Here is a 115343-nt window from a genome sequence, read left to right as displayed (position 1 = left end):
CACATTGAACAGCAGCTTGGCATGCCGCCACTTGAGGGAGTTGTTGGGACGGACAATGAACACCTCGCCCCGTGACTCGGGCATTTCATAATGCATCACCATACCGAACCTCCTCCGCGGACCACCCTCCGCGGTGGGCAATTCCGACTCCGTGCCGGCCCCGCTCGTGGCCGGTCAACCCGGGTCGGTTCGCTTCAGATTGGTCACCAGGTAGATAACACCCAGGGCCAGGGCCAGGGAAAACCACATCAGCGCATAACCCCGGTGACGTTGCGGATTGAGCCAGGTGGCCTGCCGCTGCTGCCTGTAGTGCTCGATGATCCGCGCATCCTGCAACAGGACCAGTGGCTGCAGATCCACTGCCAGCACCTGGCGCAGCCAGGCAAGGTCGAGATAGGGCAGCTCCAGCAGCGGTGCGTCGGCTCGATAGCGCAACTCCCCCAGCCGCATCCCGGGACGCGGCGCGGCCACCAGCATGCCCCGCAGTTCCTGATCGCGCGGGCGTAAAGCCGGGTCGCCGAGCAGCGGCTTGCCCTCGGCGTTCGCGGGGACCCAGCCCCGGTTGACCAGCAGGTGCCTGTCGGAGCCCGCCAGCTGGAACAGCGCGAACCGGTGAAATCCCAGCCGCCCCCCAAGGAGTTGATTGTTGAGCAGGATAACGGGGGTATCCCTGAACTGGCCGGTAACCGCTCCCAGGCGATTGATGAGCCGTGGATCGGTAAAATCGGTGGCGTTCAGCTGCAGTACCGGCTGGGCGCTGTTCTGCTCGAAGTGCGCTATCAACCGTGCCTTCGCATCCGCGCGCTGCAGTTGCCAAACACCCAGGGAGGTCAGCAGCGAAACCAGCACCAGGCTCAGCAGCGTCATCCATCGGGTCGGCCGGAAACGGTAACCTCCTGGCGCTATCGGCAGACCACGGATCGACCGCGGCGCGACGCTACGGCGCTGGGAATGGGGCTGGGGATGGGCCGGGCTCATAACCAGTAGACGAAGGTAAACAGGAGCAGCCAGACCACGTCGACAAAGTGCCAGTACCAGGCGCTGGCTTCAAAGGCGAAATGGCCGAGCGGGGTGAAATGGCCGGCGAGACTGCGCCCCAGAACGACCATCAGCATGATCGCCCCCACCGTTACGTGCAGACCATGGAACCCGGTCAGCATGATGAAGGTGGTACCGTAGATGCCGGAACCGATACTCAGATTGAGTTCGGTGAAGGCGTGCCGGTATTCGTAGGCCTGTAGCGCGAGAAACAGCAGCCCCAGCGAAACGGTCAGGATCAGCCCGACGATCAGCTGGCGACGCCGCTCCGCCTTGAGCGCCCAATGGGCCCAGGTCACCGTGGCCGCGCTGGAGAGCAGGATCAGGGTATTCAGCGCGGGAATCCCGGCGGCCTCCATGGGCGCCTTGGCCACACTGAACTGACTGGCGTCGGGCAGTTGCAGCAGCGGCCAGGCGGCGATGAAATCGGGCCAGAGAAACAGATGGGTACTGGCCTCGCCACCCTCGCCGCCCAGCCAGGGGACGGAGAGCACCCGGGCGTAAAAAAGCGCGGCAAAAAATGCCCCGAAGAACATCACCTCGGAGAAGATAAACCAGCACATGCCCCAGCGGTAGGAGCGTCCCACCTGCTGGTTATAGCTGCCGGACTGGCTTTCACGGATCACCGTTCCGAACCAGCCGACCAGCATCAGCACCATGATCAATCCGCCAAATATCATCAAGGTACTGCCGATGTTCGCACCGGTGAGCAGGCGGGCAAAGCCTACGAACAGCGCGCACAGCCCGATGGAGCCGAGGATCGGCCAATAGCTGTTGTGCGGCAAGTAATATCTCTCGGTTGCTGAAGACATGTCCAAGTGCTCCGTTGTGGCTTGGAAAATCCGCGCCCGCCTCACGAGCCGGGAGCGGCCTCCCGGTTCAAGCTGTTGAACAGGGTATAGGCGATGCTGATGGTGCCCACCTCGGGGGGCAACGCCCTGTCCACCATAAATCGCACCGGCATCATTCGCTGCTCTGCGGGAGCAAAACGCTGTTGCCGGAAACAGAAACACTCCAGCTTGCTGACGTAACCGGCGGCGGTTCCCGGCGCGATACTGGAGACCGCCCGCACCGTCATCGCCTGATCCGTGGGGTTTCGCGCCTGATAGCTCACCGTGTAGAGCCTGCCCGGTTGCACCCGCAACCTGGATTGGCTCGGACGGAACTCCCAGCCCCCGGCCAGGTTGCTGCCGGAGAGAAACTCCACCGTCACCCAGCGGCTACCGTCGACCGTCGTCGGATCCATCGCCGTGATCTGCTTGACGCCCTTGCCGTTGAGGCCGGTGATATCACAAAACACCTCATACAACGGCACCAGGGCAAAGCCGAAACCGAACATGGCCAGGGTGATACCGGCCAGCTTCAATGCCAGTGTCCGATTGCTCTGCTGTCGGGCCGATTGCTTCACGGGTCACAGATGAGTCAGGATAATGGCACCGAAAAATGTCAGTGCGGCCAGGAACAGAAGCAACGCCAACAGCATATTATTGCGCCGGCGGCTGTACTGATGAGCGTTGGTTCGCGGCTGCACGGCTCAGGTCCCCTCATGCTGCAACTCGCCCTCCGCCAGCTTCGGCGGCTCCTGGAAGGTGTGATAGGGTGCCGGCGAGGGCACGCTCCACTCCAGTCCGATCGCACCGTCCCAGACCCGGGCCGGGGCTTTGCTGCCGGAACGTATGGTCTGGAAAACGATATAGACAAAGATCAGCTGAGTGAGTCCAAAGCCGATACCACCGATGGACGAGACCTGGTTCCAGTCGGTGAACTGGATGGCGTAATCCGGCACCCGTCGTGGCATCCCGGCCAGGCCGAGAAAATGTTGCGGGAAATAGAGCAGATTGGAGAACACGATGGAGCACCAGAAATGGATTTTACCCAGGCGCTCGTTGTACATATTCCCGGTCCATTTCGGCAACCAGTAATAGACCGCGCCGAAGATCCCGAACACCGAACCGGTGACCAGCACATAGTGGAAATGGGCGACCACGAAATAGGTGTCCTGGTATTGGAAATCGGCGGGCGTGATGGCCAGCATCAACCCGGAGAATCCGCCGATGGTAAACAGCACGACAAAGGAGATCGCCCACAGCATCGGCGTCTCGAAGGTCATGGAGCCGCGCCACATGGTGGAGACCCAGTTGAAGATCTTCACCCCGGTGGGCACCGCGATCAGCATGGTGCTGTACATGAAGAACAGCTCGGCGGCCAGCGGCATGCCCACGGTGAACATGTGATGGGCCCAGACGATGAAGGAGAGAAAGGCGATGGAGGCGGTGGCATAGACCATCGAGGCGTAGCCGAACAGGGGCTTGCGCGCGAAGGTGGGGATGATGGTCGAGACCACGCCAAAGGCGGGGAGGATCATGATGTAGACCTCGGGATGGCCGAAGAACCAGAAGATGTGCTGGAACATCACCGGGTCCCCGCCGCCGGCGGCATTGAAGAAACTGCTGCCAAAAAAGCGGTCGGTGAGCAACATGGTAACCACCCCGGCCAGTACCGGCATGGCGGCGATGAGCAGAAAGGCGGTCACCAGCCAGGTCCAGACAAACAGCGGCATCTTCATCAGGTTCATGTCCGGGGTTCGCATATTCAGGATGGTGACGATGATATTGATCGCCCCCATCAGCGACGACAGGCCCATGAGATGAATCGAGAAGATCAGGTAGGGGAAGGCGTCGCCGGTCATCAACACCAGCGGCGGGTACATGGTCCAGCCCCCGGCGGGGGCACCGCCGGGCATGAACAGGGTACTCAACAGCATGCTGAAGGCGAATGGCAGAATCCAGAAGCTCCAGTTATTCATGCGCGGGAAGGCCATGTCGGGCGCGCCGATCATCAGCGGGATCTGCCAGTTGGCCAGGCCGACAAAGGCCGGCATCACCGCACCGAAGATCATCACCAGCGCATGCATGGTGGTCATCTGATTAAAAAACAGGGGATCGGTAAACTGCAGCCCCGGCTGAAACAGCTCGGTGCGGATCACCATCGACATGCTGCCACCGATAAAGAACATCAGCAGCGCAAACAGCAGGTAGAGCGTGCCGATATCCTTGTGGTTGGTGGTCACCACCCAGCGCCAGAGACCGGGCGGTTTTTCATCTGCATGTGCGTGTACCGATTCGGTCATGGGATTCTCCTCAGCGCGCTGACTTTATCTGGGCCGGCTGCACCATGTCTCCGCTATCGTTGCCGAAGGCATTGCGCTCATAGCTGATCACCGCGGCGATATCCAGGTCGGACAGCTGGTCGGCAAACGCCTGCATCGCCGTACCCTGTTTTCCCTTCATCACGATCTCGATATGCGCATCCACCGGGCCGGTCGCTACCGGACTGCCCTTGAGCGCCGGGAAGACATTGGGGATGCCGACGCCCCCCGGCTGATGGCAGGCGGCGCAGATCTTGTTGTAGACATCCTCGCCCCGCTCGACCAGTTGCTCCAGGCCCCACTCCTGCTCCGCCAGGGCCTGTTCACTGCGTTGCGCCACTTTCCGGCTTTCGACCCACTGCCGGTACTCCTCCTCGGTCTTGGCCTCCACCACGATCGGCATAAAGCCGTGATCCCGACCGCACAGCTCGGCACACTGGCCGCGGTAGGTGCCGGGCTCTTCTATCCAGGTCCAGGACTCGTTGATGAAACCGGGAATGGCGTCGCGCTTCCAACCCAGATCGGGCACCCACCAGGCGTGGATGACATCATTGGACCCGAGCAGAAAACGTATCTTTTTTCGGATCGGCAATACCAGCGGCTCATCCACTTCGAGCAGATAGTTTTCACCCTTGGGAGAACGGTTCTTGATCTGGTCACTCGGGGTCGCCAGCAGGCTGAAAAAACTGACCTCATCATCCAGGTAGCGATAGTGCCACTTCCACTGGTAGCCGGTGACCTGAATGGTCAGATCGGGATCGCTGGTATCCTCCATGGCAATCAGGGTCCGGGTCGCCGGGATCGCCATCGCCACCAGGATCAGGCTGGGCACCAGGGTCCAGATCACCTCGACCAGGGTGCTCTCGTGAAATTTTGCCGCCACCGCGCCTTTCGAACGACGATGCCGGACAATGCTGTAAAACATCGCACCGAAAACCAGCGCGCCAATGGCCACACAGATCCACAGGATAATCATGTGCAGGTCATAGATCTCCCGACTGATCGGGGTCACGCCTTGACGCATGTTGAGGGCGAAATCAGCCTGGGCCGGAGATGCCGCCAGCCCAGGCAGCACCATGAAAAGACCGGTAATTTTTCCTTTTATCCAGTTCAATGCAGCCTCCAACTCCAGCGATTGCGACTAGCAGCGATGGCTTTTTTTTGGCCTGAACTTCACATGGTCAAATACTTGGGTGCGGTGGCCAAATCTGGCTACAGCTTTAGATGCTTACTCTGAAAGTAGCGAATGGGTGTCAGATGAGTAACAGGCGAGCCGGTGAACAACAGGGCGGTTGCCATGCACCTGATGCTACGATCAAGACAGCACCCTAAGCATAGTTGATGGATGGAGTTATTCAAACGTTGGAACCGATCTTATTCCTTTACTATCTGCCGGTGTTTTATAAGGTTTCTTGATTACCATCCAGATTCGGCCATGATCGAAATGGCACTTACTTAAGGCGAATTGCAGGATTTTCGTCATTCCGGCGCAGGCCGGAATCCAGGAATACCGCACTATTAAGCAGTCTGGATTCCGGCCTGCGCCGGAATGACGGTGGCTCTTGGCTTAAGTAGGTGCCATTCGGCCATGATCGGGCATTGTTCATGAAGCGACGTATGCACGCAAACAGGCTTCCGGCCTCCTGCATGTAGTGTGCAAAGTTATTGCGAAGTTACCATTATTTGCCTTCATTGCGTTCAACCACCGCCATGCTCTCCCCGCCCCCTTTACCGGTCCACTGGTTGATCAGGTCGATCGGCAGCGGAAACACGATGGTGTGGGTATTCTGGCCGGTGATCTCGGTCAGGGTCTGCATATAGCGCAACTGCAGCGCCTGCGGCTGTTTGGCCAGTATCTGGGCCGCCTGAAGCAGCTTTTCCGACGCTTCCAACTCACCCATGGCGTGGATTACCTTGGCGCGTCTGGAACGCTCCGCCTCCGCCTGCTTGGCGATGGCGCGGATCATGCTTTCATCCAGATCGACATGCTTGATCTCCACATTGGCGACCTTGATACCCCAGGCGTCGGTCTGTTTGTCCAGGATCTGCTGGATATCGATATTGAGTTTGTCACGCGCAGAGAGCATGTCGTCAAGCTCATGCTGGCCCAGGACCGAACGCAGGGTGGTCTGGGAGAGCTGGCTGGTCGCCTCAAGATAGTTCTCGACATGGATGATCGCCCGTTCCGGGTCCACCACCCGGAAATAGATCACGGCGTTGACCTTGACCGAGACGTTATCCAGCGAGATCACATCCTGGGTCGGCACATCCATGACCAGCGTCCGCAGATCGACCCGGACCATCTGCTGGATCACCGGCACGACGATGATCAGACCCGGCCCCTTGACCCGATAGAAGCGCCCGAGCATGAAGATGACACCCCGCTCATACTCGCGCAGGACGCGGAACATCATGATCAACATCATGACGATGATGACCAGTAAGGTTAAGACAAAGTAGTATCCGCCCGCCATCTCACTCCTCCAGCTTGTCGACCACAAGGGTTAGTCCATCGATAGCCTTGACCCGGACCCGGTCGCCGGGGGCCAGCGGTTCACTACAGCGCACCGACCAGAGCTCCCCCTCGTAACGGGCCAGGGCCAGATCGGCATTGACTTGTTCGATGGTCACACACTGATCGATCGCCAGGTCCGCACCGTAGACCCGGGGGCGTCGATGGGAACGCATCGCCATGCCCAGCACCATGAACAGCATCGCACCGGTCATCAGCGCCAGTGCCACGATCACCGGCATGGCCACCTGGTAGGCGGGGATGTCGGTATCCATCAACATAATCGAGCCGATAACGAAGGCGATCAGCCCGCCGATGCCGAACACGCCGAAACTCGGCATCATCACCTCGGCGGCGATCAGCCCCACGCCGAGCAGCATCAGGGCGAGACCGGCATAGCTGACCGGCAGTATCTGAAAGGCGTAGAGTGCCACCAGCAGGCAGGTTGCGCCGAGGATGCCGGGCAGGCCGAAGCCGGGGTTGGAGAACTCGAAGATCAACCCGTACAGGCCCAGCAACATCAACACATAGGCGACATTGGGATTGGTGATCACGGCGAGGAACTCACTCCGCCAGTCCGGGTCGTGGACCACTCGTGGGGCGGTGGCGAGATCGAGCGTAACCTCCCGCTCGCCGATCTTCACGCGCTTGCCCTGCAGCGCCTTCAACAGCGTCTCGGTATCGGCCGCCACCAGGTCGATCACCCCCATCTCCAGGGCGCGGGCGGCGCTCAGGCTCGCCCCCTGGCGCACCGCCTTTTCGGCCCAGTCGGCATTGCGCCCGCGCAGCTCGGCAAGGCTGCGGATGTAGGCCACGGCATCGTTGGTCACCTTGCGCTCCATCGCGCTCTTCGGCAGTAGGGAGTCCGCAGCGTCGTCGTCCTTGCTATCGGCATCACCTTGCGGAGTCGCATCACCCGGTGCGGCCTGATCTTTCGAGGCCCCATCGGCGGATGGGGTCTGCTCCTTCGACGACGGCTCCTTCGGGGACGGACGCTCCCGCTCCGGTGACGGACTCATCGGTGTACCGATCGAGACCGGGGTCGCCGCGCCGAGATTGGTGGCCGGCGCCATCGCCGCGATATGGCAGCTGTAGAGCAGAAAGGTCCCGGCACTGGCGGCCCGCGCGCCCCCGGGCGCCACATGACAGATTACCGGAATCGCGGAGGCCAGCACCCCCGCGATCATATCGCGCATGGAGCTGTCCAGCCCGCCGGGGGTGTCGATGCGCACCAGCACGGCCGCCGCCTCCGCTTCCGCCGCCCGCTCGAGCCCACGCACCAGATAGTCGGCCGTAGAGGGCCCGACCACGCCATCGAGTTTCAGCATCCATAGCGCCCCGGGCGGTGGCGTCGCCGGCTCCACCGCCGCTACCGGCGTCGTCAGCACCGCCAACAGAAACCACATCAGCAGCCCGAGTCTGGTATCCAGTCCGTTCATACCTGCCTCACCTTCTACCGAGTTAAGTATAGAAGGCCCAGCCCGAATATTGCGTCTGGACGTCATCCGCTAGCGGATAAGGGGGGTCTGTTCCCGGCGGCGGATCACACCGGGGCGGGGAGAGGATACTGTCTATAAGGACCCGCGCAAGAATAAGTTCCTGTATTCGGTCGCCCCTGGACCCCGCTGGCGGCGTTACGCTTTTTGGCAAGGGAGCGGCCATTGCCTGCAAAGCGTGCCTTGCCAGCGTGGCCCAGGAACGCCCTCGGTACTACGGAATTATTCTTGCGCGGGTCCTAAGGAGTGATCAATCCGCGGCCGGCCTGTCGGTTCACGCAGGCCTGCCGAGCAGGCTGCTAGTCCGGGCTGTGGCTGCCGGCCACATGACATTGATTGCGGCCCGCGCTTTTGGCGGCATAAAGGGCGTGGTCCGCGCGGGCCAGCAGCTCACGCGGCTCCTCCTTGTAACGGTACGTCGTGATGCCAATACTGACCGTTACCTGGAGCGGTACTTTCCGAAACAGGAGCACCGACTGTTCAACCAGTACTCTTAAACGCTCAGCGATCTCCTGTGCCTGCGTCAGATTGGTATTGGGCAGGAGTATGACAAACTCCTCGCCCCCATAACGGGCGATGACATCAAACTCCCGAAGGCCGTCGAAAAGCACCTTGGCGGTGTTGATCAGCAACTGATCACCGGCGACATGACCATATTGATCATTCACCTGCTTGAAGTGATCGAGATCGAGGATCAGCAGGCTCATGGCGATTTTCTCTCGATTGGTCCTGCCCAGTTCCCGATGTGCCAAGCGGAAAAACTGCCGGCGATTGTAGATCCCGGTGAGTGGATCGTGGGTTGCCAGCTCCCGCAGCATCTGCTCCTGCTGCTGACGGCGACCGATATCCATGCGGATGATCCAGCCACTGATCACGACCATCAGCAGAAAGGTCGCGGTCAGGGGCAAGGCGATCCGGTGGGAGGTGTTCCTTGCCGGAGAGCGTTCATCCCAGGCCAGGGTGAGCCGGGATTTCGCCTCCAGGTCCTGGATGGTATGGGACAGGGCCGGGTCGATGGCGGCCCCGCCGGCAAAACGCAGATTGGGGATTTTATAAAGCTCACCGATGGTCGCAATATATTCGGGACTGATGCTCCTGGCGATCAACAGGTAGGCGCCGTCCGCCGCCGGGCTGCGCTCAAACTCGGGAGTGAAGGTATCCACCGCCAGCAGCATCAATTGCCCGTCGATGTCTATAAAGGCATTTTGGGGATCGGGCCGGCTGGTGTCCGCGCGGATAACGGGGACCAGTTTATCGAGCCCGGCCCGCCTGAGACCGGCCAGTACCCCGGTGGCCTGCTTTCCGTCACGAAAGGCGATGGCTTCGCTATTGTCGCCGCGCACGGCAATGGACAGGGCGATCAAGAGATTGTCAGCCATGTAGGTGCCGATATTTTCATCGGCCCACTGTGGATCGGGCTGCTGAATCAGGTTTTTATGGGCGACATCCCAATAGGCGTATTCAGTGAGCAGATCGCCCAGCCGTCGCGACTCGATATCCAGGGCCACCTCGACCCGGCTTTTCATCTCGGCCCGGGCCTGGTTATCGATGCTTTCGGTGGCGAAGCGGAAGATGAGGTAATAGCCGCCGAAACTGATGCAGAGTACCACCAGCAGGAGGATAAAAATGCGCCGCCCTGAATCACTCTCCTGATAGCGAGCGGGAAAATCGTTGGGGCTGTTTTCTGATCTGTTCACAAGCCGTTATCGAATCGCACTCGACTGTTTGTCAACCAAGACCCGTTTATGACGGGAAGTTAATGACAAGGGTCTCAATAATGGTAAGACCACTTTCTATCCGATATCCTCTTTGCGTAGCCTAGTTAAACATACATTCAGACCAACTGTACCGTTTTTATTTACTTATTCCTTTATTTCCTCAACCGAGGAGTTGCGGCCAGGATGCTACCCCGATTCATGCCACAGCGTCGCGACAAGGGCGGATAACCCCCTGCCAGGTGAGAATCCCCACGGAGTGTGAGTGACGCCGTTTCAGGCACGTTGCAAACCAGTCCCCTGCCAGCGCCAAGCGCAACCACCTATCATAAATGTAATCTCCAGGTCAGCGTCCTGTTGGGATCACCCCCCTAAGATGGCGTCACGGTTTCCCGAAGTACCGAGTAAATTCACTAATCAAACCGTTATAGGAGATTCATTATGTCTATCAAAAAATCCGTCATTGCCCTGACCCTCAGCGCATTCATCGTCCCTGCCGCCTTTGCCGACAACGGCTGGAGCTGGGTCGATGACCAGATCGGCTGGACGCCCCATGCCACGCCCAGCAGCAAAAGCCGCGCCGAGGTGAATCAGGAACTGGAGGAGTTTCGCAATAATCCGGTGGATTCCGCTGGCTGGAGCTACGCCGGGAATGAGCTCGGGTATGTGCCGCCCCAGCACAGCTACGGATTTGAAAAAGGCAAGGTCGTGCACACCGATGAATTTGATCACGGTACACCCCACCCGGTTACGGCCATGACCGATGAAGAGCGCCTCCAGTATGAGGCGTTGTACACCAATGGTTGATTTGTATTGATACGCACCGTGCGCTTTCCCGGCGTTGCGGCTGGGAAAGCGCAACCAGTGAGGATTCCCGACAGTTGCCGTGTAAACCACGGCAACTGTCATTTGGGGCGTTGAATGTTAGAAGTTATAGATCAACCGCGTCCTGAGATCCGTGGCATCATTGGCACTGTTTTCATAGTCCAGTATGGAAAAATCCACGGAGGCGACCAGGTTTTCAAACTGACCGCCAAACTTGTACTGAAAATTGAGCGTCCATTCATCAAGATCCGCGCCAGCCGCGGGATTGTCGAAAGCGGTATAGAGCAACCTGCCGGATACACCGGCATTTTTGTAGGCAATCCCGAGCTGATAGGCATCCGTGCCTGCCTCAAAGGCGCCGACACCCGCTGTCTTAGTGGTGGCGGTGTACTGATAATAGGCCCCCTGCCCCAGACCACGGAAAACCCTGGCATCACCGGCATCGCCACCGGCGGTCGTATACCCGGCGAATAGATCGACACCCGCCAGCGCCGGCAGGCGTACACCGGCCTTCAGGCCGACCAGGTCATTGTTGTCCAGGGCCGCATCATCCCAGTCGGTATGGTAGTACTGCGCGGCCACATACGGTCTGTAGGCGGCGTCAAAGCTGTACTTCGCGTCTGCATAAATCCCCCGTACCTCATCGACAACATCGGCGTACTGCGCCTGAAGATCCAGTCCCCCAAGGGATGAATTTTTCACTGACAGGATCCACATGCCGTCATCCCCGACATCATAAAAGTCACCGGGTCTTCCCGTGCCGTTGGTCTCGAACCGCACAAACGCGTTATCGCCATAGAATGACTTGTCGGTACGGGTCTGGTACTTCGACACCCAACCGGCCGTCACTTCGGTATCAGGGATATCGCTGTTTTTCAGGGAATACATTTCAAACGATTCCTTGATCAGCCTCGATCCGGAATTGGCCACCAGCGGCGAAGCGAAGTGCTGCCGGCCACCCTTGAACCGGGTGTTGTTGAGATCATACTGCAGGTACGCCTCCGAGAGGACAGCGCCTTCCGCGTCTAAGCTGCCGGCGGTTTTCCCATCGAGATCATCCTTGCTGCCGACAAACGACGCCTGGAACTCTCCCCCCAGCCGCAGGCCGTTGAAGGTACCGGTTGAGTATGAAAGATAACCACCGTTGACCCAGATACGGCTGTCGTTTTTACCCGCGCCGTCAAAATCCTGGGCAAAGTAGTATGACTTCAGGGCACCCTTCACATCACCTTTCGCGAACCAATCTTTCAGTGTGGTCACATCGCCATCGGCCATGGCCGTTGACGAAAATCCCGCCAGGCCGGTCACTACCGCCAGCCCAATCACGCTTAATCGCTTTTCCATCGTTTTATCCTTTCGTGTTTATCATGTTTGTTTAGTATTTTTCGACCCGATTCGGACAGGTCAATCCCCATCACGCGCCATTACTTTTTCATCGTCTCCTCCTCGCCCAGTTCGCGGCTTTTCCACAGGTAATAAACTGTCGGCAGCACCACTAGCGTCAGCACTAGGGCGCTGGCCATACCGCCGACCATGGGGGCGGCGATACGGCTCATCACTTCCGACCCGGTACCGCTGCCATACATGATCGGCAGCAGGCCACCGATAATGGCGGCGGCGGTCATCATGACCGGGCGTACGCGCAACACCGCGCCATGCAGTACCGCGTGCCGCAGGGTCTCCTGTCTGGGATGCACGCCCTGCTTCTCGCATTTGGCCTGCATCTGCAGGTACGCCTGATTGAGATAAACCAGCATGATCACGCCGATTTCCACCGCCACGCCGGCCAGCGCAATGAAACCGACACCCACCGCGACGGAGAAGTTGTAACCCAGCAGATACATCAGCCAGACCGAGCCCACCATGGCCAGGGGCAGGGTGCTGAGGATGATGACCACCTCGGTAAAGCGACGGAAGTTCATGTACAGCAACACCACGATAATCATCAGGGTCATCGGCACCACATAGGTCAGCTTCTCCTTGGCGCGCAGCATGTATTCATACTGCCCGGACCAGACCACGGAATAGCCGGCGGGCAACTTGAGCTGGTCGTCCACCACCGCCATGGCCTTTTGTACGTAGCTGCCCACGTCCACCCCCTCGATATCGACGAAGGTCCAGCCGTTGAGACGCGCGTTTTCGCTCTTGATAGCCGGCGGGCCGTCCTCCACGTAGACACGGGCCACATCGGCGAGCGCGATGCGCTGGCCGGCCGGCGTAACGATGGGCAACAGAGCGAGTTGCTCGGGCGAATCACGATAGTCCTGCGGATAGCGCAGGTTGATCGGGTAGCGTTCCAACCCTTCGATGGTCTGGCTGACATTCATGCCGCCAATGGCCGTGGAGACAATCTGTTGCACATCGGCGATATTGAGGCCGTAGCGCGCCGCCCTGGCGCGCTCGATATCCACCTTGATATAGCGGCCACCGGCGACCCGCTCGGAATAGACCGAGGCCGTGCCCGGGACATCCTTGAGGATCCGTTCCAATTGCTGGCCGATCTGCTGGATCTGGGCAAGATCCTCTCCCGCAACCTTGATCCCCACGGGCGTCTTGATGCCGGTGGCCAACATATCGATGCGGGTCTTGATAGGCATTACCCAGGCGTTGGTCAGTCCCGGCAGTTTGACCAGCGCATCCAGCTCCTTTTTCAATTTCTCCGTTGTCATGCCCGCACGCCACTGCTCTCTGGGCTTGAGCTGGATAAAGGTCTCGACCATGGTCAGGGGCGCGGGGTCGGTAGCGGTTTCCGCCCGGCCGATCTTGCCAAACACGGTTTCCACTTCCGGCACCGTGGCGATCAGCTTATCGGTCTGCTGCAGCAGTTCACGCGCCTTGCCGATGGACAGTCCCGGATAGGTGGTGGGCATGTACATCAGGTCACCCTCGTCCAGCGGCGGGATGAACTCGCTGCCGATTTTGTTCACCGGCCAGAAGCCGATAAGCGTAACCAGCAACGTCAGGACGAGTGTTGTCTTCGGAAAACGCAAAACCGTTTTGAGCACCGGCATATAGCCGCCGATCAAAATCCGATTGATTGGATTTTTATGTTCGGGAAGCACCTTGCCGCGAATAAACAATCCCATCAGCACCGGCACCAGGGTTACCGACAGCGCCGCACTGGCGGCCATGGCGTAGGTCTTGGTGAAGGCGAGCGGGGAGAACATGCGCCCCTCCTGCGCCTCCAGGGTAAACACCGGCACGAAGCTGACGGTGATGATCAGCAGGCTAAAAAACAGCGCCGGCCCCACTTCGGCCGCCGATTCGGCCACCAGCCGCCAGCGGTTCTCCCTGGTCAGCGGTGTGCGCTCCATATGCTTGTGCATGTTCTCGATCATCACGATGGCGCCGTCGATCATGGCGCCGATGGCAATCGCGATGCCCCCCAACGACATGATATTGGCATTGAGTCCCTGCCAGTGCATGATGATGAAGGCGGTGAGTATCCCCACCGGAAGGCTGATGATGGCGACTAGCGACGAGCGCACATGGAACAGGAACACCATGCACACCAGGGCGACGACGATGAACTCCTCCAGCAGCTTGTGCCAGAGGTTTTCCACCGCGCGCTCGATCAGGCCGGAGCGGTCGTACACCGTGACAATCTCGACGCCATCCGGCAGCCCCGCCTTGAGTTTTTCCAGTTTGGCCTTGACCCCGTCGATGGTCTTCTGGGCGTTTTCGCCAAAGCGCATGACCACGATGCCACCGACGGTTTCACCCTCGCCGTTAAGCTCGGCGATGCCCCGGCGCATCTGCGGTCCCAGTTCGATATCGGCGACCTCCTTGAGCAATAGCGGCGTGCCGTTGGCATCCAGCCCGAGCGGAATATTGCCCAGGTCTTCGATATTCTGGATATAGCCGGTGGCCCGCACCATGTACTCGGCCTCCGCCATCTCCACGACCGAGGCACCCACCTCCTGATTGCCGCGCTGGATCGCCGTCTGGATGTGGGACAGCGGCATGCCGAAGGCACGCAGCTTTTCCGGGTTCACCATCACCTGATACTGCTTGATCATGCCGCCGAGCGCGGCCACTTCGGAGACACCGGGCACGGTTTGCAGTTCGTATTTCAGAAACCAGTCCTGCAGACTACGCAGTTGACTGAGGTCGTGCTCGCCGGTTTTGTCTGCCAGGGCATAGAGGTAGACCCAGCCGACGCCCGTTGCATCGGGCCCCAGCTGCGGCCGCGCACTGGGCGGCAGCGTCGGTGCCACCTGTGACAGGTATTCCAACACCCGCGAACGGGCCCAGTAGGCGTCCGTCTTGTCATCGAAAATCACGTAGACATAGGAGTCGCCGAAGAACGAGTAGCCGCGCACCGTCGTCGCGCCCGGCACCGACAGCATGGCGGTGGTGAGGGGATAGGTGACCTGATCTTCCACCACCTGGGGTGCCTGGCCCGGGTAGCTGGTCTTGATGATCACCTGCACATCGGACAGATCCGGCAGGGCATCCACCGGCGTGTTCTTCAACGAGTAGAGGCCCACCCCAACCAGAATCAGGGTCGCCAGCAGCACAAAGAAACGGTTGCTGACGGACCAGCGAATGAGGGCTTCAATCATTTCACTGCCCCTTCTTTTCGCTGGTCATCATGTTCATGCCCTGATGCTGGGTATGATCCATCTCTTGCATACTTTCAGCATTCATTCCCTGATGCTGGCTGTGATCCATCTCCGGCATGCTTTCAGCACTCATTCCCTGATGCTGGCCGTGATCCATCTCCGGCATGCTGTCAGCACTCATGCCCTGATGCTGGCCTTGATCCATTGCCTGCATCGCCTCGGGTACATCCTCCGCCGCGGATGCCATCCGCTTGAAATCCGAACTCTTGCTGGATTCGGAATCGAGCAGGAACTGCGCCGAGGTAACAATCTGTTCGCCCTCTTCAAGCCCGGAGAGGATTTCCACCTGGCGGTCACTGATACGGCCAACCGTCACCTGGATGGACTTGTACTTGCCCTCACCCAGCGCCATGACCACGCGTGACTGGCCGCCGGTGCGGATCAATGCCTCTCGCGGAACAAACAGCGTCTCCTGGAGTTGACGTGGACTGATCACCAGTTGGGCAAACATGCCCGGCTTGAGTACGCCGTCGGCATTGTCGAATTGGGTGCGGATTCGGGCGGTGCGCGTTTTGCTGTTGAGGCTCGGGTAGACGTAATCGATGCTACCGCTCCAATCCCGGCCCGGAAGATAATCCAGGCGCATGCGCACCTCATCGCCCGCGGCGATCAGCGCCGCCTGGCGTTCGAACACTTCGCCAACCACCCAGATGTTCTCCGGCACGCCGATACTCATCATCCGCATGCCCGGCTTGACAAACATGCCTTCCCGCACGTCGAGATTGTCCAGTACGCCGGATTGTGGCGCATAAAAAGTGATGGTCTGGCGCACCTTTCGGCTCTTCTTCAACTCCGCGATCACCGAACGGGGTAACTGCAAGGCCGCGAGCCGATCCTGTGCGGCCCTGACAAGCCGTGGATTGTCCCGCTTGAGCGCCAGTACCAGCTCCTCCTGGGCATTGACCAGCGTGGGCGAATAGATGGCGTAGAGTGGCGCACCCTTGGCGACCGGGTTCCCCTCGGCCTTCACATACAGCCGCTCGATCCAACCTTCCACCCGGGGATGAATATGCACCAGTTCATCCTCGTCGTATTGCACATAGCCGACGGTCTGAATTTCCGTTTCGATAGCACCTCGTTCGACGCGAGTGGTACGTACCCCCAGGTTGTTGATGACATCCGACGAAATGCGCACCGTACCCGGAGTGTCGCCAGCGGTGGCCTCTTCATACACCGGGATCAGGTCCATGCCCATGGGTGACTTGCCCGGTTTGTCACGTTTGTAATTCGGGTCCATCGGCGCGACCCAGTAGAGCGGCTGGCGATCACCGCTTTCGGTCTGGGCCGCCACGTTCAACCCGTCGCCAGCCGTCCATACCCCGGCGGCACCCGCCAACACACCGATGGTGACCAACCCTAATTTTTTCATCATGCTCTTCATGTTCAATTCCTAAGCCACTTGCTTTGTAGTGAGGCGGTCAATTATGCATTTCAGGTTCAAGCGCCCTCTTTCAACCGTTCGCCGTGGGCACCTGGGCAAGCAGGTACCTGATCTGCGCGATGGTTTTCTGCCGATCCACTGCGATGGCGAGGGCGTCGATTTTGGTGTTGAGCTCGGCGATGCGTGAGCGCACGGCTTCCGCGAAGTCGCCGTCGTCGTTGTTGTAGGCGCCAAGGGCGGCCTCGGCCTGTTCACTCATCTGCGGTAGCAGTTGCCGCTGGTAAAGCGTTTGCCGCTGGTCCAGGCGTCTGAGTTGCACTCGTGCCGTTTCCAGTTTCGCCATCAATTGCCGGACCAGGAGTAATTTGTCGGTTTTAACGGCCTCGGCACGGGCCACGGCGGCGCTGACGTCCCTGTCCTGCCGGTTGGAAGTGAACAACGGCAAATCAAAACTTACGCCGACGGAAAACAGATTGGCGCGCTCTCGCCCCATGGGGTCCTCGGCGCGATAACCGTATTGCGCGCTGACGCCCCATTCCGGCTGGTACTTCTGCCGGGCCAGTTCAACCCCTGTTGCCATGGAATCTATCCGGCGGTCCTCGGCCTGCACCGCCGGATGCAGGCGCAACCATTCATACCAGTCTTGCCTGGAGAGCGGCTGGGAGAGTGGCCGGTTATCCATCAACAGTGCCGGCGCGGGCAGCTCCAGCATGGGCAAAGGACCGGCAGGTGTACTGTCCGCCAGCTCGCCAACCCATTCGGACAATTGTTGCTGCGCCGATTCCTTCTGCTGGTTCAGTGCGGCGAGGCGATCATCCAGGCGCGTCAACTCCAGTTGCGCGCGGATCACATCCTGCTGGCGAGCCCGTCCGAGGGCCGTGGCATAACTCGCCTCGGCAGCATCCACCAGTTGTTCGAACAGGGCGCGATCGCCTTCAATCAGGCGAATGCTCTCCCCGGCCTTGAACGCCTCCAGCCACAGCTGGCTCACAGTGGCGGCCACATTAGCCTCGCGATCCAATCGCAGTAACGGCTGCTGCAAACTGGATTGCTGCTTCTGTCGCCGCGCGAGCGCCCGACTGTCACCGCGTGGAAACATCTGGGTGACACCTACTGTAAGCTGCGTCATCGCCTCCTGGCCTAAATCGAATCCGTCGGTGGGCAGGTTGGCCGCCATCACGCTGACCCTGGGATCAGGCAGCGTGGCGGCGGCAACGGCCTCGTCCGCCAGCGCCGTCTCCTGATAACGGCTGCCCATGATCCAGGGGTCGGTGGTGACAGCTATCCGGATCGCCTTGTCAAGCGTCAGCCCGGCCGTCTCGGCATTGATCGCCATCCATGGCATGGTGGCACCAAGCACGATGATCAACGCATGCGTAAGCACTCGCATTGTTGTAACTCCTGGAATTGTTGCCGGGCGGTTTCCACCCGGGCAGGGATTTCCAACCACTGTTTTTGTTCAGCGACAACATATGGCCGAATACCTTTGTGTTTCCCACAGGGCCGGGGCGCATGCGTTGGCCCCGTCCCATGGAATCAGTTAACCGTGACCTTACCCGCCATGCCGGATTCCCGATGGCCCGGTTGCAGGCAGGCGAAATCAACCGTGCCGGATTGAGTGAATTGCCACACCAGGTCTCCACTCTGTCCGGAGCTCAGGCTGATCACATTCGATTCGATATGCGACATGTCCGGCATCTGGCGCATCATGGAGGCGTGCACGTCGAATTCATCCTGGGTTCCGATCACCATCTCGTGCAGGATCTTGCCCTGGTTCTTGAGGAAGAAACGAACGGTCTCCCCCTTGCTGACGCGAATATTGCTCGGCGAGAAACGCATGCTGTCGCCCATGGTGACTTCGATGGTGCGACTTGCCTTGGTGGAATCCCCCGGCTTCCCCGCAACCATGGCGTGCTTGTCCTTTAACATCCTTGTCATGTCATGGGCCGTGTCATGGCCTTGCGGCATCTGATGGTCGTCCATACCATGACTGCCGGCGTTGCCACCCGCCGCCAATGCAAGGGCAGGCATCGCAGCCAGAACCAGAATTGAAATTCTCTTTCTCATAAACCACCTTTTAATCGGGTTAAAATATTGCTGGGCATCCATTGAAAACACCGAATCATCCGATGTCGGCAATGCCATTCTGCTTGCCTCAAACCAACAGAAAACTGGCGGGAGGATTACATTTCTGTAATCTTTGCGATCCGCTACCGGAAGTGGCGTAATATGCACCGGCAGTCGCGGCATCCTGGTGGAGAGAGCTTATGAAAATCCTGGTAATGGAAGATGAACCGAAGACAGGCACATACCTTAAAAAGGGTTTGGCCGAGGCCGGCTTTATGGTCGATCTGACGGACAATGGCCTGGATGGCCTTCATCTCGCGCTAACCGAGAGCTATGACCTGGCGATACTCGATGTCATGGTGCCGGACATGGACGGCTGGCAGGTATTGCATGGGATACGGCGCGCCGGCAAGGAGATACCGGTACTCTTCCTAACCGCCCGGGATCAGGTTGAAGACCGGGTCAAGGGGCTGGAACTGGGCGCGGATGATTACCTGGTGAAACCGTTTGCCTTTACGGAGTTGCTGGCGCGCGTGCGAACGCTGTTACGTCGCGGCGCGAAAACGAAGGAATCCACGTCGTTGAAGATAGCCGATCTTGTGCTGGACCTCCTGCGGCGCCGGGTGGTCCGTGCGGGGAGACGCATCGACCTGACCGCCAAGGAGTTCGCCTTGCTGGAGTTATTGCTCCGCCGCCAGGGAGAGGTGCTGCCCCGTTCACTAATCGCCTCCCAGGTCTGGGACATGAACTTTGACAGCGACACCAATGTTATCGAAGTGGCCATCAAGCGCCTGCGCATGAAGATTGACGAGGATTTCGAACCCAAGTTGATCCACACGGTGCGAGGCATGGGCTATGTTCTGGAGGTTACGGATTGAGCCTGTTACATAGTCGATCGCTAACGCTTCGCCTGACCTTATGGTTTGCATTGTTGTCGGCGCTCGCGCTGTCGCTGCTGGGGTGGTACGTCATGCACTCGCAGGAACACCATTTCGAAGAGCAGGACCGTGTGATGCTGAGCGGTAAAATGAAACAGGTCAGGCACATCCTCGAAAAGGCGCTTACAACTCCTGATGGTGAAACCTTTACGAGTCGGCTGGATGATGCGTTGATTGGGTATAACAATCTGGTCATTGCCGTTATCGGGCACGACTGGCGGTGGGTACGCGCCCAGGCCGGACTCGAGCCGCCACCAAAATTACTAGAGCATTTCACTGCGAATGATTCGGGATATCTGGGCAAATGGACCGCCGATAATGGACTCGTATGGCGCGGCATATCAGAAACCAGCGTCTCCAATAGTGATACCGGCTCCCCCTATACCGTAGTGATTGCCACCGAGATATCCGATCACGAACATTTCATGCGCTCTTTTCGCAAGAGCCTCTGGGTGTTCATCGCGCTGACCAGCATCGCCACGGGCCTGCTTGGCTGGCTTGTCGTCTGCTGGGGACTGATGCCGCTGCAGTCGATCAAGCGCAAGGCCGAGGACATTACCGCGAACCGGCTGCACACGCGCCTGCCCGCGGAGACAATGCCCCTGGAACTGGCCGACCTGACCAGCACCCTGAATGAAATGCTCTCCCGGCTGGAGGAGTCGTTTCAGAGGCTGTCGGATTTTTCGTCCGACCTCGCCCATGAACTGAGAACACCGGTGAGCAATCTGCTGACCCAAACCCAGGTCACCCTGTCGAAAACCAGAACCGTCGACGACTACCGGAACATACTGGCCTCCAACGAGGAGGAGTTTGAGCGCCTGTCCCGGATGATCAGCGACATGTTGTTTCTCGCCAAGGCGGATAACCAGCAGCTCATCCCGAAACGGGAACAACTCGAACTGGCTGATGAGGTGGCAGAGCTACTGGAGTTCTATGACGCACTGGCGGAGGAGAAGGAGATCCAACTCTCGGCCGAGGGGGATGGGGCCATCCTCGGCGATCGTCTCATGTTGCGTCGGGCCATCAGCAATCTGCTGTCCAACGCGCTTTGCTATACACCGGCAGGTGAGTCCGTAACCGTCAGAATCGGCAAGCAGGAAGATGGCTCGGTCCAGCTGACCGTGGAAAACACCGGCCCCTGTATCCCGGCCAAGCATCTGCCCCGACTCTTCAATCGCTTCTATCGGGCCGACAGCGCGCACCACCGGAACACCGAGGGTTCGGGACTGGGCCTGGCGATCACCTGCTCCATATTGAGCGCCCACGGCGGGGATGTCACCGTGAGTTCGGCCGATGGCATCACGCGCTTTACCCTGCTGCTGCCGTCAGGCGTTGATTCACCGAGTCCTCACCCGAAGCCCTGAACTCATGGGCAAATTCACCACGCATAACCGCTCGAACGGTTGATTCTCCGTGACGAGAATTATTCCGTACAAACATGGGTAGCCTTCGGCCGACGCCAGAAACGATAGACCAGGAGGGTATGGATCAGCAGGCCGGCCGCCGACAGGTAGCCGATCATGCCGTCGTAACTGCCCACCATGAAGCTGAAGGCACTGTCAGGATTGAGGTCGCTGAACTTGCGCGCAATCTTGATGACAAAAACGAACCCCGCATGCAGGCCGATGCAGTAGGCGATGTTGCCGGTGCGCTCGCGCACCACCGCGAAGAAGACCCCGAGGCCGAACAGGGCGACGAATGAGTCGAATATCCGCCATTCGGCAAACTGGGAGAAGGCGCCGGAGAGTATCAGCAGGCCGCTGTACCAGGCCTGCGCCTCGGCGCCGGCAAGCGGCGGCGGGTCGATGAAGTGCAGACCGGCATAGAACAGGCTGGAGAGCAGCATCGTCACCACGAAACCGTGATCACGGCGGATGGCCCCGAACAGCCCGCCGCGGAAAAAGGTCTCTTCGATAAAACCGATCAGCAGACCGCCGATCAGGGCCACCAGGGTGGTTTTCAACAACAGCGGCAGCCACGCTTCGGCGGGGAAATCGATGCTGCGTACGCCGAACAGGAGCAGACCGGCGCTCAGCAGCAGCAGGATCGACAGGCCACTGAGCCAGCCCCACAGCAGGTCGCGGAGAAACGCCGGCCTGGCGAGTCCGTAGCCCAGCCCGCGCCGGTTGTCGATGGCGAAGTGGCGGAGAATCAGGATAAATCCCGGAATCGCGATCAGCTTGGCCACGGTATTGATCAGTTTATGCGGCCCCTTGCTCATGCTCTCCTGCAACAGGCCGTAGAGGGGATGGTTGAGCAGGGCGCTGAGCAGCAGCGACACCAGCATGAGCAGGATAAAGTAGGCAAAGGCGCGCATCTATTACAGAAGCTCCGGTGCGATTCGGTGGCTGGTTGGAGACGGGTCAGCCGCGTATTCTACCGGAAACCGGCTCGTGACGACATGCTGAAACAGGCGTCGCCCGGGACGGCGTCATCTAGCGCTGGGCGGGATGAGGATCTGCCTAGCTCGCCTTTGCGCAACGCTTAGCAACATCGGACACGGTCGAGTATATCTCCGTATGCCGACGAATGATTTTTTCTCGATCGGCCTTGTCCGCTGCCGCCGTCTCCGCCTGGGCAGCCTTTACGAGCGTCTGGTAGTTCTCGCCGCTCAGGACATCCTTCGCTTGATCCGCCCAGCAATCACAGTAGCTGTTACCGTACTCACGCTTGAGCCAGCCGATGCCCTGGCTCGTTTCGCAAGAGGCCATTAGGACAGCACGGCTGTCAATCGGATCGCCGCCCCCGCAGGCCGCCAAACCAGTCAATACCACGAGAGCGAAGCAATTGCGAAAACTGCCCATGTTAATGGTTTTCATAACTTATCTCCTTTGGCAACCACTCACGGGGCGATAGGCCGACAAGGCAGGCCAATCACGTACAGACCGGGTGAGTAGGTACCTCATTTGTTGATGATTACCCGAGCTCGATATTGGCTTGCTGCTATTTTGCCAATACCATGTTTGGTGCATTGGCCGCGCCGAAAATTGCCTTTTCGCGCATCCACGCCACTATTCCACAGGGAATGGTGGCTATTGCCAGACCTATCAAGATTGCGAATAGAAGAGCCAACAAGTACTTCCCTCCTGTGTGATTTTTATCTACAGCATAGATGCCAAACAATATGCCAAGAACGAAGTACGCGACCTTGGGATAGACCAGCTTTTTCAACTTGCCGTATGTATAGAACTGGTTTGTTGTTTGATTGTGGACTTGAAACCAAAGATCTTTTCCCAAACGCCACAGTGTCACCTTATGACCCTCACGACATGGCACTACCAAGTCGACAAGTTCAAGCGCGTGCTCAGTTCCATCATCCTCCTTCAGGAAGATAGTCTGATAGCGGATAGTTTCGGATTTTATCTCTCCCTGGACTGGCGCAACGGTGCCATAGGTGGAATTTGTTCCGCCACCATAAATCTTGCCACTCACCTCCGTTTCGCTGCGCGTATTCTCACTCTGGACAGTTCCGGAAAGCCTGTACACCGCAAATTTATACAGCAGCTTTTTACCTTTGTAGACGTTTTCTATCGGCATCGGAATGTCTCCTTTTTTGATTCAATTGACAGACGCATAGTCGTATAAACGCACAGCGCCGGGATCACCCCCAACCACCCAGCAAACCAGTGGCCAGTCGCAAACAGCCGCCGGTACGGACCGTATCAGGCGTGACGGGTCTGAAACCATCGGGGGCCGGTTACATACAGCCGGTAGGCGGCATAGAGTGAAAACGGGATTCCGATGACGGTGATTGCCGGCACCACCACCCCCCAGATCAGGGTGCCCGTTTTTCCGAACACACCGTAGCGGGGTTCATACAGGTAGCCTTTCTTCGCCAGGCAGCTGGGGCAAGTTGTTGCATGGCTGCTGACCAGGGCCATGCAAAACGGGCACTGTTCCTGCTCGGGGCCGGGGGTCCGTGGCACCGGCGCGCCGCAGGTCGGGCATGTGGCGGCCGCGTCAGAGAGACGGTTTCCACACTCTGTACATTCGATAAGCGCCATTTCCTCTCCTCCTTGCGATATGAAAGCAACCTCCCAACCCTGATACGGCACAGGGTCGTGCGCAACTCTGTTTTACCCAAGTAGTCCGGGAGATACACCTCCCAATCGGGAGGGTTCGCTTGTTGAAGAGGGACCGGTTACCGCGCCTGGTGCTGGCGCAGCATGATCTGTTCCGATAGCAGCAGACGGACCAGCTCCGCCTGCCGGTCGACGCCGGTCTTCTGGAAAATCCCTTTCAGGTACCAGCGTGCGGTTTGGTAGGTGATGCCCGCCTTGCCCGCCGCCTGGCGCAGGTCGCAACCACGACTCAGGTCCTGCGCCAGTCGGGCCTCCGTGGAGTTGAACTGAAAACGCTGCCGCAGCCAATCCGTTGAGATGAGGGAATCACATTCCGGATCGTTCAGGATCAGCGCGATGGCCGCCTTCTCCATCAAAAATGGTCCGGAATCTCCACAAGACAGGGGAACGAGTATGGCGCAGAGAGGCTGCTTTCCATCCGGCCGGCGCAGGCTGACCATGTGCGCCGCGCCCGGGGTGTCTCCATAGCGCGCCGCCAATGCACAACGCATCGCCCCATTCAGTTTTCCCTGGTCCTTACGGTGGCTGGCGACCACTCGGGACTCCCTCGTCAACACGCCATCATGCCGCCCGAGCAACTCTTCGGCAAAACGGTTGGCCTGCAGGATATGTCCTGCCGGGTCGAGAAACACCACTCCCAGCGCCATCCGATCGACGACACCCTGCAGGTCGTCGATCATGGAGCGCTGAATCGAAAGTCGCCGCGCCACGCACACCGCATTGGCAAGATGACCGGCGATCCACTTGAAACGGGCAACATCATGCGTTGAGAACGCCCCCATCTGCCGTGGCCGATAGAGAAAGCACTTGGTCTGGGAGTGACTGTCCACGTACAGATTGACACCCAGGGTATGGATGAAATCCTGGGGTTTCATCCAGTCGTTGTACAACTCCGTCTTGTGATAGAAGCCCGGCTGCTTGTAATGACGATCGAGCGCGGCGTCGGTGCGGACGCACCCCTGCCGCTGCAGTGACGGGACCGCTTGCCAGGGGTTGTCGAGCAGGAAGTGGTTGATGTAGGTCTCCAGCAGTTCCGCATCGATGCCCCGCAGTTCGGTCAGCGACACCCGCCCCGAGTAGGGGTGGGCGGTATAAATGCCCGAGGCGATACAACCGAATTTCTGCTCCATGGACTCCATGACAACCGGCCAGCCGGACGCATCGAGCGCCGCCGCGTAGATCTGGTCGATTAACCGCTGATGCCGCTCCATAATCAGGCTCCTGGCGGCCGCTCAACACGCCGGTGGTGATCCGCCCCTTTCCCCGGCTGACGCCAACTCGAAAAACAGTTCGCTTTCAATGTGAATAGGCGCTAATGCAGAAGAAGTTAACGGCTATTCCCCCCTATAATAGTCGGGATTTACGATTACTCAATGTAACTACTTACCCGGCCTTTAAGTGATTAGCCTGCCTTGCCGGCCTCACGTGATGGCTTGTCTCCTCGAATCCGGCCCCATTTTCAGCGCCTGCCCAAACTCGCTCCGCTCAAACAAGGGCAGGCTTGAATCTGAAAAAGGGACCGGATTCGAGGCGCCATCAAGATCGGCCAACAAGACAAGCCATTCACCCCGTGAGTAGTTACTACTCAATCACCAACCCGATGGCGGCACTGCGCTACGCCACCCTGGGGACGACAATTTCCCACGCCAGGTGCTACAGTAGATTCCATCAGGGTTGCCAGGCGGCGGCCCGCGCAACCCCCGGTACGCGAGGGCGACGGCCATGGAAGCGGGTATTCCGATACAGGTGCTACTGCCGCTGGTGATCGCCGCGATGATGCTGGGCGTCGGCATGAGCCTGCGGGTAAGCGACTTTACCGCCCTGCTGGGCATGCCGCATGCCGCCGGGATCGGTCTGCTGACCATGTTTGTGGTTTTCCCCGGATTGGCCTTTCTGGTGGCTGGAACTTTTCCATTGACGGCCGAACTGAGTATCGGCCTGGTACTGCTGGCGGCCAGTCCGTCGGCCTCGACTTCAACCCTGTTTACCTACCTGGCGCGGGGTGATGCCGCCCTGTCACTGACGCTGACCGCGGTCAGCAAGCTGCTTCCCGTGGTCACCATCCCCCTCTATGTCAGCATTGCCGCGCGCCTGTTCGCCGATACCGATACCGATACCGCGTTGACCCTGGGCTTTGCGGATATTTCGGAACGCGTGGTGCAGATGGTACTGCTGCCGACCCTGATCGGTATGGCGCTGCAACATTTCGCGCCCGCTTTTACCGACAGAGCCAGACCCTATGTAATTCGGATCGCGGTGACCGCGCTGGTCCTGCTGATCGCGGCACTGGTATACCGCGAACGCCAGAAACTGCCGGATATGCTGCTGGCCGCCGGTCCCGCTGCCTTGACCCTGTGCCTGCTGGGCATGGCTTGTGCCTATGCCCTCGCCCTGCTGACCAATCTGCGGCCGCAGCAGACCACCGCCATCGTGATCGAGACCGGCATGCAGAGCGGCGGTACCGCGATCGCCATCGCGGCGGGCCTGTTGGCGGCACCGGCCATGGCGGTACCGGCGGCGGTCTATTCCCTGATCATGTACCTGGTGACGGCTGTTTTCGTCCATCTGCGACGCGCCACCCTGTCCAGGGCAGCGGCGTGAGGCATCAATTTTACCCTAGTTCGAAGCTTTCCAGCCTGCGTCGGTCCGGACGAAGGTAACCTTGGACTGTATGGCCTGGCCGGTCTTCATCGAGTTGATCAGGCCGCGAATCGGTCCATCCACCGCCTGTGCGAATCGTGGATCGAGAGCGAATTCGGGCAGAATGGGGGATGCTTCCAGGATGCCCGTCACATAGGTGCGTCCGTCGCGCTTGAACGGTGCCGAGATATCGCTGATGTCCTCGGCCGCGAGCTTGGCGAAACACAGGCCGTGCTTACCCTGGAAGTAGGGTTCGGCCATCGCGGTCAGGGTGTAGCGGTAGTTCCGGTAGGAGACGTTCTGGCTCGGCCGCTCTTCCACTTCGATGAGGCCGAGATCGCCAAGCAGTGCGAACCGCCGGATGGTGTCCCGGTCCATCGCCCCCGCCTGCAGAGTGACGGGGAAGGCAGTCACGCTCTGGGTATAGACTGTTGTCACGCACCCCTGTGGCGTGCTGTCGAGCTTGGCCTGCGCGGCCGGCAGCAACTCCTCCCCTGCGATGCCCGGGGGCGTGTAGCCGGTCAGTTCCGCAGCCAATTCCTGCCAGGCCGTCACGGTCAGGTCCCGCGTCCGGGTCGGGTCCTTCATGCGGGTGCCGACCAGCATCTTCGGCTTACCCTTGATGGCCTCCACCAGCTCCATCTCGAAGACCAGGGAGGGGCCCGACGGTATCTGCATGACCAGCTCGTGTGTGCTGCCAAAGAACCCCGGCTTCTTGTACTCGCCGAAGGCGAGACCCTTGTCGGTGAGCGCGCAGACGAAGGCGCCGAAGGTGAATTCACCGCCCGGCCCGAGCAGCGGCGTGGCGGCGTCGCCGCTCAAGTCGTGCCTGGCCAGGGTGCCATTGCAGGCGACGCTCTTTATCTCCTCGTCGATCTTGGCCAGCCGCTTCGTCACCGCCTTGCGGTAGGCGCGGATGTTGCGTGGCAGCGGTTGTTGCGGGAACAGTTTGTTGACGGCCGCCTGCACCGTCGCCTTGCCTTCGGCGCTGGCCGGCGCCGCCAGCAGTTCGGCGACGAATCCCGGCAACGCCGCCGCTGCCAGGGCATTGGTCCGCTCCGCCTCGATAGCCAGGAACTCCTGCACCTTTCTGCTCTTGTAGCTGCTGAGCTCCGCCCGCGCCGTCGCCCGGTAGGCGATCAGACCGCGCAGCCCATCAAGGCTTTCGGGGAATTTCTTGATCTCCTCGGCCGCCGCCATGACCATCCGGTCGGCGAGGTCGAGCGTGGCGGCCTCCAGAAGCTGCACATGCCGCGCCCGCTGCGGACCCAGGGCAATCAGCTTTTTATCCTTCTTCATCGCGTCCAGGGTCGTGAAGCTCTCCTTTTCGGGCGGCAGGCTCTTCAGCGCGCTGAATTGCGCGTCGCGGGTTACGATTGCTTCACTGTATGCCTTGTAGGCGGCCTTGTAGCGCGCCAGCACCGGTGCCGCGGTCTGCGGGTTGAGCTGTCGGCCGAGGGCGGCACGCAGCACGTAATCGTCGGCACCGCCCAGGAAGTCGCGTCGTGGATGGCCACGTGGCAGGCCCAGCATCTCGGGCCGCCGTTCCCGCCGGCAGGCTTCCGCGGTTTGCGCGAATTTCGCGTACTCGGCCGGCGTGGTTTCGGGGAACGGCGCGCCGAACACCGGTATCCAGTATTCGTCCTTGAACCCCGAGAGCAGCCAGGTGCCGCTTTGGAACAGCCGGCCGCCGTCGCTGGTCCGTAACGTGTCCTTATCCTCCTGGTAGGCCCTGGAGGCCCAGGTCACGATCGCCTCGCAATCGGGGATTCGGATCGCTGCCGATGCGGGTGTGCCGGGCTTCCCTCCGGCGATTTCCATCTGATCCTCCATCCGATCCATCCGCGCCACCGCTTCGACAGGCGCCTGCGCGGATGAAGCTACGTTCACGGCTTGCCGCGCTGGAACCGGTGCCGCGGGTGCCGCCACCGCAGGCTGACTTGAGAGAGGTGTGTCGACGCTCACATCCGGCGGTGCGGCAGACGGGATTTCGGCTACTACCTCAGGGGCCGCCGGCCCGGTTTTTTCACTGTCGGGTGTCTTCGCCGCGGAGGCTGTCGCCGGCTGCCGGATACGCCATCCGTCGCCTTTCCCGGCGTCGCCACTCCATACCAGCCGGCCGTCACTCCTGCCGGCGAGGGACAACCGCTCGGCATCGGGGCATTCCCGGGCCATCACCTGGCCAAGGCGCTGGATAATGTCGCCATAGTCGGGCGTGGCGAATTTTCCGGCGTCCGCAGCGTCGATCCGCATCCTTACCTCCGGCGCGCACCAGGTATCCCCCAGGGCGGTAAACGACATCCCCAGGGATTTGCTATGCGCCAACATCTTGTCCGCGCTGGCCGTGCTGCTGAAACAGAGCAACAGGGCAAGGCCGGTGGACCCGACTTTTTCGCACATGACAAGCCTCCTTCAACCCAGCTCCCAGACGCCATCCGGCTTCTGACACGCCTGGGTAGTCTCGTTTTCCGTGCCCTGGTCGGTGGTGACGCTGATCTGCACATCGCGGCAACCCAGTTGCGCGGTGACGGTGGATGTGGTCGTCTCCATGTTGTCCAGGTCGATACCGGCAAACCCCTCCTGACGGGGCAGGGATTCGACCGCGACACTGTCCAGATCGATACCCTCGGCCTTCGCCTGCTCGATGGGGTTATAGGGTGTGACATAGTCGCCATGCACATAGCCGACCGTTATCCCTTTCTTGGCCAGCATCAGCCAGCCATTTTCGGTACGTCCGGCGGAATCGACCCGGTCACCGGGTTGCAGCGTGGTGATGGTTTGATAGCGGGTACCCGGGCCGGATCGCACCCGCAGGGCCGAGGTGGTCTGGTACTGCCGGCTCTCCAGGCGGATGTTGGGAACGGCCTCAACCGTCGCCAGTCGTTTCACTTCGCGGGGTTCGCTTTTGTAGCTGATTTCCCCGGTCTTTATCTCCGCCGCGGCACCGCTGCGATCACTCTGCCAGGTGGAGACCGAGGCGGTTGGCTGATCCAGTACCTCGATGGTCTGCGCCGCCAGCGCCTGACGGTCCCGCTCATCCAGGTTCCGACCGATTACCTTGCCGGCATAGAATCCCAGCGCCCCACCGATGGCGGCACCGAGCCAGCGGTTGTTGCCGCCCGCCACCTTGGCACCGATCAGCGCGCCGCCGACCGCCCCCAGGGTAGAGCCCATATTCTCCTTGCTCAGGCTTCCCGTGGTGCTGTTGCAGCCCACGGCAAACGCCGCCACAATCGGTACCGCATAACGAAGTTTCCTGTTCATTGTCTGCACCTCCCTAGCGAACCGGCTTAGCGAACCGGAAATTCATTGGCATCCTTCATTCGCCACAACGACCGGCCCATCCTGACCTGCATTCGTCACTGCCACAGCTTCATTATGCGTAAGGGAGTGTATTCGGCACCTCCCAATTGGGAGGGTGAACAGGCGACCGGGCAAGGCGACGCGCAAGGGCTGGAAATCAGACGGACCTTTTTATTCCGGGAATGATTTTTATCATTACTTTCCTGTGCGGGAAGTGCGAGTATGAAAATCGAAAAGCAACCTGTGACCCTCCCGCCAGAGCGGTCCGCAGGCCGGCGCAGGGAGTCACCCGTGGACAGGAAAACCGATCTTACCGCGACCCGCAGCCTCTCCGTGTCCATCATCGGTTCCGGGGGCACCGGGGTGGTGACCTGCGGAAAAATACTCCTGGAGAGTATTGCCCGGATGGGTCTCTATGCGCTGCTGGCGCGCTCGTCGGGTCCGCAGATCCGCGGCGGTGAATCCGCCATCATGCTGCGTCTGGCCGAGCAGCCGGTGGAGAACCTGGATGACCGCTTCGATCTCCTGTTAGCCCTGGACTGGCTCCACGTCGACCGCTTTGCCGACGAGCTGCCGGTCGGTGCCGACACGATCATCCTGCATGACAGCGACAGGGGCGACATACCGCCGTGCTTTGACGGCGCGACGCAAAGACGGATCGCCACGCCGCTGACCCGACTGGCCGAAGCGACGGAGAACGGCCGCGCCAACATGGTGGGGCTGGGCCTGCTGGGGCAACTGTTGGGTATACCGCTGGAGACGCTGTGCACCGCCGCCTGCGATCTGCTGAAACCGAAAGGCGAGACCATCGTCGGTGCCGGCCTGCGCTGTATTGAGCAGGGTTACGCCGCGGCACCGCCCGCCCCCCGGCCGCTGCCGCTGAGCGCCCCCGTGGTGCCTCCAAAACGCTGGAATATCAGCGGCAACGAGGCGTGCGGCCTGGGCGCCCTGCAGGGCGGCATCCGCTTTGTCGCCGCCTACCCCATCACCCCGGCCAGCGAGCTGCTGGAGTGGCTGGCGCCCAACCTGGAGCGGCTGGGCGGCGAACTGGTGCAGGCGGAGGATGAGCTGGCCTCCGTCAACATGATCATCGGCGCCTCCTTCGGCGGCATCCCCGCCCTCACCGCCACCTCCGGTCCCGGCCTCAGCCTGATGATGGAGGGGCTCGGCCTGGCCGTGGCCAGCGAGACGCCGATTGTGGTCAGCAACGTGATGCGCGGCGGCCCCTCCACCGGCATCCCGACCAAATCCGAGCAGTCCGATCTCAATCTCGCCCTCTACGGCCTGCATGGCGACGCCCCACACCTGGTGCTCGCCGCGCTTTCCATCCGCGATAGTGTCTTTACCACCGAGTGGGCGGTGAAGCTGGCCGAGACACTGCAAACCGTGGCCATTGTGCTCACCGACCAGTTCCTGGGGCAGGCTCGGGCGGTGATCGATCCGCCCCGCGCACCGGGATTGAAAGGCAGCCGCAAGCGGGCAGTGGATCGGACCCATTATCAGCGCTACACCCTCACCGATGACGCGGTCTCGCCGATGGCCATCCCGGGGGATGCCGGCTGCATGTTTACTGCCGATGGACTGGAACACGACCAGCGGGGGACGCCCTCGGCGACCGCCGCCGACCATCAACAGCAGCTGGACAAGCGGCGTGACAAGCTGACCGGTTTCGATTACGGCGATGACTGGGCCGAGATCGGCGGCGCAGGGGCTATCTGCCTGATCACCTGGGGCTCCGCCAGCGGCGCCGTGCGGGAGGCGGCTGAACGGCTCACCCGGTCCGGTCACCCGACACGCAGCGTGGCGCTGCGCCTGCTTTCGCCGATCCCCGAGGCGGCGTTCCGCGCGGCCATCGCCGACGCGTCCCATCTGCTGGTGGTGGAACAGAACCACGGCGGTCAGTTCTATGACCACCTCAACGCGCGCAAGCTGTTGCCGCCCGGTGCCGGCTCCCTGGCGCGCCCCGGTCCGCTGCCGCTGCGGCCCGGGGAGATCGTCAACCGCGTAATGCAAGGAGCATAAGATGCACGGCCCACCTCCCCTGCCATCCCTGAAGCCGAAGGATTACAAGTCGGACGTCAAGCCGGTCTGGTGCGCCGGCTGCGGCCACTTCGCCGTGCTCAGCGCCATCACCAAGGCGCTGGCCCAGCTGGCCCTGCCCCGGGAGCAGGTGGCGGTAGTCTCCGGCATCGGCTGCTCATCCCGGTTGCCCGCCTACACCCATGTCTACGGTTTCCACGGCATTCACGGCCGCGCCCTGCCCCTCGCCAGCGGGCTGAAGGCGGCGCGGCCGGAGCTGACGGTGCTGGTGGCCGGCGGCGACGGCGACGGTTTTTCCATCGGCGGCAACCACTTCATCCACGCCTGCCGGCGCAACCTGGACCTCACCTACATCGTCATGGACAACCAGGTGTACGGCATGACCAAGGGGCAGGCCTCGCCCACCACGCCGCCGGACTGGACCGGCAGCCGGCTGACGCCCCACGGCACCGGGCTACCTGGTTTCAACCCGGCCGCCATCGCTCTGGCCGCGGGCGCGGGCTTTATTGCGCGGGGATTTTCCGGTGATCCTGGCGGACTGACCGAGCTGCTGATCCAGGGGATCGAGTATCCCGGCTTCGCCTTTATCCATGTGCTGAGCCCTTGCATCACCTACCATCCGGAACAGCGGGCGTGGAAACAGACCGTGCATGAGCAGAGCGGGGCCACCACCGCCGATCCGTTGCTGGCCGCCCAGCATCTGCAGCAGGGGGATCAGCTGGCCACGGGGGTGTTGTTCCGGGCGCCACCCCCTGCCGGGTCCGCAACGCCGGCGCGCCGACAACCGATCACCACCGACCAGCTGGCGGCACGGTTCGTTGTCCCGGATCAAAATTGACTCCGACCCGGTAAAGTACTGTCGGCGGCGCTATGCCCGAGGGGCAATCTTTTCCATATTTCGCCCGCATATCCTGGCCTCGGCGGTACAAGTCTCTCCCTGGAATAAAAAGGCCCCGTGGTAGCGGGGCCTTTTTATTCCGGATTGCAGACAGGATCAGGCGGTGATGCGCTCGTACTTCTCCAGCAGCTCCTCATGGGTCTCTTCGTGATCCAGATCCTTGGGGATACAGTCGACCGGACAGACCTCCACACACTGCGGCTCGTCGTAGTGCCCGACGCACTCGGTGCAGAGATCGGGGTTGATCTCATAGATCTCGTCGCCCTGGGAGATGGCCCCGTTCGGGCACTCGGGCTCGCATACATCGCAGTTGATGCACTCGTCAGTAATCATTAATGCCATAACACAAACTCCTGAAAGAGGTCCTTCACCTCATATCTTCTAGGTTAAACCGGTTGCTTGCCGTTAAGCGCCTCGATAACGAGGGGATGGACAAACTCTGACACATTCCCCCCCAGGGCGGCAATTTCCTTTACCAGGCTTGAGGAGATATAGGCGAACTGCTCGGCCGGGGTGAGGAACATGGTCTCCACCTCCGGCGCCAGTCGCCGGTTCATCCCCGCCAGCTGGAACTCGTATTCAAAATCGGACACCGCGCGCAGACCACGCAGGATCACGTCCGCCTTGCACTGCCGGGTGAAGTCCACCAGCAGGATATCGAAGTCGATGATCTCGACCCGGTCCACGCCGGCCAGCACCCGGTTGGCCAGATCGACCCGCTCCTGAAGCGAGAAGCGGGGACGCTTGCCGCTGCTGGCCGCCACCGCCACGATCACCTTGTCAAACAGCTTGGCGGCCCGCTGAATCAGGTCGGTATGACCGTTGGTGATGGGATCGAATGTACCTGGGTAGATTGCAATGGCCATGGCGTAGGTCCTTCGTCTTTGATTGCCCGGATCGGCGCCGTACCCGTCGGCAATCGCATAACGACAGAAAAATTATGGTAACGGATGACGGCGATGGTTCGATTTCGGCGCCGTACCTTACCGCGAAGAGACCGATCCCCGGCGTAACGCGGATCGAGCCCATTTTATTCCCCAGGGTGCGAGATAATAGTATCGGATGTGACAAAGTCAAATGAGAAATCGCATTTTCCCGATTTTTTTGTCCAGGGATGGATGTAGGGGCAACCCCCCGTGGTTGCCCGATGTTCCCGGGCATCCGGAAAAAGGGCAGGCACAGCGGCGAACCCGCAGCGCCGGGGATCAGCGGGTATAGAGCGCGTAGGCCACCTGACCGGCCTTTTTCTCTTTCAGCCGGATCCAGTGCGCGGGGAATTCGGGGGCTGGGCCGTGCAGGTCCCACTCCAGGTAGATACGCGGATCGCTCCCCAGCCAGCCGCGCCGCTCCAGTTTGCCGCAGCACTCTGTAAGCAGGTGATCGGCGAAGGGGGGGTCGAGGAAAACGATATCGAACGGCCGTGGCTCCCGATCGAGCCAGTCCAGTGCATCCGCCTGCTGGATATCCATCTGCGTAAGCCCCAGCAGCGCCCGGTTGGCCTCCAGCTGGCCGGCCACCCGCGGATCCTGCTCCAGCAGGGTCACCGCTCCGGCGCCGCGGGAAGCCGCCTCAAAACCCAGCGCGCCGCTGCCGGCAAACAGGTCCAGACAGCGCGCCCCGGGGAGCAGCGGCTGCAGCCAGTTGAACAGGGTCTCGCGGGTGCGATCGGCGGTGGGACGCAATCCGGGACTGTCGGGAAACTCCAGGCGCCGCCCGCGATGCGTCCCGCCGATCAGGCGTATCTGGTTGCGCTGTCCGGCGCCCGGGCCGGAACCCGATCCATGCTGTCGCGGTTTCACCAACGGCTTCAGTTGGCCGGCGCCGGCGTCTGCTCATTGCCCACCACCACGGTGAGCAATTGATCCGGCTTGATGCGGCGCTGGAAGGCGTCGCGGATCTGTTCGCTGGTGACGCTGTTGATGTTGTCGACAAAGGTATCGAGATAGTCCAGCGGCAGGTCGTAGAAACCCAGCATGGCGATGTACTCCAGGATCTTGCTGTTACTGGCGATGCGCAGCGGGAATCCACCGGTGATGTTCTGCTTGGCGGCGGTCAGCTCCGTCTCGCCCGGTCCCTGCTCGATAAACCGGGCCAGGGTCTGGCGGATCACCTCCAGGGTCTCCGCGGCCTTGGCGTTCTGGGTCTGGGCGCCAATCAGGAACGGGCCGTTCCGGCGCATGGGTGAGAAGTAGCTGTAGACACTGTAGGAGAGGCCCCGTTTCTCCCGCACCTCGTCACTCAGTTGCGAGACCAGGCCGCTGCCACCGAGGATATGGTTGCCCACGTAAAGCACGAAGTAGTCCGGATCACCCCGCTGCATGCCGGGCTGCCCCATCAGGATATGCGACTGGCTGGAGGGGAACGGCAGGACCAGGGTCCGCGAGGCCTGCAGATCGGACACCTGAGGCAGTTCGGGCGCCCGCTCTCCCGGCTGCAGACCGCTGCTGACCAGCTCCGCCAGATGCTCGGCCTCGGCGCGCTCCACCGCGCCGACAATGGCGATCACCGCATTCTTCGCCACATAGTATTTTTTATAGTGGGTGATCACATCCTCGCGGGTGACGCGCGCCAGGGACTCCTGGGTGCCCTCCACCTGGGCGGCATAGGGATGCTCCCCGAACAGGGTGTGCATAAAGGTCCGTTGGGCCACCGTGCCGGGTGACTGCTCGTCATGATTCAGCGACACCAGCATCGCCTTGCGGTTGCGCTCGAAGGCCAGCGGATCGAATCGCGGCGCGCCCAGCACCTGGGCCACCGTGTCCATGGTCTCGGTCAGCGCCCGCTTCTCGGTCAGGGTGCGCACGGTCAGCGAGGCCATGTCGCGCTGAGAGCTGGCCGACATCTTGGCACCGACGCTGTCCAGCCGCTGGGCGATCTCATCGGCATCCCAGTCACCGGCCCCCTCTTCCAGCAACGCGCTGGTGAGTGAGGCGACACCGGGAATGGCCCCGCGCGCACTGCCGCCATCGAACACCACCCGCAGATCCAGCATAGGCAGCTCCGGGGCCGGTACGAACAGCACCCGGGCGCCCTTTTCGGTGGTCCAGCTCTGGATCGCCGGCGCGGCCCAGAGCTGGACCGGGAGCAGCATCAACAACAGTACCAGCATTCCAAGGGCTCGCGCCAAAATAAGTTTCGGTATTCGGTCGCAACTGGACCCCGCTGGCGGCGTTACGCTTTTTGGCAAGGGAACGGCCATTGCCTGCAAAGCGTGCCTTGCCAACGGAGCCCAGTTACGCCCTCGGTACTGCGAAATTATTCTTGCGCGAGCCCTAAATCCCATCGTCTTAACTCCCATGACGTCCCCCTGTCGAGCTGCGCACCGGTTTGCCGTCGTCCATCGGCAGCGGCTGCAATAGGGTGACGGTCAGATTCTCATCCCGCAGGTAACGTTGCGCCACCTCACGCACCTGTTCCGGGGTTACCTTCTTCAACTCCTCCACATACTGGTCGATCAATCGCCAGTCGAGCCCGATGGTCTCCAGCGTGCCGATCTCCATCGCCTGATAGAATACCGAATCGAGCTCGAACACCTTGGAGGCGATCACCTGGGTCCGCACCCGCTCCAACTCCTCTTCGGTCACCGGATCGCTGTGCAGGCGAGCGATCTCCTCACGCAATGCCTTCTCCAGTTGGCCGATGTCGCGACCCCTGGCCGGGGTCCCGTCGAGCGTCAGCATCCCCGGCAGGCGGGTGAAGGCGTTGTAGCCGGCGCTGGCCGAGACGGCCACCTCGCTGCCGCGGACCAGATTGCGGCTGAAGCGGGAGCTGTTGCCGCCATCCAGTATCGCCACCAGCATCTCCAGCGCATAGGGCTCCCAGGGACGCTCCGCCGAGGTCGCTGCCGGGGTCTTGTAGCCCATTAGCAGGTAGGGTTCATTAGCGGGTATTTTGACCACGGAACGGACCTCGCCCTTCTGTGGCGGCTCCCGCAGCGGCTTGAGTACCGGTATCTGCTCCTGCTTCAGCGGACCGAAATACTTCCTGGCCAACTGGAATACGGCTTGCGGCTCCACATCCCCGACCACCACCAGGGTGGCGTTGTTGGGTGCATACCAGCGCCGGTACCAGGCGGCCAGATCCTCCACCCGCATCTGTTCCAGGTCATTCATCCAGCCGATCACCGGGTTGGCATAGGGCAGGCTACGGTAGCTCAGTGCCGTGAACTGTTCATAGAGCTGCCCGGTCGGCTTATCCTCGGTACGCAGGCGGCGCTCCTCCTTTATCACCTCGATCTCCTTGGCGAACTCCTCGGCCGGCAGGGTCAGATTGCGCATCCGGTCCGCCTCCAGCTCCAGGGAAATCTCCAGCCGGTCGTTGGACATGGTCTGGAAATAGGCGGTGTAATCGCGCCCGGTAAAGGCGTTCTCGCTGCCGCCGTTGGCGGCAATGATGCGGGAGAACTCACCGGGAGGATGGCTCTCGGTCCCCTTGAACATCATGTGCTCAAGGGCATGGGAGAGGCCGGTGAAGCCGTCCGGTTCGTAGGAGGACCCCACCTTGTACCAGACCTGGGAGACCATGATCGGCGCCCGGTGATCCTCCTTGACGATCACTTTCATGCCGTTATCGAGCACGGTCTCGTGCACCAGGTTTTCCGTCACCAGGGATTCGGCCAATACCGGGCCGGAAAGCAGCAGCAACGCTGCACTGAGGAGTAGTCTCATAATGTGTTCCATGACACCCTGTGCCCGACATCGGCGCAACAGGGATAGGTTGATTCCCCGCAAAATGTTACGATCCGACTTTAGCATTTAAAACCGACCGGCGGATTATTTTCACAGTGCGGCACTGGATCCAACATTGGGTCCAGCACCGGATTCCCTTACAAGAGACAAGAGCTGTTGTCATCAGTTCAATGGCATAGCGGATAAACCAGCATGTTTGGATTTGGAAAGAAAACACCCCCCCAGGAGACCCCGAGCGAGCCCGCCAGTGCCGCGGAGCCGGAGGTAAGGCCAGAAGGGAAAGAGGGCCTGTTTGCCCGCCTCAAGAACCGCCTGGTAAAGACCCGCAGCAACTTCACCGATGGACTGGCCAATCTGGTACTGGGCCGCAAGAGCATCGATACCGACCTGCTGGAGGAGCTGGAGACCCTGCTGCTGATGGCGGATGTGGGGGTGGACGCCACCAGCCGCATTATCGATGACCTGACCGGACGGGTAAGACGCAAGGAGCTGTCCGACCCGGAACGCCTGACGGCGATACTGAAGCAACAGCTGGAGCAGATCCTCAACCGCTGTGAGCGACCGGTCCGCCAGGCCGAACCCGGCAGACCCCAGGTGATCCTGATGGTCGGCATCAACGGGGCCGGCAAGACCACCACCATCGGCAAGCTGGCCAAGCGGCTGCGGGACGAGGGGCAGAGTGTCATGCTGGCCGCCGGGGATACCTTCCGCGCCGCGGCGGTGGAGCAGTTGCAGAGCTGGGGCGAGCGCAACGGCATCCCGGTGGTGGCCCAACACACCGGTGCAGACTCCGCCTCGGTGATCTTCGACGCCCTGCAGGCAGCCACCGCACGTGGCATCGATGTGCTGATTGCCGATACCGCCGGACGCCTCCACACCAAGGGCAACCTGATGGAGGAGCTGGCCAAGATCGCCCGGGTGATGAAGAAGATCGATCCCGACGCCCCCCACGAGGTGATGCTGGTGGTGGATGCCACCACCGGACAGAATGCGCTCAATCAGGCGGTCCAGTTCAACCAGACGGTGGGCCTGACCGGCATCACCCTGACCAAGCTCGACGGTACGGCCAAGGGCGGCATCGTCTTCGCCATCGCCGAGAAGCTCGGTCTGCCGATCCGCTTTATCGGGGTCGGCGAAACCATCGAAGACCTGCGCCACTTTGACGGCACTGAATTCGTCAACGCCCTGTTTGCGGAATAGACCCAACATAGCCACTGCCTATGATCCACTTTGACAACGTCACCAAACGCTACCCCGGCGGACATGAGGGGCTGAGCAACGTCAGCTTCCATATCGATCCGGGCGAGATGGTGTTTCTCACCGGACACTCGGGCGCCGGCAAGAGCACCCTGCTCAAGCTGATCGGACTGCTGGAGCGGAGCACCCGGGGGCAGGTGCGGGTGGCCGGGCGCAACCTGACCCGGCTGGGCCGCGGCCAGATCCCCTATCATCGCCGCGAGGTGGGCATGATCTTCCAGGATCACCGCCTGCTCCATGACCGCACGGTGTTCGATAACGTCGCCATGCCGCTGGTGGTGGCCGGCCTCGGGCATATCGAGATCGGCCGCCGGGTGCGCGCCGCGCTGGACAAGGTGGGGCTGCTCTGTAAGGAGAAAAACCTGCCAGTCACCCTCTCTGGCGGCGAGCAGCAGCGGGTCGGTATCGCCCGCGCGGTGGTGAGCAAACCGCCCGTGGTACTGGCCGATGAGCCCACCGGCAACCTGGACCCCACCCTCTCCCGGGAGATCATGAACCTGTTCGAGCAGTTCAACGATGTCGGCGTCACCCTGCTGATCGCCACCCACGATCTGGAACTGATCTCGGGCATGAACCGGCGCATCCTGGTACTGGAAAAGAGCCGCCTGGCCCGGGACAACGCCGCCGAGTCGGTCAACTGATGCGCAGACCCCGCAAGCGACAGTCGGCCCGCATCAGCCCCCGCAGTTCGCTACGTGCGGACGTCTGGCTGATGCGCCACCTGCAAGTGGCGCTGGCCAGTCTGGGACGCCTGATCAGGACCCCCCTCTCCACCCTGATGACCACCCTGGTGATCGGCATCGCCCTGGCGCTGCCGTCCGGCCTCTACCTGCTGCTGGGTAATGTGGAATCACTCAGCGGTCACTGGGACGGTGCCGCCAGCATCTCGCTGTTCCTGACCCAGGAGACCAGTGACGAGCAGGCGGGCAGCCTGGCCAGCCAACTGCGGCGCGACCCGGCCATCACCCGGGTCCGACTGATCGGCCGGACCGAGGCACTGGACGAGTTCCGCCGGCTCAGCGGCTTTGCCGGTGTCCTGGATAGCCTGGAGGAGAACCCTCTCCCCTCCCTGCTGATCGTCGAACCGGCCGCGGATCGGACCGAACCGGCCGCGGCCGAGGCACTGCTCGCCAGGCTCAGGCAGCACAGCGAGGTGGAATTTGCCCAACTCGATCTGCAGTGGGTCAGGCGCTTTCACGCCATTACCGAGATCGCCCGGCGCGGTGTCATCATCCTGGCCACGCTGCTGGGACTGTCGGTACTGCTGATTGTCGGCAACACCATCCGCCTGGAGATCCAGAACCGGCATGCCGAAATCGAGATCACCAAGCTGATCGGCGGCACCAATGCCTTCATCCGCCGGCCCTTCCTTTACAACGGCGCCTGGTACGGTCTGTTTGGCGGCATCTCCGCCTGGCTGATGGTCGGCATCTCCCTGTTGCTGCTGGACAACCCGGTCGAACAGCTGGCCGGACTCTATCAGAGCGGCTTCCGGCTCAGCGGCATCGATTTCGCCACCCTGCTGGTCCTGCTCGGCGGCAGCACCCTGCTGGGGCTGATCGGCTCGTGGATTGCCGTGGGCCGCCATCTCCACGAGATCGAACCCGCCTGACAGGGAACCAATCAGCAATTCTAAATATGGCAAGGCTTATCCTCAGCTCAGCATCTCTTGGCAGGGATTCATTTTTAGCCGAGAATTAATTTACTACGACCCCCTCCGGTGGTTTGGTGGGTACCAGAGGGGTGAGGCATTGCAAACGAATTGATTAACACCGGGCATAATGGCTGGGCGGGAGCCTGGAGAACCACGGATTCACACAGATAAACACAGATTCAGAATTCTGATCGCCTATCTGTGTGAATCCGTGTCCATCCGTGGTTCCTTGATTAACTGGGCCTGGATAATTAAACGACTATTGAAAGCCATATTTGGAATTGCCGGGAACCAATCTGGCCATTAGCACTCCCACCCCCCGAGTGCTAATATGTAGTAGCACCCTATATGCAAGAGTGCTAATATAATACCAGACCAAATAACTAGGGTATTTCAGATGAGCAAACAACTCGCTATCGCAAACACACTGCCAACCGGCAGTATCGATGCCTACATCAGCGCGGCCTACCAGCTGCCGATGTTGAGCGCCGAAGAGGAGCGTAGCCTGGCGGTGAGACTGCAGGAGCAGGGGGACCTGGAGGCGGCCCGCACCCTGGTGATGTCCCACCTTCGCTTCGTCATCCGCATCGCCCGCGGCTATGCAGGTTATGGTCTGGCCCTCCCCGACCTGATCCAGGAGGGAACCGTTGGCCTGATGAAGGCGGTGCGCCGTTTCGATCCCGATCACGGGGTTCGCCTGGTCTCCTTTGCCGTGCACTGGATCAAGGCTGAAATCCACGAATACGTCCTGCGCAACTGGCGCATCGTCAAGGTCGCCACCACCAAGGCGCAGCGCAAGCTGTTCTTCAACCTGCGCAGCTCGAAGAAGCGCCTGGGCTGGTTCTCTCAGGAAGAGGTCGAGGGCGTCGCCAGGGATCTGGGTGTCAAACCGGAAACCGTGCTGGAGATGGAGTGCCGCCTGAACAACCACGACCTGGCCTTCGACGGCATTGATAACGGTGATGACGATCAGGCCCCGGCCCCGGCCGCCTACCTGGCCGATATGCGCATGGAGCCCTCCCGCCAGTTGGAGAGCGTGGACAGTGAGGCAAACGACAAACAACAGCTCTATCTGGCCCTTGAAGGACTGGACGAGCGCAGCAAGCAGATCCTTGAGGCGCGCTGGCTGGCGGAGAAGAAGATGACCTTGCATGAACTGGCGGATAAATACGGAGTCTCGGCCGAGCGCATCCGCCAGATCGAAAAGGCCGCCATGGGTAAACTGAAGGCCCATCTCATCGCCTGAACTGCTGCGGAACATGAATAATATTTCATGTTCCGCAACGCCGCCTGGATCAACAGGCAAAATATTTCACACTTCCGACACAAAAAAAGCAGAAAAAAACTATTTTTACTTGCGTTTGTAACTGTATTTTTTATTGTACTTACAGTTAGTTACATGAACTTCCAGCCTCTATCATAGCGCTTTGCATTTTTCCATATCCTGTTGACCCCAGCATACCCTAGCCGTTATGCTCTCTGCTCGAATCCTTAAACAGTGGCATTTAAAGGGTTTTTGTCTCGGTTCAGCGTGAACCGCGAGTTGCTGGAACGCCCTCAAAACGGCATTAACCCACATGCAATACCCAGAACGACATGAAATATTTTTCATTTTCTCCGGGTTGCATGACTTGAGTTACCACAGGTTTCGCGCGGTAATAATTAAAATGTATAGTAGTGATCTGCGTTGGCGGTGTACGGCATGCCGGTACCCTTCAAATGCACGACTCACAAGAACTTACAGACAGAGCATTGAGGAGTGATCATACGTTATGAATATTAAAAAAAGCGTAACCGCCCTGGCCATCGGCGTCGCACTCACCCTGGGCGCGGCGGGACAGTCCCTGGCGGCGGAGCCGATCAAGATCGGCACCTTCCTGGCCGTGACCGGCCCGGCGTCGTTTCTCGGCGATCCGGAGCTGAAGACCCTGCAGCTGTACATCGACAACATCAACGCCAAGGGCGGCATCGACGGCCGCCAGGTGGAGCTGATGCACTATGACACCGGCGGCAATGCCAAGGAGGCGGTCAACTTCGTCAAGCGCCTGATCCAGAAGGACAAGGTGGACGTGATCGTCGGTGGCTCCACCTCCGGTTCCAGCCTCTCGGTGATGCCGCTGGTGGAGAAGGCCGGGATCCCCTTCATCTCCCTGGCCGGGGCGGTCAGCATCATCGAGCCGGTGCAGAAGTGGACCTTCAAGACCCCCCATACCGACCGCATGGCGGCACAGAAGATCTACGAGGACATGAACCGTCGCGGTATCGCCAAGGTGGCCCTGATCAGCGGCAACGGCGGCTTCGACAAGTCCGGGCGCAACCAGAGTCTGGCGATGGCCGCCAGTTACGATATCGAGATCGTCGCCGATGAGCAGTACGGCGCCAAGGATACCGATATGACCGCGCAGCTGGCCAAGATCCGCGACACCGACGCCCAGGCGATCCTCAACTTCGGCTTCGGTTCCGGTCCGGCGATCGTCACCAAGAACGTGCGTCAGCTCGGCATCACCCTGCCGCTCTACCAGTCCCACGGCGTCGCCTCGAAGAAGTACATCGAGCTGGCCGGGGAAGCGGCCGAGGGCGTACGTCTGCCGGCGGCCGCCCTGCTGGTGGCCGACCAGTTGCCGGAGAGCGATCCGCAGCGCCCGGTGCTGCTCGGTTACAAGAACCTCTACGAGAGCAAGTTCGGTGATGTCTCCACCTTCGGCGGCCACGCCTATGACGGCCTGATGATCGCCCTGGAGGCGATCGATCGCGCCGACTCCACCGACAAGGCCAAGGTGCGTGACGAGATCGAGAAGACCAGCAAGTTCCCCGGCACCGGCGGGGTATTCAACATGAGCCCGAGCGACCACATGGGCCTCGGCCTGGACGCCTTCCAGATGCTAGAGATCAGGAACGGTGACTGGACCATTGTGAAGTAAGTCGACGACCGGCGGTCCGGTGACGACACCGGGCCGCCGACTGCCCGCAGGGAGCGGCTTCGCCACCCAACCAACCCGTATTACAACCCGGGAGTGCCGCAGCGCCAACCTGCCTCAAGCACGTTTATTTGTGCAGGTGCGGTTCGCTGACCTCCCTGACACAGGATTTTTCGGATGTTCGATCTGATCCTCCAGTTTCTGCTCACCGGGATCACCGTAGGTTCGACCTATGCCCTGGTGGGGCTTGGCTTTGCCATCATCTACAACTCCTCGGACGTGGTCAACTTCGCCCAGGGCGAGTTCGTGATGATTGGCGGCATGAGCGCGGTGGCGCTCTCCGCCGGTGACGCCGGCCTACCGCTGTGGGCCGCCGCCCTCGGCGCCGTGCTGATCACCACCCTGGTGGGCATGGCGCTGCAGCGCTTCGCCATCGCCCCGGCCCGCGGCGCCTCGGTGGTCACCACCATCATCATCACCATCGGCGCCTCCATCTTCCTGCGCGGCGTCGCCCTGCTGGTGTGGGGCAAGGACCTGTTCGCCCTGCCCCCCTTCTCCGGCAACACGCCGATCCAGATCGGCAACGCCACCGTGCTGCCCCAGAGCCTCTGGGTCATGGGCGGCGGCGTCGCCCTGGTGCTCGGCGCCCAGTACTTCTTCAACCGCACCACCCTGGGCAAGGCCATCCTCGCCTGCTCCTGCAACAAGACCGCCGCCCATCTGGTGGGCATCAACGTCGGCGTCATGTTGCTGCTGGCCTACGGCATCGCCGCCGCCATCGGCGCCATGGCCGGCATACTGATCGCCCCGATCACCTTCACCTCCTACGACACCGGCGTCATGCTCGGTCTCAAGGGCTTCTCCGCCGCCATCCTCGGCGGCATGGGCAACCCCATGGGCGCGGTCGCCGGCGGTCTGCTGCTGGGAATCATCGAGTCCCTCTCCGCCGGTCTCATCTCCTCCGGTTACAAGGACGCGATCGGCTTCATCATCCTGCTGCTGGTGCTTTTCTTCCGTCCCAGCGGCCTGTTCGGCAAAGCCTCGGTCGAGAGGGTCTAACGATGAAACGCCTCAGCGGATTATTCCTTCTGGCGGCGGCTATCGTCCTGCTGCCGATCCTGTTTCCAGATAACTATTTCGTCACCGTGGTCGGCGTCACCGCCGGCCTCAACGCCATTCTCGCGGTCAGCCTCAACCTGTTGATGGGCTATGCCGGGCAGATCTCTCTGGGCCATGCCGCCTTCTTCGGCCTCGGTGCCTACAGCTCGGCCATTTTGACCGCCCGCTACGACTGGAATCCCTGGCCCGCCCTGCTGCTCGGTCTCGCCTTCACCGGCGTCATCGCCTATGTCGTGGCGCGCCCGATCCTGCGCCTCAAGGGCCACTACCTGGCCATGGCCACCCTCGGACTGGGCATCATCGTGCACATCTTCATCGTCCAGCTGGGCTGGCTCACCGGCGGCCCCGACGGCCTCGGCGGCATACCCACCCTGTCATTATTCGGCTGGGCCGTGGACAGCGACCAGCGTTGGTATATCGTCATCGGCACTCTGCTGGTGGTGGTGGTCTGGCTGGCCCTCAACATCATCGACTCGCGCAGCGGCCGCGCCCTGCGCGCCCTGCACGGCTCCGAGGTGGCTGCCGAGATGATGGGCATCAACACCGCCGCCACCAAGACCGGAGTGTTCGTTCTCGCCGCCCTGATCGCCGCGGTCGCCGGCAGCGTGTTCGCCCACCAGCAAGCCTTCGTGAGCCCCGACTCGTTCAGCTTCTTCTTCTCCATCGAGCTGGTCACTATGGTGGTGCTCGGCGGCATGGCCTCCACCTACGGCGCCGTGCTCGGCGCCCTCATCCTCACTTTCCTGCCCGAGCTGCTGGTAGTGTTCGAGGATTACGAGGTGATGATCTTCGGCGGCATTCTCATGGGCATGATGATCTTCCTGCCCCAGGGGCTGTTCGTCGGCCTGGGGGATCTACTGCGCAAACTCCGGCGTCAGGCAACACCCACCCCGCGCAAGCCGGCCCCGCAGGAGCCGGCCTCGCACAAGCCCACCCCACAGAAGCCGGCCCCGCAGAAGGAGGAGAAGCGTCATGGCGTTGCTTGAGGTACAGGACCTGACCATCTCCTTTGGCGGTGTGACCGCCATTGCCGACCTCCATTTCCAGGTGCCGGAGAGCCAGGTCTACGCGGTCATCGGTCCCAACGGGGCGGGCAAGACCACCCTGTTCAACATGCTCTCGGGCATCTACCTCCCCAACGAGGGGAACATCCGCTTCCAGGGCCAGGAGATCGTCGGTCGGCTGCCCCATCAGGTGGCCAAAATGGGCATCTCCCGCACCTTCCAGAACCTGCAGATGTTCTTCAACATGAGCGTGCTGGACAATGTCAAGGTGGGCTGCCACCTGCGCACCCGCAGCCGCCTCTGGAGCGCCGCCCTGCGCCTGCCCAATATCCTCCGCGAGGAGCGCCAGGCCCAGGAATGGGCGCGCGAGGCGCTGGTGTTCTGCGGCCTGGAACAGTACATCCACCAGCCCGCCGACTCGCTCCCCTACGGGGTGCTCAAGCGGGTGGAGATCGCCCGCGCCCTGGCCGCGCGGCCCAAGCTGCTGCTGATGGACGAGCCGGCCGCCGGGCTCAACGACACCGAGACGGTGGAGATGCGCGAGCTGATCCGGCGCATCAGCCAAACCGGGGTCAGCGTGCTGCTGGTGGAGCACAACATGGGGCTGGTGATGCAGGTCTCCGACCGCATCCTGGTGATCGACTATGGCAGCCGGCTGGCCGAGGGCCTGCCGGCGGAGATACAGAACAACCCGAAGGTGATCGAGGCCTATCTGGGGGGAGAGGTGCAGTATGCCGTCTGAGGCCCTGTTACAGGTGGAGGGACTGACCTCCCATTACGGACCCATCCAGGCCCTGCACGGGATCTCCCTGGAGGTGCACCCCGGGGAGCTGGTGGCCATGGTGGGCGCCAACGGCGCCGGCAAGACCACCCTGCTACACACCATCTCCAATGTGCACAAGGCGAGCGGCGGCCGGGTGGTCTTCGATGGCCGCGAGATCACCCGCAGCGCGCCGCACAAGATCGTCCGCTCCGGCATCTGCCATATCCCCGAGGGGCGCCAGGTGTTCGCGCCGCTGAGCGTGGAGGACAACCTGCTGCTGGGCGGCTTCACCCAGCGCCAGGACAAGGCCTGGATGGCCGAGGAGATGGCGCGCATCTACGCCCTGTTCCCGATCCTCCAGGAGAAGCGCCGCCAGGCGGCAGGCACCCTGTCGGGCGGCCAGCAGCAGATGCTGGCGATGGGCCGGGCGCTGCTCGGTCGGCCCAAGCTGCTACTGCTGGACGAGCCCTCCATGGGGCTGGCGCCGTTGCTGGTGGCGGAGATCTTCCGCGTGGTGCGTGAGCTCAACGAGCAGGGCGTCACCATCCTGCTGGTGGAGCAGAATGCCAAGGCGGCGCTGGGCATCGCCGATCGCGGCTACGTGCTGGAGACCGGCCGGGTGGTGCTCACTGCCGACGCCGACACCCTGCTGGCCGACGAGGCGGTGCAGAAGGCCTATCTGGGGCATTGATAGCACTTGGACCGGCGCCGGGCCGATGTTCGCGGCGGGGGCGCCGCTCCTACTCAGGCACCGCCGTATGCTGCCGGGACAGGACCATTACTAATCGAAATAACCGAGGTTGAAGACGCTATGTATGTGGAACAGATCATGACCCGCGAGGTGGATACCGTGACGGCGGATATGAAGCTCAGTCATGCGGCCCAGGTGATGCGCGACAAGGGCCGGCGTTACCTGCCGGTGGTGGATGACAACAACCACCTGATCGGCCTGTTCAGCCAGAAGGAGCTGGACCGGGCCGGACCCTCGGCCATCACCACCCTGTCGGTGGGCGAGGTCAACTATCTCACCTCCAAGGTCACCGTCGGCGAGCTGATGGTGCGCCAGGTGATCACCTGCACCCCCGACACCCTGGTGGAGGAGGCCGGCCAGCTGATCCGCGACCGCAAGATCGGCAACCTGCCGGTGATCGCCGACGGCGAGCTGGTGGGGGTGGTCAGCGAGACCGACATCCTCGACTTCTTCCTCGACATCATGGGCTGCGGCCTGGACAACACCACCCGCATCGCCGTCAGCCTGCCCAACAAGGCACGCGCCCTCGGCGGCCTGCTTCACCAGATCAACGACGCCGGCGGCTATATCGCCACCGTCGTCTCGCCGGTCTCCCAGATCGGTAGCCCCCAGCGTGTCGCCATCGTGCGCTACATCGCCGATGAACCGGAGGCGCTGGACAAGCACCTGCAGGAGATCGGCTACGAGCTGATCACCGAGGTCCTGCCGAAAAAAGCCTAGGCGCCTGTCGGGTTTGACCGACCGTAGCGAGGGAAAGCCGATTTGAGCCAGATTTTTCGATTTTTCGATTTTTCGAGGCGAATAGTGGACCTATTTAACGAGAAAGATCGGAAAATCTGGCCAAATTCGGCTTTTCCGCAGTAGGTCAGTGTTAAATCCGACAGGCTCCTAGGACTGCCCTTTACCCACAAATACCGATGAACACACGTGTAGGATGGGTGGAGGCGCGGCACCCTTGTTGAAGGCTATTCGCGGCGGTCAGGCGCGCCGTAACCCATCTTCAGATGCGGTTGCAGGTGCACGATGGGTTGCGCGCGGAAGGCGGAGCCGGCGGAGAGTTCACGGAGGCGCTCCACCCATCCTACGCCTGGATACAACAGTACGACCCGCTTACGGGTAAGGGGCAGGGCTGGGAGTCTGTCCGCCTGGTAACTACTCACGGGGTGATTATCCTGCCTTGCGGACTGAGGCATCCATCATGACGCAAGTATTGCGGGCTGCTAGAATGCAGCCACGCCAATTCCGCCCGTGACCGAGAAACCGTGACCAGCAACCCTTTTCAACGACAACTCAAGTCCATTCTGGACGGATTTCGCAAGGAACCTCCCAGTCGCACGCCGTCGCTGGTCGCCACCCTGTTCGGTGATGTGGTGGAGTCCCATGACCGGGAGATCTGGCTCGGCAGCATCACCGCCCTGCTGGAACCCCTCGGCGTCAACGAACGGCTGGTGCGCACCGCCGTCTACCGGCTGGCCAAGGATGACTTTGTCGCGAGCAGCAAGATCGGGCGGCGCAGCTATTATCGCCTCACCGAGAGTGCCCGGGCGAAGGTCAGCGGCTACGACGAGCTGATCTACTACCCCTCCAACAAACAGTGGAATGGCGACTGGATCCTGGTTTTCACCGGCACCCAGGGGATCAATGCCAAGCAGCGCGCACGGCTGCGCAAGGAGCTGACCTGGCTCGGTTACGGCATTATCGCGCCCAATGTCTATGGCCATCCGACCGCAGCCATCACCCAGACCCAGGCGATCCTCGCCCAAGTCGGGGTCACCAACCAGGTGGTGGTGCTGCGGGCGAGCAATTATGACCCCATGTACGGACTCGGTACCAAGGGCATGGTGCGTCAGTGTTTCAAGCTGGGCGAGCTGGAAAAGCAGTACGGCGCCTTCATCAAGCATTACCGGTCGCTGGCCAAGGCGATGCAGAATGCCCGGCATGTGGAGCAGGAAGATCCGGAGCACTGCTTCATGCTGCGCCTCATGCTGATCCATCACTACCGCCGCATCCTGCTGAAGGACCCCAAGCTACCGGCCGAACTGCTACCGGACAACTGGCTGGGGCAACAGGCGCAGGATCTGTGCGCCGCCATCTATCGCCCCCTGGAGGCGCGCTCCGAACAGCATATTCTGAAGTTATGTGAAAACCAGGCCGGTCCGTTTCGTCCGATCTCGCCCCGCTTCAGTCAGCGCTTTGCGGCCTGGGCCTGAGAGGCACTCGGTACTTCACTGTCCGACAGATAGAAACAAGCAAAAATGGCTCGTCCGCAGAACTTGTGGATACGGAGAAAAGGCATTTTCTCTCGCCAAAAACGCCAAGAGTGCAAAGACCGCAGGAATCGGAATTTAAACGAAGGAATCAGTTTTTCTTGGCGTTCTTGGCGTCTTGGCGAGAGCAAAAAACCGCTCTGGAAAAAGCCGACCTGGAAACAGGCATCCCTCAAGCGGCATTCAAAGCAGCCGATCAGCCGACGGCGTTTCCGGTAATGACTGCTGCTCAAAGAAGCCCTCGGTATGCATCAGTGCCTCTTTGGCACCCAGCTCCCTGGCGGCGGCGATGCAGGCCTCCACGAACTCGGGGCTACCGGCGGCATAGACGCTGTGCCGGGAGAGATCGGGGAACATCTCCGGCAGGATGGCCGGGATCCGCCCCAGCGGCGCTTCGCCCTGCTCCCGGGTCAGGGTACGCACGAATTTGAAGTTGCGGTGTTTCGCCTGCCACAGGAGGAGTCGGCCGGTGTCGTAGAGATCGTCGCTGGTCGGCGCCGAGAACAGCACCGTTACCGGTTGCCGGTAGCCGCGGCTCAGGGCCGCCTCGGCCAGGGCCATGATCGGCGCCAGCCCGGTACCGGCCGCCAGGCAGAGCACCGGGGTCTCGGCCGCCGGATCACCGATGAAGGTGCCGTAGGGGCCCGACAGCTTGATCCGGTCGCCCACCTTAAGGTTGGCATGCACCCAGTTGCTGATGCCGCCGCCCTCGACCCGGGCGATCTGCAGGCTGATCTCGCCATCCGGACGTGAGGCGTTGGCGATGGAGTAGGCACGCGGTGGAATCTGATTGTCGGGATGGTTCACCAGCACGTACTGGCCCGGCCAGTAGCGTAGCGGCTTGCCCACCGGCCGCAACCGCAGTTCAATGATACGATGGGTGCGCACCAGCCGCTCCACCACCACGAAGGAGACGTTCTCCCGCGGTGGAAACAGCTTCGGTTGCGCATCTTCGGTGCCCCATTCGATCTCCAGCAGATCCGACAGCGGCTTGGCCATGCACATCAGACCGAAGCCCTGATCCCGCTCCTCCGGGGCCAGCGCCATGTCCAGCACCATGCCCTGGTCGAACTCGCCCTGCCGGACCTTGATCTTGCATTCGCCGCAGGCCCCGGCACGACAGTTGTTGGGCAGGGCATAGCCCGCCTTTTCCAGCGCGGCCAGGACGGTCTCCCCCTGCTGGCACTCCACCTCGTGACCGGATGGATATAATCGGATTTTTTTCATCAGTTAATACCAGACCATGGGTAAAGCCGCTCCCGGCCATCCGGCTTGTCGCCGCAGGGGCAGGCCCCTGTGCCTGCCCTGTTCCAACGAAGCACCACCATCCGGGCAACCACGGGGGGTTGCTCCTACGCCAATCCCTGGACAAAACCGGGAGGCGAGTCACCCCCGGTTACCTGGAATTTCTCAGAATATCGGAATGATCTCGTCCAGATCAATATCCAGCACTTCCTGACCGGTAATGCCCACCTCGGGGATGGCGGGGAACGGGATGTCGTAGCGATCCAGCACCCCCTTCAGGTTGAGCATCGCCCTGCGCCAGTTCTCCAACTTCTCCTCGACCGCGGGTATACCGAAACCGGCGTTGCGCGCGATCGCCTCCGCCTCACGCTGCACGGCAATGAAATCCTCGGGCAGATCCCAGAACTCCATCGGCGGCTCATACAGCACCGCCGACAGAAACAGGTAGCCAGCGCGGATCTGCTTGGTGATGACCGACTTGTTCTCCTCCGGCAGGCTCGGATAGTCGCGTTCCATCAATGCCATGCAGATGGCCATGTGGCGACCCTCGTCGCGACCGATATTGCGGAACGCCTCCTGGAACACCTCCTCCTCACAGCTCTTCGCCATCTGGTGGAAGATGGTGGCGGCGGCGATCTCGCCCATCAGGAAGGAGCTGAACAGCACCGCCAGGCTGTACTTGGGGACCGCCTGCTTGTAGCCGTTCCAGTAACGCCCGCCGTTGAAATAGAGCCACTTGGCGTTGCGCTGCAGTTTGCGGCCCAGTTCGGTCTTGGGGGTGTAGGTCATGGCATCGGGGTGATCCAGCAGCTTGGTGATGGCGAGGCCGCACATCTGCTCATGGTTCTGTTCGTCCCGGGTGACCGAGAAGAAGCAGCGGCGCACCGGATCCTCTTCATGGTCCTCGTAGGTCTTGATCATGGCCTCGGCAAACACCGGTGGCGCGGAGGCGTCGAACACCGAGAGCAGGGTCCACCAGTAGGCGATCGACTCACGCTCTTCCCAGCTGTACTGGTCCGGATCAAAGGTATCCCAGGGCAGTTTTTCCGGGTCCCAATACTCGCGCTGGGCGGCCTCCCACACCTCCTGCATCTTGCTGGTCTCGCGCACCCAGCTCAGGGGATAGATATTGGGCTGGGGGGTCTCCGGGGGGAACTCCATCTTGTCTGCAAACCGCTCTCTCTCACTCATCGTTCTCGCTCCTCGACTCTTTGTAGCCACACCGCCCAGGGCCGTGTGGATAGACAAACCGCATGCGCCGCGTTGCGGCATGGGAGAAACATAGCAAGCATTTTTAAACGATACAATATTTTTTATATTTATTTTATTTTCGTATCATTAAAAATCTCGCTGCCACCCCCCGGGTTATCGTCGCGTCCCTGCGACGGAGCGACAGGCTCCTAGGCGGCCGGCCGCTTGGCCACCAGCGTCAACACGTCATAGGTGGCCACCAGTTCGCCGTGCCGGTTACGCACCTGGCAGTCCCAGCGCACCTCGCCATAATTCTCGTTCACCCGCGGCACCTTCTGTTTGCAGGTAAAGGTCACCTGGATGGCGTCTCCGGGATTCAGTGGCGTCAGGAAGCGCAGGTGCTCCAGGCCGTAATTGGCCAGCACCGGACCCGGTGCCGGATCGACGAACAGGCCGGCGGCCGCCGAAACGATAAAGTAGCCGTGCGCCACCCGCCCCTCGAAGAACGGATTGGCCCTGGCCGCCGCCTCATCCATGTGGGCATAGAAGCGGTCGCCGCTGAACTCGGCGAAATGCTCGATGTCCTCCAGGGTCACGACGCGCTGTTCGGTAACGATCCCCTCACCGATCTGCAGTTCTTCAAGGGTCTTGCGGAAGGGATGTACCGGGTCCTCGATGCGCCGGGCGCCCGGGATCCATTTGTCGCTCACGGCGGTGAGCATGCTGGGCGATCCCTGCAGCGCGACACACTGCATATAGTGTAGTACACCCCGAATGCCGCCCAGCTCCTGGCCGCCGCCGGCCCGGCCCGGCCCGCCATGGATCAGATAGGGCAGCGGTGAACCGTGGCCCGTGGACTCTTTGGCGCAGTCGCGGTTGTTGATCAGCAGCCGGCCGTGCCAGGCCCCCAGGCCCATTACCATCGCCCGGGCGAAGGCCTCGTCGTAGGTGAAGATGGAGCTGACCAGGCTGCCCTGGCCCATCCCGGCTAGCTGAATGGCTTCCTCCACCCCCTCGTAGGGAACCACCGTGCTGACCGGACCGAACGCCTCGACATCGTGCACCTCACGGTGCTGCAGCGGCTGATCGCAATAGAGCAGCACCGGCTTCATGAAGGCACCAGCACCGGGGACCGTCTCGTCCGGATCGCCATAGACGATTTCGCAGGAGCGGGCCAGCTCGGCAATCCGCTCGCGTACCTCGGCACACTGGTCTTTGCTGGCCAGGGCGCCCATGGTCACCCCCTCCCGGTCGGGATCCCCCACCACCATCCGACCGAGACGCGCCGCCAGCGCATCGATCACAAAGGGCGCCAGGTGGCGCGGTACCAGGGCGCGACGAATAGCCGTGCACTTCTGGCCGCACTTGACCGTCATCTCCCGCAGCACCTCCTTGACGTAGAGATCAAACTCCTCGCTTCCCGGCTCGGCATCGGGACCGAGAATGGAGGCGTTGAGTGAATCCGCTTCCATGGTGAAGCGCACCGAATTGTTGAGAATGGCCGGGTGCCGGCGCAGCATCAGGCCGGTGGAGGCGGAACCGGTGAAGGTGACCGCGTCCTGGCAGGTGACGTGATCCAGCAGGTCGCCGACGCTGCCGCAGATCAGCTGCAACGAGCCCTCCGGCAGAATGCCGGATTCGATCATGTGGCGCACCATCAGCTCGGTCAGGTAGGCGGTCTGGCTGGCCGGCTTGATGATGCAGGGAACACCGGCGATGAAACTGGGCGCCAGCTTCTCCAGCATGCCCCAGCAGGGGAAATTGAAGGCGTTGATGTGGATCGCCACCCCCTCCAGCGGCAGATAAATATGCTGGCCGACAAAGCTGCCCCTGCGCGACAGCATCTCGGGCTGCCCATCTATATAGACATGGCCGTTGGGTAGCTCGCGCCGCCCCTTGCTGGAGTAGGCGAACAGGGTGCCGATGCCGCCCTCGATATCGATCCAGGAGTCGGAACGGGTGGCGCCGGTGTGCCGGGAGAGGGCATAAAACTCCTCTTTGCGCTGCTGCAGGTAGAGCCCCAGCTCCTTCAGCATGTAGGCCCGTTCATGGAAGGTCAGCGCGCGCAACGCCAGGCCACCCACCTCATGGCCGTAACGCAGCATGGCGGCAAAATCGAGACCCCGGCTGTTGATCTCGGCCACCGGCTCTCCGGTCACCGCGCTGTTCAGCAGAGTCCCCTGTCCCTCGCCCTCGATCCAGGCACCGCGGGCATAACTCTTCAATCGCATCTCTCGCTCCTCCGGCCCGCCAGGGCCTGTGTTCACGCTCAATAAATATGGACTGTTGGGACGCCCCGAATACTCCCCGAGGGAAAAGCGGCTATGCTCATTGATGCATTCGGGCTGATGCATGTGGTCCCGCCATAGACAGCTGTGGCTGATAGTAGCCCGCAATCTAATGCGATACAATATTTTTACTTTTGTATTATTTTTTGTGGTATTTTAAAATCGAGTTGTGATACAACAGCATGCAGGTCTGAAAGCGCATCCCGGTAACCAGGGATTCCGCCAGGGGTGGCTGACGACAACCCGATAAAACATGCGGATGTGTCGCCCTAACCAGCGCAAACGAGGAGACGAGATGACGGCCTACAGGGACATCCTGGTGGACCCGCCACGCAACGGCGTCCAGTTGATTCGGTTGAACCGCCCCGAGGCGCACAATGCGCTGCGCAGCGCACTGCTGGGTGAACTCGCCGACGCCCTGGCGGCAGCGACGGCGGATGAGCAAATCCGCGTGGTGCTGCTCAGCGGTTCAGACAAGGTGTTCGCCGCCGGCGCCGACATCAAGGAGATGGCGGCGCTGGACGCGGTTGGACTGTGGAAGGATCGGCGCCCGCAGTACTGGCAGGCGATCCGCGGCTTTCCCAAGCCGCTCATCGCCGCGGTCAACGGCTTCTGCCTGGGCGGCGGCCTGGAGCTGGCGATGCACGCCGACTGCATCATCGCCGGCGAGGATGCCCGCTTCGGCCAACCCGAAATCAACCTGGGAATCATTCCCGGCGCCGGCGGCACCCAGCGGCTGGTGCGTTCGGTCGGCAAGTCCCTGGCCATGAAGCTGATCCTCAGCGGCGAGTTCATCGGCACGCGCGAGGCCCTGGCCGCCGGCCTGGTGGCCGAGGTGACCCAGCCCGAGCTGACCCTGAAACGGGCCACCGCCCTGGCGGAGACCATGGCGGAGAAATCCCCCATCGCACTGCGCCTGGCGAAAGAAGCCATTCTGGCCAGCTTTGAAACCCCCTTGAGCCAGGGCCTGGAACTGGAACGCAAGGCGTTCCTGTTCCTGGCCGCCAGCGCGGACCGCCGGGAGGGTATCGAGGCCTTCCTGGAGAAGCGCCCACCCCAATTCAAAGGTCAATAAAAGAGAGCCCCATGAGTTACGACACCATTCAATTCCAGGTACAGGACGGCGTCGCCACCCTGACCCTGAACCGGCCGGAGAGCCTGAACAGTTTCAACACCACGATGCACGGCGAGATCCGCGACGCCCTCAAGCAGGTGCGACAGGACGGCTCCATCCGCTGCCTGCTGCTTACCGGCGCCGGACGCGGCTTCTGCGCCGGCCAGGACCTCAACGACCGGGCGGTGGCACCGGGCGAGGCGATGCCCGACCTGAGCCTCTCCATCAAACAGAACTACAACCCGCTGGTACGCAGCCTCATGACCCTGGACAAGCCGGTGATCTGCGCGGTCAACGGGGTCGCCGCCGGGGCCGGTGCCAACATCGCCCTGGCCTGCGATATCGTGCTGGCGGCCCGCTCCGCCAGCTTCATCCAGGGCTTCTCCAAGATCGGCCTGATTCCCGACTCGGGCGGCACCTGGACCCTGCCCCGGCTGGTGGGCCGTGCCCGCGCCATGGGCATGGCCATGCTCAGCGGCAAGCTGTCGGCCGAACAGGCGGCCGACTGGGGACTGATCTGGCAGGTGGTGGATGACGACCGGCTGCTGGAGGAGGCGCGCAGCCTGGCCACTCACCTGGCCACCCAGCCCACCAAGGGGCTGGCCCTGACCAAGCGGGCCATCAACGCGGCCGGCGGCAACAGCCTGGAGCAGCAGCTGGAGCTGGAGTGCGACCTGCAGTACATCGCCGGCTGCAGCCACGACTACCGGGAAGGGGTCGCCGCCTTCATCGCCAAGCGCCCAGCGGAATTCAAGGGGGAATAGGCTAATGGTCGCACTCACCACGAAACAGACAGTCGCCGTCATCGGCGCAGGCACCATGGGCGCCGGCATCGCCCAGATCGCCGCTGCCGCGGGCCACCCCACCCTGCTGTTCGACGCCAACCCGGAGGCGATCGGACGCGGCATCGGCCAGATCGACGCGGGGCTGAGGAAGCAGGTCGCCCGGGGGCGGATGAGCGAGGCCGAGCGCACGACGCTGCTGGCCAACATCACCGCCGCCACCCGCCTGGACGAACTGAGCGAGGCGGCGCTGGTGATCGAGGCGATCCTGGAGGACCTGGAGGTGAAGCGGCAGCTGTTCGCCGAGCTGGAATCGCTGTGCGGCGAACAGACCATCCTCGCCACCAACACCTCCTCCCTGTCGGTGACCGCCATCGCCGCCAGGCTGGCGCGCCCCGGCAACCTGGTGGGCATGCACTTCTTCAACCCCGCCCCGGTGATGAAGCTGGTGGAGGTGGTCTCCGGCGTCACCACCAGCCCGGCCGTGGCGCAGACCGTGTTCGACACCGCCGCCGGCTGGGGCAAGCACCCGGTCTACGCCAAGTCCACCCCCGGTTTCATCGTCAACCGGGTGGCCCGCCCCTTCTATGCCGAGGGCATGCGCCTGCTGGAAGAAGGGGCGGCCGATGTCGCCACCCTGGACGCCATCATGCGCGAGGCAGGCGGCTTCCGCATGGGACCGTTCGAGCTCATGGACCTGATCGGCCACGACGTCAACTACGTCGTCACCAGCAGCGTCTACGCCGGCTTCTATTACGACCCGCGTTTCCTCCCCTCGCTGATCCAGAAGGAGTTGGTGGATGGCGGGCTGCATGGCCGCAAGAGCGGTCAGGGTTTCTACGACTACCGCGAGGGCGCCGCTATAGCCAGCGCCGTCGACGCCCCCGCTGCCCCGCCACCCGAGACCATCGAAATCACCGGCGAGCTGGGTATCGCCGAACCGCTGGTGGCGCTGTGGAAACAGGCCGGCATTCGCGTCAAGCGCACCGAGGGCAACGGCTGGATCCGCATCGGCCATACCCGCATCGCCCTCACCGACGGTCGCAGCGCCACCCGCCGGGGCGCCGCCGACCACCTGACAGACACCATCCTGTTTGACCTGGCCCTGGACTATGCCACCGCCACCCGCTTCGCCCTGTGTCCCGGGGACAACGCCACGCCCGAGGCGCTGCAGCAGGCGGTCGGACTGTTCCAGGCCCTGGGCAAGCCGGTCTCGGTGATCGCCGACATCCCCGGCATGGTGGTGATGCGTACCGTCTGTACCCTGGCCAACGAGGCTGCCGACACCGTGTTCCAGCAGGTGTGCGATGTGGCCGGCGCCGACACCGCCATGCAGAGCGGGGTCAACTACCCCCTCGGCCCGCTGGCCTGGGCCGAGCGCATCGGCCTGCCCCGGGTACTGACGGTGCTGGAGAACCTGCGGCAGGCCTACGGCCTGGATCGTTACCGCATCTCCCAGCTGCTGCGCCGCAAGGTCGAGGGCGGTACCCGTTTCTACGCCTGAAGCCAACCCGCCCCGATTTTTATCCAGATAGAGATGCAGAGAATGAACGACGCCTATATATACGATGCCATCCGCACCCCGATCGGCCGTTTCGGCGGCGCCCTCTCCGCGGTGCGCGCCGATGATCTCGGGGCGATCCCCTTGAAGGCGCTGATGGAGCGCAACCCCGCGGTCGACTGGTCGCAGGTGGATGACGTGATCTATGGCTGCGCCAACCAGGCGGGCGAGGACAACCGTAACGTGGCGCGCATGGCGGCGCTGCTCGCCGGCCTGCCGGCGGTGGTGCCGGGCACCACGGTCAACCGGCTGTGCGGCTCGGGCATGGACGCGGTGAGCATGGCGGCACGCGCCATCAAGTGCGGCGAGGCGGAGCTGATGATCGCCGGCGGCGTCGAGTCCATGTCCCGCGCCCCGTTTGTCATGCCCAAGGCGGAGAGCGCCTTTTCGCGCCGGGCGGAGATTTATGACACCACCATCGGCTGGCGCTTCATCAACCAGCTGATGCAGCAGCAGTACGGCATCGACTCGATGCCGGAGACGGCCGAGAATGTGGCGGAGCAGTTCGGCGTCAGCAGAGCGGACCAGGACGCCTTCGCCCTCAGGAGCCAGCAGCGCGTCGGCGCGGCCCAGGCCAGCGGGCGCCTGGCCCGGGAGATCGTGCCGGTGACCATACCCCAGCGCAAGGGCGAGGCGCGGGTGGTCGAGCAGGACGAGCACCCCCGCCCCGACACCCGGCTGGAGAAGCTGGCCAGCCTGCCTACCCCGTTCCGCCAGGGTGGCTCGGTGACGGCGGGCAACGCCTCCGGGGTCAATGACGGCGCCTGCGCCCTGCTGCTCGGCTCCAAGACCGCCGGCGAGCGCTTCGGCCTGGTGCCGAAGGCCCGGGTGGTGGCCGCCACGGCGGTCGGCGTGGAGCCGCGCATCATGGGCTTCGGTCCGGCCCCGGCCAGCCGCAAGCTGTTGCGCATGACCGGCCTCTCCATCGAACAGATGGACGTGATCGAACTCAACGAGGCATTCGCCGCCCAGGGGCTGGCGGTACTGCGCGATCTGGGCGTGGCCGATGACGCCGCCCACGTCAATCCCAACGGCGGCGCCATCGCCCTCGGTCACCCCCTGGGCATGAGTGGTGCCCGCCTGGTGACCACCGCCCTGTACCAGCTGCAGCAGACTGGCGGACGCTACGCCCTCTGCACCATGTGCATCGGTGTCGGCCAGGGCATCGCCCTGATCATTGAACGTAGCGAGGAATGACGCAGCGACGGCCGCCAGCGGTATCGGCAAGCAAACGATCCGGGCGGACGCCGTGCGCGCTGAACCACAACCATAAGGGCCGACCAAGAACGATGGGCTGCTTTCGGAACGTCTGGCCACAGGGTAAAGTAGCCTCCCGCACGGTTTCCCCGGAAACAGTATCCCCTGCAACAGAAAGGGCTTGGTCATCCCTCGTCCCGCGTTTAGAATAAGGCTTTTATGTCGACAGAAACAGAACAACAGGCCGAGGCCATCGGCCAGTGGATGGAGCAGCAGGACAAGTTTGCCCGACTGCTGGGCATCAGACTGGAAGCGGTCCGACCCGGCTATGCCCGCGCCTCCCTGACGGTCAGGCCGGATATGCTGAACGCGGTCCGGGTCACCCAGGGCGGCGTCACCTTCACCCTGGCGGATTTTACCTTTGCGGTCGCCTCCAACTCGCACGGCACCACCTCGCTTGCCCTGTCGACCCAGCTCAGCTTTCCCGGATCGAGCCGCGAGGGTGACCGCCTGGTCGCCGAGGCCCGGGAGGAGAGTTCCACCAAACGCACCGGTCTCTATACTGTGGAGGTAAAGACCGGGGATGGCCGACTGGTTGGCCTGTTCAGTGGCACGGTATTCCGCCGCTCGGACAAGGTCGCGGAGTGGATGGAAAATAATTCTGACCCGAAGATTTCATAAATTTGTGCTGAGATTGCGCCGGATATTGTTTTCACAAGGAAATTCCCGACTGTTTTGCCTGGAGCAAAACGGGTCGGCCGAAGGCCGCCCGCAGGGTGTGCGCCAGGGATGGCGCACAACAACGAGCGGCGTATCAGTGACTACGGCCGACTGAGGGTATATTTCTTGTGGAAGCAAGAGACAAGCGAGATCTGTGCAAATTTGTGAAAGATTCGGGCTAACACCGGGGGATAAGCGATGATACTGCATTCCGAGTTCGAGACCATGCCGCGTGAGGAGCTGGAGGCGCTGCAGCTGAAACGCCTGAAGGCCACAGTGGAGCGCTGCTACCACACGGTCAAGTTTTATCGGAATGCGATGGATGACCTGGGGGTCAAACCCGAGCACATCCGCCAGCTCAGCGACGTGCGCCACCTGCCCTACACCAAGAAGGAGCACCTGCGGGAGAACTACCCGTTCGGACTGTTCGCCGTGCCCACCGAACAGGTGGTGCGGGTGCACGCCTCCTCCGGCACCACCGGCAAGCCCACCGTGGTAGGCTACACTAGGCGGGACATCCGCACCTGGGCCCAGCTGGTAGCGCGCTGTCTCGCCGCCGCTGGCCTGCATCCCGGTGACCGGCTGCACAACGCCTACGGCTACGGCCTGTTTACCGGCGGCCTGGGGCTGCACTACGGCGGCGAGGAGCTGGGGGTGATGGTCACCCCGATGTCCGGCGGCCAGACCCAGAAGCAGCTCATGCTGTTGCAGGATTTCGCCCCCACCGCCATCAGCTGCACCCCCTCTTACGCCCTCAACCTGGCCGAGACGGCCGAGGAGATGGGAATCAATATCCGCAAGCTGCCGCTCAAGGTCGGCATCCACGGCGCCGAGCCCTGGACCGAGGAGATGCGTTACGAACTGGAGTCCCGACTCGGCATCGACTGTGTCGACATCTATGGCCTCTCCGAGGTGATGGGCCCCGGGGTCGGCAACGAGTGCATCGAGGCGAAGAGTGGCCTGCACATCTGGGAGGACCATTTCCTGGTGGAGTGCGTGGATGTGAACAACGGCAAGCCGGTGCCCTATGGCGAGGAGGGGGAGATCGTCTTCACCTCCCTGACCAAGGAGGCGTTTCCGGTTATCCGCTACCGCACCCGGGACATCTCGGTACTGAACCCGGCGCCGTGCAAATGCGGCCGCACCCATGTGCGCATGCAGCGTATCACCGGGCGCAGCGACGATATGCTGATCATCCGTGGCGTCAACGTCTATCCGACCCAGGTGGAGGCGGTGCTGATGCAGAGCGAGACGCTCTCGCCCTTCTACCAGATCGAGCTGTTCCGCGAGGGTAGCATGGACAGCATGGTGGTCAACGTCGAGGGCAGCCCGCCACTCATGGAGCAGCCGCAGGAGGCCCGCGACCGCACCGCGGCCAAGGTGGTGCGCGACATCAAGGACTTCATCGGCGTTTCCTGTAAGGTGGTGATCAAGGCGGTGGGCGAGGTACCCCGCTCCGAGGGCAAGGCGGTGCGGGTGATAGATCACCGGAAGAAGTAATCCAACCCCGGGACGGGAGACGCACAGGGGTCGGAGTCAAGCCACGCGAGGCCGGTTGGAAACCGCCGTCTGCGAGTGGGTGGCTTGACCCCGACCCCTTCATACTGTCAGCGGCCAAGTTTGATCGCCGGCCAAGTTAACAGCTTCCTGCGCCTGGCGGGAAGCTTGATTTTAAAGAATCAGAGGTGAACATTGTGAGTGCAGTCCCCCCATTGGCCGGTTCCAACCGGCGCTTCATGTCGGGAAACGAGGCCGTGGCACGCGGCGCCTGGGAGGCCGGCTGCAACCTGGCGGCCGCCTATCCCGGTACCCCGGCGACCGAGATCCTGGAATTCGCCGCCCACTACCCGGAGATGTATACCGAGTGGTCGGTGAACGAGAAGGTCTCCCTGGAGGTGGCCATCGGCGCCTCGCTGGCCGGCAGCCGGGCGCTCTGCGCCATGAAACACGTCGGCCTGAATGTCGCCTCCGACGCCCTGATGAGCCAAACCCTGGCCGGGGTCGGTGCCGGCCTGGTGATCGCGGTGGCCGACGACGTCGGCCTCTCCTCCTCGCAGAACGAACAGGACTCCCGCTTCTGGGGCCGCTTCGCCCATGTGCCGCTGCTGGAGCCGGCCGACGCCCAGGAGGCCTACGAATACACCCAGCGGGCGTTCGAACTCTCCGAGCGCTTCAACACCCCGGTCATCCTGCGCCTCACCACCCGCATCTGCCACGTCAAGGGCGTGGTCAGCTTTGGCGAACGCAGCGAAACGAGCCGGGCGGAGGGCTTCGTCAAGGATCCCGGGCGCTTGATCATGACCCCCAACGTGGCGCGAAAGCGGCTACCGCTGATGTTCGAGCGCGAGGCGGAGATCCAGCGCCACAGCGAGTCCAGCGAACTCAATCAAATCATGGCCGGCAGCGACCGGCGGGTCGGTTTCATCACCTCCGGCCCCACCTACATGCATGTCCGTGAGGCCTATCCCGACGCCCCGCTGATCAAGCTGGGGCTGAGTTACCCGGTCCCCTTCGACAAGATCCGCGAACTGGCCGGCCAGGTGGACCGGCTGGTGGTGGTGGAAGAGGTGGAGCCGCTCCTGGAGACCGAGCTCAAGGCCGTCGGCATCGAACTGCTGGGCAAGGAGATCCTGCCACGCCTCGGCGAACTCTCCCCCAACGTACTGCGCCCGGCCATTGCCAGACTGCTGGGCGAGGCGGTACCCGAGACCGCCGCGCCGGTGAAGGCGCCGATCGAGATCAAACCGCCGGCACCGCGCATCGATCCGGCCACCGGCGCCAATGTGTTCCCGCGCCCGCCCACCATGTGTGTGGCCTGCCCCCACCTGGGCATCTACTACTGCCTGTCGAAGATCCGCAACACCACCATCTCCGGTGACATCGGCTGCTATACCCTGGGTGCCGGGCACCCCTGGAACGCCCTGGATACCACCATCTGCATGGGCGCCTCCATGGGCATCGCCCACGGCCTGGACAAGGGCCGGGTCGAGGCGGACAGGGACAAGAAGATCATCGCCGTGATCGGCGACTCCACCTTCATGCACATGGGCATGCAGGGGCTGCTCGACATCACCTACAACAAGGGCAACGTCACCATCCTGCTGCTGGACAACCGCGCGGTCGGTATGACCGGCGGCCAGGACAACCCGGCCAGCGGCCGCGATATCCACGGCAACGAGGCGATGAAGGTGGATTTCCGCAAGCTGTGCGAGGCATTGGGAGTGAAACCGGAGCGTATCCACGAGGTGAATCCCTACGAGCTGCCGACCCTGTTCACCGCGCTGCGCAACGAGGTGAAGATCCCCGAGCCCTCGGTGATCATCACCAACCAGCCCTGCGTGCTGATCGACTACTACGGCGCCCAGCCGGCGCTGACGGTGGATGACGACAAGTGTACCGGCTGTGGCAACTGCCTGGATATCGGCTGTCCGGCGATCCTGGTGACGCGACGCGAGACGGTGGTCAAGCCGAACGGCAGCGAGAAGGAGCTGGCCTTCGTCAAGATCGAGAGCGGCGCCTGCACCGGCTGCAATCTCTGTCCCAAGACCTGCGGTCCGGATGCCATCCTGCCGCTGGCCGATTACATCCGCCAGTGATCCCGACGCAACCGAAGAATCAACCCATCCGAACCGAGAATCCATTGTGAGCGAAAACAAAATCACCAATATCCTGGTCGCCGGCATCGGCGGCCAGGGCGTCATGACCGCCGCCGAGATCCTCTCCCAGACCGCCCTCTCCCAGGGCTTCGATGTGAAGAAGACCGAGGTGGCGGGCATGGCCCAGCGCGGCGGCGTGGTCACCTCCCATGTGCGTTTCGGCACCCGGGTGCTGTCACCCGCCATCCCCCCGGGCGAGGCGGATATCCTGGTGGGCTTCGAACCGGCCGAGGCGCTGCGCTGGATCAGTCACCTGCGCCCCTGCGGCGTGGCCATGATCAATACCACCCGCCAGGAACCGCCGGTGGTGAGTCTCGGCCTGTACGACTATCCGCAGGATCCAATTAGCGAGATCGCCGCCACCGGGGTCGAATACCACGCCTTCGACGCCGGCGCCATTGCCCGCGAGCTGGGCAACTTCAAGCTGGTCAACACGGTGATGCTGGGGGCCATCTCGGAACTGCTGCCGTTCCCCGCCGAGGCGCTGAAGAACGAGATCCTGGACCGTTTTCGCGGCCGCAAGCCCACCCTCGTGGAGATCAACGAAAAGGCCTTCGAGCTGGGCCGCCAGGCCAGCCTGTAGGGGCAGGCCCCCGTGCCTACCCGGCTCCTGACAATCCGGTTTGGCACGGCGGCCCCACGCCCTCCCCAAGCCGGCCGATTTCCGCTATGCTGCCTGTTGTACTGAACCGGTCGCGACCCATCCGCACCCATCCGCACCACCTGAACCCCGAGTCACATAGATGAATCAATGGCACCCCACATCCTGGCAGGCAAAGCCCGCCAAACAGCAGGCCAACTACCCCTCGCAGGAGGCGCTCGACGCCACCCTGGAACAGCTCTCCCTGCTGCCGCCGCTGGTCACCTCCTGGGAGATCGAGGCGCTGAAGGGCCAGTTGGCCGCCGCCGCCCGCGGCGAGGCGTTCCTGCTGCAGGGCGGCGACTGCGCGGAGAACTTCGGTGACTGCAATGCGCAGATGATCACCAACAAGCTGAAGATCCTGCTGCAGATGAGCCTGTTGCTGATCCATGGGTTGAACAAGCCAGTGATCCGGGTCGGCCGCATCGCCGGGCAGTATGCCAAGCCGCGCTCCGCCGACACCGAGACCATCGACGGGGTGACCCTGCCCAGCTATCGGGGCGACCTGATCAACGGGCCCGAATTCACCCCGGAGGCGCGCATCCCCGACCCGGTGCGACTGCTGCGTGGCTATGGCCGCGCCGCCATGACCCTGAACTTTATCCGCGCCCTGTCGGATTGCGGTTTCGCCGATCTGCACCACCCGGAGAACTGGGACCTGGATTTCGTCGGTCACTCGCCACTGGCGGACGAGTACCACCAGGTGGTGGCGGAGCTCTCCCATTCGCTGAAATTCATGGAGACCCTGGGCAGCGGCCGCGACAGCGACCTGAGCCGGGTGCAGTTCTTTACCAGCCATGAGGGGCTGCACCTGCACTACGAGCAGTCCCTGACCCGCCCGGTGCCCAATCGTCCCGGCTACTACAACCTGACCACCCACCTGCCGTGGATCGGCTTCCGTACCGCCGCCACCACCGATGCCCACATCGAGTACTTCAGCGGCATCCGCAATCCGGTCGGCGTCAAGGTGGGCCCGGGTATGTCGGCGCAGTGGATCGGCGAGCTGACGGAACGCCTGAACCCGGACAACGAGGAGGGCAAGCTGCTGTTTATCCACCGCTTCGGCGCCGACAAGATCGGCGACGGCCTGCCCGGGCTGATCGAGGCGGTCAAGCGCACCGGGCGCCGGGTGCTCTGGGTCAGCGACCCGATGCACGGCAACACCGAGTCGACCCGGAGCGGCTACAAGACGCGCCGCTTCGACAATATCCTCGCCGAACTGGAACAGGCCATCGACATCCACCGCAGCGCGGGCAGCATCCTCGGCGGCGTCCACTTCGAGCTGACCGGCGACGACGTCACCGAGTGCATCGGCGGCGCCCGTGGCCTGGACGAGGCGGGCCTGAAACGGGCCTACAAGACCCAGGTGGACCCGCGCCTCAACTACGAGCAGGCGCTGGAGATGGCCCTGGCCATCACCCGCAAGCTGGGGCGGACGTAGGGTGCCGGTTAGCTTGCGAACCGCACCAGCCGCCACAGGAAACGGCGCAAACGCCTTGATGCGGTTCGTTTCACTCACCACATCCTACGATCCATTTCCTCGTTCCCACGTTCCGCGTGGGAATGCATACCACGGCAATGGTGGATGCGCTTATCGGCTTAGGCACTCTACGAAGAATATTCGGATACAGGGTGGATAAGCGCCAGCGCATACACCATTTGAATGGCCGCTCCCGCACATCCCTGGCCTCCGCGGCATAACTCCATCCCTGAACAAAAAAAACGGCCGCGTTGCGAATTCGCAATGCGGCCGGTTGCCGTTCTGTGATCAAATCTGTCCCATGGTCAGGGTGATGGGCCGAAGGCAGTATCGAAGTAGTGCGATCACCTGGACCGACTCCTCCTTTTGGATTTAGGCCGCAATCTCCTTGCGGCCTCTTTTTTTATCCGCCTGGCCTCACCAACGTCTCAGCCCGATTGTTTTATAAATCTCTCGCAGAGACGCAAAGAACGCAAAGTAAACACGGACTGATATCTATACATCGCGTAACTACTCACGCGGTCTTTAAGTGATTGGCCTGCCTTGTTGGCCGATCTTGATGGCGCCTCGAATCCGGCCCCTTTTTCAGATTCAAGCCTGCCCTTGTTTGAGCGAAGCGAGTTTGGGCAGGCGCTGAAAATGGGGCCGGATTCGAGGAAAAAAGCCATCGTGTGAGGCCGGCAAGGCAGGCCAATCACCCCGCGAGGAGTCACTCTGCGAGAATAATTCGGCTTAGGTCTTGATGCGGGCCGGCAGCACGTTTTTCAGTTTCTCCGCCATGCCGAGCAGCAGTTTCTCGTTGGTCTCCCAGTCGATACAGGCATCGGTCACCGAGACGCCGTATTTGAGCTGACTCAGATCGGCCGGGATGGACTGGTTGCCGAACTCCAGGTTGCTCTCCAGCATCAGGCCGGTGATCGACTGGTTGCCCTCGATGATCTGGTTGACCACGTTCTCCGCCACCAGCGGCTGCAGTTCCGGCTTCTTGCTGGAGTTGCCGTGACTGCAGTCGATCATGATGTTCCCGGGTAGCCCGGCCTTGCGCAGGGCCTCCTCGCACAGGGCCACGTTGACCGAGTCGTAATTGGGTCCGCTGTTGCCGCCGCGCAGGATCACGTGGCCGCACACATTGCCCTTGGTCTGGATCACCGTCACCTGGCCCTTCTGGTTGATGCCGAGGAAACTGTGCGGATTGGCTACCGACTCCAGGGCGTTGATGGCCACCGCCAACCCGCCGTCGGTGCCGTTCTTGAAGCCCACCGGCATGGAGAGGCCGGAGGCCATTTCGCGGTGGGTCTGGGACTCGGTGGTGCGCGCGCCGATCGCCGCCCAGGCGAACAGGTCTCCCAGGTACTGGGGATTGAACGGGTCCAGCGCCTCGGTGGCCACCGGCAGACCCAGCTCGGCCAGCCACACCAGCAGCTCGCGCGCCTTGTGCAGCCCCTCTTCGATATGGAAGCTGTCATCCATGCGCGGATCGTTGATCAGCCCCTTCCAGCCGACCGTGGTACGGGGCTTCTCGAAATAGATGCGCATGACGATATAGAGGGTCTCCCCCAACTGATCATGCAGCTGCTTCAGGCGCAGGGCATACTCCTTGGCCGCCGCCACATCGTGGATGGAGCAGGGGCCGGTCACCACCAGCAACCGCGGGTCCTCCTTGTTGAGGATCCGCTTGATGGTCTGCCTCGCCTCGATGACATGGCGCTCCCCCTCGGCCGTCAGGGGCAGATGGCGCTTCAGATCCACCGGAGAGATCAGCACCCGCTCGGCGAGCAGGTTGGTATTGGTCAGGCTGTCTTGGAACATTGTGGTGCTCGATTGTACAAAAAAGGTCCTGAAGAATAGGAGATTCGCCGCGCTTTTGCCACCTCTGGCCGGGACAATCTGCTGCAAGTGCAGCAGAAAGTATCAAATAGGAACTATAGTATCAGCTTCGGCCGCATAATCGCCCTTGCACCGGCACTATATGACCGTCCTGGATAGCCAACCGGCGCCGGACCCGCTTCAGCGCTCCATCACATCCACCACCCGGCCACCGGTGATCCGTTTCAGCTGTTCAAAGGTGACCGGCACCCCGGAGGCATCGTTACCCGCCGCCGGATAGATCAGGGGATACTCGGCCAGCCCGATATCCAGCAGGGTCTCCACCCCCTCGACGCCGAACGGGCAGACCCCGCCGGGACGGAATCCGGTGACCGTCTCGGTCTCGTCGCCGCGCGCCATGCGCACCTTGGTTCCGGTCTCGCTCTTCATCTTTTTGCTGCAGACCCGCAGGTCGCCCGGGCAGACCACCAGGTAGAAGCTGCCGTTCTTGCCCTTGAACAGCATGGATTTGGCGATCTGCCCCACCGCCACGCCGATGCGCGCCGCGGCCAATTCCGAAGTGGGGGTGCTGCCGGGCTCGAACTCCAGCGCGCTGAGGCCGTGATTGTTCAATATCTCTTTGACATGCTCGGGTATCATTGCCGGTCCGTCTGTTCCTGTTGTCGTTGTACAAATGCGATCAGCTCGGGGAAGAAGCGACGGAAATCCTCTGCCAGTTCGGGATAGTGCCTACGCACCTCCACCAGCGCCCCGCCCAGCTCGTTGGGCTGGCGCAGGCGGGTCGCCATCCGTTCGAATACCAGGCCGACCACCTCCAGTTCCCGGTAGGAGCCGAGCCAGTCCTCGCGCCGCATGCGCGGCACCAGGGCATGCAGGCGCGCCGGCAGCTGCTCGCGGCGCTGCTCCAGCAGCCGGTAGACGTCGCGGATAAACTCGTCCCGGTCGCGCCGGGTGAATTCCGCCCAGTAGCGGCTGAGGAAGTGATCGAACAGTATATCAAGGATGATGCCGCTGTAGCGCCGGTAGGGGGCGGCGATACGCCGCCGGGCGCGGATCACCCGCGGGTGGTCGTCGGTGAAGCGGTCCACCTGGCGGTGCAGGACGATGCCCCGCATCACCCCCGGCGACCAGTCCCGGGCCAGGGTCTCCAGGCGCCCACGGGTGAAATCGGCTATCAGGCTGCCGAGCAGCAGTTCAGGATCGTCGGGGGAGAGGAACAGGTGGGCGAGGTAATTCACTGTGGCATCTCGATTCGAGGGTAGAGCGCGCGGAATTCTCGCTCAACAATCCGTGGGCAGACGCAGGAATTCGCTGACCGCGCCGGCGCTGGGATCGGCGAGGTACGGGATCACGCCGAGACAGGGGGCATCAATCCACTGCTGCAGGGTGGCGATGTTGGCCTCGCGCTCGCACATCGCCGGGTCCACCTGGTTGCCGATCCAGCCGGCCAGCGGCAACCCGCGGGCGCGGATCGCCTCGGCGCTCAGCAGGGCGTGATTGATACAGCCCAGCCGCAGCCCCACCACCAGGATCACCGGCAGGCCCAGCGAGACGGCCAGGTCGGCCAGGGTGCGGTCCGCGCCCAGTGGCACCCGCCAGCCGCCGACCCCCTCCACCAGCACCCGGTCCGCCGCCGCGGCCAGTTGCTCAAAACAGCCCTTTATGCGGGCAAAATCGATTTCGCACGCCGCCTGTGCGGCGGCCAGATGGGGGGCGATGGGCGGGTGGAAGCAGTAGGGGTTGACCCGCTCGTAAGCGACCGGCCGTGAGGCCTGGGCCTGCAGCCGCAGGGCATCGTCGTTGCGCAGGCCGTCCGCCGTCTGCACGGCGCCGGCGGCCACCGGCTTCATCCCCAGCACCTGGTGCCCCCGGGCTTGCAACAGCCGCATCAGCCCCAGGGTCACCCGGGTCTTGCCGCAATCGGTATCGGTACCGGTGATGAAATAACCGTTGCGCATACCGACTCAACCGCCCCGGCCGGCCCGGTTCAGGTCGCTGCCGATCTGATCCAGGGAGATCGACGGGGCGTTGGAGCGGTGCCCCGCCTCGGGCGCCCAGGCGTGGCCGTAGACCACCTCGTAGCTGGCCGGCAGCAGGCCGTCCTGGGCGCGGCGGAACTTCTCATAGGCGGCCTGCATCGCCTGCAGCCGCCCCTTGCCGGTGAGGCCGCGGCGGCGGTCGCTGTTGACATTGTGGGCGCCGAGGATCTTCAGCTCCCGCATCAGCCCGCCGACCCGGTCATAGGTCAGGGTCAGGCGGTCCACGTCCATCACCGGGTCCGCAAGCCCGGCGCGCATCAGGGCATCCCCGACGTCGTGCATATCGATAAAGGTGCTGACGTGAGAGCCGTTGTCGACGGCGGCCCAGGCGGCACGCAGCTCCCGCAGGGTGTCCGGGCCGAAGGTGGTGAACATCAACAGCCCCCCCGGCCGCAGCACCCGGCGGAACTCGCCGAAGGCGCTGTCCAGGTCGTTGCTCCATTGCAGGGCGGCGTTGGAGTAGATCAGATCCACGCTGTGGTCAGCCAGCGGCAGCTGTTCCAGGTCGCCGCAGATGCAGCGCGGTTTGCGCAGCCAGCCGCCCCGCTTGCGCGCCTGCTGCAGCATCGGCAGTGCGAAATCGAGCGCTACCACGCGGGCCTTGCGGTAGCGCGCCGCCAGGGCGGCGGTAGCCACCCCGGTGCCGGCACCGATATCCAGGATCACCCGCGGCTGCAGGCGCACCAGTTCCAGCCGGTCGAGCATGCGTTGGCCGATCTCCCGCTGCAGCACCGCTACCTGGTCGTAGTGATCGGCGGCACGGGAGAAGGCGCGGCGCGCCTGCCCCTTGTCGATACGGTTGTTGATACGGTGCTGTCGGTCAGGCATGGTCCGATCCCAGAAAGTGGTTCAGGGCCCGCAGACACTGCCGCGGGTGGGAGAGAAACGGGGCATGGGCGCAGCCCTGCAGAATCAGGATCTCGGCAGCCGGCATCAGCCGCTCCAGCTCGTCACCAAGATCGGCCGGGACCAGGGTGTCGCGCTCGCCGAGCAGCCACAGGGTGGGGCAGCGGAGATCCCCCAGACCGGGCCGCAGATCCACCGTGCGCAGCAGCTCCAGACCGTGCTCCAGGGCCAGCGGGTCGGCCTCGGGGCGCTGGGCGATATCCTGGCGCAGCAGGCGCAGGGTCTCGCGGGCCGCCTCGTCTCCCTGCACCTGCAGGGAGAGGAAGCGCTCCAGGGTCTGGTGATGATCCCGGCGCAACGCCCGGGCGAACTGGGTCAGGGTGGCCGGCGCCATGGCGTGCGGCCAACCCTCCCCCATCACAAAGCGCGGGCTGGCGGTGACCAGCACCAGTGCGCTGACCCGCCGTGGTGCCCGCAGGGCCGCGCGCAGGGCCAGCTGGCCACCCAGAGACCAGCCGATCCAGACCGCGCGGGCCGGGGCCGCCCCCAGGCAGGCATCGACCCAGTCATCCAGACCGGCACAGTGGGGATCGTAGGCGCTCGCCCCGTGGCCCGGCAGTTCGACCAGGGTGATGCGATAATCCCGGGAGAGGGCATCCACCACCGGCGACCAGACCGCCGCGTTCATACCCCAGCCGTGCAGCAGCACCAGGTCCGGCCCGTTGCCGCTGGTCTCGGTATGGAGTCTCACGCCCGCTCCTCCCGGTCCAGCCGCCCCAGCGCCTCCAGCAGCCGATCCAGCTGATCGGTGCTGTGGCTGGCGGAGAGGGTCACACGCAGGCGCGCGCTCCCCTGCGGCACGGTGGGCGGACGGATGGCGGTCACCAGCATGCCTTGCGCTTGCAGCGCCCGGCTCCAGCCCAGCGCGTGCTCGGCGCTGCCCGCCAGGATCGGCTGGATGGCCGTTTCCGAGGGCATCAGGTCGAGCCCCAGTTGAGCGGCCCCCTCACGGAACCGGCCGATCAGCTGCCGCAGCTGCTCGCGCCGCCCCCCCTCCTCCTGCACCAGGCGCAGGCTGGCCCGGGTCGCCTCGGCCACGGCCGGCGGCAGGGCGGTGGTATAGATATAGCTGCGCGACTGCTGGATCAGGGTCTCGATCAGCGCCTCGGAGCCGGCGACAAAGGCGCCGAAGGTGCCGAACGCCTTGCCCAGGGTGCCCATCAGGATCGGCACCGCCTGGTCGTCCAGGCCGAAATGGTCCACGCTGCCGCGGCCATCACGCCCCAGCACGCCGAGGCCGTGGGCGTCGTCCACCAGCAGCCAGGCCTCCTGCTCCCGGCACAGCTCGGCCAGTTCCGGCAGCGGCGCCAGATCACCGTCCATGCTGAACACCCCGTCTACCGCCACCAGGGCGTCGCCGCCGCTCTGGCAGGCCATGCGCCCGGCCAGGGCGGCCAGGTCATTGTGCGGATAGCGTTTCAGTTCGGCCCGGCTGAGCAGCCCGCCATCGATCAGCGAGGCGTGGTTCAGGCGGTCCTGGTAGACGCTGTCGCCGCGCCCCAGCAGGGCGGTGATCACCCCCTGGTTGGCCATGTAGCCGGTAGAGTAGAGCAGCGCACGGGGGCGGCCGGTGAAGGCTGCCAGCTCCTCCTCCAGCGCATGATGGGCGGCGCTGTGCCCCGCCACCAGGTGGGCCGAACCGCTGCCGGCACCGTACCGTTCGGCGCCACGCTGCATCGCCCGAACCACCTCAGGATGGTTGGCAAGCCCCAGGTAGTCGTTGCTGCAGAAGCTGAGCAACGCCTCCCCGTCCACCTGCAGCAGCGGTCCCTGGGCGTTGCCCAGCACCCGGCGGTGGCGGTAGAGGTGGGCGGCCCGGCGGCGCTCCAGTTCCGGTTGCAGTGGTCTCATGGGTTGAGGGTGCCTCGATGGGTGACCCGGCGGGCGGCCGACGGCCGGACGCCGGGTCGATTCCGCGATCAGGAGAATTCGGCCGCCAGGCGGACCTTGCGCTTGTTGTCGCACTCCTTCTCGGTGGCTTGCAGCTCCCGGGTCTCTTCGAAATGGAGCCCCAGGCGCTCAAACAACCTGCGGTCGGCGTCGGCGTCCGGGTTATCGGTGGTCAGCAGCCGCTCGCCATAGAACATGGAGTTGGCGCCGGCCACGAAGCAGAGGGCCTGCATCTCGTCGCTCATCTCGGTGCGGCCGGCCGACAGGCGCACGTAGGACTCCGGCATCAGGATACGGGTCACCGCAATGGTACGGATGAATTCGAACGGGTCCAGGGCGGCGGTGCCGTACAGCGGCGTGCCCTCCACCTGCACCAGCATGTTGATCGGCACCGACTCCGGATGTTTCGGCAGATTGGCCAGTTCGCGCAGCATGGAGGCGCGGTCGCGGCGTGACTCGCCCATGCCGAGGATGCCGCCGCTGCAGACATTGATGCCCCGGTCGCGCACCCGCGCCAGGGTGTCCAACCGGTCCTGGTAGGTGCGGGTGGTCACCACGTTGCCGTAGAACTCCGGCGAGGTGTCCAGGTTGTGGTTGTAGTAGTCGAGCCCGGCCTCCTTGAGGCTCTGGGCCTGGGACTCGGTCAGCATGCCCAGGGTGACGCAGGTCTCCATGCCCATGTCATGCACGGCGCGGATCATCTCCACCACCCGTTCCAGGTTCTTGTCCGTGGGGTTGCGCCAGGCGGCGCCCATGCAGAAGCGGGTCGCCCCCTTCTCCCTGGCCTCCCGGGCGGCGCGTTTCACCTCGTCCAGCGGCAGCAGCTTCTCCTTTTCCAAGTCGGTGGCATGCCTGGCGCTCTGGGAACAGTAGCCGCAATCCTCGGAACAGGCGCCGGTCTTGACGCTCAGCAGGGTGCTCACCTGCACCTTGTTGGGATCGAAGCGCTGACGATGGACAGACTGGGCCTGAAACAGCAGATCATTGAACGGCAGATTCAGCAGCGCCTCGATCTCATCCAGGCTCCAGTCGTGTCGTGGCGTCGTATTATTCATGTCGGGTGTTGCCTCTGGCTCTGTCGGTCATGACGGGGATGGTGGATAATGTACGGCGGACAGTGGGCGTCACACCAGCCCGCTATGATACCCGAGCGGGCGTACTCGTCAACCGGAATGGATTCCAGTGGTTTACAGCTGTATAAATAATATACTTTCGCTACTCTATCCGGATCACTGCCGACTGTGCGACGCACCCGCCCGCGCCGGCCTCTGCGCGGGTTGCCGGGAAGAGCTGCCGTACAACGCTCAAGGCTGCCGACGCTGCGGCCTGCCCCTGACCTTGGGCAGGGAGCTGGTCTGCGGCCACTGCCTGCAGCACCCGCCCGCGGTCGACCGCAGCCTGATCCCCTTCCTCTACGCCGCACCGATCGACCGCTTGATTGGGCAGTTTAAATTTTCCGGCCGACTGGCCCAGGGTCGGCTGCTGAGCCGGCTGCTGGGGGACCACCTGGAGCGGCAAGCCACGCTGCCCGAACTGCTGATACCGGTGCCGCTGCATCCCAGCCGGCTGCGCCAGCGCGGCTACAACCAGGCCCTGGAGCTGGCCAGGCCACTCGGGCGTCGCTTCGCCATTCCACTGGATCACCAGAGCTGCAGCAGGATCCGCCACACCCGGCCACAGCACGCCCTGAACAAGCATCAGCGCCGCCAGAATATCCGCGGTGCCTTCCAGGTCAGCCAACCGATAACGGCCCGCCATGTCGCCCTGGTGGACGACGTGGTCACCACCAGCAACACGGTAAACGAGCTGGCACGGCAGCTGAAACGGGCCGGGGTCGCCCGGGTGGATGTCTGGGCCGTGGCGCGCACCCCCTGAGAGCCTGTGAAAAAAACCGGCCGACTGCCGGCAACACAGATCCGTTGCCGTACATCATGTGAAGTGCGCGATGGCACCCTATAATTAAAATCGGTGTAACCGAAATCTCTGACCCAAATCTGTGATTCGATATCCGACACGAGGAGACATGCCATGCTTGGGGAAACACACGATATCCTCCACGAGTTTCCCAACCTGGAGGAGACCATCAGGAACCTGCACCACAACGATCCTGAATTTGCCGGCCTGATGGAACGCCACGACAGCCTGGACAGCGAGATCCGCCAGCTGGAAGTGCTCAACCAGCCGATCGATGATTTCAACATGGAAGAGATGAAAAAGAACCGGGCGCTGTTGAAAGACCAGATCTACCAATACCTGCGCGACAATCAATAGCTGGACCAGGGCGTTTCGAACTGGCGGCAAACCCAATAGGGGGTCGGAGTCAGGCCGGGCCAACCATCGCGGTCTGAAACAGACCGGTAGGATGGCCTGACTCCGACCCCTTGTCATGCAACCCTTAGGACCCACACCGGCTGGCCGAATGGATCTTCACCCCGATAAGCAGGTAGAATCGGCTCCCGCATTGTCACCACAAACATTGTCACCACAAACCAAGAATGAGTCCTATGCCACAACTGAAACTCGGTATCCCCAAGGGTAGCCTGGAGAGCGCCACCCTCTCCCTGTTCAAGCAGGCCGGCTGGAACATCACGCCCCGGTCACGCAACTACTTTCCCTCAATCGACGACGCCGATATCAGCTGCGCCCTGGTGCGCTCCCAGGAGATGGCCCCCTATGTAGCCAACGGCACCCTCGACCTGGGCCTCACCGGACACGACTGGATTCTCGAAACCGAATCGGAAAACGAGGTGGTGGAGATCAGCGAACTGGTCTACTCCAAGAGTTCCGATCAGCCCTGTCGCTGGGTGCTGGTGGTACCCAAGGAGTCACCGATCCAGTCCATCGAGGATCTGCAGGGCAAGAAGATCTCCACCGAACTGGTCTCCTTCACCAAGCGCTACCTGGCGCAGCGGGGCATCGACGCCCAGGTGGAGTTCTCCTGGGGCGCCACCGAGGCCAAGGTGGTGGAAGGCCTGGTGGATGCGGTGGTGGAGATCACCGAGACCGGCAGCACCATCCGCGCCCACGGCCTGCGCATCGTCTGTGACATCCTGCTCACCGAGACTCGGCTGATCGCCAACAAACAGGCGATGCAGGACCCCTGGAAGCGGGCCAAGATCGAACAGATCGCCACCCTGTTGCGGGCCGCGCTGACCGCCCGCCAGAAGGTGGCGCTGAAGATGAACGTACCGGCGGACCAGCTGGAACTGGTGGTCGGCATGCTGCCCAGCCTGCACGCCCCGACCGTCAGCCATCTCTACGATCAGGAGTGGCTGGCGGTGGAGACGGTGGTCGACAGCGGCACGGTGCGCGACCTGATCCCGCGCCTGAAGGCGGCGGGCGCTGAAGGGATCCTGGAGTACGAGCTGCGCAAGATGATCTGATACGGGTATCTTCCCGGATCAGCGCTCGTCCAGCCAGCGACCGATGCTGGGCGGGATCAGCGCCTGGGCCTTGCCGCTGACATAGATGCCGATATGGCCGCCGGGGAAGGCCAACTCGCTGTAATCCGTGCTGCCGGTTTGGCCCTTGAGGGCCCGGGAGGCGTCCGGCGGCACCAGGTGATCCTGCTCGCCGTAGATGTTCAGCAGCGGGCAGGTGATCTTGTTCAGCTTCACCGGCTGCTCCCCCAGGATCACCTCCCCGCGGATCAGCCCGTTCTGCTGATAGAACTGCTTGATAAACTGACGGAAGGCCTCCCCCGCCTGGGCCGGGCTGTCGAAGATCCACTTCTCCATGCGCAGAAAATTCTCCACCTGCGCCTGATCCTCCAGGATATCAACCAGCTGCACGTACTTCTGTCCGGCCAGGGTGAAGGGTTTCAGCGCCAGGAAGGTCCAGTTGAGGAAGTCGCCGGGGATATTGCCCTGCACATCCACCAGCAGATCCACATCCAGGTGCCGTACCCAGGCGCTGAGCATGTTGTCCGGGGTCTGGAAATCGACCGGCGTCACCATGGTAATCAGGTTGCGCACCTTCGGCTGGTGCAGGGCGGTATAGCAGAGGCTCATGGTGCCGCCCTGGCAGATCCCCAGCAGATTGATCCGCTCAACCTGGTGGCGCTCCCGCAGCCGGTCGACACAGCGGTCGATATAACCGTTGATATAGTCGTCCAGGGTGAGAAAGCGGTCGGCGCCGTCCGGATAGCCCCAGTCGATCAGATAGACCGGCTGGCCGCTGGCCAGCAGGCCCTTGATGGTCGACCGGTCCTCCTGGAGATCGGCCATGTAGGGACGATTCACCAGCGCATAGACGATCAGCAGCGGCACCGGATTAGACCCTGGGTCGGAAACTGAGTCGGACACCGGGTTGGACGCTACGTCGGGCAGATAGCGGTAGAGGGTCAGCTTGTCCTCACGGTAGATCGCCTCGCGGGGCGAAACCCCGGTGGGAATCGCTTCGCTGGCAAGCCCCCCGGCAGTGCACAGGTGTTCGGCACCCGCCTGCAGTTTGCGGCTGTACTCGATCACTTCCGCGATCAGTTTTTCAGGCGGCAAATCGATGGGAGCCATGCTATTTTCCCGCCGCGGCCGGCCTTTTCCGGGGCCCGGCGCGTTTCTTTGCCGGGACCCGGCGCATGGACGCGACCTCGGCCTGCAGCGCGCGGAGGGCCTGACGATCCTGATGCGCCCGCTGCTCCTGGGCACGAAAATCCCGGGTGGTGGGCATGCCCAGCAGGGTGAAGGTCTCGTCCAGCATGTCGCGCAGCTGCTGCTTGAGCGCCATCTGGCTGTTGATCAACTCCCCGTAAAGTTCGACATACGCCGGTGTCATCACCTGCTCGGCATACTCCCCCTCGCAAACCGAGACCCAGAGATCATACAGCGCCCTGGCGGAATCGAGCGTCTCGCCCTGCCCGTCAAGCCTGGCGATCTCATCCTGCAGCCGGGCGATGGCCTGTTTGCCCAAGTCGACAAAAAACTGCTCGTAGGCCTGATGGGCCTTCTGAAATCGCAGCAGACGGGCAATCACCTCCCGCTGTTGCGCCTGGCTACGTTGCCCCAGACCGAGTCCCGGCAGGGCAGACAACCGCTGCAGATAATCAGCGGCGCCGTCGGTAACCGCCCCCGGCAGCGGACTCATGCTAGCGGTGATACCGGCGATGATCCCGCGCAGATCGCCAATGGTCTGCTGTGCCGCCGCCTGCCAGTCCGGGCCGCCCTCCGGTCGCTGCCGGGTTGCGGCAAACTGCTCGGCCAGCTGGAACAGCTGCCGGCCCTGGGCCAGCGTCTTCTCCAGCAATTCCTGAACCACCTGCGGTGCGGCCGGGGCCAGGCTCTGCCACCACTGATTGAGCGCCTGTTCCCAGGGGTTGAGCGCAGGTTCAGCCCCGGCGCCCCCCTGCCCGGCACGCGCCGACCACTCGGCCCAGTAGTTGCGCTGCGCCTCCAGCCAGTCATCGTTCAAGAAGTCACCTTCCCCCATCGGTCCTTAACTCTGCCGTCGTTATCACGCCGCATACTAGCATGCAAACCGGTGTAGTGCGGTGCAGCAATTTGCATTACACTGACTTGTGTATAGTAGAAATGGATACTCCGGGCGCCCACCGGCGCAACAATTAGGGGTGTGTCATCGCGGCCCCCCTGCACATGACAGCATATAGGTAATGCGTATGAGTGATAACATCGTAATCGTCGCGGCAGGCAGAACCGCAATCGGCAGCTTCTCCGGAGCCCTCGCCGGCATCCCGGCCAGCGAACTGGGCGCCAAGGTGATCGCCGGTCTTCTGGAACGCACCAAGCTCTCTCCCGAACAGATCGATGAGGTGATCCTGGGCCAGGTCCTGACCGCCGGCTGCGGACAGAATCCCGCACGCCAGGCCACCCTCGGCGCCGGCCTGCCGCAGGAGGTTCCCGCCATGACCATTAACAAGGTCTGCGGCAGCGGCCTGAAGGCGGTGCATCTGGCGATGCAGGCGGTGGCCTGTGGTGATGCGGAGATCGTGATCGCCGGCGGCCAGGAGAACATGAGTCTCTCCCCCCATGTGGTCCCGGGCTCCCGCAAGGGCCAGACCATGGGCGACTGGAAGCTGAAAGACAGCATGATCGTCGACGGGCTGTGGGACGCATTCAACCAGTACCACATGGGCGTCACGGCGGAGAATATCGCCAGCAAGTTCGAATTCAGCCGCGAGGCGCAGGACCAGTTTGCCGCCGCCTCGCAGCAGAAGGCGGAGGCCGCACAGAAGGCCAACCGGTTCCGCGACGAAATTATCCCGCTGGAGATCCCGCAGCGCAGGGGCGACCCGGTCATCTTCGACAGCGACGAGTTCCCGCGCCACGGCACCACGGCCGAGACCCTGGGCAAGCTGCGCCCGGCGTTCGACCGTGACGGCACGGTCACCGCCGGCAACGCCTCCGGCCTCAACGACGGCGCCGCCGCCGTAATCGTCATGAAAGAGAGCAAGGCACTGGAACTGGGGCTGACCCCGCTGGCCCGGATCAAGGCGTTCGCCGCCAGCGGCGTCGATCCCGCCATCATGGGCACCGGCCCCATCACCGCCACCACCAAGTGCCTGGAAAAGGCCGGCTGGTCGGTTGGCGACCTGGATCTGGTGGAGGCCAACGAGGCATTTGCCGCCCAGGCGATGTCGGTCAACAAGGAGCTGGGCTGGGACCTGGAGAAGATCAACGTCAACGGTGGCGCCATCGCCCTGGGCCATCCGATCGGCGCATCCGGTGCCCGAATCCTGGTCTCGCTGCTGCACGAGATGGCTAAACGTGACGCCAAGAAGGGACTGGCGACTCTCTGCGTCGGCGGCGGCATGGGTGTCGCCCTGGCCGTGGAACGCGACTAGGAGCCATCACGGGGCTGGTCCGGAAACTGTCGGATCGGCCCCGTCACCTCCCTCCCCCCGCAGCCGCAAAATCCGCCGGCTAACGGTGTATGACCGCGCCTGCCAGCATCCTCCCTCCGGCCCTTCGACCCGACAAATCCAAAGAGTTTTCCCTTTGCCAATATTCCCGGGTAAACTGTGGCCGCAGGTGGTAATTCAATCGAGGATCCAGCTCCATGTCCAACACCAGAATTATAAAAAAATATCCCAATCGTCGCCTCTACGATACGGAGCTCAGTCGCTACATCACACTGAGTGATATTCGGGAGTTGGTCATGAGTGGAATGGATTTCCAGGTGGTCGACACCAACACCAACGAGGACCTCACCCGCTCCATCCTGCTGCAAATCATGCTGGATGAGGAGTCCGGCGGAGCGCCGCTGTTCAGCGCCAAGATGCTGTCCCAGATCATCCGCTTCTACGGCGGCACGGTGCAGGGCATGCTGGCCCGCTACCTGGAGGAGAGCCTCTCCATGTTCGTGCAACAGCAGGAGCAGTTGAACAACACGGTTGGTACCGACCCGGTCAAGGCGATCACCAGCATGGCCGAACAGAACATGCGCATGTGGGCCGACATGCAGAAAAGCTTTTTCAAGGCCGCCGGCCTGGCTGGCGCCGCCAACAGAAAAAAAGAAGAAGAATAACCCCCCACCCGCCCCGGCACCGGCGTCCATCGAGCCACTTCGGGGCCGGATCCCAGCTGCGAGCGAACCAGCCGAATCGGGTTGTGCATCGCACAAATTTTTTTCGCTGACCTATTGACACACCGCCCCCGAGCCATTATGCTGCATTGCAATATTGTTGCAACGCACCATTGGTGGAGAACAACGCGCGATGAAAGATCCCAAGGCAAATCTTGAGCTGTTCAAAGAGTTCGGAATCAACGGCTACGAAAATATCCGTGCCCTGGCGGAAATCAACCTGCGCACCTGGGAACAACTGGTTGAGAAACAGCTGGATACCTTCGCGGTATTTGTAGACGCCGGCATCGAGCAGCTGTCCGTCACCGGCCACTCCAGCGATCCCAAGGCGTTGTTCGACAGCCAGTTGGCCCTGGGCAGGACCCTCGGCGAAAACCTTGCCGGCAAGGGCCGTGACGCGGTCAACCTCGCCACCCAGGCCGGCAACGAGTATCGCAGCTGGCTGGAAAACGGCATCAACACGTTTAACAGCAAAGTCACCGCAGCGGCCGAAGAGGTCCTGGAAAAGTAATGCATCGGCGGCACCCGCATACAGCGGGTGCAGCAAAGTCCCGACGGCCCGCAGCGGCCTTCAGGCAGAAATCCTCCTCTCTCTGAACAGTGCATAGAGAGATTTTACGCCCGGCACCCCGCCGGGCTTTTTTTTGTCCGGAGGGTAACTGCTCACGGGGTGATTGGCCTGCCTTGCCGGCCTCACACGATGGCTTGTTTCCTCGAATTCGGCCCCATTTTCAGCGCCTGCCCAAACTCGCTGCGCTCAAACAAGGGCAGGCTTGAATCTGAAAATAGGGCTGATTTCGAGGCGCCATCAAGATCGGCCAACAAGGCAGGCCGATCGCTTACAACCCGGGTGAGTAGTTACTCCAGGGATGGGTAGGGGCAACCCCCTGTGGTTGCCCTGGTCCCCGGGGGATCTGGAACAAAGGGCAGGCACGGGGGCCTGCCCCTACGGTTCGGCGCGGTAGGTGTTTCCGATACCCCAATAACCTAGTGGTTTACTTGGTATTGCTTTGATCTATCATCTTCCCCAAGCCCCCATATATAGGCGGGTCACACACGAATGGCAGTCCCGGACCGACAGATCGAGCCAACACTCCGGATGACTGGTAATTTTGGGAGGAGCAGTATGACAAAACCAATGCATGATACCCCGATGCTGGATCAGCTGGAGGGAGGTCCCTGGCCGAGCTTTGTTACCGGCCTGAAACGTCTGGCGAAAAACAGCGATATGATGGTCGATCTGCTGGGCCAGCTCGAAACTTCATATGAAACCCGCAAAGGCTACTGGAAAGGCGGCACCGTCGGCGTCATGGGTTATGGCGGCGGCATCATTCCCCGGTTCACCGAACTGAAGGATGAAAACAACAAGCCGCTGTTCCCAGCGGCGGCCGAATTCCACACCCTGCGCGTGATCCCCCCACCCGGCATGCACTACGACACCAAGACCATCCGCCACCTGTGCGACATCTGGGAGAAATACGGTTCCGGGCTGATCGCCTTCCATGGCCAGTCCGGGGACATCATGTTCCAGGGCTGTTCCACGGAGAATGTGCAGAAGGCCTTCGACGAGATCAACAAGGCGGGCTTCGACCTGGGCGGTGCCGGCCCGGCGGTACGCACCGGCATGTCCTGCGTGGGCGCCGCCCGTTGCGAACAGTCCTGCTACGACGAGGCCCGCGCGATGCGCACCTGTGTCAACGCCAACCTGGACGACATGCACCGCCCGGCCCTGCCCTACAAGCTGAAGTTCAAGGCCTCCGGCTGCGCCAACGACTGCATGAACTCGATCCAGCGCGCCGATGTGGCGATGATCGGCACCTGGCGTGACGACATCAAGGTGGATCAGGCCGAGGTGCAGGCGTTCGTCGCCAAGAAGGGACGCAAATACACCATCGACAATGTGATCACCCGCTGCCCGACCCAGGCCCTGTCCCTGAACGACGACGACACCCTGGTCGTGGACAATCCCAACTGCGTGCGCTGCATGCACTGCATCAACGTGATGACCAAGGCCCTCTCCCCGGGTGACGACAAGGGCGTGACCATCCTGGTGGGCGGCAAGCGCACCCTGAAGATCGGTGATCTGATGGGCACGGTGGTCGTGCCGTTCCACAAGCTGGAGAGCGACGAGGACTTCGAGTGGCTGGAGGAGCTGAGCACCAGCATCCTCGACTTCTTCGCCGAGAACGCCCTGGAGCACGAGCGCACCGGTGAGATGATCGAACGCATCGGCCTGATCAACTTCCTCGAGGGTCTCGGCCTGGAGATCGAGCCGGAGATGATCTCCCAGCCGCGTACCAATCCCTATGTCCGCACCGACGACTGGGATGAGCAGGCGGCGAAATGGAACGAGCGTAAGTCGGGCTCCGTATAAGCCGACCGGGGACCCGGACGCGCTTCGGCACGGTCCGGGTCCCCTGCCGAACACTCACCCGAGCAGATAATCCAGCAGCAGGCCGAAGAAGATCGTCATGCCGACACAGTTGTTGTTGCGGAAGGCGCTAAAACAGGCGGCCGGCTCGCGCCCGCGGATCAGCACCTGCTGGCGAACGAACAGCGCCGCCGCTACCGCAAGCCCCAGATAATAGGCCATCCCCAGCCCCTCCCGGGCACCCACCAGCACCAGCAGCGCCAGCATCGCCAGCTGCAGCAGGCCGATGATCAACCGGTCCTGGCGGCCAAACAGGATGGCGGTGGACTTGACCCCGATACGCAGATCATCCTCGCGGTCGACCATGGCGTACTCGGTGTCATAGATCAGCGCCCAGAGGATGGCGGCCGCATAGAGCACCCAGGCCACCGTCGGGATGTCGCCGAGCAGGGCCATGTAGGCCATCGGTACCGCCCAGCCGAAGGCCATGCCCAACACCAGTTGGGGCAGGTGGGTATAGCGTTTCATGAACGGATAGAGGGCCGCCAGCAGCACCGCCACCACCGACATCAGCACGGTCTGGCGGTTGAGCAGCAGCACCAGGCCGAAGGCGATCAGACAGAGCACGGCAAACACCCAGAGCGCCTCTTTCGGCGACACCACGCCGGTGGCGATCGGCCGGCCACAGGTGCGTTTCACCTGGCCGTCGATATGCCGGTCGGCGTAATCATTGATGGCGCAACCGGCGGAGCGCATCAGTGCCACACCGAGGATGAAGATCAGCACCACCCCCCAGCGCGGTTCACCGGCGCCGGCCAGCCACAGGGCCCAGAGCGCCGGCCACAGCAGCAGCAGGATGCCGATCGGCTTGTCCAGCCGGACCAGGCGAATATAGCCGTCCAGCTGTCGGCCCAAGGTGCGTGGCGTCGCAGCGGTGTTGAGGTCGGATGGCGAATGACTCATGTGGGACTCGCTGGAATATTGGGTAAAAACAGTTCATTCACCAGCAGCGGCTTTCCCGCCAGGTGAAACAGGGTACGCCGCCCCCAGATCTCCGCTACCGGCTGCAAGTGCGCGGTGGCGGAGGCGAACAGGGCATGCCGGGCGTTCAGCCGCGCCATCTGGGTAATCCCGCGCCGCATGCCCGGATCGGCGAACAGCACCTCGCCCAGCGGCCGCGTGCCCAGCAGCGCCAGCCGCCGGGCCGGCCCCTTCAGGCTAGGTGCCGGAATCAGGGTGCGGGCGAATACCCAGGGGACGCCGCCGCAGATCAGTTCCACTTCGCGCAGGATGGCGATCCCACCCCGGCGCATGCCCAGCAGGCGACGTTCGCTGTCCAGCGGTCGCGCCCACCCCTGTCGCAGCAGATTGACCCGGAAGTCCCCGTGCGAGGCGCTCTTCAGGCGCGCCGTCAATGAGCCACGATCGCGCAACCACTGCTCGATCTCCGGGGGCACCTGGTGATGCCGAAACCGGCACCAGGGGCTCCAGTGAGGTTCGCACCTGCTGTATTGATGCTTCAAGAACGACTTCCGCTGACTGCAAATAGGTCATTATCACCGATTTTTTTCCCCGATTCCCCTATAAATGCAAATGGCCGCGCTCATGCACCATAGCGCGGGCCGTGCCCGCCGACGACGCCCACGGGGCGCCCTATGACGGTTTTTTTGGGTAGGATGCTGGTGAGCTTGCGAACCGCATCGATCCGGAAGCCGGTAAATGATGCGGTTCGTGCCTCACCGGCATCCTACACCCCCCTGAAAATCAGGCGGAACGGCATCAGGACCCTGGGCGTTTACCGCACTGTCACCTCAGGCGTTGATGTAGTGCTGGCGGTCGCCGACCCAGCGCCGCACCAGCGGGGTGACCCGCTCCGGATAGCGCTCCAGGAGCAGCTGGGCGGCCTGCTGCACCTCCGCCAACAGGGGCTGATCCCGCAGCAGATCGGCAATGCGGAACTGCATCTCGCCGGTCTGCCGGGTACCCAGCACCTCACCGGGGCCGCGCAGCTCCAGGTCCTTCTGGGCGATCTCGAAGCCGTCGGTGGAGGCGCGCATCACGCCAAGCCGCTGCTGGGCATTCTGTGACAGCGGCGGGTGGTACATCAGCACGCAGTGGCTCTCCACCGCGCCGCGGCCGACCCGGCCGCGCAGCTGATGCAGCTGGGCCAGGCCGAGCCGCTCGGGGTTCTCGATAATCATCAGGCTGGCATTGGGCACGTCCACCCCGACCTCGATCACGGTGGTGGCCACCAGCAGGTCCAGCCCGGCCTCCTTGAAGGCCGCCATTACCGCCTCCTTCTCGGCCGCCTTGAGCCGCCCGTGCACCAGGCCGACGCGCAGCTCCGGCAGCGCCTCCTGGAGCATGCGCGCCGCCTCCTCGGCCGCCTGGCACTGCAACGCCTCCGACTCCTCGATCAGGGTGCAGACCCAGTAGGCCTGACGCCCCGCCACACAGGCGCTGCGCACCCGCTCCACCACCTCGCCACGGCGGCTGTCCGGGATCGCCACCGTGGCCACCGGGGTGCGCCCCGGCGGCAGCTCGTCGATCACCGAGAGATCCAGATCGGCATAGGCGGTCATCGCCAGGGTACGGGGGATCGGCGTGGCGGTCATGATCAGTTGATGGGGCACCGCGCTGCCGCCGCCCTTCTCGCGCAACGCCATTCGCTGGTGCACGCCGAAGCGGTGCTGCTCATCGATAATCACCAGGCCCAGCGCCTGGAAATCGACATCCGCCTGAAACAGGGCATGGGTACCCACGACAATCGGGGTGCTCCCGGCGACCAGCCCCTCCAGCAGCTGCTCGCGCGCCTTGCCCTTGTGGCGCCCGGTGAGCCAGGCCACGTCCAGCCCCAGCGGTTCGAGCCACTGCCGCAGCACCCGCAGGTGCTGCTCCGCCAGCAGCTCGGTGGGCGCCATCAGCGCCACCTGGTGCCCCGCCTCCACCGCCTGCAGGGCCGCCAACGCCGCCACCACGGTCTTGCCCGAGCCCACATCCCCCTGCACCAGGCGTAGCATCGGGTGGGTCTGCTCCAGGTCACGGGCGATCTCCCGCAGCACCCGCCGCTGGGCCCCGGTCAGGGTGAAGCCGAGCCGCTCGATAAAAGGCCGGGTCAGCCGCCGGGTAGCGGTCAGGGCCGGTGCCTGCTGACGTTTCTGGCGCTGGCGGGTCGCCCGCAGGCTAAGCTGGTGCGCCATCAGCTCCTCGAAGGCGAGACGCTGCTGGGCCGGATGAGCGCCGGCCAGCAGCTGCGCCTGGGGGGCGTCCGCCGGCGGCCGGTGCAGGTAACCCAGGGCGGCGGCCAGATCGGGCAGGCGAAAGCGCTGCAGCAACTCCTCCGGCAGCCACTCCGGCAGGGCGGCGGGATCGGCCCGCAACAGGGCCAGCGCCCGCCCCGCCATGGCGCGCCAGCTGAGCTGGTGCATCCCCTCGGTGGTGGGGTAGACCGGGGTCAGACTCTCCTCCACCGCCGGACTCTCCCCTTCCCCGACAGGTTGATACTCGGGATGGACCATCTCATAGCCGGCGGGACCGGGGCGCACCTCGCCATAACAGCGCAGCCGGCGACCGCGGCTCAGCGCCGCCTTCTGGGCGGTGGAGAAATGAAAGAAGCGCAGGGTCAGGGCGCCGCTGCCGTCGGTCAGCCGGATCAACAGCGAGCGGCGACGCCCGAAGCGGATATCCGCCAGTTCGATCTCGCCCTCCACCACCACGCTGTCGCCAGGACGCAGCGAGCCGATCGGCACCACCCGGGTGCGATCCTGATAGCGGAACGGCAGGTGAAAGAGGATGTCCTGAACGGTCCTGACGCCGATCTTGGCCAGTTTCTCGCTGTTGCGTGAACCGACCCCCTTGAGGGCGGTTACCGGCAGCTGGTCCAATCCTGGAACCCCAGCGTGATTGTTCAAAGCCCCCCCTTCCGGCATCCGTCGCATCCCTCTTGATGAATATGGCAATCATGGCCAGCGGCGCTTCCCTGTGCCACGCTTAACCTGACAAACATGACAAGACCGGCAGCTAATCAATTGGGTGATAATATTACCAGATAAATCCACATGGAAAACCTAGAGAGAACAAATAGAGGAGACCGGCCATGTCCGTACTGTTGGAGTTTGCCATGTTCCCGACCGACAAGGGGGAGAGTGTGGGCGCCTATGTGAGCCAGATAATCGGCATGATCCGTGACAGCGGCAGTGACTACCAGCTGACCCCCATGGGCACCATTATCGAGACCGATACCCTGCCCGAGGCGCTGGCCCTGGTGGAGGCGGCCTACCGGATACTGGAAAGGGCCGGCTGCGCGCGGGTCTACTCCACCCTGACGCTGGATATCCGCCAGGGCAGCGGCAACCGCATGCAGGGCAAGCTGGATTCGGTGCGCGAGAAGATCGGCGAGGTGCGCAGCTGAGCCGCCAGACGACCCGGGAGAAGCGATGATCCTGAATGCCTCGAATCAACCGCCAAGAACGCAAGGTACGCAAAGAGATACAATGGTTACCTACATTTCCGTCCTCAGGTCCGTAAACGGTGCATTGCATCCTCGGCTCCGTTATCGGGACATCCCTGTACCACTCCTCCGGTCTAACCCGGCAGGTGAAGGAGCGGGCAAATACAAGTCGATTTTTTCCTTCGGGTTCTTTGCGTCCTTAGCGGTAAAAGAGAGGTTTTCGGGATGATCCATCAAGCAATACTGCAGATTCAGTGCAACGGCAGGGGCACCTACAACATCACCCGGGAGGTGGAGCGGGTGGTGAGTGATTCCGGCATCAGTACCGGCCTGTGCCATGTCTATACCCACCATACCAGCGCCTCGCTCACCCTGTGCGAGAACGCCGATCCGGCGGTGCGCCGCGATCTGGAGCAGTTCATGGCGCGGCTGGTACCGGATGGCGACCCGGCCTACGAACACACGCTGGAGGGGCCCGATGACATGCCGGCCCATATCCGTTCGATCCTGACCAACATGGACCTGACCCTGCCGGTCACCGCCGGGCACTGCGCCCGGGGCACCTGGCAGGGGCTCTACCTGTGGGAACATCGAACCGCGCCGCAGCGCCGCCAAATCACCGTCACGGTGCAGGGGGAGTAGCCGTAGCGGGCAGGTGTCAGCCGCCGCTCGAGAGCACTATCACCGCATCCATCTCCACGTCCGCCCCCTTGGGCAACTGGGCCACGCCGATGGCCGCCCGCGCCGGGTAGGGCTGGGCGAAGTACTCCGCCATAACGCTGTTCACCAGGGGGAAGTGCACCAGGTCGGTAAGAAAGATATTCAGTTTGACTACATCCCGGAGTTCGCCGCCGGCCGCCCGGGCCACCGCCTGCAGATTATCGAAGACGCGACGGATCTGCGCCTCCATATCGCCCGTCACCATCTCCATGGTCTCCGGCACCAGGGGAATCTGTCCGGAGAGATAGACCGTGGTCCCGACCTTGACCGCCTGGGAATAGGTGCCGATCGCCTGCGGTGCCAGGTCGGTTCGAATGATCTCTTTTTCCATTGCTGTTTGCCCTCTGTCTATTCAACCGACGCGGTGAATGCGCAGCACCGTCTTCAACTGGCGCAGACGGCGCATGATATTGGCCAGGTGGATGCGGCTATCCACCGCCACCACGAAATGGAGCGTGGAGGTGAGACCGTCCCGCTCCTCCATATTGACGTTCTTGATGTTGGAGCCCATCTCCGAGATGGCCGAGGCCACGGACGCCAGGGCGCCCCGCTTGTTGCCCACATCCACCTTGATCTCGGTGGTGAAATCGCCCACCGGCTCCTTCTCCCAGTTCACATCCAGCCAGCTGTCGCTCTTGCGGAAATCGCCGAGATTGCGGCACTCATGCCGGTGCACCACGATACCCTTGCCGGGATTGAAAATGGCGACGATTTCGTCTCCCGGCAACGGCCGGCAGCACTTGGCGAACCGCACCACCATGCCTTCGGTACCGGTAATCGCCAGCGGCGCCGAACCGGCCTGGGGCGGCATCTCTTCCCGGGGGATTTCACTGTCGGAATCGGTCAGCCGGCGTGCCACCAACAGCGGCATGCGGTTACCCAGGCCGATCTCCTCCAGTAACGCCTCCTTGCTGGTCAGATGGAAATCCTCCAGCAGACGGCCGAGCCGTGCCTCCGGAATCTCATCAATGGTGAGATTGTGCTGCGCCAGATCCTTGTTCACCAGCCGCCGCCCCAGGGTGACCGCCTCCTGATGGCGCAGGTTCTTCAGGTAGCCGCGGATATTGGCCCGTGCCTTGCCCGTTACCACGAAGTTGAGCCAGGCGGCACTGGGGTTGGCCGAGTCGGAGGTGATGATCTCCACCGTCTGGCCGCTGTACAGGCGGGTACGCAGCGGCACCATGTGCCGGTCGACCCGGGCCGCCACTGTGTGGTTGCCCACGTCGGAGTGCACCGCGTAGGCGAAATCGATCACCGTAGCCCCTTTGGCCAGCACCATGATCTTGCCGCGCGGGGTGAAGACATAGACCTCGTCCGGGAACAGGTCCACCTTCACGTGTTCCAGGAACTCCATGGAGTCGCCCGCGTCCTTCTGCAGCTCCAGCAGATTCTTCAGCCAACTGGAGGCATCGGCGTGGGCCTTGCCGCTCTGGTTGTCGCTGGACTTGTAGAGCCAGTGCGCGGCGATGCCCGATTCCGCCATGCGGTCCATCTCCACGGTGCGGATCTGGATCTCGATCGGCAGGCCGTGGGGCCCGAACAGCAGGGTGTGCAGCGACTGATAACCGTTCGCCTTGGGGATGGCGATGTAGTCCTTGAAGCGTCCGGGGACCGGCTTGTAGAGGTTGTGCACCACCCCCAGCACCCGGTAGCAGGTGTCCAGGCGGTCGACGATGATGCGGAAGGCGTAGACGTCCACCACTTCGGAGAAGGAGAGCTTTTTGTCGCGCATCTTGGTGTAGATGCTGTAGAGGTGCTTCTCCCTGCCACGCACCACACCGACGATCCCATCCTGCTCCAGGCGGCCGACCAGCGCGGCATCGATGTTGGCCATCACCTCCTTGCGGTTACCCCGGGCGGCGCGCACCGCCTCTTTCAGGGCGCGGTAGCGCATCGGCCAGTAGGCGGCGAAACAGAGCTCCTCCAGCTCGGTACGCAACCGGTAGATACCCAGCCGATGGGCGATCGGGGCATAGATCTCCAGGGTCTCGCGGGCGATCCGCCGGCACTTCTCCGGGCGCATCACCTCCAGGGTTCGCATGTTGTGCAGCCGGTCGGCCAGCTTGATCAGGATAATGCGGATATCCTGGGTCATGGCCAGCAGCATCTTGCGGAAACTGGCGGCCTGGGCCTCGGCCTTGGAGGGGAAATTGATCTGGTTCAGCTTGCTGACGCCGTCCACCAGGGCGGCCACCTCTTCACCGAATTCGGCTACCAGCTTGGCCATGGTGACCGGGGTGTCCTCCAGTACATCATGCATGATGGCGGCCATGAGACAGCGGTGGTCGAGGCGGATATCGGCCAGGATCCGGGCCACGGCCAGGGGGTGGTAGATGTAAGGCTCGCCACTGAGGCGCTTCTGCCCCTCGTGCGCCTCGGCGCTGAAGACATAGGCACGGTAGACTTCACGAATCTGCTCGACACTCAGATAGGATTCGAGATAGACGCAGAGATCGCTGATCAGGAAGCGCGGTTTGTTATTCGATTCAGAAGGTTGGACACCGGCCGGACTGCTCATACGATAAACCGGTCGAAGGCTGCGCCACAGACCAACGCAGCCTCGGCAAGATACGGGCTGATTATTTCTATTGAGAGACCTCGGGTACCCATTCCTTATCTGGCAAAGGCCTGCTCATCCACCAGGCCATCCGAACCGAAGTTGTCTTCCAGGGCGCTCATGTCCACTTCGGATTGGGATTTGGGGGCCACCAGATGATCGTCCACCAGGCCGGCGGCGATCTCGCGCAGGGCCACGACGGTCGGCTTGTCATTCTCCCAGGCCAGCAGCGGCGCCACGCCATGGCTCAACTGGCGTGCGCGCTTGGTCGCCAGCAACACCAGGTCAAAACGGTTATCCACATGCTCAAGGCAATCTTCAACTGTAACGCGGGCCATGTTCAATACACTCCGAAGGTCCAATCCCCGGATACGCTGTCCCCGGGGAAGAAAATAGTACAATCACGCCGGCCGTCACGACCGGAACATTTAATAGTATAACAATGCCCGCGTGCGCACCAGCCAGCCGGAGCAGCAATTCCAAGTATGGCTTTCAATAGCCGTTTAGTTATCCCGGCCCCGACTGGCAAGGAACCCCGGATGGACAGGGATCCACACAGATGGGAGATCGGAATTCTGAATCCGTGTTTATTTGTGTGAATCCGTGGTTCTCCAGGGTCCCGCCAAATTTAGCATGGCTGTAGTCGGAATGGTGATTCAGGCCAGCAACGAGCGCAGCCGCTCCTGCAGCCGTTGCGCCTGTACCGACTGGCGCAGCCGCTGCGCCGTGATGATCGCCCGCAGCTCGCCCAGGGCCTGGTCGAACAGGTCGTTGACCACGATGTAGTCGTATTCGGGATAGTGCGACATCTCTTCCCTCGCCTCGCCCAGGCGTCGCTGGATCACCGCCTCGCTGTCCTGCCCCCGGCTGCCCAGCCGCTGGCGTAGTGCCTCCGGGGTGGGCGGCAGGATGAACACCGAGACCGCCGCCGGGAACCGCTCGCGGACCTGCCGCGCGCCCTGCCAGTCGATCTCCAGGATTACGTCATTGCCGCGCTCCATCTGCTCGCGGATACCAGCCTCGGAAGTACCGTAAAAATTGCCGAACACCTCGGCATGCTCCAGAAATGCACCCGCCTCGATCATCCGGTTAAAGGCATCGCTATCCACGAAATGGTAGTCCACGGCATCGCTCTCGCCCGGTCTTCGGGGACGGGTGGTGTGGGAGATGGAGACCCGCACACGTTCCTCGGTCTCCACCAGTGCCTTCAGCAGGCTGGTCTTACCCGCCCCCGACGGGGCGGACACTATAAACAGGGTACCTGTAGTCATGTTGTTTCCGCTTTTCCTTCCGTTCTCTGACGGTACATGGCGCGTCGCGACTCCCCGGCCCGCCCGCCCTCCGGGCAAGCGACGGACATGGCAACGCCCTGTACCTATTCTATATTCTGGATCTGCTCGCGCATCTGCTCGATCAGCACCTTCAGCTCCACCGACACCCGGGTCATCTCCACGTCATTGGATTTGGAGCCCAGGGTGTTGGCCTCCCGGTTCAGCTCCTGCATCAGGAAATCCAGCCGCCGTCCCACCGGCTCGTCCCGGGCGAGTACCGCCTCCACCTCATCCAGATGGGTCTGCAGGCGGTCCATCTCCTCATCCACATCGAGCCGCTGGGTCAGCAGTACCATCTCCTGTTCGATGCGCCCCTCATCCAGCTCGGTCGTCAGTTCGGCCAGCCGGGCTCGCAGCCGGTCACGCAGCGACACCAGCAGCTGCGGCATCAGCTGCTTCACCTTGGTCACCTCCTCGCGCATCGCCCCGCAACGCTGGCTGATCAGCTCCGCCAGGCGACCACCCTCGCGCCGGCGCGAGTCGATCAGGCCATCGAGGGTCTCATCCAGCAGCTCCGCCGCCTTTTGATGCACTGGCGTCAGATCCACCTCCTCGGTCTCCAGCACCCCGGGCCAGCGCAGGATCTCCATGGCCCGGGGGGGCACCGACTCATGCAGCAGACGTCCGACTTCACCGGCCGCATCGATGATCTGCTGGGCGAAGCGTTGATTCACCGCCACCCCGGCGGTGGCACTCTTCGACGGCACGAAACGGAACAGGCAGTCCACCTTGCCACGCCCCAGTCGGGCCGCCACCCGCTCCCTGACCAGCGGTTCCAGGGCGCGCAACTCTTCCGGCAGCCGCACAAACAGCTCCAGGTAGCGGTGGTTGACCGAGCGGAGTTCGCATACCAGTTCACCCAGCTCGTCGCGGCTCTCTCTTCTTGAAAATGAGGTCATACTGCAGATCATGTGCGCACCTGTTATTTATACTTGGAAGAGTACTGCGTATCATCATGACAACGCAGGCAGTGATCTACCCGCCGATCGACCGGACTGCCGAGATCCTCACGGCCGTTGACGGTGTTAGGTGTATCATAATGCGCATTCGTACAGAGTGCATCCGGAGCCGATTATTTCTTCACCCGCGGAACAGAACAGGGACAGCCTACCATCCGGTACCGTCATTGACTGTTACTCGATCATCAAACTGATCGGGAGCGGCGGCTTCAGCCTGATTTATCTGGCCGAGGACGAGGACACCCAGGACCATGTGGTGATCAAGGAGTACCTGCCGAAGAAGCTGGCGGTGCGGGATCCGGCCGGCCGGGTGCAGGTGAGCGGCGAGAAACAGTGCGACGCCTTCCACAACGGGCGCAAGCTCTTCTACCTGGAGGCCAAGGCGCTGGCCACCCTGCGCCACCCCAATATCGTCAATGTCCGCACCTTCTTCCTGGCCAACAACACCGCCTACCTGGTGATGGACTATGAGCATGGCAAAAACCTGGGCAGCTATGTAAAAAAGCGCAATGGCGGACTCAGCACCACCTTTCTGCTGACGGTCTTCCCGGCGGTGCTGGACGCCCTGAACCTGATCCACTCCGAGGGACAACTGCACCTGGACATCAAACCCAGCAATATCCACCTGCGGCCGGGCGGCAATCCCCTGCTGCTGGACTTTGGCGCCGTGCACCAGTTCGCCACCACGCGCAGCCGGCAATCCTCCCAGGTGGTGACTCCCGGGTTCGCCCCGGTCGAGCAGTACTACTCCTCCGGTTACGTCGGCCCGTGGAGCGACGTCTACGCCATCGGCGCCACCATGCGCTCCTGCATCGAGGGCAAACCGCCGCCCTCGGCCATCGAACGGCACGCGCAGGATTCCATGAAACCGGTCGCCAGTCTGTACCGGAAACAGTACCCCGCCTACCTGCTGGATGTGATCGACTGGGCGATGGAGGTGGACCCCCTGCTAAGACCGCAGAATGCCGGTGTCATGCTGGAGGCACTGACCCAGGAACGGGGGCGCCCGGCCAACAACCCCCAGACACCACCGGCGACAACCGACGATTTGCTCAAGGAGAACCCCCCTGAATGAGTATACAACCCGGTGAATCCGCCTTCAGCAGCCTGATAGGCGACCGCAAGATCAATCAGGACCGCTGTATCCGGGTGACCGACGGTGGCAGCGTCCTGCTGGGGCTGGGTGATGGCATGGGCGGCCATCCACGGGGTGAGGCGGCGGCGCAGGTGTTGATCGATACCTGCCAGAGCTATTTCAACCGGATCCCCCACCCAATCCTCAATCCCAGCAGCTTTCTCACCCGCCTGCTGCACAAGGCGCATGAAAATATCGTTGCCTTCGGTTATGAACAGCAGCCGGCCATCGATCCGCGCACCACGGCGGTGGCCTGCCTGGTGCAGAAGAGTGTGGCCCACTGGGCACATGCCGGCGACAGCCGGCTCTATCTGCTGCGGGAGCGCCGGGTACTCTCCAAGACCATTGACCACTCCTATGTCGAACGGCTGAAACAGCAGGGGGTGATCACCGCCAAACAGCAGAAGAACCATCCCCAGCGCAACTATGTCACCCGCTGCCTGGGCGGTGCGCTGGCCTCCCCGGACATCACCCTGGGCAAACACAAGCTGGAGGCCGGGGATATCCTGCTGCTGTGCAGCGACGGACTCTGGGGGAGCATCAGCGAAGAGGAACTGCTGAACACCCTGTTCAGTACGCTGCCGCTGTCGGACGCGGTCCGCAAGCTGGCCGAACAGGCGGCCCACAATGCCTTTCCGGACAGTGATAACATCACCCTGCTCGCCCTGCGGATGCAGCAGGGGGACCAAGACAAGCTGGACGAGACCCGGAGCGAACAGCCGGAGCCCGCGGAAGAGAGCAACCTGGCCCGGGCCATTGCCGAGCTGCAGAACGCCATCAACAATTTTGAAACCGAAATCAAGCAGGAGAAAGAATGAGACCCAGTGGCCGCACCCCCGAGCAGATGCGCTCCGTCCGCATTACCCGACACTTCACCAAGCATGCGGAGGGATCGGTACTGATCTCGTTCGGCGATACCCAGGTTATTTGCACCGCCTCGGTCGAGGAGCGCGTACCGCCCTTCCTCAAGGGCAGCGGCCAGGGCTGGGTGACCGCCGAATACGGCATGCTGCCCCGCTCCACCGACAGCCGCATGGCACGGGAGGCAAGCCGGGGCAAACAGGGCGGCCGCACCCTGGAAATCCAGCGGCTGATCGGCCGCAGCCTGCGCGCGGTGACCGACCTTCAGGCCCTGGGCGAACGCACCATCACCCTGGACTGCGACGTCATTCAGGCGGACGGCGGCACCCGCACGGCCTCCATCTCGGGCGCCTATGTGGCGCTGTGCGATGCCGTCGCCAAGCTGCGGGAGTCCGGCAAACTCGCCAGCGATCCGATTCACGGCCAGCTCGCCTCGGTCTCGGTCGGCATCTATCGGGGGGTACCGGTACTGGACCTCGATTATGCCGAGGACTCCCAGGCGGAGACCGACATGAACGTGGTGATGAACGAGGCCGGGGCCTTTATCGAGGTCCAGGGGACGGCGGAAGGACACGCCTTTCACCTGCAGGAGCTGAATGCCATGTTGGCGCTGGCGGATGGCGGCATCCGCGAGATCATGGCGCTGCAGCGGCAGGCGTTGGAGGGATAGCGCATCGGGCGGTGGATTCATTCATAGCGTGTAGGATGGGTGCAGGCGCGGCACCCTTGTGACGGCTGTTCGCGGCGGTCGAGCGCGCCGTAACCCATCTGCGGATGCAGATGCGCGATGGGTTGCGCGCCGGAGAGGGAGCCAGCAGCGAGTTCATCGGGACGCTCCACCCATCCTTCGCCCTAAAACTACAACCCGTAGGATGCGGTGAGTAATACGAACCGCATCGGTCCAGCGGCCAGCCAATGATGCGGTTCGCAAGCTCACCAGCATCCTACAGCCCCCATGTGGAGTTTCGGGTGGGTCAGGCACTCGTCTCCGGCGCAACAGCCGGCTTGCTGCAGACCCGGTTACGCCCGTTATCCTTGGCCCGATAGAGCGCCCGGTCGGCCCGCTGCATGGCCGCCTCGATCGACGCCTCGCCGCCGGCAATCTCGCTGAGCCCGATGCTGATGGTGACTTTGATCTCGTCCTCACCAACCTGGATGCGCAGATTTTCGATGGCCGTCCTCACCCGCTCCGCCGTGGCGCCGGCGGACGGCTGGTCGGTGGCGGGCAATAGCACGGCGAACTCCTCTCCGCCGATGCGGCCCAGGATATCCTCTTCGCGCAGCGCCGAGACGATGGCCTGGGCGACAAACTTCAGTACCCGGTCACCGGCGGGATGGCCATAGTTGTCGTTCACCTGCTTGAAGTAATCCACATCCAGCAGCATCACCGACAACTCGCCCTGATGGCGCAACAGCCGCGCCACCTCCATTTTGGCCCGTTTCATGAATTCACGGCGGTTGATCACGCCGGTCAGGGAGTCGATGCTGGCCAGCCGCTTATACTCCTCCCCCTCCGCCGTGCTGCGCTTCAATGCCAGGACATGCCGACTGACCGTCAGCGGCCCCAGCTGCTCGCCCAGGCTCAACATATCGGCCCGGATCAGCTTGCGCCGAAATGTCTCATAGGCCAGCACCATATCCCCCAGTTCGTCCCGGCGCTTGGCAAACGGTATGCGCAACGACTTGTCGCCCGCGGTCAACGCCCGCATCCCTTCGGTCAGGCTGAGGATGGGCAGGCGGATCGACCGGGCCAGCTGCAGCGCCACGTAACCGATCAGCAGCACCATGGCGCCGCCGCCAAACACCGTCATCATGAAGACGGCCGTGGAGAGACTGCGCTGCCGCTTCATCTCCTCCAGCAATTGACTGAGCATCTGCTGCTGGAACGCATTGATCAGGTTGATGCGCTGGGTGGCCACCTTGAACCAGGTGAAGCTGTCCACCGAGACCTTGCCGTCGCCACTGCCGGCCTCCAGGGCGTGGTCACTGAGCCGCTTATAGGCAATGACCGCCTCCGTTGAGTAATGGGCACGCCAGCGCAGCCACTGGCGCTCCGAGAGGAAGGAGTGAAACTGCCGCTCCAGCGTCCCCTGCTCCGAGGTCAGCGCGACCAGTTGCCGATATTCATCCCGGGTGAATTGCCCCCTGCCGAATGCCCCGGAGACCACCGCCCGCTCACGCCCGCCCATCTCCGCATACTGGAGCAGCAGGGCATTGGCCTGAAACAACTCGGAGGCGCTGTGAAGGCGGGAGAAAATGGCTATCTGGTTGGTCAGTCCGGTCAGTTCGGAGATCAGCCCGGTAAAGCCGTCGAAGCTCTCCCGGGGAGCTATCTGCCGCTGGTCGATGCGGTCACGGTAACGGGCCAGGACCTCCAGGCGGACCACCACCTTGGCCGCCAGATTACCGATCCGCTCCAGCCGGCCCACCAGCTTCCGCGACTCCAAGTCCGAGCGAAACAGCGCCAGTTCACCATCGCTGTGCCGGCGCTGCAGCCGCAGGGCGATCCCGAACGCCCGATCTTCACTGGTCAGAAAACCGGCGCTGAGGCCACGCTCCTTCTGCAGCTCATGGACGAGACCACCGACCCGCTGACTGAAATTGGCCAACCGCGCCACATCGCTGGCGCCGACCGCCGCCTGCCAGGACTGGACCATGATCATTCCGGCAAACACCAGCATCGGCAGCAGGGAGATGACCACCAGCATCTCGAGGCCGCGCACGAAGGAGACCTTCTGGAACTTGACCACCAGATATTCCGCCAGGGAGTGATTCTTCAGCTCCCGCTCCGCCAGCAGCGGCGCCAGGTCCAGGTCCTGATCGATAATATGGTTAATCAGCAACTTGACCAGGGACTCGGTCATATCGATCAGGGAGCTCCCCAGATCGTCTGGCCGCAGCTGGTTCCTGGCCTCGATGATGGCCGAGCGGAAGTCACTGTGCTCGCGCCGTTGCTCTTCCCTGGAGTCCGCCCCGGCGGAGAGGCTGAGCATCTCCTCATGGCGGCTGTGCTCGACGGCCAGTTGCTCCAGCTCATCCAGAATCCGATGCACCTGTTCCGCATCCGGCGATTCGTCGATCAGGTCAATGAGCCGATTGAGCAGCGCGATGAATTGCTTGTGCTCCCCGTCCAGCTCGGGGTCACCAATACTCAGCCCTTCATCCCAATGGATTTTCTTCATAACACATCAATCAGGCAACCATTCCGCCCGCCGGTCTGAACCGGACATGTCGGCGAATCGCATTCAACCCCACCCGCATCCATCAGATAGGAGCAACGCGCGCTCCCGGCACCCCGGTTTGTGAACCGGATCACTATTTAATATCGGTCACATTAGCGGTTTCTTAAGGAGTGATGACGCATTTATGAATATTTTGTTATCCGTTTGGTGCCCAGGCAATCCTCCCGAGGCCTGCGGTAACAGTGGCTCCCGGGTCGCGGAGGTTGGTCCCGGACGGGCCGGCGAACCGGCGGCCCGGGTTTCAAAGGCCCCTGAGGCAGTCCCCCACCACATTGACCAAGCGGTCTATCTCCTCCCGTTCCATGGTCATGGCCGGTCCGAACTGGAGGGTGTCGCCGCCATAACGCACATAGACCCCGCGCTCCCAGCAGCGCATGGCGATCTCCCAGGGACGACGCGCCGGCTCCCCTTTATGGGGGGCGATCTGTAGCGCCCCGGCCAGGCCGTAATTACGAATGTCGGTTACGTGGGGGAAGCCCTTCAGGCTGTGCAGGCCGGCCTCGAAATAGGGTGCCAGTTCACGTGCGCGCTCCGTCAACCGCTCCCGTTCGAACAGCTCCAGAGCGGCCAACCCGGCCGCGCAGGCCAGCGGGTGGGCGGAATAGGTGTAGCCGTGGGGGAACTCCACCAGATAGCCGGGACCGCCCTGTTCCATGAAGGTCTGGTAGATCTCACCGCGGGCCAGCGTCGCCCCCATCGGCACCACCCCGTTGGTCAGTCCCTTGGCCAGGGTCATGATGTCCGGTACCACACCAAAGGCATCCGCGGCGAAGGCATGCCCGGTGCGGCCGAAGCCGGTGATCACCTCATCGAAGATCAGCAGGATAGCGTGCCGATCACAGATCTCCCGCAGTCGCTGCAGATAGCCCTCGGGCGGCACGATGACGCCGGCCGACCCGGCCACCGGCTCGACCACCACGGCGGCGATATTGGAGGCATCGTGCAGCGCCACCAGCTCCTCCAGTTGATCGGCCAGACCCACACCATGGGCCGGCACGCCACGACTGAAGGCGTTCTCCTCCAGCAGGGTGTGGGAGAGATGATCCGCATCCAGGAGGGTGCCGAACAGCTTGCGGTTCGGCCCGATCCCGCCCACGCTGACACCGCCAAAATTGACTCCATGATAGCCCTTGGCGCGGCCGATCAGCTTGTTCTTGCCCGGCATCCCCTTGAGACGCCAGTAGGCACGCGCCATCTTCAGCGCGGTCTCCACCGCCTCGGAGCCGGAGTTGGAGAAGAACACATAATCCAGCCCGTCCGGCGTCAACTGCTTGAGGCGGTTGGCCAGCTCGAACGAGAGCGGGTGGCCGAACTGGAAGCCGGGCGAGTAGTCCATGCGCCCCAACTGGGCGATGATTGCCTCGGCAATTTCCGGCAGGTTATGCCCGGCGCCGCAGCACCAGAGGCCGGACACCCCGTCGAGGATCCGCCGCCCGTCGGCGCTGCGGTAATAGTTGCCCTCGGCGGCCACCAGCATCCGGGGGTTCTGTTTGAAATCGCGGTTGCCGGTAAACGGCATCCAGTGCGCCTCCAGCGCCTCGCGGCTCAGATCGGCGTTCAGTCGGGTATCGATATCGGACATAGGTCAATCCTTGTTCCATGGGTGAAATTTGTCATAACCAGATCGTTGCAAAAATCGACCTGCAGGAGGCCCGCCCCCGGGCCGAAATCGCGGCGGGGCGCCGCTCCTACGGGTGCAATTCTGGACTTCACCAGCGGTACATTCCAGGAAACCATGCAACATGTCTATCTCATCCGGCAGATAACGGGGTGAAACAAATCATTGGTTCCTGATTAATGCAACTGTTGGGTTAGCCGTCGGGCTCCGTCAGCATCAGTATGGCAGATTCAGGGAGTCTTTCGGACTCAACCAACATAGCGAGGGAATGAAACGGCAGACGGCAAAAAACCCGGCCGGGCCGGGTTTTTGTTCAGCACGGTGACGCGCGGCTAATCGGAGGACTGGTAACCGATCCTGAACCCGCCCCAGTGCCGGCCGGCGATGTAGATCGGGATAGTCAGATCGTGCATCACCTCCCCGGTGTCCCGTTTGTAGGTCTGCAGCAGGAACGGCTTGGTGGAACTGGCGCAACGGGCACCGGTGCGGTCATTAAAGATCCGCTTGGTCCGGTTGGCCAGCAGGTCCTTGTCGTAGTCGCCGCTGAGCGCCTGTGAATAACGTTTGTTATGGGTGGGAAAATAGCCGTTGTTGTCCACCGCGCCGGCATAGGCCATAAAACTGTGACGGGACAGGATCGGCTCCTGGATCGACGGGAAATTGGTGTCGGTGAAGCCATCAAACTGGGACTTGTACTTCTGCGGGTTGGTCCCGGCAATGGGCTGGTAATTGCGGTCAAAAAGCTGATCCAGGCTCAACTGCCCCTGCGCCAGCGCCTTTTCAAACAGCTGGCTGATCGCCGCCACCGCGGCACACCCCTCGGCGTAAGCGACGCCGTGCTCATCTTGCAGTCCGGCATCACCCAGCAGTTCGTAAATCGCCTCGGCCATCTCTGACAATTCCAGGGATTGGCCGGCCACCGAATCCACCTTATCCGAGGAGTCGTTCAGGGTCTGGGTAAATACCTCCAGCGAATGGTTGATCTGCGCCTGGTGCTCGCGGTTCTGCGCCGAACGCTCCGCCGCGGAGATCACCCTCGACTCCACCTCCCGGGCGTGCTCCAGGATCTCCAGCAGCTGGGTATCCACCTTCTCGGTGCGCAGCCGGCTCTCCTGCACCTCATCCACCAGGGCGCGCATGGTGTTGCCGGCATTACCCGTCTCTGTGTTGATCCGCTGTACCATCTGGCCGATCTCGGTGGTGGCCTTGGAGGTGCGCGTGGCGAGATTGCGCACCTCCTCGGCGACCACGGCAAATCCGCGCCCCTGCTCGCCCGCCCGGGCCGCTTCGATAGCCGCGTTCAGGGCCAGCAGATTGGTCTGGTCGGCGATCTCGCTGATCACCTTGGTGATCTGGGAGATCTGGCCGGCGCCCTCCTCGAGCTTGGCGATCAGCTCGGCCGCCTCGCGGGCATGGCTGCCGGTATTGCGCATCTGCTCGGCCGCCTCCCCGATCGCCTCCTGGCCGATATAGCTGGCGCGCCGGGTCTGGCGGGAGAGCTCTTTCAGGGTTTCGGAATTGGTCACCGCTTGTTCGATATTGTGGGAGATCTGGCCGGTCGCGTCGGTAATATTGCGAATATGCTCGATCTGATCGTCGATACGCCGCTTCAACACATCCGCGGCGTAGGAGACCTCGGCCCCGGCAATGGCAATCTTGCCGCTGCGCTTGACCACACCGATACCGCAGCTGTAATACTCCCGCAACGTCTCCGCTACCGCCTTCAGTTCTGTCCCGCCGACACCCTCTCCCAGTGCCGATAACCGGCGGTTCTGTTCCGCATCCAGGTCGCCCCGGGTCTCCACCAGGCAGTGGATCAGGCCGACATTGCGTAGCAGGGGTTTTAATAGCAGGTAATAGGCCGGGAGCAGCGCCGCCGTCAGCGAAACCACCACCACAACCGCCATTACCGCTGCATTACCGAGTCCCAGATATCCGCCGAGGAGTGCCGTTACCGCCCCGGCCGCCAGAGCCGCCAGGACAATCACCAGGGCCATCGGGCGGGTCGTTTTGTAGAGTGTATTCATAGCGTTCATAATCTAAATGTATGCCGACATAAAAATCATATCGACTGGATTGCGGTCAACTTTAATCCATACACACTAGAGTGTGGCTTCGCATCCGGGACAGATCCGCGAAAGTTGCCCAGCCAAAACCCGCCTCCAGGCGGCGTGAAATCAGGGGACAATAGATCTGGATCAAATCCGATAGAATATTATTTGGGTAACATAAGCTGTATTGATAGGCCCGCATCTCTCCCACTCGACCGGGTAGGGACAGATTACTTGGGGCTCGCGCAAGAAAATTTTGCAGTACCGGGGGCGTCGCCGGGTTACTCTGGGCGCCACGCCGGCAAGGCACGCTTTGCAGGCAATGGCCGCTCCCTTGGCAAAAAGCGTAACGCCGCCAGCGGGGCCCAATGGCGACCGAATACCGAAGCTTATTTTTGCGCGAGCCCTTTAACCACCGACGCCCTGAACCGGGCAGGAGAACCAGGGGAACAGATGATGATTTCACACACCCTTCGCACGACCGTCATGGGAGTCACCGTAGCACTCCTCTCCACTTATGCCATCGAATCCAATGCCTGGCGCAAGGATATCGAGACCTCCGGCCCGATCGAAAACACCACCTGCAAGTTTGAGCCGCAGGCGCAGTGCTCATGGGCGGTGCGGATCGGCGCCCAGATACCCGGGGTGGATATGCACGAAGCCTCCATGGCCTCCATGCGGCTGGATAACGCCAATCTGCAGGGGGCCAATCTCTCCCGCGCCATTCTACACCTGGCCAATCTGCAGGGCGCCAACCTGATGTTGAGCAATCTGGAGCATGCCGCCCTGCATGCGGTCAACCTGCAGGGTGCCAACCTGATGCTGGCGAACCTGAAGGGGGCCAACTTCCTTGACGCGGACCTGAGTGGGGCCAATCTGCGGGGAGCCAACATGGAGGGCGCCATCCTGATCGCCGCCAAGCTGGACAATGCCACCTGGACCGACGGCCGGGTCTGCGCGGTCGGCTCCAAGGGCGAGTGCCTGTAACGCCAGGTCGTTGAAACACCAAAGGCCTTGCCCGTCGGCAAGGCCTTTTTTGACACCCCATCAAGCTCCGGGTTGCATAAAGCCGCCACGACCGGATGATGGTGGATGCGCAAGCTTATCCACCCTACATTCAGGGCATAGTTGGAGGGACGTGGTGCTACAGGTGGTAGTTTTGTAGGGTGGATAAGCCGCCAGGCGCACCCACCAAATCTTGCTATACATCCCAGGGGGTCCACGGATGATGGGGGTGAGTATTCACCATTCGCGGCCGACATTTCTCCTGCAATACGGTTGAACCCGATCGCCGATCGGTTACGGAATCACCGAGTCGATCACCAGTTCGACCACCACATCGCCCTGCACCGCCACCGGCGACACCTCACCCAGCAGATCGCCGCTGGCGGCAATGGCATTGCCGGAGCGGGAGATCCGCGCCCCCACCACCACCTGGTCAAAGCTGGACAGATTCATTCCCGGCACCATTGCCTGGCCGTCATTGAGCTGGATCGTGGCCGGCAGGTCACTCACCTTCAGGCGCACCGCCGCCAGCGGCATTTTCGGCCCCTGCAGGGCCCGCGCGTAGACGAACAGGCTCTCCTCCGGCTGCACCCGGGCGGCCAGTTCCGCAGCCAGGGTGATGTGGGCGGTGATGGCCTGCCCCGTCGGCAGCGCCGCCGCTGTTTTCTGCTCCGCCTCGCCGGGGCCGGCAGCGGTCAGCTTGCGTTGTGCCGCCGCCATCAGCCGGTCGACCTGCTGGGTGGATTCCAGGTCATCGGCCAGCATCGGCTTGAGCCGCCCCCAGTACTCCAGCGCACGGGCATGATTGCCCGCCTGGTCCTCCACCATCCCGGCCAGCCAGAGGGCGGTCTGATCTTGTGGCGCCAGGTCGACCGCCCTGCGGATCAGTTCGGCCGGACGCCCCTGCATATCCCCACCCGCCGCCATCGCCAGCGAATCCGCCAACGCCAGCATGATGGAGGGCTGGTCGCTCACCAGCTGATTCAGCTTGTCGAAGGCAAAGGCCGCCTTCTGGTAATCCTTCACCGCCATGTAGGTGCGTCCCAACAGATACCACCCCTCCGCATCCTCAGGATTCTCCTTCAGCCGATCCACCAGGGCCGTCATCATCTCCTCGATCGAGGGCAACTCCTGGTCGGCCTGTTGCGCCTGCATGGCCGCGGGGTCAACCAGTTGGGGCGTGCCGAGGTAGAGATAGGCCGAGACCGTGACCACCGCGACGAACAGGACCGAGAACAATAGCGTCAGCATGCCAGCCTTCCCGGGGCCGCCGGCCTGTGCCGCCTCGTCACCGGCCTCCAGATCAATCAGCAGGGTCTGCTCCAGCTCCAGCTTGGTCTGCTCGTACTCTTCGTCCGACAGGGTGCCGGCGGCAAGCTCATTGTTGAGTTCGGCCAGCCGCTCGCGGGCAATGACCACATTCTGCTTGTCGCGATCCGAAACCCGTAGCACTGATTTACGCCACAGGGAAGGCACAATGAAGGCTAGTGCGACCACTATCATGGCCGCCGTGATAATCCAGAAAAGTGTCATGATTTATTGTCTTCTTCGCCAAGCAATGCCTTGGCTCTCTGCAGGTCGTTGTCACTGAGCTGGGCGCCGGGCTGTCTGCCGCGTCCCCGAATGAATACCAATAGGATGGCGACGCCACCGGCGAGAATGGCAAAAGGCCCCAGCCAGAGCAGCAGGGTCGAGAGCCGGAACGGCGGACGGTAGAGCACGAAATCCCCATAGCGCTTGACCATGTAGTCGACCACGTCGTCGCTGCTGGCACCGCCCTGCACCAACTCGTAGGTCTTGCGGCGCATATCCTGAGCCAGTTCGGCGTTGGAGTCGGCCAGATTCTGGTTCTGACAGACCAGACAGCGCAGCTCGGTGATCAGCTGCTTGTAGCGCGCCTCCTTCTCCGGGTCATCGAACTGGTTCGCCTCGATGGCCGCCTGGGAAAACAGCGGCAGCAACAGCAGCAGCAACAGCAGCAGCAACAGCCAGACACGGATCATGACTCGCCCGCCAGCTGTTGCAGCAGGGGCCGGAACTCTTTGTCCCACACCTGCTGGTAGAGGGGGCCGGTGTGTTTCTTGCGAATCAGCCCCTGCTTGTCGATCACGAAGGTCTCCGGCGCGCCATACACGCCCCAGTCCATGATCGCCTCGCTTTCCGGATCGAACCCGACCGCGGCAAACGGGTTGCCCTTGCTGGTCAGAAAGGAGAGCGCCTCGTCCCGATCATCGCGCCAGTTTATGCCGATGAAGGTGACCCCTTGGTCTTTCGCCAGGTGATTGAGGAACTCATGCTCCCGCCAGCACTCCGGACACCAGGTGCCCCAGACATTCATCAGCCACACCTTGCCCTGCATGTCCTGGGAGCTGACCCGCTTCTCCAGGTCAAACAGGTCCGGCAGGTTGAACGTTGGCGCCTTTTCGTTGATCAGCACCGACGGGACATCCCGTGGATTGAGCGTCAGGCCGATGCCGAGCAGCAGTGCCAGCGCCAGGAAAATCCCCAGCGGTATGAGAAAACGTGCCTTCATGCCGTACCCACCGTGGCCTCGTCGACAGCGACGCTGTTAACAGCAACGCTGGCCTTGTTTTTCAATCGATAATAGCGGCGATCGGCCGCCGCCAGCAGGCCGCCCAGGGCCATCAACAGCCCACCCAGCCAGATCCAGCGGACAAACGGCTTGTGATAGAGCCGCACGCTCCAGGCGCCCTCATCTCCCAGGGGTTCGCCGAGGGCGACAAACAGGTCGCGGAACAGGCCGGCATCGATGCCCGCCTCGGTCATCGGCTGACCGCCCTTGTAGTTGCGCTTCTCCGGACTGAGGTGGCTGATCTTGCGCTCGCCCTGATAGATGTCGACCTCAGCGCGGAAGGCCTGGTAGTTGGGTCCCTGTATCTGCTTCACCCCCTGGAAATGGAAATCGTATCCACCCAGGTGGTAGCTCTGCCCCGGTTCGAGGCGAACATCTTTCTCTTCGCTGTAGACGCTGGTCAGGGTGATGCCCACCACGAATACCGCCACCCCGAGGTGGGCCAGCATCATGCCCCAGCCGGAGCGGGGGGTGTTGGCCAGGGTCCGGGTAAAGGCGCGGCCGGCGCTGTGGCGCTCGAACAGCCACTGCAGGGTGCTGAGCAGCACCCAGATCGCCAACACCAGGGCCAGCGCCGCGGCCCAGGAGTAATGGGGCGCCAGCAGCGTCAGACCGAGTCCGGCGATCACACTGAACAACAGCGAGAAACGCAGCCGCGCAAACAGCCGCTGTCCACTGTCCTGGCGCCAGCGGGCCAGGGCACCGACCCCCACCAGCGCCGCCAGCGGGGCGGTCAGGGGGATGAATACCGTATTGAAATAGGGCGGTCCCACCGAGATCTTGCCCAGGCCCAGGGCATCGATCGCCAGGGGATAGAGGGTGCCGAGCAGCACACTGCAGGCGGCCACCACCAGGATCACGTTGTTCAGCAGCAGGGCCGTCTCCCGGGAGACCAGCTTGAAACTGACGCTGCTGCGGATCTGCGACGCCCGCCAGGAGTAGAGCAGCAGGGAGCCGCCGATGACCACCACCAGGAAGAGCAGGATAAAGATGCCCCGGGCCGGGTCGGTGGCGAAAGCGTGCACCGAGGTCAGCACCCCGGAGCGAACCAGGAAGGTGCCCAGCAGGCTGAGTGAGAAGGCGAAAATGGCCAGCAGCACGGTCCAGGCCTTGAATGCCCCGCGCTTCTCGGTCACCGCCAGGGAGTGGATCAGCGCCGTTCCCACCAGCCAGGGCATGAACGAGGCGTTCTCCACCGGATCCCAGAACCACCAGCCGCCCCAGCCCAGTTCGTAATAGGCCCACCAGCTGCCGAGCACGATACCCAGGGTAAGAAACGCCCAGGCCACATTGGTCCAGGGCCGTGACCAGCGCGCCCAGGCGGCGTCCAGGCGGCCACCCAGCATGGCGGCGATGGCGAAGGCGAAGGCCACCGAGAACCCCACGTAGCCCATATAGAGCAGCGGCGGATGGATGATCAGACCCACGTCCTGCAACAGGGGATTGAGGTCCCGACCCTCGATCGGGGGGTTGATCAGCCGGTCAAACGGGTTCGAGGTGAACAGCATGAACAGCAGGAAACCGACGCTGATCATGCCCATCACGCCGACCACCCGGGCCAGCATGGCCTCCGGCATGCTGCGGCTGAACAGCACCACCGCCGCGGTCCAGCCGGAGAGAATCAGCGCCCAGAGCAGCAGTGACCCTTCGTGGGCACCCCACACACCGGAGATCAGATAGATCGACGGCAGGGCGGTATTGGAGTTCTGCGCCACATAACTGACCGAAAAATCATTCATCAGAAAGGCGTAGGTCAGGCAGCCATAGGCCACTAGCATGAACAACAGCTGTCCCAGGGCCGCCGGTTTGGCCACCGCCACCCAGCTGGCGATACGCCGATGGGCACCGATGACCGGCAGGGTGGCCTGAATCAGTGCCAGTGACAGCGCCAGGATCAGCGCCACGTGTCCGAGTTCGGGAATCATTTGTTGGCTACTCCGTCTGGTGCGCCCTTATGCGCCTTGTCCAGGGCATCCGCCACCTCGGGTGGCATGTAGTTCTCATCGTGCTTGGCGAGCACTTCGTCGGCAATGAACACGCCGTCCGCTCCCATGCGTCCCTGGGCGATCACCCCCTGACCCTCGGCGAACAGGTCCGGCAGGATGCCGGTATAGGCAACCTTGACGGTATTGGCGGTATCGGTCACCAGAAAGCGCACCGTCAGCTCCTGGCCACGCTCAAGGCTGCCGTTCTGTACCATGCCACCGAGTCGATAGACATGATCCGTCGGCGCCTTGTTCTGCACCACATCAGAGGGTGAGAAGAAGTAGGAGAGATTACTGTCGAGGGCATTGAATACCAGCCAGGAGGCCAAGCCGAGCCCCGCCAGCCCGGCAACCAGAAACCCGAGTCGTTTATGCCTTGCCTTCATACCTTCTCTCCTGCCTTGATTCGGATGATTCGGGCAATCCGTTGCAGTACGGCGCGCCGATGGCTTCGCAGCATGATCGGTTCCAGCACCATCAACAGCGCTGAGACCCCAAACGAGCCCCACACATAAAGGGCGTAGCCACCCATATCAAAAAATTCCGCCACACTCACCGCCTAACCTCCGCCAGCTCGCTGACCCAGGTGGTATCCGCTTCCCGTTCCAGGATGATGGAGCGCACGCGGGCCAGGGCCACCGCAATGGTGTAGGCCCAGAAGCCCAGGGCCATGATCAGCATGGTCCAGAGCATGGTAGCAGCCATTGTTGAACCGTTATCCATACTGATGCTGGCCCCTTGATGCAGGGTGTTCCACCACCGTACCGAGTAGTAGATGATGGGAATATTCACCACCCCCACCAGCACCAGCAAGGCGCCCGCCCGGTCGGCCCGGCGGGTGTCGTCGATGGCCCCCTGCAGGGCCAGGTAACCGAAATAGAGAAACAGCAGGATCAGTTCCGAGGTCAGCCGCGCATCCCACACCCACCAGGTCCCCCACATCGGCTTACCCCAGAAGGCGCCGGTCCAGAGCGCCAGGAAGGCGAAGATCGCACCGGTGGGCGCCAGGGCTCGGGTCATCATGCCCGACAGCCGGGTGTTGAACACCAGGCCGAGCGCCGCCCAGAAGGCCATGATCAGGTAGATGAACATGGACATCCAGGCCGCCGGCACATGGACGAAAATGATGCGGTAGCCTTCACCCTGCTTGTAATCGGTAGGGGCGACAAAAAAGCTCATATAGAGTCCGACGCCGATTAGCACTATCGCCAGTACGCTGAAAATGGGAATCAGGCGCCCCGCCAAGGGGTAGAAAGTGGCTGGTGAGGAAAATTTGAACCAATTGATTAATCTGGAATTCATTGGATGTGTTAGGACCGGCTATTCCGAAGTTTGATAATACAAACAGGGTTTGGTTCCCGTTTCTGGTGAATTTTTCATGCGGCACATCCCTGTGCCGCACCCTGACGGGCGGCCTTCGGCCGTGAAAATTGGCTATCCTGACAATTTTTCATGCGGCACATCCCTGTGTCGCGCCTTGACGGGCGGCCTTCGGCCGTGAAAATTGGCTATCCTGACAATTTTTCACCACGGGGGGCAGTTATACCCAATTCTGCCGTGCATGGACATTGACCAAAGGCAAAATATGGCAAGAATATGCAGATTTTATGCCGCACATCCCTGTGCCGCACCCTGACGGGCGGCCTTCGGCCGTAGAAATTGTCTATCCTGACAATTTCTTATTCCAGCTACTCGACGGCCAGCTACTCAACGGAAATTCTGAGTGCCGCGGAGGCGGCCAGCGGAGCGAGCAACAGGGATAGTACCAGAATGGCGCCCAGCATGAGGAGATGTCCCTGTCCGCCCATGCCGGAGGCGGTCGCCTCCACCGCACCCGAACCGAAGATCAGCACCGGGATATAGAGCGGCAACACCAGCAGCGAGACCAGCACCCCACCACCCCGCAGGCCCAGAGTCAGCGCCGCCCCGATCGCCCCAATCAGGCTCAGCGCCGGAGTACCCAGCAGCAGCGACACCACCATCACCCCCAGGGCATCGCTGGCGAGGTCATACTGCAGTCCCAGCAGGGGTGCCATCAGCACCAGCGGCAGGCCGGTCACCAGCCAGTGGGCGATCACCTTGGCCAGCACCAGGATAAACAGCGGCTGCGGGGTGAGCAGCATCTGCTCCAGGGCGCCATCCTCGTAGTCCACCGCAAACAGCCGCTCCAGGGCCAGCATGGAGGCCAGCAGCGCCGCCACCCAGAAGACTCCGGGTGCGATCAGGCGCAGGGTTTTCATCTCCGGCCCGATGCCGAGGGGGAACAGGCTGACCACGATAACAAAGAAGAACAGCGTGGTGAACAGATCGGAACGGCGCCGCATCGCCAGTAGCAGATCTCGCCCCAGCAGGGTGCGGAAGGCGTTAAACATGCCCCGCCTCCTTCCAGCCGAGACGCAGCTCCAGCACTTGTTCCCGGGTGATCTTGACCTCCTGATGGGTGGTCAGGATCACCATGCCGCCACTATTGATATGGTCGCGAATGATCGACTGCAGGAAATCCACCGCCGCCACATCCAGCGCGGTAAAAGGCTCATCCAGGATCCACAGCCGCGACTTGTTCAACAGCAGCCGCGCCAGCGCCACCCGCCGCTTCTGGCCTTGGGAGAGCACCCGACTGGGCAGGTCCTCGTGGCCCATCAACCCCATGCGCTCCAGGGCATCCCAGGCCTGCCGCTCGGTGACCGGGCAGCCATCCAGGGCGCTGCAGACACGCAGGTTCTCGACCCCGGTCAAGTCGTCCTTGATGCCGTTCTTGTGCCCGATATAGACCACCTCGCGGGTAAACTCCTCGCCCAGCTTGTGGATCGACGCCCCGTTCCAGCGAATCTCACCGGCACTCTCCCGGCTCAATCCGCACAGCGTGCGCATCAGCGTGGTCTTGCCGCTGCCGTTATGCCCATGCAGGCGCAACAGCTCCCCCTCCCCCAGCGTGAAGCTGAGATCGGAAAAGAGTTTCCGGTCACCCCGGATGCAGGCCAACCCCGCCACTTCGAGCATTGAAAGCACCTTTAACCATCAAAAACCGCCCGATTGTACACAGCCTGACTCCGCTTTCCCATAAAGCCGTGTTCCGGGCGCAATCGAAAGAGTTGGTTAGTTTGTAACCTGGATGAAGCCCGCCTCACAAAAGCCCGACAGATACGCAACCCCAGACGGGCGTAATCCGGGGCAATGCACGGGGTCTGACCCAAACCCCGGATTACGCCGCCGCGGGCATAGGTGATCATTCCAGTTTTGGCAGTGGCGGCTTCATCCAGGCTACGGCGCTGTGTGGCCACCATGCAAAGAGGTTGGAGTCAAGCCGCGCACGGATGGCGGGAAATCCTCCCTGATCCGGGGTAGAATCCCCCCAGTCAATTCACAGCAGGAAACCGAGTCATGTCACCGAGTCATCGTGGAGAAAGGGTTGTACTGGCGAGCAATAACGCCGGCAAGGTACGCGAAATCAATCAGTTGCTGGCGCAACAGGAGATTCAGGTGATTCCGCAGAGCCAATTCGCCACGCCGGAAGCGGAGGAGACCGGCCTGACCTTCGTGGAAAACGCCATCCTCAAGGCACGCAATGCCGCCCGCCACAGCGGCCTGCCGGCCATTGCCGACGATTCGGGCATCGAGGTGGATGCGCTCAACGGGGCGCCCGGCATCTACTCGGCGCGCTTTGCCGGCCCCGCCTGTGACGATCAGGCCAACAACGACAAGCTGCTGGCCGATCTGCAGGGGGTGGCGGATGAGGATCGTACCGCCCGCTTCCAGTGTGTGCTGGTCTACCTGCGTCACGCCGACGATCCCACCCCGATCATCTGCCAGGGAACCTGGGAGGGACGCATCCTGCACGCCGCCCAGGGCGAGAACGGCTTCGGCTACGATCCGCTGTTCCTGGTACCCGAATTCGGCTGCAGTTCCGCCCAACTGAGCGCGGACCAGAAGAACGCCCTGAGCCACCGGGGCCAGGCCCTGCGCCAGCTGGTGGCCGCGCTCTCCTAAGGGCTCGCGCAAGAATAATTTCGCAGTACCGAGGGCGTAACTGGGCCACGCGGGCAAGGCACGCTTTGCAGGCAATGACTGTTCCCTTGCCAAAAAGCGTAACGCCGCCAGCGGGGTCCAGTTGCGACCGAATACCGAAACTTATTTTTGCGCGAGCCCTTAGTAGTGCTTCAACTTGATACTGCCTGGTAAAACCAGTACTACCTCAATTTGATAACGTACTGTTGTAGGGTGGATGCGCCTTCCGGCTTATCCACCCTACGAAACCAAAACAGCTTCATCCGGTAACATCTAATTGAAAGGCTCCTGGCCGTCCGTTCGTGGTCTGGCCGCTGCCTGCCGGCAGCGGACGAAACAAAAGCTTAACCTGCGTGCAACCGGGGTGACATGTTGATTCGATAGCCTTCTGCCCTGAAACCAAGGACCAACAGAAGAGAACCCACATGAACCATCCGCACGAGTGCCGCAACAACCATATCAACCTGCTGCTGCCGGCCCAGATCGTCTACCACGGACGCATCTTCTCCGCCACCCTGGGCAGCCTGACCCCTGAGGGGGCGCTGCTGGAGACCCACGCCCTGACCCTGCCGGTCGGCATGGAGGTGGAGCTGTCGCTGACAGTGGACCGGTCGCCCTGGCAGATCAAGGCGGTCATTACCCACACCACGCCCCACGAGATTGGGGTCCTGTTCAAGCAGACCCAGCACAAACTCTATGCCGCGGCGCGTAATGAACTTCCGCTCAGCTTCCGGCCGGTCGCCCGTTCCGGCCTGGAGCCGGTCGCAACGCGGTAGCCAAATTAGAACTCCCCGGGCACCTCTTCATCCGACAGCGCCCGCAGCACCGCCTCGGTATCCGCGCCGAGCAGCGGGGGTGCGCCTTGATACTCGATCGGGGTGCGGGAGAATTTGACCGGATTGGCCACCTGGGGCACCGTGCCAGCCAGCGGATGGGGCAGCTCCAGCCGCATACCCCGGGCCAGCACCTGGGGATCCTCGAATACCTCGGCGATGTCGTTGATCGGTCCGCAGGGCACCTGTTCCGCCGCCAGCAGCCCCGCCCACTCGGCGGTGGTCTTACGCCTGAACAGCCCCTCCAGCAGCGGGATCAACTGCTCCCGGTACTCGACCCGCAGCCGGTTACTGGTAAACCGCGAATCCTCGGCCAATGCCGGCCGGCCCAACACCCGGCAGCAGGCGGCGAACTGGCGGTCGTTACCGACCGCCAGCATCAGGAAACCGTCCCGGGTGGGCAGCGCCTGGTAGGGCACGATATTGGGATGGGCGGTGCCCTGGCGCACCGGCGCCTCGCCACCGATCAGGTAGTTCATACCCTGGTTGGCCAGCCAGGCCACCTGGCTGTCCAGCAGCCCGAGATCGATCTGCTGCCCTTCACCGGTCTGGTCGCGGTGATGCAGCGCCGCCAGGATGGCGCTGACCGCATACATCCCGGCCATCAGATCCGCCACCGCCACCCCGACCTTCTGTGGGCCGGCCCCGGGCAGCCCGTCCCGCTCCCCGGTGATGCTCATGAGACCGCCCCGCGCCTGCACCATGGCGTCATAGCCGGCTTGGCCGGCATCCGGGCCGGTCTGACCGAACCCGGTGATGGAGCAATAGATCAGATCTGGATTGTCGACACAGAGGCTAGGGTAGTCCAGGCCGTACTTGGCCAATCCACCGACCTTGAAATTCTCCACCAGGATGTCGGCCCGGGCGACCAGCCGACGGATAACCGCCTGCCCCACTTCGCTGGTGATATCCACGGCAATGGAGTGCTTGCCCCGGTTGGTGGAGAGGTAATAGGCCGATTCCGCCGTATCGGCACTCTCGCTATCCTTGAGAAACGGGGGTCCCCAGTGGCGGGTGTCATCCCCCACCCCCGGCCGCTCGATCTTCCACACCGTGGCCCCGTAATCGGCCAGCAGCTGGGTGGCCCAGGGTCCGGCCAGGATGCGGCTCAGGTCCAGTACCTTGATCCCCTTCAGTGGTCCCATGGCAATTCTGACTCCTGCAAGTCGGTTTAACTGGGCCATATTGTGCCACTGCGCAAGCGGATTTGCCCCGAATGCGACTAAGGCTGCCATAACCCGTGATCATTGCCGCCTGGATCTGGATAGCGAATGTGTGGTGACAGGGGATCTCCACGGTTGGCCGGGCCGACATGTCGGGTGTCATTTGGGATCCCCTCGTTTCAAAAAAACGTGGGTGGCCGAGTCCGAAAATGCGTGCTCGACACACGCGTATCCCAGGGCCGGAAGATCCAGGTCCGTGAACAGTGGTTCGCCACGGCCGAGGAGGACCGGCGAAATGGCGATGTGCAATTCATCGATCAGGCCTTCGCGGAGGTACTGTCGAATGGTGCTGGAACCGCCGCCGATGCGGATATCCTTGCCGCCTGCGGCCGCCCGGGCCGATTCAAGCGCCTGGTGGATGCCCTCCGTGACAAAGTGGAAGGTGGTGGCGTTCTCCATCTTTAGGGGCGGACGGGCGTGGTGAGTCAGGACGAAGACAGGACACTCGTAGGGCGGTTTGGCGCCCCACCAGCCCTTCCATGTCAGGTCGGGCCAGGGACCACGAACCGGGCCAAACATATTCCGTCCCAGGATCCACGCACCTACGTTCTCGAAACCCCGTGCAGCAAACTGCTCATCCACGCCGCTGGTCCCGCCCTCCTGCCCTTGCATTCTCCGAAACGTGCGGGTGGAAACCATCCACTTGTGCAGGGTTTCACCGCCGACGCCGAGCGGATTGTTAACGCTTTGATCCGAACCCGCTCCGTAGCCGTCAAGCGAGATGGTGAAACTCTCAACCCGCACTCGTGTCATTTTCATGCCTCCGTTTAAATTGACGCCTAACAAAACTGTGGAAAATCCGTTTGCTGCGTATAGTCGGGCGGCGCATTTTTGTCCATTTTTCGCTCATCCATTGTCAGGAATATCCGGCTCAACGAGCCGGGCAAGCTGCTCAAGTGACTCTTGCCACCCGAGGTAGCACATTTCCACCGGGATTACCGAGGGAATGCCTTCCTGAACAATGTTGATATCCGTCCCACAGGAGACGGCGTTGAGGTCGATTGACACAACCATTTCACCAGGGAGGTTTGCGTCGTCGAAGCGGTCTGTGTGTCGAATCCGTTCATTCGGCACCAGCTCGACATATTCGACCGTAAACGAATGACTGCTTCCGGTAGCAAAATTCGTGAAAGACATACGATAGCCGCCACCAACGCGGACATCAATAGCATGGATCGTACCGGTAAATCCGAAGGGAGGGAGCCAACGCTCTAAAGCACTTTTATCTGTAAACGCCTTATAGATTCGCTCGGTGGGCGCCCGCAGTACCCGGTGTAGCCGGACCGTACCTGTTCCACTGGACATCACAATCTCCTTATTCCGATCAATTCACCCTTGACTGGGGAGGTCATATAGATGTTAGGCGAATTCAACCATTCTCGCTGTACGTTTCACCTGCGAACTCGATAAGGCAAAACCCATGACCAAATGGATCCGAGAAAGTGATGCACTTTGAACCATGCCATTCAATACGCTCGCTTTCACGCGTTGCCCCGGCACCGAGAGCCCGCGCGGTGGCCTTTTCAAGGTCGTCGACAACAAAATCAATATGAACGGGTGTCCAGTGCCTGGAGTACCCTCGTGCTTCCGATAACGTACTTGCTACGTTTGAGCCTGAAGCATTTTGTAAAAGACAGATTACGGAAGCAGCCCCCGAAAGCTCTGCTACCTCCTCATCCAGAGTGCGGCTGTGTTTGAGCCCCAATGCTGCGGTGTAGAATTCGATTGCTTGGCTGAGTTCCGGAACATCAATATTGACAATAATTCTCATAGGTTAGACTCCCGCTCCCAGGGCCTAGTGCCGCCAACACGCTCATCGTAGTGGTTAGGTTATTTGGTCCACCACGAACCTCAACCGCGGTGCGCCGCCTCGATTGTAGCGATGTCGATCTTATACATCTGCATCATTGCATCGAACGCGCGCTTGGCGGCAGCGGGATCGGGATCGGTGACCGCCTTCGTCAGGGCAATCGGCGTAATCTGCCAGGACAATCCCCATTTGTCCTTGCACCAGCCGCAGGCGTTTTCTTGGCCGCCATTGCCGACAATTGCGTTCCAGTAGCGATCCGTTTCGTCTTGGTCAGCGGTTGCGACCTGAAACGAGAACGCTTCATTGTGCTTGAACGCGGATCCGCCATTGAGCCCAATGCAGGGAATGCCCATCACAGTAAACTCGACCATCAATACATCCCCTTCCTTCCCGGAAGGAAAGTCTCCCGGAGCGCGGTGCACCGCGCCGACAAACGAATCGGGAAAGGTCTCGGCGTAGAACCGCGCCGCGTCCTCGGCATCGCCATCGTACCAAAGGCAAATGGTGTTCTTTGCTTGCTCAGCCATGTCACTTCTCCATTGTGATAAGCCCAAAGCTTTAGAAAGCTGTTGCATCAACAATCTTGGTCGACATTTGTGATCAGTCAAGCCACAACATTGCGTAAACCGGTTTTTCGCTCTGGCCCGGTTTCTCGGCAATCCGTGCAACGGCCCGTTGTGATCGTGCTTAGCCTCCTGCTCCCGGGCACGCCGCTAGTCATTCAGCCCCTTGCCCTCAAGGATTCGCTGGACGCACTTCCTGTGGAAGGGAGTGCCGGGAACGCGTGGGTCGCCTCTTTATTGTCAAATGACCCAACTGTCGGGTGGCACCCCTAATAACGCTCCCAGGGCTCCACATCTCCAGCATGCACGCTAAAAATAGGGTGTGCATCCGGAACCGCCACATTTTGCCAATCCCGATACAGCGCAGGGTTGCGCAACTTCAGCTTATTCAGCAGATGGAGCCACTCGTAATCCAATTGACCCTTGGTGACTGTGAGAGAAACCGCCTTCCGGACCGTCCTGATCTTCTTCTTATCGAAGGTGCAGCCCCGCTCTGTCGCCTCATCATGTATGCCCGTAAGATATAGTGAAATGGCCGCAAGAGGTGACGGATGGCTCTTGAAGCGGTCCAGTTGTGGATGGTTCCGGTAACCACGGGTATCTCCACGCAGGACTGCCTGCGCCAGAAGACTCTCTCTCCATAGTGCCACCAACCACTGGGGATCGAGATACTTGGGATGTAACGACCAGAGACGCACGGCTAGGCCCCTCAATATCGAAAACTTCGGTGAGCGTCAGACGATCCGTTGGCAACGGCATTGGAACGAATCGTTATAGGCAATTTTCACTTGGCACATTTTTTCTTATTTGTAGATATCTTTAAATCCGGG

106 protein-coding genes (1 of these 106 running past the window's edge) are annotated in these 115343 nt (G+C 62.3%); 41 read left to right on the top strand and 65 right to left on the bottom strand.

Going from position 1 to position 115343, the window contains the following annotated elements; translation table 11 throughout:
- The 9 genes from NPX02_RS07240 to NPX02_RS07200 form a co-directional block, all read right to left on the bottom strand.
- Nucleotides 1-102, bottom strand: the start of a protein-coding gene (locus tag NPX02_RS07240) for a DUF2244 domain-containing protein (RefSeq protein ID WP_260292804.1). 384 nt of this gene lie to the left of the window's left edge; the window shows 102 of its 486 coding nt (coding positions 1-102); its start codon is at nt 100-102; its stop codon lies beyond the left edge, outside the window.
- Between the two features lie 72 nt (nt 103-174).
- Nucleotides 175-867 (bottom strand): SURF1 family protein, encoded by a 693-nt coding sequence (locus tag NPX02_RS07235; RefSeq protein ID WP_260292803.1) that lies wholly within the window; start codon nt 865-867, stop codon nt 175-177.
- A gap of 107 nt (nt 868-974) precedes the next feature.
- Nucleotides 975-1850, bottom strand: coding sequence for a cytochrome c oxidase subunit 3 (locus tag NPX02_RS07230; RefSeq protein WP_260292802.1), 876 nt, complete (start codon nt 1848-1850; stop codon nt 975-977).
- A 41-nt stretch (nt 1851-1891) separates the two neighbouring features.
- Nucleotides 1892-2446, bottom strand: a complete 555-nt coding sequence (locus NPX02_RS07225) for a cytochrome c oxidase assembly protein (RefSeq protein WP_260292801.1) — start codon at nt 2444-2446, stop codon at nt 1892-1894.
- Nucleotides 2447-2572: 126 nt separating this feature from the next.
- Nucleotides 2573-4168 (bottom strand): cytochrome c oxidase subunit I, encoded by a 1596-nt coding sequence (gene ctaD / locus NPX02_RS07220; protein WP_260292800.1) that lies wholly within the window; start codon nt 4166-4168, stop codon nt 2573-2575.
- 10 nt (nt 4169-4178) lie between these two features.
- Nucleotides 4179-5300, bottom strand: coding sequence for a cytochrome c oxidase subunit II (gene coxB / locus NPX02_RS07215; protein WP_335342528.1), 1122 nt, complete (start codon nt 5298-5300; stop codon nt 4179-4181).
- Nucleotides 5301-5865: 565 nt separating this feature from the next.
- Nucleotides 5866-6660 carry a slipin family protein gene (locus tag NPX02_RS07210; protein WP_260292799.1) on the bottom strand — a complete coding sequence of 265 codons (795 nt, stop codon included), beginning with the start codon at nt 6658-6660 and terminating at the stop codon, nt 5866-5868.
- Nucleotide 6661: 1 nt separating this feature from the next.
- On the bottom strand, nt 6662-8137 hold the full coding sequence (locus tag NPX02_RS07205; protein ID WP_260292798.1) for an NfeD family protein: 1476 nt from the start codon (nt 8135-8137) through the stop codon (nt 6662-6664).
- A 356-nt stretch (nt 8138-8493) separates the two neighbouring features.
- Nucleotides 8494-9891 (bottom strand): sensor domain-containing diguanylate cyclase, encoded by a 1398-nt coding sequence (locus tag NPX02_RS07200; protein ID WP_260292796.1) that lies wholly within the window; start codon nt 9889-9891, stop codon nt 8494-8496.
- A gap of 459 nt (nt 9892-10350) precedes the next feature.
- Here NPX02_RS07200 and NPX02_RS07195 point away from each other — a divergent pair, with 459 nt between their 5' ends.
- Nucleotides 10351-10716, top strand: a complete 366-nt coding sequence (locus NPX02_RS07195; RefSeq protein WP_260292794.1) for a DUF4148 domain-containing protein — start codon at nt 10351-10353, stop codon at nt 10714-10716.
- A 117-nt stretch (nt 10717-10833) separates the two neighbouring features.
- Here the strand turns inward: NPX02_RS07195 and NPX02_RS07190 are convergent, their stop codons facing one another.
- From NPX02_RS07190 to NPX02_RS07170, 5 genes are all read right to left on the bottom strand, one after another.
- A complete protein-coding gene (locus tag NPX02_RS07190) occupies nt 10834-12078 on the bottom strand; it encodes an OprD family outer membrane porin (protein ID WP_260292792.1) in 1245 nt (414 codons plus the stop codon).
- An 80-nt stretch (nt 12079-12158) separates the two neighbouring features.
- A complete protein-coding gene (locus NPX02_RS07185; RefSeq protein WP_260292790.1) occupies nt 12159-15299 on the bottom strand; it encodes an efflux RND transporter permease subunit in 3141 nt (1046 codons plus the stop codon).
- A 1-nt stretch (nt 15300) separates the two neighbouring features.
- Nucleotides 15301-16731 carry an efflux RND transporter periplasmic adaptor subunit gene (locus NPX02_RS07180; RefSeq protein ID WP_335342527.1) on the bottom strand — a complete coding sequence of 477 codons (1431 nt, stop codon included), beginning with the start codon at nt 16729-16731 and terminating at the stop codon, nt 15301-15303.
- Nucleotides 16732-16810: 79 nt separating this feature from the next.
- Nucleotides 16811-18130 carry a TolC family protein gene (locus NPX02_RS07175; RefSeq protein ID WP_260292788.1) on the bottom strand — a complete coding sequence of 440 codons (1320 nt, stop codon included), beginning with the start codon at nt 18128-18130 and terminating at the stop codon, nt 16811-16813.
- Nucleotides 18131-18276: 146 nt separating this feature from the next.
- A complete protein-coding gene (locus NPX02_RS07170; RefSeq protein ID WP_335342526.1) occupies nt 18277-18885 on the bottom strand; it encodes a cupredoxin domain-containing protein in 609 nt (202 codons plus the stop codon).
- A gap of 122 nt (nt 18886-19007) precedes the next feature.
- On the opposite strand from NPX02_RS07170, the gene NPX02_RS07165 reads away from it, so the two are divergent.
- Both NPX02_RS07165 and NPX02_RS07160 read left to right on the top strand, forming a co-directional pair.
- Nucleotides 19008-19685: a heavy metal response regulator transcription factor gene (locus NPX02_RS07165; protein WP_260292787.1), complete on the top strand. Its 678-nt coding sequence runs from the start codon at nt 19008-19010 to the stop codon at nt 19683-19685.
- A complete protein-coding gene (locus NPX02_RS07160; protein WP_260292786.1) occupies nt 19682-21109 on the top strand; it encodes a heavy metal sensor histidine kinase in 1428 nt (475 codons plus the stop codon). The genes NPX02_RS07165 and NPX02_RS07160 overlap by 4 nt, the downstream gene beginning before the upstream one ends.
- A gap of 59 nt (nt 21110-21168) precedes the next feature.
- Here the strand turns inward: NPX02_RS07160 and NPX02_RS07155 are convergent, their stop codons facing one another.
- The 5 genes from NPX02_RS07155 to NPX02_RS07135 all read right to left on the bottom strand — a co-directional run bounded on the left by NPX02_RS07155 (nt 21169) and on the right by NPX02_RS07135 (nt 25038).
- Entirely contained in the window at nt 21169-22062 is an 894-nt protein-coding gene (locus NPX02_RS07155; protein ID WP_260292785.1) for a CPBP family intramembrane glutamic endopeptidase, read from the bottom strand.
- A gap of 145 nt (nt 22063-22207) precedes the next feature.
- Nucleotides 22208-22564, bottom strand: a complete 357-nt coding sequence (locus NPX02_RS07150; RefSeq protein ID WP_260292784.1) for a hypothetical protein — start codon at nt 22562-22564, stop codon at nt 22208-22210.
- 124 nt (nt 22565-22688) lie between these two features.
- On the bottom strand, nt 22689-23282 hold the full coding sequence (locus NPX02_RS07145; RefSeq protein WP_260292783.1) for a hypothetical protein: 594 nt from the start codon (nt 23280-23282) through the stop codon (nt 22689-22691).
- Nucleotides 23283-23407: 125 nt separating this feature from the next.
- The gene (locus NPX02_RS07140; RefSeq protein ID WP_260292782.1) at nt 23408-23749 is read right to left on the bottom strand and encodes a zinc ribbon domain-containing protein; all 342 of its coding nucleotides are present in this window, start codon (nt 23747-23749) and stop codon (nt 23408-23410) included.
- A 137-nt stretch (nt 23750-23886) separates the two neighbouring features.
- Nucleotides 23887-25038 (bottom strand): helix-turn-helix transcriptional regulator, encoded by a 1152-nt coding sequence (locus tag NPX02_RS07135; protein ID WP_260292780.1) that lies wholly within the window; start codon nt 25036-25038, stop codon nt 23887-23889.
- A gap of 511 nt (nt 25039-25549) precedes the next feature.
- Between NPX02_RS07135 and NPX02_RS07130 the strand changes: the two genes are divergently transcribed.
- Nucleotides 25550-26428 (top strand): bile acid:sodium symporter family protein, encoded by an 879-nt coding sequence (locus NPX02_RS07130; protein ID WP_260292778.1) that lies wholly within the window; start codon nt 25550-25552, stop codon nt 26426-26428.
- 15 nt (nt 26429-26443) lie between these two features.
- Here NPX02_RS07130 and NPX02_RS07125 read toward each other — a convergent pair whose 3' ends face one another.
- Both NPX02_RS07125 and NPX02_RS07120 read right to left on the bottom strand, forming a co-directional pair.
- Nucleotides 26444-28867: a hypothetical protein gene (locus tag NPX02_RS07125; protein ID WP_260292777.1), complete on the bottom strand. Its 2424-nt coding sequence runs from the start codon at nt 28865-28867 to the stop codon at nt 26444-26446.
- A gap of 12 nt (nt 28868-28879) precedes the next feature.
- Nucleotides 28880-29731 (bottom strand): SH3 domain-containing protein, encoded by an 852-nt coding sequence (locus tag NPX02_RS07120; RefSeq protein WP_260292776.1) that lies wholly within the window; start codon nt 29729-29731, stop codon nt 28880-28882.
- A gap of 330 nt (nt 29732-30061) precedes the next feature.
- Between NPX02_RS07120 and NPX02_RS07115 the strand changes: the two genes are divergently transcribed.
- Together NPX02_RS07115 and NPX02_RS07110 are read left to right on the top strand one after the other, a co-directional pair.
- Complete coding sequence (locus NPX02_RS07115; protein WP_260292775.1) at nt 30062-31792, top strand: 2-oxoacid:acceptor oxidoreductase subunit alpha; 1731 nt, start codon at nt 30062-30064, stop codon at nt 31790-31792.
- 1 nt (nt 31793) lies between these two features.
- Nucleotides 31794-32648, top strand: coding sequence for a thiamine pyrophosphate-dependent enzyme (locus NPX02_RS07110; protein WP_260292774.1), 855 nt, complete (start codon nt 31794-31796; stop codon nt 32646-32648).
- 156 nt (nt 32649-32804) lie between these two features.
- On the opposite strand, the gene NPX02_RS07105 is transcribed toward NPX02_RS07110, so the two are convergent.
- From NPX02_RS07105 to NPX02_RS07085, 5 genes are all read right to left on the bottom strand, one after another.
- Complete coding sequence (locus NPX02_RS07105) at nt 32805-33050, bottom strand: YfhL family 4Fe-4S dicluster ferredoxin (protein WP_260292773.1); 246 nt, start codon at nt 33048-33050, stop codon at nt 32805-32807.
- A gap of 44 nt (nt 33051-33094) precedes the next feature.
- A complete protein-coding gene (coaD, locus tag NPX02_RS07100; RefSeq protein WP_260292772.1) occupies nt 33095-33574 on the bottom strand; it encodes a pantetheine-phosphate adenylyltransferase in 480 nt (159 codons plus the stop codon).
- Between the two features lie 339 nt (nt 33575-33913).
- On the bottom strand, nt 33914-34507 hold the full coding sequence (rsmD, locus tag NPX02_RS07095) for a 16S rRNA (guanine(966)-N(2))-methyltransferase RsmD (RefSeq protein WP_260292771.1): 594 nt from the start codon (nt 34505-34507) through the stop codon (nt 33914-33916).
- A gap of 8 nt (nt 34508-34515) precedes the next feature.
- Nucleotides 34516-35817, bottom strand: coding sequence for a M16 family metallopeptidase (locus NPX02_RS07090; RefSeq protein ID WP_260292770.1), 1302 nt, complete (start codon nt 35815-35817; stop codon nt 34516-34518).
- Between the two features lie 178 nt (nt 35818-35995).
- On the bottom strand, nt 35996-37375 hold the full coding sequence (locus tag NPX02_RS07085) for a M16 family metallopeptidase (RefSeq protein WP_260292769.1): 1380 nt from the start codon (nt 37373-37375) through the stop codon (nt 35996-35998).
- 213 nt (nt 37376-37588) lie between these two features.
- On the opposite strand from NPX02_RS07085, the gene ftsY reads away from it, so the two are divergent.
- From ftsY to paaX, 11 genes are all read left to right on the top strand, one after another.
- A complete protein-coding gene (gene ftsY, locus NPX02_RS07080) occupies nt 37589-38596 on the top strand; it encodes a signal recognition particle-docking protein FtsY (RefSeq protein WP_260292768.1) in 1008 nt (335 codons plus the stop codon).
- A 20-nt stretch (nt 38597-38616) separates the two neighbouring features.
- Nucleotides 38617-39294 (top strand): cell division ATP-binding protein FtsE, encoded by a 678-nt coding sequence (ftsE, locus tag NPX02_RS07075; RefSeq protein WP_260292767.1) that lies wholly within the window; start codon nt 38617-38619, stop codon nt 39292-39294.
- Nucleotides 39294-40265, top strand: a complete 972-nt coding sequence (gene ftsX / locus NPX02_RS07070; protein ID WP_260292766.1) for a permease-like cell division protein FtsX — start codon at nt 39294-39296, stop codon at nt 40263-40265. The genes ftsE and ftsX overlap by 1 nt, the downstream gene beginning before the upstream one ends.
- A gap of 439 nt (nt 40266-40704) precedes the next feature.
- The gene (rpoH, locus tag NPX02_RS07065; protein WP_260292765.1) at nt 40705-41553 is read left to right on the top strand and encodes an RNA polymerase sigma factor RpoH; all 849 of its coding nucleotides are present in this window, start codon (nt 40705-40707) and stop codon (nt 41551-41553) included.
- 526 nt (nt 41554-42079) lie between these two features.
- Complete coding sequence (locus NPX02_RS07060; protein ID WP_260292764.1) at nt 42080-43228, top strand: ABC transporter substrate-binding protein; 1149 nt, start codon at nt 42080-42082, stop codon at nt 43226-43228.
- 174 nt (nt 43229-43402) lie between these two features.
- Nucleotides 43403-44284, top strand: coding sequence for a branched-chain amino acid ABC transporter permease (locus NPX02_RS07055; RefSeq protein WP_260292763.1), 882 nt, complete (start codon nt 43403-43405; stop codon nt 44282-44284).
- A gap of 2 nt (nt 44285-44286) precedes the next feature.
- Nucleotides 44287-45330, top strand: coding sequence for a branched-chain amino acid ABC transporter permease (locus NPX02_RS07050; protein ID WP_260292762.1), 1044 nt, complete (start codon nt 44287-44289; stop codon nt 45328-45330).
- A complete protein-coding gene (locus NPX02_RS07045) occupies nt 45317-46090 on the top strand; it encodes an ABC transporter ATP-binding protein (protein ID WP_260292761.1) in 774 nt (257 codons plus the stop codon). The genes NPX02_RS07050 and NPX02_RS07045 overlap by 14 nt, the downstream gene beginning before the upstream one ends.
- Complete coding sequence (locus NPX02_RS07040) at nt 46080-46802, top strand: ABC transporter ATP-binding protein (RefSeq protein ID WP_260292760.1); 723 nt, start codon at nt 46080-46082, stop codon at nt 46800-46802. The genes NPX02_RS07045 and NPX02_RS07040 overlap by 11 nt, the downstream gene beginning before the upstream one ends.
- A gap of 120 nt (nt 46803-46922) precedes the next feature.
- The gene (locus NPX02_RS07035) at nt 46923-47582 is read left to right on the top strand and encodes a CBS domain-containing protein (RefSeq protein ID WP_260292759.1); all 660 of its coding nucleotides are present in this window, start codon (nt 46923-46925) and stop codon (nt 47580-47582) included.
- A 542-nt stretch (nt 47583-48124) separates the two neighbouring features.
- Nucleotides 48125-49072, top strand: a complete 948-nt coding sequence (gene paaX, locus NPX02_RS07030) for a phenylacetic acid degradation operon negative regulatory protein PaaX (protein ID WP_260292758.1) — start codon at nt 48125-48127, stop codon at nt 49070-49072.
- Nucleotides 49073-49312: 240 nt separating this feature from the next.
- Here the strand turns inward: paaX and NPX02_RS07025 are convergent, their stop codons facing one another.
- The 3 genes from NPX02_RS07025 to paaZ form a co-directional block, all read right to left on the bottom strand.
- Nucleotides 49313-50356: a 2Fe-2S iron-sulfur cluster-binding protein gene (locus NPX02_RS07025; protein WP_260292757.1), complete on the bottom strand. Its 1044-nt coding sequence runs from the start codon at nt 50354-50356 to the stop codon at nt 49313-49315.
- A gap of 183 nt (nt 50357-50539) precedes the next feature.
- On the bottom strand, nt 50540-51565 hold the full coding sequence (locus tag NPX02_RS07020; RefSeq protein ID WP_260292756.1) for a ferritin family protein: 1026 nt from the start codon (nt 51563-51565) through the stop codon (nt 50540-50542).
- Nucleotides 51566-51774: 209 nt separating this feature from the next.
- Nucleotides 51775-53796 carry a phenylacetic acid degradation bifunctional protein PaaZ gene (gene paaZ, locus NPX02_RS07015; RefSeq protein WP_260292755.1) on the bottom strand — a complete coding sequence of 674 codons (2022 nt, stop codon included), beginning with the start codon at nt 53794-53796 and terminating at the stop codon, nt 51775-51777.
- A 352-nt stretch (nt 53797-54148) separates the two neighbouring features.
- Here paaZ and NPX02_RS07010 point away from each other — a divergent pair, with 352 nt between their 5' ends.
- The 9 genes from NPX02_RS07010 to NPX02_RS06970 all read left to right on the top strand — a co-directional run bounded on the left by NPX02_RS07010 (nt 54149) and on the right by NPX02_RS06970 (nt 64964).
- A complete protein-coding gene (locus NPX02_RS07010; RefSeq protein WP_260292753.1) occupies nt 54149-54928 on the top strand; it encodes an enoyl-CoA hydratase-related protein in 780 nt (259 codons plus the stop codon).
- An 11-nt stretch (nt 54929-54939) separates the two neighbouring features.
- Nucleotides 54940-55731: a 2-(1,2-epoxy-1,2-dihydrophenyl)acetyl-CoA isomerase PaaG gene (paaG, locus tag NPX02_RS07005; RefSeq protein ID WP_260292752.1), complete on the top strand. Its 792-nt coding sequence runs from the start codon at nt 54940-54942 to the stop codon at nt 55729-55731.
- Nucleotides 55732-55735: 4 nt separating this feature from the next.
- Nucleotides 55736-57253 carry a 3-hydroxyacyl-CoA dehydrogenase PaaH gene (gene paaH, locus NPX02_RS07000; RefSeq protein ID WP_260292751.1) on the top strand — a complete coding sequence of 506 codons (1518 nt, stop codon included), beginning with the start codon at nt 55736-55738 and terminating at the stop codon, nt 57251-57253.
- A 42-nt stretch (nt 57254-57295) separates the two neighbouring features.
- A complete protein-coding gene (pcaF, locus tag NPX02_RS06995; RefSeq protein WP_260292750.1) occupies nt 57296-58507 on the top strand; it encodes a 3-oxoadipyl-CoA thiolase in 1212 nt (403 codons plus the stop codon).
- A 219-nt stretch (nt 58508-58726) separates the two neighbouring features.
- Nucleotides 58727-59188 (top strand): hotdog fold thioesterase, encoded by a 462-nt coding sequence (locus tag NPX02_RS06990; RefSeq protein ID WP_260292749.1) that lies wholly within the window; start codon nt 58727-58729, stop codon nt 59186-59188.
- Nucleotides 59189-59425: 237 nt separating this feature from the next.
- Complete coding sequence (locus NPX02_RS06985; protein WP_260292748.1) at nt 59426-60727, top strand: phenylacetate--CoA ligase family protein; 1302 nt, start codon at nt 59426-59428, stop codon at nt 60725-60727.
- 194 nt (nt 60728-60921) lie between these two features.
- Nucleotides 60922-62823 carry a thiamine pyrophosphate-dependent enzyme gene (locus tag NPX02_RS06980; protein ID WP_335342525.1) on the top strand — a complete coding sequence of 634 codons (1902 nt, stop codon included), beginning with the start codon at nt 60922-60924 and terminating at the stop codon, nt 62821-62823.
- Nucleotides 62824-62869: 46 nt separating this feature from the next.
- A complete protein-coding gene (locus NPX02_RS06975; RefSeq protein WP_335342524.1) occupies nt 62870-63466 on the top strand; it encodes an indolepyruvate oxidoreductase subunit beta in 597 nt (198 codons plus the stop codon).
- Between the two features lie 160 nt (nt 63467-63626).
- Nucleotides 63627-64964: a class II 3-deoxy-7-phosphoheptulonate synthase gene (locus NPX02_RS06970; protein WP_260292746.1), complete on the top strand. Its 1338-nt coding sequence runs from the start codon at nt 63627-63629 to the stop codon at nt 64962-64964.
- A 771-nt stretch (nt 64965-65735) separates the two neighbouring features.
- On the opposite strand, the gene NPX02_RS06965 is transcribed toward NPX02_RS06970, so the two are convergent.
- The 8 genes from NPX02_RS06965 to bioB form a co-directional block, all read right to left on the bottom strand.
- A complete protein-coding gene (locus NPX02_RS06965) occupies nt 65736-66812 on the bottom strand; it encodes a 3-deoxy-7-phosphoheptulonate synthase (RefSeq protein ID WP_260292745.1) in 1077 nt (358 codons plus the stop codon).
- Between the two features lie 198 nt (nt 66813-67010).
- Nucleotides 67011-67469, bottom strand: coding sequence for a YbaK/EbsC family protein (locus tag NPX02_RS06960; RefSeq protein ID WP_260292744.1), 459 nt, complete (start codon nt 67467-67469; stop codon nt 67011-67013).
- Entirely contained in the window at nt 67466-68068 is a 603-nt protein-coding gene (locus NPX02_RS06955; protein ID WP_260292743.1) for an acyl carrier protein phosphodiesterase, read from the bottom strand. The genes NPX02_RS06960 and NPX02_RS06955 overlap by 4 nt, the downstream gene beginning before the upstream one ends.
- A gap of 42 nt (nt 68069-68110) precedes the next feature.
- Entirely contained in the window at nt 68111-68788 is a 678-nt protein-coding gene (bioD, locus tag NPX02_RS06950) for a dethiobiotin synthase (RefSeq protein WP_260292742.1), read from the bottom strand.
- Nucleotides 68789-68794: 6 nt separating this feature from the next.
- On the bottom strand, nt 68795-69697 hold the full coding sequence (gene bioC, locus NPX02_RS06945) for a malonyl-ACP O-methyltransferase BioC (protein WP_260292741.1): 903 nt from the start codon (nt 69695-69697) through the stop codon (nt 68795-68797).
- Nucleotides 69690-70466, bottom strand: a complete 777-nt coding sequence (bioH, locus tag NPX02_RS06940; protein ID WP_260292740.1) for a pimeloyl-ACP methyl ester esterase BioH — start codon at nt 70464-70466, stop codon at nt 69690-69692. Before bioH ends, bioC begins: the two co-directional genes overlap by 8 nt.
- Nucleotides 70463-71626, bottom strand: a complete 1164-nt coding sequence (gene bioF, locus NPX02_RS06935) for an 8-amino-7-oxononanoate synthase (RefSeq protein WP_260292739.1) — start codon at nt 71624-71626, stop codon at nt 70463-70465. Before bioF ends, bioH begins: the two co-directional genes overlap by 4 nt.
- Before the next feature lie 68 nt (nt 71627-71694).
- A complete protein-coding gene (bioB, locus tag NPX02_RS06930) occupies nt 71695-72720 on the bottom strand; it encodes a biotin synthase BioB (RefSeq protein ID WP_260292737.1) in 1026 nt (341 codons plus the stop codon).
- A gap of 127 nt (nt 72721-72847) precedes the next feature.
- Here bioB and NPX02_RS06925 point away from each other — a divergent pair, with 127 nt between their 5' ends.
- From NPX02_RS06925 to hisG, 3 genes are all read left to right on the top strand, one after another.
- Nucleotides 72848-73540: a ComF family protein gene (locus NPX02_RS06925; protein ID WP_260292735.1), complete on the top strand. Its 693-nt coding sequence runs from the start codon at nt 72848-72850 to the stop codon at nt 73538-73540.
- A gap of 153 nt (nt 73541-73693) precedes the next feature.
- Entirely contained in the window at nt 73694-73936 is a 243-nt protein-coding gene (locus NPX02_RS06920) for a YdcH family protein (protein ID WP_260292734.1), read from the top strand.
- A gap of 233 nt (nt 73937-74169) precedes the next feature.
- Nucleotides 74170-75048, top strand: coding sequence for an ATP phosphoribosyltransferase (hisG, locus tag NPX02_RS06915; protein ID WP_260292733.1), 879 nt, complete (start codon nt 74170-74172; stop codon nt 75046-75048).
- A gap of 18 nt (nt 75049-75066) precedes the next feature.
- Here the strand turns inward: hisG and NPX02_RS06910 are convergent, their stop codons facing one another.
- Together NPX02_RS06910 and NPX02_RS06905 are read right to left on the bottom strand one after the other, a co-directional pair.
- Complete coding sequence (locus NPX02_RS06910) at nt 75067-76176, bottom strand: class III poly(R)-hydroxyalkanoic acid synthase subunit PhaC (RefSeq protein WP_260292732.1); 1110 nt, start codon at nt 76174-76176, stop codon at nt 75067-75069.
- Between the two features lies 1 nt (nt 76177).
- The gene (locus NPX02_RS06905; RefSeq protein WP_260292731.1) at nt 76178-77071 is read right to left on the bottom strand and encodes a poly(R)-hydroxyalkanoic acid synthase subunit PhaE; all 894 of its coding nucleotides are present in this window, start codon (nt 77069-77071) and stop codon (nt 76178-76180) included.
- A gap of 205 nt (nt 77072-77276) precedes the next feature.
- On the opposite strand from NPX02_RS06905, the gene NPX02_RS06900 reads away from it, so the two are divergent.
- From NPX02_RS06900 to dsrA, 4 genes are all read left to right on the top strand, one after another.
- The gene (locus NPX02_RS06900) at nt 77277-78461 is read left to right on the top strand and encodes an acetyl-CoA C-acetyltransferase (protein ID WP_260292730.1); all 1185 of its coding nucleotides are present in this window, start codon (nt 77277-77279) and stop codon (nt 78459-78461) included.
- Nucleotides 78462-78676: 215 nt separating this feature from the next.
- On the top strand, nt 78677-79144 hold the full coding sequence (phaR, locus tag NPX02_RS06895; protein WP_260292729.1) for a polyhydroxyalkanoate synthesis repressor PhaR: 468 nt from the start codon (nt 78677-78679) through the stop codon (nt 79142-79144).
- 190 nt (nt 79145-79334) lie between these two features.
- Nucleotides 79335-79712 (top strand): phasin family protein, encoded by a 378-nt coding sequence (locus tag NPX02_RS06890; RefSeq protein ID WP_260292728.1) that lies wholly within the window; start codon nt 79335-79337, stop codon nt 79710-79712.
- A gap of 615 nt (nt 79713-80327) precedes the next feature.
- Complete coding sequence (gene dsrA, locus NPX02_RS06885) at nt 80328-81575, top strand: dissimilatory-type sulfite reductase subunit alpha (RefSeq protein WP_260292727.1); 1248 nt, start codon at nt 80328-80330, stop codon at nt 81573-81575.
- 54 nt (nt 81576-81629) lie between these two features.
- Here dsrA and ubiA read toward each other — a convergent pair whose 3' ends face one another.
- The 3 genes from ubiA to recG form a co-directional block, all read right to left on the bottom strand.
- Nucleotides 81630-82535, bottom strand: coding sequence for a 4-hydroxybenzoate octaprenyltransferase (ubiA, locus tag NPX02_RS06880; protein WP_260292726.1), 906 nt, complete (start codon nt 82533-82535; stop codon nt 81630-81632).
- Entirely contained in the window at nt 82532-83029 is a 498-nt protein-coding gene (locus NPX02_RS06875; RefSeq protein WP_260292725.1) for a chorismate--pyruvate lyase family protein, read from the bottom strand. Before NPX02_RS06875 ends, ubiA begins: the two co-directional genes overlap by 4 nt.
- Before the next feature lie 354 nt (nt 83030-83383).
- Entirely contained in the window at nt 83384-85501 is a 2118-nt protein-coding gene (recG, locus tag NPX02_RS06870) for an ATP-dependent DNA helicase RecG (RefSeq protein ID WP_418067322.1), read from the bottom strand.
- Between the two features lie 167 nt (nt 85502-85668).
- Here recG and NPX02_RS06865 point away from each other — a divergent pair, with 167 nt between their 5' ends.
- The gene (locus tag NPX02_RS06865; protein WP_260292722.1) at nt 85669-85983 is read left to right on the top strand and encodes an MTH1187 family thiamine-binding protein; all 315 of its coding nucleotides are present in this window, start codon (nt 85669-85671) and stop codon (nt 85981-85983) included.
- A gap of 264 nt (nt 85984-86247) precedes the next feature.
- Nucleotides 86248-86664: a secondary thiamine-phosphate synthase enzyme YjbQ gene (locus NPX02_RS06860; RefSeq protein ID WP_260292721.1), complete on the top strand. Its 417-nt coding sequence runs from the start codon at nt 86248-86250 to the stop codon at nt 86662-86664.
- A gap of 16 nt (nt 86665-86680) precedes the next feature.
- On the opposite strand, the gene NPX02_RS06855 is transcribed toward NPX02_RS06860, so the two are convergent.
- From NPX02_RS06855 to NPX02_RS06835, 5 genes are all read right to left on the bottom strand, one after another.
- Nucleotides 86681-87073 (bottom strand): RidA family protein, encoded by a 393-nt coding sequence (locus NPX02_RS06855; protein WP_260292720.1) that lies wholly within the window; start codon nt 87071-87073, stop codon nt 86681-86683.
- A 21-nt stretch (nt 87074-87094) separates the two neighbouring features.
- Entirely contained in the window at nt 87095-89260 is a 2166-nt protein-coding gene (spoT, locus tag NPX02_RS06850) for a bifunctional GTP diphosphokinase/guanosine-3',5'-bis pyrophosphate 3'-pyrophosphohydrolase (protein ID WP_260292719.1), read from the bottom strand.
- 95 nt (nt 89261-89355) lie between these two features.
- The gene (gene rpoZ, locus NPX02_RS06845; RefSeq protein ID WP_260292718.1) at nt 89356-89637 is read right to left on the bottom strand and encodes a DNA-directed RNA polymerase subunit omega; all 282 of its coding nucleotides are present in this window, start codon (nt 89635-89637) and stop codon (nt 89356-89358) included.
- Nucleotides 89638-89955: 318 nt separating this feature from the next.
- Complete coding sequence (gmk, locus tag NPX02_RS06840) at nt 89956-90570, bottom strand: guanylate kinase (protein ID WP_260292717.1); 615 nt, start codon at nt 90568-90570, stop codon at nt 89956-89958.
- Between the two features lie 104 nt (nt 90571-90674).
- Nucleotides 90675-91529, bottom strand: a complete 855-nt coding sequence (locus NPX02_RS06835) for a YicC/YloC family endoribonuclease (protein WP_260292714.1) — start codon at nt 91527-91529, stop codon at nt 90675-90677.
- 157 nt (nt 91530-91686) lie between these two features.
- Here NPX02_RS06835 and NPX02_RS06830 point away from each other — a divergent pair, with 157 nt between their 5' ends.
- The 3 genes from NPX02_RS06830 to rph are packed head-to-tail and all read left to right on the top strand — an operon-like array spanning nt 91687 to nt 94255.
- On the top strand, nt 91687-92664 hold the full coding sequence (locus tag NPX02_RS06830; protein WP_260292713.1) for a serine/threonine protein kinase: 978 nt from the start codon (nt 91687-91689) through the stop codon (nt 92662-92664).
- Entirely contained in the window at nt 92661-93542 is an 882-nt protein-coding gene (locus NPX02_RS06825; protein WP_260292712.1) for a PP2C family protein-serine/threonine phosphatase, read from the top strand. Before NPX02_RS06830 ends, NPX02_RS06825 begins: the two co-directional genes overlap by 4 nt.
- Nucleotides 93539-94255 carry a ribonuclease PH gene (gene rph / locus NPX02_RS06820; RefSeq protein ID WP_260292711.1) on the top strand — a complete coding sequence of 239 codons (717 nt, stop codon included), beginning with the start codon at nt 93539-93541 and terminating at the stop codon, nt 94253-94255. Before NPX02_RS06825 ends, rph begins: the two co-directional genes overlap by 4 nt.
- Before the next feature lie 304 nt (nt 94256-94559).
- Here the strand turns inward: rph and NPX02_RS06815 are convergent, their stop codons facing one another.
- The 3 genes from NPX02_RS06815 to NPX02_RS06805 all read right to left on the bottom strand — a co-directional run bounded on the left by NPX02_RS06815 (nt 94560) and on the right by NPX02_RS06805 (nt 100472).
- Nucleotides 94560-96767 (bottom strand): diguanylate cyclase, encoded by a 2208-nt coding sequence (locus NPX02_RS06815; protein ID WP_260292710.1) that lies wholly within the window; start codon nt 96765-96767, stop codon nt 94560-94562.
- 301 nt (nt 96768-97068) lie between these two features.
- Complete coding sequence (gene aptA, locus NPX02_RS06810) at nt 97069-98409, bottom strand: omega-aminotransferase AptA (protein ID WP_260292709.1); 1341 nt, start codon at nt 98407-98409, stop codon at nt 97069-97071.
- Between the two features lie 368 nt (nt 98410-98777).
- Nucleotides 98778-100472 carry a methyl-accepting chemotaxis protein gene (locus NPX02_RS06805; protein ID WP_260292708.1) on the bottom strand — a complete coding sequence of 565 codons (1695 nt, stop codon included), beginning with the start codon at nt 100470-100472 and terminating at the stop codon, nt 98778-98780.
- A gap of 477 nt (nt 100473-100949) precedes the next feature.
- Here NPX02_RS06805 and NPX02_RS06800 point away from each other — a divergent pair, with 477 nt between their 5' ends.
- Nucleotides 100950-101483, top strand: a complete 534-nt coding sequence (locus NPX02_RS06800) for a pentapeptide repeat-containing protein (protein ID WP_260292707.1) — start codon at nt 100950-100952, stop codon at nt 101481-101483.
- Nucleotides 101484-101795: 312 nt separating this feature from the next.
- Here NPX02_RS06800 and ccmI read toward each other — a convergent pair whose 3' ends face one another.
- From ccmI to ccmA, 9 genes are all read right to left on the bottom strand, one after another.
- Nucleotides 101796-103034, bottom strand: a complete 1239-nt coding sequence (gene ccmI / locus NPX02_RS06795) for a c-type cytochrome biogenesis protein CcmI (RefSeq protein WP_260292706.1) — start codon at nt 103032-103034, stop codon at nt 101796-101798.
- Entirely contained in the window at nt 103031-103504 is a 474-nt protein-coding gene (locus tag NPX02_RS06790; RefSeq protein ID WP_260292705.1) for a cytochrome c-type biogenesis protein, read from the bottom strand. Before NPX02_RS06790 ends, ccmI begins: the two co-directional genes overlap by 4 nt.
- Complete coding sequence (locus NPX02_RS06785) at nt 103501-104034, bottom strand: DsbE family thiol:disulfide interchange protein (protein ID WP_260292704.1); 534 nt, start codon at nt 104032-104034, stop codon at nt 103501-103503. The genes NPX02_RS06790 and NPX02_RS06785 overlap by 4 nt, the downstream gene beginning before the upstream one ends.
- Nucleotides 104031-106019, bottom strand: a complete 1989-nt coding sequence (locus NPX02_RS06780; RefSeq protein WP_260292703.1) for a heme lyase CcmF/NrfE family subunit — start codon at nt 106017-106019, stop codon at nt 104031-104033. Before NPX02_RS06780 ends, NPX02_RS06785 begins: the two co-directional genes overlap by 4 nt.
- Nucleotides 106016-106465 (bottom strand): cytochrome c maturation protein CcmE, encoded by a 450-nt coding sequence (gene ccmE / locus NPX02_RS06775; protein ID WP_260292702.1) that lies wholly within the window; start codon nt 106463-106465, stop codon nt 106016-106018. The genes NPX02_RS06780 and ccmE overlap by 4 nt, the downstream gene beginning before the upstream one ends.
- On the bottom strand, nt 106462-106635 hold the full coding sequence (gene ccmD / locus NPX02_RS06770; protein WP_335342285.1) for a heme exporter protein CcmD: 174 nt from the start codon (nt 106633-106635) through the stop codon (nt 106462-106464). The genes ccmE and ccmD overlap by 4 nt, the downstream gene beginning before the upstream one ends.
- Nucleotides 106632-107381 carry a heme ABC transporter permease gene (locus NPX02_RS06765; RefSeq protein ID WP_260292701.1) on the bottom strand — a complete coding sequence of 250 codons (750 nt, stop codon included), beginning with the start codon at nt 107379-107381 and terminating at the stop codon, nt 106632-106634. Before NPX02_RS06765 ends, ccmD begins: the two co-directional genes overlap by 4 nt.
- Nucleotides 107382-107782: 401 nt before the next feature.
- A complete protein-coding gene (gene ccmB / locus NPX02_RS06760) occupies nt 107783-108451 on the bottom strand; it encodes a heme exporter protein CcmB (RefSeq protein WP_260292700.1) in 669 nt (222 codons plus the stop codon).
- Nucleotides 108444-109079: a cytochrome c biogenesis heme-transporting ATPase CcmA gene (gene ccmA / locus NPX02_RS06755; protein WP_260292699.1), complete on the bottom strand. Its 636-nt coding sequence runs from the start codon at nt 109077-109079 to the stop codon at nt 108444-108446. The genes ccmB and ccmA overlap by 8 nt, the downstream gene beginning before the upstream one ends.
- 381 nt (nt 109080-109460) lie before the next feature.
- Between ccmA and NPX02_RS06750 the strand changes: the two genes are divergently transcribed.
- Both NPX02_RS06750 and NPX02_RS06745 read left to right on the top strand, forming a co-directional pair.
- Nucleotides 109461-110066: an XTP/dITP diphosphatase gene (locus NPX02_RS06750; protein ID WP_260292698.1), complete on the top strand. Its 606-nt coding sequence runs from the start codon at nt 109461-109463 to the stop codon at nt 110064-110066.
- Between the two features lie 443 nt (nt 110067-110509).
- A complete protein-coding gene (locus tag NPX02_RS06745; protein ID WP_260292697.1) occupies nt 110510-110860 on the top strand; it encodes a hypothetical protein in 351 nt (116 codons plus the stop codon).
- 5 nt (nt 110861-110865) lie between these two features.
- On the opposite strand, the gene NPX02_RS06740 is transcribed toward NPX02_RS06745, so the two are convergent.
- The 6 genes from NPX02_RS06740 to NPX02_RS06715 form a co-directional block, all read right to left on the bottom strand.
- The gene (locus tag NPX02_RS06740) at nt 110866-112062 is read right to left on the bottom strand and encodes a CaiB/BaiF CoA transferase family protein (protein ID WP_260292695.1); all 1197 of its coding nucleotides are present in this window, start codon (nt 112060-112062) and stop codon (nt 110866-110868) included.
- 177 nt (nt 112063-112239) lie between these two features.
- Nucleotides 112240-112899, bottom strand: coding sequence for a dihydrofolate reductase family protein (locus NPX02_RS06735; protein ID WP_335342523.1), 660 nt, complete (start codon nt 112897-112899; stop codon nt 112240-112242).
- 87 nt (nt 112900-112986) lie between these two features.
- Nucleotides 112987-113445 carry an SRPBCC family protein gene (locus tag NPX02_RS06730; RefSeq protein ID WP_260292694.1) on the bottom strand — a complete coding sequence of 153 codons (459 nt, stop codon included), beginning with the start codon at nt 113443-113445 and terminating at the stop codon, nt 112987-112989.
- Nucleotides 113446-113509: 64 nt separating this feature from the next.
- Nucleotides 113510-113911 (bottom strand): VOC family protein, encoded by a 402-nt coding sequence (locus NPX02_RS06725; RefSeq protein WP_260292693.1) that lies wholly within the window; start codon nt 113909-113911, stop codon nt 113510-113512.
- Between the two features lie 80 nt (nt 113912-113991).
- Nucleotides 113992-114477, bottom strand: coding sequence for a VOC family protein (locus tag NPX02_RS06720; protein WP_260292692.1), 486 nt, complete (start codon nt 114475-114477; stop codon nt 113992-113994).
- Nucleotides 114478-114782: 305 nt separating this feature from the next.
- Entirely contained in the window at nt 114783-115211 is a 429-nt protein-coding gene (locus NPX02_RS06715; protein WP_260292691.1) for a pyrimidine dimer DNA glycosylase/endonuclease V, read from the bottom strand.
- Nucleotides 115212-115343 lie beyond the last annotated feature (132 nt).

The organism is Sedimenticola hydrogenitrophicus (assembly GCF_025175675.1).
In the GTDB taxonomy this organism is placed as follows: domain Bacteria; phylum Pseudomonadota; class Gammaproteobacteria; order Chromatiales; family Chromatiaceae; genus Sedimenticola; species Sedimenticola hydrogenitrophicus.
The sequence above is the reverse complement of the archived record's forward strand: the minus strand, read 5'-3'. Positions and strand labels throughout refer to the sequence as shown.

Bases quoted from the DNA above. Each gene is read 5' to 3' on its own strand.
- ubiA (WP_260292726.1), bottom strand. From the start codon at position 82,535: ATGAGTCATTCGCCATCCGACCTCAACACCGCTGCGACGCCACGCACC.
- ftsY (WP_260292768.1), top strand. From the start codon at position 37,589: ATGTTTGGATTTGGAAAGAAAACACCCCCCCAGGAGACCCCGAGCGAG.
- NPX02_RS07145 (WP_260292783.1), bottom strand. From the start codon at position 23,282: ATGCCGATAGAAAACGTCTACAAAGGTAAAAAGCTGCTGTATAAATTT.
- NPX02_RS07195 (WP_260292794.1), top strand. From the start codon at position 10,351: ATGTCTATCAAAAAATCCGTCATTGCCCTGACCCTCAGCGCATTCATC.
- NPX02_RS06990 (WP_260292749.1), top strand. From the start codon at position 58,727: ATGTCGACAGAAACAGAACAACAGGCCGAGGCCATCGGCCAGTGGATG.
- ftsX (WP_260292766.1), top strand. From the start codon at position 39,294: ATGCGCAGACCCCGCAAGCGACAGTCGGCCCGCATCAGCCCCCGCAGT.
- NPX02_RS06725 (WP_260292693.1), bottom strand. From the start codon at position 113,911: ATGAGAATTATTGTCAATATTGATGTTCCGGAACTCAGCCAAGCAATC.
- NPX02_RS06780 (WP_260292703.1), bottom strand. From the start codon at position 106,019: ATGATTCCCGAACTCGGACACGTGGCGCTGATCCTGGCGCTGTCACTG.
- NPX02_RS07165 (WP_260292787.1), top strand. From the start codon at position 19,008: ATGAAAATCCTGGTAATGGAAGATGAACCGAAGACAGGCACATACCTT.
- NPX02_RS07155 (WP_260292785.1), bottom strand. From the start codon at position 22,062: ATGCGCGCCTTTGCCTACTTTATCCTGCTCATGCTGGTGTCGCTGCTG.
- NPX02_RS07010 (WP_260292753.1), top strand. From the start codon at position 54,149: ATGACGGCCTACAGGGACATCCTGGTGGACCCGCCACGCAACGGCGTC.
- phaR (WP_260292729.1), top strand. From the start codon at position 78,677: ATGTCCAACACCAGAATTATAAAAAAATATCCCAATCGTCGCCTCTAC.
- NPX02_RS06800 (WP_260292707.1), top strand. From the start codon at position 100,950: ATGATGATTTCACACACCCTTCGCACGACCGTCATGGGAGTCACCGTA.
- pcaF (WP_260292750.1), top strand. From the start codon at position 57,296: ATGAACGACGCCTATATATACGATGCCATCCGCACCCCGATCGGCCGT.
- NPX02_RS07140 (WP_260292782.1), bottom strand. From the start codon at position 23,749: ATGGCGCTTATCGAATGTACAGAGTGTGGAAACCGTCTCTCTGACGCG.
- NPX02_RS06720 (WP_260292692.1), bottom strand. From the start codon at position 114,477: ATGGCTGAGCAAGCAAAGAACACCATTTGCCTTTGGTACGATGGCGAT.
- NPX02_RS06960 (WP_260292744.1), bottom strand. From the start codon at position 67,469: ATGATACCCGAGCATGTCAAAGAGATATTGAACAATCACGGCCTCAGC.
- NPX02_RS07210 (WP_260292799.1), bottom strand. From the start codon at position 6,660: ATGGCGGGCGGATACTACTTTGTCTTAACCTTACTGGTCATCATCGTC.
- paaH (WP_260292751.1), top strand. From the start codon at position 55,736: ATGGTCGCACTCACCACGAAACAGACAGTCGCCGTCATCGGCGCAGGC.
- NPX02_RS06890 (WP_260292728.1), top strand. From the start codon at position 79,335: ATGAAAGATCCCAAGGCAAATCTTGAGCTGTTCAAAGAGTTCGGAATC.
- NPX02_RS06965 (WP_260292745.1), bottom strand. From the start codon at position 66,812: ATGTTCCAAGACAGCCTGACCAATACCAACCTGCTCGCCGAGCGGGTG.
- NPX02_RS06730 (WP_260292694.1), bottom strand. From the start codon at position 113,445: ATGTCCAGTGGAACAGGTACGGTCCGGCTACACCGGGTACTGCGGGCG.
- NPX02_RS06790 (WP_260292705.1), bottom strand. From the start codon at position 103,504: ATGATCCGTGTCTGGCTGTTGCTGCTGCTGTTGCTGCTGCTGTTGCTG.
- hisG (WP_260292733.1), top strand. From the start codon at position 74,170: ATGCCACAACTGAAACTCGGTATCCCCAAGGGTAGCCTGGAGAGCGCC.
- paaG (WP_260292752.1), top strand. From the start codon at position 54,940: ATGAGTTACGACACCATTCAATTCCAGGTACAGGACGGCGTCGCCACC.
- NPX02_RS07050 (WP_260292762.1), top strand. From the start codon at position 44,287: ATGAAACGCCTCAGCGGATTATTCCTTCTGGCGGCGGCTATCGTCCTG.
- NPX02_RS06920 (WP_260292734.1), top strand. From the start codon at position 73,694: ATGCTTGGGGAAACACACGATATCCTCCACGAGTTTCCCAACCTGGAG.
- NPX02_RS07090 (WP_260292770.1), bottom strand. From the start codon at position 35,817: ATGCTGGTACTGTTGTTGATGCTGCTCCCGGTCCAGCTCTGGGCCGCG.
- bioF (WP_260292739.1), bottom strand. From the start codon at position 71,626: ATGAGACCACTGCAACCGGAACTGGAGCGCCGCCGGGCCGCCCACCTC.
- NPX02_RS07110 (WP_260292774.1), top strand. From the start codon at position 31,794: ATGCACGGCCCACCTCCCCTGCCATCCCTGAAGCCGAAGGATTACAAG.
- NPX02_RS07040 (WP_260292760.1), top strand. From the start codon at position 46,080: ATGCCGTCTGAGGCCCTGTTACAGGTGGAGGGACTGACCTCCCATTAC.
- recG (WP_418067322.1), bottom strand. From the start codon at position 85,501: ATGCCGGAAGGGGGGGCTTTGAACAATCACGCTGGGGTTCCAGGATTG.
- dsrA (WP_260292727.1), top strand. From the start codon at position 80,328: ATGACAAAACCAATGCATGATACCCCGATGCTGGATCAGCTGGAGGGA.
- ccmA (WP_260292699.1), bottom strand. From the start codon at position 109,079: ATGCTCGAAGTGGCGGGGTTGGCCTGCATCCGGGGTGACCGGAAACTC.
- NPX02_RS07235 (WP_260292803.1), bottom strand. From the start codon at position 867: ATGACGCTGCTGAGCCTGGTGCTGGTTTCGCTGCTGACCTCCCTGGGT.
- NPX02_RS07025 (WP_260292757.1), bottom strand. From the start codon at position 50,356: ATGAAAAAAATCCGATTATATCCATCCGGTCACGAGGTGGAGTGCCAG.
- NPX02_RS06805 (WP_260292708.1), bottom strand. From the start codon at position 100,472: ATGAATACACTCTACAAAACGACCCGCCCGATGGCCCTGGTGATTGTC.
- NPX02_RS06740 (WP_260292695.1), bottom strand. From the start codon at position 112,062: ATGGGACCACTGAAGGGGATCAAGGTACTGGACCTGAGCCGCATCCTG.
- NPX02_RS06855 (WP_260292720.1), bottom strand. From the start codon at position 87,073: ATGGAAAAAGAGATCATTCGAACCGACCTGGCACCGCAGGCGATCGGC.
- ccmB (WP_260292700.1), bottom strand. From the start codon at position 108,451: ATGTTTAACGCCTTCCGCACCCTGCTGGGGCGAGATCTGCTACTGGCG.
- NPX02_RS06765 (WP_260292701.1), bottom strand. From the start codon at position 107,381: ATGAATTCCAGATTAATCAATTGGTTCAAATTTTCCTCACCAGCCACT.
- coaD (WP_260292772.1), bottom strand. From the start codon at position 33,574: ATGGCCATTGCAATCTACCCAGGTACATTCGATCCCATCACCAACGGT.
- aptA (WP_260292709.1), bottom strand. From the start codon at position 98,409: ATGTCCGATATCGATACCCGACTGAACGCCGATCTGAGCCGCGAGGCG.
- ftsE (WP_260292767.1), top strand. From the start codon at position 38,617: ATGATCCACTTTGACAACGTCACCAAACGCTACCCCGGCGGACATGAG.
- NPX02_RS06735 (WP_335342523.1), bottom strand. From the start codon at position 112,899: ATGAAAATGACACGAGTGCGGGTTGAGAGTTTCACCATCTCGCTTGAC.
- NPX02_RS06970 (WP_260292746.1), top strand. From the start codon at position 63,627: ATGAATCAATGGCACCCCACATCCTGGCAGGCAAAGCCCGCCAAACAG.
- NPX02_RS07060 (WP_260292764.1), top strand. From the start codon at position 42,080: ATGAATATTAAAAAAAGCGTAACCGCCCTGGCCATCGGCGTCGCACTC.
- NPX02_RS07105 (WP_260292773.1), bottom strand. From the start codon at position 33,050: ATGGCATTAATGATTACTGACGAGTGCATCAACTGCGATGTATGCGAG.
- NPX02_RS07120 (WP_260292776.1), bottom strand. From the start codon at position 29,731: ATGAACAGGAAACTTCGTTATGCGGTACCGATTGTGGCGGCGTTTGCC.
- ctaD (WP_260292800.1), bottom strand. From the start codon at position 4,168: ATGACCGAATCGGTACACGCACATGCAGATGAAAAACCGCCCGGTCTC.
- NPX02_RS07135 (WP_260292780.1), bottom strand. From the start codon at position 25,038: ATGGAGCGGCATCAGCGGTTAATCGACCAGATCTACGCGGCGGCGCTC.
- bioB (WP_260292737.1), bottom strand. From the start codon at position 72,720: ATGAATAATACGACGCCACGACACGACTGGAGCCTGGATGAGATCGAG.
- NPX02_RS06860 (WP_260292721.1), top strand. From the start codon at position 86,248: ATGATCCATCAAGCAATACTGCAGATTCAGTGCAACGGCAGGGGCACC.
- rph (WP_260292711.1), top strand. From the start codon at position 93,539: ATGAGACCCAGTGGCCGCACCCCCGAGCAGATGCGCTCCGTCCGCATT.
- ccmE (WP_260292702.1), bottom strand. From the start codon at position 106,465: ATGAAGGCAAGGCATAAACGACTCGGGTTTCTGGTTGCCGGGCTGGCG.
- bioD (WP_260292742.1), bottom strand. From the start codon at position 68,788: ATGCGCAACGGTTATTTCATCACCGGTACCGATACCGATTGCGGCAAG.
- NPX02_RS07150 (WP_260292784.1), bottom strand. From the start codon at position 22,564: ATGAAAACCATTAACATGGGCAGTTTTCGCAATTGCTTCGCTCTCGTG.
- NPX02_RS07170 (WP_335342526.1), bottom strand. From the start codon at position 18,885: ATGGCATTGCCGACATCGGATGATTCGGTGTTTTCAATGGATGCCCAG.
- NPX02_RS07035 (WP_260292759.1), top strand. From the start codon at position 46,923: ATGTATGTGGAACAGATCATGACCCGCGAGGTGGATACCGTGACGGCG.
- ccmI (WP_260292706.1), bottom strand. From the start codon at position 103,034: ATGACACTTTTCTGGATTATCACGGCGGCCATGATAGTGGTCGCACTA.
- NPX02_RS06910 (WP_260292732.1), bottom strand. From the start codon at position 76,176: ATGGCTCCCATCGATTTGCCGCCTGAAAAACTGATCGCGGAAGTGATC.
- NPX02_RS06785 (WP_260292704.1), bottom strand. From the start codon at position 104,034: ATGAAGGCACGTTTTCTCATACCGCTGGGGATTTTCCTGGCGCTGGCA.
- gmk (WP_260292717.1), bottom strand. From the start codon at position 90,570: ATGACTACAGGTACCCTGTTTATAGTGTCCGCCCCGTCGGGGGCGGGT.
- spoT (WP_260292719.1), bottom strand. From the start codon at position 89,260: ATGAGCAGTCCGGCCGGTGTCCAACCTTCTGAATCGAATAACAAACCG.
- NPX02_RS07175 (WP_260292788.1), bottom strand. From the start codon at position 18,130: ATGCGAGTGCTTACGCATGCGTTGATCATCGTGCTTGGTGCCACCATG.
- NPX02_RS07085 (WP_260292769.1), bottom strand. From the start codon at position 37,375: ATGAGACTACTCCTCAGTGCAGCGTTGCTGCTGCTTTCCGGCCCGGTA.
- NPX02_RS06750 (WP_260292698.1), top strand. From the start codon at position 109,461: ATGTCACCGAGTCATCGTGGAGAAAGGGTTGTACTGGCGAGCAATAAC.
- bioC (WP_260292741.1), bottom strand. From the start codon at position 69,697: ATGCCTGACCGACAGCACCGTATCAACAACCGTATCGACAAGGGGCAG.
- NPX02_RS07125 (WP_260292777.1), bottom strand. From the start codon at position 28,867: ATGTGCGAAAAAGTCGGGTCCACCGGCCTTGCCCTGTTGCTCTGTTTC.
- NPX02_RS07045 (WP_260292761.1), top strand. From the start codon at position 45,317: ATGGCGTTGCTTGAGGTACAGGACCTGACCATCTCCTTTGGCGGTGTG.
- NPX02_RS06865 (WP_260292722.1), top strand. From the start codon at position 85,669: ATGTCCGTACTGTTGGAGTTTGCCATGTTCCCGACCGACAAGGGGGAG.
- NPX02_RS06815 (WP_260292710.1), bottom strand. From the start codon at position 96,767: ATGAAGAAAATCCATTGGGATGAAGGGCTGAGTATTGGTGACCCCGAG.
- rpoZ (WP_260292718.1), bottom strand. From the start codon at position 89,637: ATGGCCCGCGTTACAGTTGAAGATTGCCTTGAGCATGTGGATAACCGT.
- NPX02_RS06900 (WP_260292730.1), top strand. From the start codon at position 77,277: ATGAGTGATAACATCGTAATCGTCGCGGCAGGCAGAACCGCAATCGGC.
- paaZ (WP_260292755.1), bottom strand. From the start codon at position 53,796: ATGCGATTGAAGAGTTATGCCCGCGGTGCCTGGATCGAGGGCGAGGGA.
- NPX02_RS07130 (WP_260292778.1), top strand. From the start codon at position 25,550: ATGGAAGCGGGTATTCCGATACAGGTGCTACTGCCGCTGGTGATCGCC.
- NPX02_RS07185 (WP_260292790.1), bottom strand. From the start codon at position 15,299: ATGATTGAAGCCCTCATTCGCTGGTCCGTCAGCAACCGTTTCTTTGTG.
- NPX02_RS06835 (WP_260292714.1), bottom strand. From the start codon at position 91,529: ATGACCTCATTTTCAAGAAGAGAGAGCCGCGACGAGCTGGGTGAACTG.
- NPX02_RS07055 (WP_260292763.1), top strand. From the start codon at position 43,403: ATGTTCGATCTGATCCTCCAGTTTCTGCTCACCGGGATCACCGTAGGT.
- NPX02_RS07205 (WP_260292798.1), bottom strand. From the start codon at position 8,137: ATGAACGGACTGGATACCAGACTCGGGCTGCTGATGTGGTTTCTGTTG.
- NPX02_RS06825 (WP_260292712.1), top strand. From the start codon at position 92,661: ATGAGTATACAACCCGGTGAATCCGCCTTCAGCAGCCTGATAGGCGAC.
- NPX02_RS07190 (WP_260292792.1), bottom strand. From the start codon at position 12,078: ATGGAAAAGCGATTAAGCGTGATTGGGCTGGCGGTAGTGACCGGCCTG.
- NPX02_RS07180 (WP_335342527.1), bottom strand. From the start codon at position 16,731: ATGATGAAAAAATTAGGGTTGGTCACCATCGGTGTGTTGGCGGGTGCC.
- NPX02_RS06745 (WP_260292697.1), top strand. From the start codon at position 110,510: ATGAACCATCCGCACGAGTGCCGCAACAACCATATCAACCTGCTGCTG.
- rpoH (WP_260292765.1), top strand. From the start codon at position 40,705: ATGAGCAAACAACTCGCTATCGCAAACACACTGCCAACCGGCAGTATC.
- NPX02_RS06985 (WP_260292748.1), top strand. From the start codon at position 59,426: ATGATACTGCATTCCGAGTTCGAGACCATGCCGCGTGAGGAGCTGGAG.
- NPX02_RS07020 (WP_260292756.1), bottom strand. From the start codon at position 51,565: ATGAGTGAGAGAGAGCGGTTTGCAGACAAGATGGAGTTCCCCCCGGAG.
- NPX02_RS07230 (WP_260292802.1), bottom strand. From the start codon at position 1,850: ATGTCTTCAGCAACCGAGAGATATTACTTGCCGCACAACAGCTATTGG.